This window comes from Erythrobacter sp. YT30 (assembly GCF_001542875.1).
Lineage (GTDB): Bacteria > Pseudomonadota > Alphaproteobacteria > Sphingomonadales > Sphingomonadaceae > Erythrobacter.
In genome coordinates this window covers 337935-453277 of the sequence record NZ_LMAF01000002.1, presented here as the reverse complement: position 1 = coordinate 453277, position 115343 = coordinate 337935, and the positions used below count along the sequence as shown (strand labels likewise).

Annotated in this window: 94 protein-coding genes, 1 tRNA gene and 2 rRNA genes (2 of these 97 cut by a window edge); 43 read left to right on the top strand and 54 right to left on the bottom strand. The window is 57.0% G+C overall.

Annotated features, from left to right (window positions below; translation table 11 throughout):
• From AUC45_RS06790 to AUC45_RS06780, 3 genes are all read left to right on the top strand, one after another.
• Positions 1–1721 (top strand): 23S ribosomal RNA (locus AUC45_RS06790); it begins 1072 nt to the left of the window's first position.
• Between the two features lie 127 nt (positions 1722–1848).
• Positions 1849–1963 (top strand): 5S ribosomal RNA (rrf, locus tag AUC45_RS06785).
• Between the two features lie 111 nt (positions 1964–2074).
• Positions 2075–2151: transfer RNA gene (locus AUC45_RS06780), tRNA-Met, on the top strand.
• Positions 2152–2331: 180 nt separating this feature from the next.
• Here the strand turns inward: AUC45_RS06780 and AUC45_RS15950 are convergent.
• From AUC45_RS15950 to AUC45_RS06740, 8 genes are all read right to left on the bottom strand, one after another.
• Entirely contained in the window at positions 2332–4197 is a 1866-nt protein-coding gene (locus tag AUC45_RS15950) for a methyl-accepting chemotaxis protein (protein WP_067600207.1), read from the bottom strand.
• An 85-nt stretch (positions 4198–4282) separates the two neighbouring features.
• Positions 4283–5806 carry a bifunctional diguanylate cyclase/phosphodiesterase gene (locus AUC45_RS06770; RefSeq protein ID WP_067600204.1) on the bottom strand — a complete coding sequence of 508 codons (1524 nt, stop codon included), beginning with the start codon at positions 5804–5806 and terminating at the stop codon, positions 4283–4285.
• A gap of 168 nt (positions 5807–5974) precedes the next feature.
• Positions 5975–6721 carry a protein-glutamate O-methyltransferase CheR gene (locus AUC45_RS06765; RefSeq protein ID WP_233998563.1) on the bottom strand — a complete coding sequence of 249 codons (747 nt, stop codon included), beginning with the start codon at positions 6719–6721 and terminating at the stop codon, positions 5975–5977.
• Positions 6722–6830: 109 nt separating this feature from the next.
• On the bottom strand, positions 6831–7958 hold the full coding sequence (gene cheB / locus AUC45_RS06760; protein WP_233998562.1) for a chemotaxis-specific protein-glutamate methyltransferase CheB: 1128 nt from the start codon (positions 7956–7958) through the stop codon (positions 6831–6833).
• Positions 7955–8320, bottom strand: coding sequence for a response regulator (locus tag AUC45_RS06755; protein WP_067600198.1), 366 nt, complete (start codon positions 8318–8320; stop codon positions 7955–7957). Before AUC45_RS06755 ends, cheB begins: the two co-directional genes overlap by 4 nt.
• 53 nt (positions 8321–8373) lie before the next feature.
• On the bottom strand, positions 8374–8814 hold the full coding sequence (locus AUC45_RS06750; RefSeq protein ID WP_067600195.1) for a chemotaxis protein CheW: 441 nt from the start codon (positions 8812–8814) through the stop codon (positions 8374–8376).
• Positions 8811–11264 (bottom strand): chemotaxis protein CheA, encoded by a 2454-nt coding sequence (locus tag AUC45_RS06745; protein WP_067600192.1) that lies wholly within the window; start codon positions 11262–11264, stop codon positions 8811–8813. Before AUC45_RS06745 ends, AUC45_RS06750 begins: the two co-directional genes overlap by 4 nt.
• Before the next feature lie 76 nt (positions 11265–11340).
• The gene (locus AUC45_RS06740; protein ID WP_067600189.1) at positions 11341–12750 is read right to left on the bottom strand and encodes an MATE family efflux transporter; all 1410 of its coding nucleotides are present in this window, start codon (positions 12748–12750) and stop codon (positions 11341–11343) included.
• Between the two features lie 143 nt (positions 12751–12893).
• Here AUC45_RS06740 and AUC45_RS06735 point away from each other — a divergent pair, with 143 nt between their 5' ends.
• Together AUC45_RS06735 and AUC45_RS06730 are read left to right on the top strand one after the other, a co-directional pair.
• Positions 12894–13670 carry a class II aldolase/adducin family protein gene (locus AUC45_RS06735; protein ID WP_067600186.1) on the top strand — a complete coding sequence of 259 codons (777 nt, stop codon included), beginning with the start codon at positions 12894–12896 and terminating at the stop codon, positions 13668–13670.
• Positions 13671–13703: 33 nt separating this feature from the next.
• Complete coding sequence (locus tag AUC45_RS06730; protein ID WP_067600182.1) at positions 13704–14261, top strand: (2Fe-2S)-binding protein; 558 nt, start codon at positions 13704–13706, stop codon at positions 14259–14261.
• A gap of 328 nt (positions 14262–14589) precedes the next feature.
• Here the strand turns inward: AUC45_RS06730 and AUC45_RS06725 are convergent, their stop codons facing one another.
• Positions 14590–16764 (bottom strand): TonB-dependent siderophore receptor, encoded by a 2175-nt coding sequence (locus AUC45_RS06725; RefSeq protein ID WP_156423780.1) that lies wholly within the window; start codon positions 16762–16764, stop codon positions 14590–14592.
• Positions 16765–16946: 182 nt separating this feature from the next.
• On the opposite strand from AUC45_RS06725, the gene arsC reads away from it, so the two are divergent.
• Positions 16947–17291, top strand: a complete 345-nt coding sequence (gene arsC / locus AUC45_RS06720) for an arsenate reductase (glutaredoxin) (RefSeq protein ID WP_067600179.1) — start codon at positions 16947–16949, stop codon at positions 17289–17291.
• Here arsC and AUC45_RS06715 read toward each other — a convergent pair.
• Positions 17288–18610 (bottom strand): MFS transporter, encoded by a 1323-nt coding sequence (locus AUC45_RS06715; protein ID WP_067600176.1) that lies wholly within the window; start codon positions 18608–18610, stop codon positions 17288–17290. The two genes, arsC and AUC45_RS06715, sit on opposite strands and share 4 nt — an antisense overlap.
• 56 nt (positions 18611–18666) lie before the next feature.
• The gene (locus AUC45_RS06710) at positions 18667–19509 is read right to left on the bottom strand and encodes a glycerophosphoryl diester phosphodiesterase membrane domain-containing protein (RefSeq protein WP_067600173.1); all 843 of its coding nucleotides are present in this window, start codon (positions 19507–19509) and stop codon (positions 18667–18669) included.
• 80 nt (positions 19510–19589) lie between these two features.
• On the opposite strand from AUC45_RS06710, the gene lipB reads away from it, so the two are divergent.
• Positions 19590–20282 (top strand): lipoyl(octanoyl) transferase LipB, encoded by a 693-nt coding sequence (gene lipB, locus AUC45_RS06705; protein WP_255356286.1) that lies wholly within the window; start codon positions 19590–19592, stop codon positions 20280–20282.
• Positions 20279–20698, top strand: coding sequence for a hypothetical protein (locus AUC45_RS06700; protein ID WP_067600170.1), 420 nt, complete (start codon positions 20279–20281; stop codon positions 20696–20698). The genes lipB and AUC45_RS06700 overlap by 4 nt, the downstream gene beginning before the upstream one ends.
• Positions 20699–20714: 16 nt before the next feature.
• Here the strand turns inward: AUC45_RS06700 and AUC45_RS06695 are convergent, their stop codons facing one another.
• The gene (locus AUC45_RS06695) at positions 20715–21827 is read right to left on the bottom strand and encodes an alkene reductase (protein WP_067600167.1); all 1113 of its coding nucleotides are present in this window, start codon (positions 21825–21827) and stop codon (positions 20715–20717) included.
• A gap of 66 nt (positions 21828–21893) precedes the next feature.
• Between AUC45_RS06695 and AUC45_RS06690 the strand changes: the two genes are divergently transcribed.
• A complete protein-coding gene (locus AUC45_RS06690) occupies positions 21894–22823 on the top strand; it encodes a DMT family transporter (protein ID WP_067600165.1) in 930 nt (309 codons plus the stop codon).
• Here the strand turns inward: AUC45_RS06690 and AUC45_RS06685 are convergent.
• The 3 genes from AUC45_RS06685 to nadA all read right to left on the bottom strand — a co-directional run bounded on the left by AUC45_RS06685 (position 22790) and on the right by nadA (position 26039).
• Positions 22790–24109, bottom strand: a complete 1320-nt coding sequence (locus tag AUC45_RS06685) for a DUF2254 domain-containing protein (RefSeq protein ID WP_067600161.1) — start codon at positions 24107–24109, stop codon at positions 22790–22792. The genes AUC45_RS06690 and AUC45_RS06685 overlap by 34 nt on opposite strands.
• An 86-nt stretch (positions 24110–24195) precedes the next feature.
• Positions 24196–25023, bottom strand: coding sequence for a hypothetical protein (locus tag AUC45_RS06680; protein ID WP_067600159.1), 828 nt, complete (start codon positions 25021–25023; stop codon positions 24196–24198).
• An 11-nt stretch (positions 25024–25034) separates the two neighbouring features.
• Positions 25035–26039, bottom strand: a complete 1005-nt coding sequence (nadA, locus tag AUC45_RS06675) for a quinolinate synthase NadA (RefSeq protein WP_067600156.1) — start codon at positions 26037–26039, stop codon at positions 25035–25037.
• 105 nt (positions 26040–26144) lie between these two features.
• Here nadA and AUC45_RS06670 point away from each other — a divergent pair, with 105 nt between their 5' ends.
• On the top strand, positions 26145–27752 hold the full coding sequence (locus AUC45_RS06670) for a class I adenylate-forming enzyme family protein (RefSeq protein WP_067600153.1): 1608 nt from the start codon (positions 26145–26147) through the stop codon (positions 27750–27752).
• A 26-nt stretch (positions 27753–27778) separates the two neighbouring features.
• Here AUC45_RS06670 and AUC45_RS06665 read toward each other — a convergent pair whose 3' ends face one another.
• On the bottom strand, positions 27779–28069 hold the full coding sequence (locus AUC45_RS06665) for a hypothetical protein (protein ID WP_156423779.1): 291 nt from the start codon (positions 28067–28069) through the stop codon (positions 27779–27781).
• A gap of 155 nt (positions 28070–28224) precedes the next feature.
• Positions 28225–29103: an MBL fold metallo-hydrolase gene (locus AUC45_RS06660; RefSeq protein WP_067600146.1), complete on the bottom strand. Its 879-nt coding sequence runs from the start codon at positions 29101–29103 to the stop codon at positions 28225–28227.
• 162 nt (positions 29104–29265) lie between these two features.
• Between AUC45_RS06660 and glpK the strand changes: the two genes are divergently transcribed.
• Complete coding sequence (gene glpK / locus AUC45_RS06655; protein WP_067600143.1) at positions 29266–30738, top strand: glycerol kinase GlpK; 1473 nt, start codon at positions 29266–29268, stop codon at positions 30736–30738.
• Here the strand turns inward: glpK and AUC45_RS06650 are convergent.
• Both AUC45_RS06650 and AUC45_RS06645 read right to left on the bottom strand, forming a co-directional pair.
• Positions 30735–31196 (bottom strand): DUF1465 family protein, encoded by a 462-nt coding sequence (locus AUC45_RS06650; RefSeq protein WP_067600139.1) that lies wholly within the window; start codon positions 31194–31196, stop codon positions 30735–30737. The two genes, glpK and AUC45_RS06650, sit on opposite strands and share 4 nt — an antisense overlap.
• Positions 31197–31440: 244 nt before the next feature.
• Positions 31441–31638: a YdcH family protein gene (locus AUC45_RS06645; RefSeq protein ID WP_067600136.1), complete on the bottom strand. Its 198-nt coding sequence runs from the start codon at positions 31636–31638 to the stop codon at positions 31441–31443.
• A gap of 324 nt (positions 31639–31962) precedes the next feature.
• Between AUC45_RS06645 and AUC45_RS15515 the strand changes: the two genes are divergently transcribed.
• The 5 genes from AUC45_RS15515 to tilS all read left to right on the top strand — a co-directional run bounded on the left by AUC45_RS15515 (position 31963) and on the right by tilS (position 37965).
• On the top strand, positions 31963–32118 hold the full coding sequence (locus tag AUC45_RS15515; protein WP_082701014.1) for a YdcH family protein: 156 nt from the start codon (positions 31963–31965) through the stop codon (positions 32116–32118).
• Positions 32119–32242: 124 nt separating this feature from the next.
• Positions 32243–34513, top strand: a complete 2271-nt coding sequence (ptsP, locus tag AUC45_RS06640) for a phosphoenolpyruvate--protein phosphotransferase (RefSeq protein WP_067600133.1) — start codon at positions 32243–32245, stop codon at positions 34511–34513.
• A gap of 134 nt (positions 34514–34647) precedes the next feature.
• Positions 34648–35766, top strand: coding sequence for a helix-turn-helix domain-containing protein (locus AUC45_RS06635; protein ID WP_067600130.1), 1119 nt, complete (start codon positions 34648–34650; stop codon positions 35764–35766).
• A 189-nt stretch (positions 35767–35955) separates the two neighbouring features.
• Complete coding sequence (locus AUC45_RS06630; protein ID WP_067600127.1) at positions 35956–36915, top strand: tol-pal system YbgF family protein; 960 nt, start codon at positions 35956–35958, stop codon at positions 36913–36915.
• Between the two features lie 27 nt (positions 36916–36942).
• A complete protein-coding gene (tilS, locus tag AUC45_RS06625; protein ID WP_082701013.1) occupies positions 36943–37965 on the top strand; it encodes a tRNA lysidine(34) synthetase TilS in 1023 nt (340 codons plus the stop codon).
• A 45-nt stretch (positions 37966–38010) separates the two neighbouring features.
• Here the strand turns inward: tilS and AUC45_RS06620 are convergent, their stop codons facing one another.
• From AUC45_RS06620 to rimO, 6 genes are all read right to left on the bottom strand, one after another.
• Positions 38011–38910, bottom strand: a complete 900-nt coding sequence (locus AUC45_RS06620; RefSeq protein WP_233998560.1) for a L,D-transpeptidase family protein — start codon at positions 38908–38910, stop codon at positions 38011–38013.
• A gap of 116 nt (positions 38911–39026) precedes the next feature.
• A complete protein-coding gene (locus AUC45_RS06615) occupies positions 39027–40007 on the bottom strand; it encodes a glucokinase (RefSeq protein WP_067600124.1) in 981 nt (326 codons plus the stop codon).
• Positions 40007–41812: a phosphogluconate dehydratase gene (gene edd / locus AUC45_RS06610; protein WP_067600121.1), complete on the bottom strand. Its 1806-nt coding sequence runs from the start codon at positions 41810–41812 to the stop codon at positions 40007–40009. The genes AUC45_RS06615 and edd overlap by 1 nt, the downstream gene beginning before the upstream one ends.
• Positions 41805–43253, bottom strand: coding sequence for a glucose-6-phosphate dehydrogenase (gene zwf, locus AUC45_RS06605; RefSeq protein WP_067600118.1), 1449 nt, complete (start codon positions 43251–43253; stop codon positions 41805–41807). Before zwf ends, edd begins: the two co-directional genes overlap by 8 nt.
• Positions 43254–43380: 127 nt before the next feature.
• Positions 43381–44181 (bottom strand): transglutaminase domain-containing protein, encoded by an 801-nt coding sequence (locus AUC45_RS06600; protein ID WP_067600116.1) that lies wholly within the window; start codon positions 44179–44181, stop codon positions 43381–43383.
• Between the two features lie 58 nt (positions 44182–44239).
• A complete protein-coding gene (rimO, locus tag AUC45_RS06595; RefSeq protein ID WP_067600112.1) occupies positions 44240–45613 on the bottom strand; it encodes a 30S ribosomal protein S12 methylthiotransferase RimO in 1374 nt (457 codons plus the stop codon).
• Positions 45614–45677: 64 nt separating this feature from the next.
• On the opposite strand from rimO, the gene AUC45_RS06590 reads away from it, so the two are divergent.
• Positions 45678–46079: a DUF1761 domain-containing protein gene (locus AUC45_RS06590; RefSeq protein ID WP_067600109.1), complete on the top strand. Its 402-nt coding sequence runs from the start codon at positions 45678–45680 to the stop codon at positions 46077–46079.
• An 18-nt stretch (positions 46080–46097) separates the two neighbouring features.
• Here AUC45_RS06590 and AUC45_RS06585 read toward each other — a convergent pair whose 3' ends face one another.
• Genes AUC45_RS06585 through AUC45_RS06570 form a run of 4 tightly spaced genes read right to left on the bottom strand, consistent with a single transcriptional unit; the run spans position 46098 to position 50192 of the window.
• Complete coding sequence (locus AUC45_RS06585) at positions 46098–47201, bottom strand: TrkA family potassium uptake protein (RefSeq protein ID WP_082701011.1); 1104 nt, start codon at positions 47199–47201, stop codon at positions 46098–46100.
• 43 nt (positions 47202–47244) lie between these two features.
• Entirely contained in the window at positions 47245–48003 is a 759-nt protein-coding gene (gene surE, locus AUC45_RS06580; RefSeq protein WP_067600105.1) for a 5'/3'-nucleotidase SurE, read from the bottom strand.
• Positions 48003–49283 (bottom strand): serine--tRNA ligase, encoded by a 1281-nt coding sequence (gene serS, locus AUC45_RS06575; protein ID WP_067600102.1) that lies wholly within the window; start codon positions 49281–49283, stop codon positions 48003–48005. The genes surE and serS overlap by 1 nt, the downstream gene beginning before the upstream one ends.
• A gap of 57 nt (positions 49284–49340) precedes the next feature.
• The gene (locus AUC45_RS06570; RefSeq protein ID WP_067600099.1) at positions 49341–50192 is read right to left on the bottom strand and encodes a hypothetical protein; all 852 of its coding nucleotides are present in this window, start codon (positions 50190–50192) and stop codon (positions 49341–49343) included.
• 97 nt (positions 50193–50289) lie between these two features.
• Between AUC45_RS06570 and AUC45_RS06565 the strand changes: the two genes are divergently transcribed.
• Complete coding sequence (locus AUC45_RS06565; protein WP_067600096.1) at positions 50290–50967, top strand: Fe2+-dependent dioxygenase; 678 nt, start codon at positions 50290–50292, stop codon at positions 50965–50967.
• Here AUC45_RS06565 and AUC45_RS06560 read toward each other — a convergent pair.
• On the bottom strand, positions 50942–51706 hold the full coding sequence (locus AUC45_RS06560; RefSeq protein ID WP_067600094.1) for a hypothetical protein: 765 nt from the start codon (positions 51704–51706) through the stop codon (positions 50942–50944). The genes AUC45_RS06565 and AUC45_RS06560 overlap by 26 nt on opposite strands.
• A 253-nt stretch (positions 51707–51959) precedes the next feature.
• Here AUC45_RS06560 and AUC45_RS06555 point away from each other — a divergent pair, with 253 nt between their 5' ends.
• From AUC45_RS06555 to AUC45_RS06540, 4 genes are all read left to right on the top strand, one after another.
• On the top strand, positions 51960–53420 hold the full coding sequence (locus AUC45_RS06555) for a vanadium-dependent haloperoxidase (RefSeq protein ID WP_082701010.1): 1461 nt from the start codon (positions 51960–51962) through the stop codon (positions 53418–53420).
• A gap of 6 nt (positions 53421–53426) precedes the next feature.
• Entirely contained in the window at positions 53427–54443 is a 1017-nt protein-coding gene (locus AUC45_RS06550; RefSeq protein ID WP_067600087.1) for a hypothetical protein, read from the top strand.
• Positions 54444–54590: 147 nt separating this feature from the next.
• Positions 54591–56465 carry a DUF1800 family protein gene (locus tag AUC45_RS06545; protein WP_082701009.1) on the top strand — a complete coding sequence of 625 codons (1875 nt, stop codon included), beginning with the start codon at positions 54591–54593 and terminating at the stop codon, positions 56463–56465.
• A gap of 12 nt (positions 56466–56477) precedes the next feature.
• The gene (locus tag AUC45_RS06540) at positions 56478–57905 is read left to right on the top strand and encodes a DUF1501 domain-containing protein (RefSeq protein ID WP_067600084.1); all 1428 of its coding nucleotides are present in this window, start codon (positions 56478–56480) and stop codon (positions 57903–57905) included.
• Here the strand turns inward: AUC45_RS06540 and AUC45_RS06535 are convergent, their stop codons facing one another.
• Entirely contained in the window at positions 57906–58799 is an 894-nt protein-coding gene (locus AUC45_RS06535) for a LysR family transcriptional regulator (protein ID WP_067600081.1), read from the bottom strand. It lies immediately after the preceding gene.
• Positions 58800–58933: 134 nt separating this feature from the next.
• Between AUC45_RS06535 and AUC45_RS06530 the strand changes: the two genes are divergently transcribed.
• The 3 genes from AUC45_RS06530 to AUC45_RS06520 all read left to right on the top strand — a co-directional run bounded on the left by AUC45_RS06530 (position 58934) and on the right by AUC45_RS06520 (position 60772).
• A complete protein-coding gene (locus AUC45_RS06530) occupies positions 58934–59635 on the top strand; it encodes a pirin family protein (protein ID WP_067600080.1) in 702 nt (233 codons plus the stop codon).
• Between the two features lie 80 nt (positions 59636–59715).
• Positions 59716–60309 (top strand): FMN-dependent NADH-azoreductase, encoded by a 594-nt coding sequence (locus tag AUC45_RS06525; RefSeq protein WP_067600077.1) that lies wholly within the window; start codon positions 59716–59718, stop codon positions 60307–60309.
• A gap of 34 nt (positions 60310–60343) precedes the next feature.
• Positions 60344–60772, top strand: a complete 429-nt coding sequence (locus AUC45_RS06520) for a DoxX family protein (RefSeq protein WP_082701008.1) — start codon at positions 60344–60346, stop codon at positions 60770–60772.
• A gap of 113 nt (positions 60773–60885) precedes the next feature.
• Here AUC45_RS06520 and AUC45_RS06515 read toward each other — a convergent pair whose 3' ends face one another.
• A complete protein-coding gene (locus tag AUC45_RS06515) occupies positions 60886–63408 on the bottom strand; it encodes a TonB-dependent receptor (protein WP_067603602.1) in 2523 nt (840 codons plus the stop codon).
• A gap of 442 nt (positions 63409–63850) precedes the next feature.
• Between AUC45_RS06515 and AUC45_RS06510 the strand changes: the two genes are divergently transcribed.
• From AUC45_RS06510 to AUC45_RS06485, 6 genes are all read left to right on the top strand, one after another.
• Positions 63851–65908: a hydantoinase/oxoprolinase family protein gene (locus AUC45_RS06510; protein WP_067600075.1), complete on the top strand. Its 2058-nt coding sequence runs from the start codon at positions 63851–63853 to the stop codon at positions 65906–65908.
• Between the two features lie 4 nt (positions 65909–65912).
• Positions 65913–67802, top strand: a complete 1890-nt coding sequence (locus AUC45_RS06505) for a hydantoinase B/oxoprolinase family protein (RefSeq protein ID WP_067600072.1) — start codon at positions 65913–65915, stop codon at positions 67800–67802.
• A complete protein-coding gene (locus tag AUC45_RS06500) occupies positions 67799–68998 on the top strand; it encodes a CaiB/BaiF CoA-transferase family protein (protein WP_067600069.1) in 1200 nt (399 codons plus the stop codon). The genes AUC45_RS06505 and AUC45_RS06500 overlap by 4 nt, the downstream gene beginning before the upstream one ends.
• A gap of 24 nt (positions 68999–69022) precedes the next feature.
• Positions 69023–69712 carry a GntR family transcriptional regulator gene (locus tag AUC45_RS06495; RefSeq protein WP_067600066.1) on the top strand — a complete coding sequence of 230 codons (690 nt, stop codon included), beginning with the start codon at positions 69023–69025 and terminating at the stop codon, positions 69710–69712.
• A gap of 4 nt (positions 69713–69716) precedes the next feature.
• On the top strand, positions 69717–70655 hold the full coding sequence (locus tag AUC45_RS06490) for a hydroxymethylglutaryl-CoA lyase (RefSeq protein WP_067600063.1): 939 nt from the start codon (positions 69717–69719) through the stop codon (positions 70653–70655).
• Positions 70656–70748: 93 nt separating this feature from the next.
• Positions 70749–71564, top strand: a complete 816-nt coding sequence (locus AUC45_RS06485; protein ID WP_067600060.1) for a family 16 glycosylhydrolase — start codon at positions 70749–70751, stop codon at positions 71562–71564.
• On the opposite strand, the gene AUC45_RS06480 is transcribed toward AUC45_RS06485, so the two are convergent.
• The 8 genes from AUC45_RS06480 to AUC45_RS06450 all read right to left on the bottom strand — a co-directional run bounded on the left by AUC45_RS06480 (position 71561) and on the right by AUC45_RS06450 (position 78530).
• Positions 71561–72799 carry a glycosyltransferase family 4 protein gene (locus tag AUC45_RS06480; RefSeq protein ID WP_067600057.1) on the bottom strand — a complete coding sequence of 413 codons (1239 nt, stop codon included), beginning with the start codon at positions 72797–72799 and terminating at the stop codon, positions 71561–71563. The two genes, AUC45_RS06485 and AUC45_RS06480, sit on opposite strands and share 4 nt — an antisense overlap.
• On the bottom strand, positions 72796–74580 hold the full coding sequence (locus AUC45_RS06475) for an ABC transporter ATP-binding protein (RefSeq protein WP_067600054.1): 1785 nt from the start codon (positions 74578–74580) through the stop codon (positions 72796–72798). The genes AUC45_RS06480 and AUC45_RS06475 overlap by 4 nt, the downstream gene beginning before the upstream one ends.
• Complete coding sequence (locus AUC45_RS06470; RefSeq protein WP_067600050.1) at positions 74577–75506, bottom strand: hypothetical protein; 930 nt, start codon at positions 75504–75506, stop codon at positions 74577–74579. Before AUC45_RS06470 ends, AUC45_RS06475 begins: the two co-directional genes overlap by 4 nt.
• 11 nt (positions 75507–75517) lie before the next feature.
• Positions 75518–77314 (bottom strand): asparagine synthetase B, encoded by a 1797-nt coding sequence (locus AUC45_RS06465; RefSeq protein WP_197409522.1) that lies wholly within the window; start codon positions 77312–77314, stop codon positions 75518–75520.
• A 14-nt stretch (positions 77315–77328) separates the two neighbouring features.
• Entirely contained in the window at positions 77329–77754 is a 426-nt protein-coding gene (locus tag AUC45_RS06460; protein ID WP_067600045.1) for a lasso peptide biosynthesis B2 protein, read from the bottom strand.
• Positions 77755–78039 (bottom strand): PqqD family protein, encoded by a 285-nt coding sequence (locus AUC45_RS06455; RefSeq protein ID WP_067600042.1) that lies wholly within the window; start codon positions 78037–78039, stop codon positions 77755–77757.
• A gap of 101 nt (positions 78040–78140) precedes the next feature.
• Positions 78141–78278: a putative RiPP precursor gene (locus tag AUC45_RS15710; protein WP_156423778.1), complete on the bottom strand. Its 138-nt coding sequence runs from the start codon at positions 78276–78278 to the stop codon at positions 78141–78143.
• 105 nt (positions 78279–78383) lie between these two features.
• Positions 78384–78530, bottom strand: a complete 147-nt coding sequence (locus AUC45_RS06450) for a lasso RiPP family leader peptide-containing protein (protein ID WP_156423777.1) — start codon at positions 78528–78530, stop codon at positions 78384–78386.
• Between the two features lie 218 nt (positions 78531–78748).
• On the opposite strand from AUC45_RS06450, the gene AUC45_RS06445 reads away from it, so the two are divergent.
• A complete protein-coding gene (locus AUC45_RS06445; RefSeq protein ID WP_067600036.1) occupies positions 78749–79807 on the top strand; it encodes a nucleotidyltransferase family protein in 1059 nt (352 codons plus the stop codon).
• Between the two features lie 4 nt (positions 79808–79811).
• On the opposite strand, the gene AUC45_RS06440 is transcribed toward AUC45_RS06445, so the two are convergent.
• Positions 79812–80384, bottom strand: coding sequence for a polysaccharide biosynthesis/export family protein (locus AUC45_RS06440; protein WP_067600033.1), 573 nt, complete (start codon positions 80382–80384; stop codon positions 79812–79814).
• A gap of 67 nt (positions 80385–80451) precedes the next feature.
• The gene (locus tag AUC45_RS06435; RefSeq protein ID WP_067600032.1) at positions 80452–81435 is read right to left on the bottom strand and encodes a glycosyltransferase family 2 protein; all 984 of its coding nucleotides are present in this window, start codon (positions 81433–81435) and stop codon (positions 80452–80454) included.
• A gap of 35 nt (positions 81436–81470) precedes the next feature.
• Here AUC45_RS06435 and AUC45_RS06430 point away from each other — a divergent pair, with 35 nt between their 5' ends.
• Complete coding sequence (locus AUC45_RS06430; RefSeq protein ID WP_067600029.1) at positions 81471–82214, top strand: metallophosphoesterase; 744 nt, start codon at positions 81471–81473, stop codon at positions 82212–82214.
• Positions 82215–82217: 3 nt separating this feature from the next.
• Here the strand turns inward: AUC45_RS06430 and AUC45_RS06425 are convergent, their stop codons facing one another.
• A complete protein-coding gene (locus AUC45_RS06425) occupies positions 82218–83498 on the bottom strand; it encodes a cell wall hydrolase (protein WP_067600026.1) in 1281 nt (426 codons plus the stop codon).
• An 81-nt stretch (positions 83499–83579) separates the two neighbouring features.
• Positions 83580–84578, bottom strand: coding sequence for an acyltransferase (locus AUC45_RS06420; protein ID WP_067600023.1), 999 nt, complete (start codon positions 84576–84578; stop codon positions 83580–83582).
• A 166-nt stretch (positions 84579–84744) separates the two neighbouring features.
• On the opposite strand from AUC45_RS06420, the gene AUC45_RS06415 reads away from it, so the two are divergent.
• The gene (locus AUC45_RS06415) at positions 84745–85782 is read left to right on the top strand and encodes a glycosyltransferase (RefSeq protein ID WP_067600020.1); all 1038 of its coding nucleotides are present in this window, start codon (positions 84745–84747) and stop codon (positions 85780–85782) included.
• On the opposite strand, the gene AUC45_RS06410 is transcribed toward AUC45_RS06415, so the two are convergent.
• Genes AUC45_RS06410 through AUC45_RS15510 form a run of 7 tightly spaced genes read right to left on the bottom strand, consistent with a single transcriptional unit; the run spans position 85779 to position 93292 of the window.
• Positions 85779–86537, bottom strand: a complete 759-nt coding sequence (locus AUC45_RS06410; protein ID WP_156423776.1) for a sulfotransferase — start codon at positions 86535–86537, stop codon at positions 85779–85781. The two genes, AUC45_RS06415 and AUC45_RS06410, sit on opposite strands and share 4 nt — an antisense overlap.
• A gap of 17 nt (positions 86538–86554) precedes the next feature.
• Positions 86555–87550 carry a glycosyltransferase gene (locus AUC45_RS06405; RefSeq protein WP_067600013.1) on the bottom strand — a complete coding sequence of 332 codons (996 nt, stop codon included), beginning with the start codon at positions 87548–87550 and terminating at the stop codon, positions 86555–86557.
• A 1-nt stretch (position 87551) separates the two neighbouring features.
• Positions 87552–88586, bottom strand: coding sequence for a glycosyltransferase (locus tag AUC45_RS06400; RefSeq protein ID WP_082701006.1), 1035 nt, complete (start codon positions 88584–88586; stop codon positions 87552–87554).
• A 3-nt stretch (positions 88587–88589) separates the two neighbouring features.
• On the bottom strand, positions 88590–90122 hold the full coding sequence (locus tag AUC45_RS06395; RefSeq protein ID WP_067600007.1) for a lipopolysaccharide biosynthesis protein: 1533 nt from the start codon (positions 90120–90122) through the stop codon (positions 88590–88592).
• Between the two features lie 31 nt (positions 90123–90153).
• Positions 90154–91182, bottom strand: coding sequence for a hypothetical protein (locus tag AUC45_RS06390; protein WP_156423775.1), 1029 nt, complete (start codon positions 91180–91182; stop codon positions 90154–90156).
• A gap of 11 nt (positions 91183–91193) precedes the next feature.
• Entirely contained in the window at positions 91194–92201 is a 1008-nt protein-coding gene (locus AUC45_RS06385) for a glycosyltransferase family 2 protein (RefSeq protein ID WP_156423774.1), read from the bottom strand.
• Entirely contained in the window at positions 92198–93292 is a 1095-nt protein-coding gene (locus AUC45_RS15510) for a glycosyltransferase (RefSeq protein ID WP_156423773.1), read from the bottom strand. The genes AUC45_RS06385 and AUC45_RS15510 overlap by 4 nt, the downstream gene beginning before the upstream one ends.
• A gap of 145 nt (positions 93293–93437) precedes the next feature.
• Between AUC45_RS15510 and AUC45_RS06370 the strand changes: the two genes are divergently transcribed.
• Together AUC45_RS06370 and AUC45_RS06365 are read left to right on the top strand one after the other, a co-directional pair.
• The gene (locus tag AUC45_RS06370; RefSeq protein ID WP_067599994.1) at positions 93438–94430 is read left to right on the top strand and encodes a glycosyltransferase family 2 protein; all 993 of its coding nucleotides are present in this window, start codon (positions 93438–93440) and stop codon (positions 94428–94430) included.
• Positions 94427–95944, top strand: a complete 1518-nt coding sequence (locus tag AUC45_RS06365) for a GMC oxidoreductase (protein WP_067599992.1) — start codon at positions 94427–94429, stop codon at positions 95942–95944. Before AUC45_RS06370 ends, AUC45_RS06365 begins: the two co-directional genes overlap by 4 nt.
• On the opposite strand, the gene AUC45_RS06360 is transcribed toward AUC45_RS06365, so the two are convergent.
• Both AUC45_RS06360 and AUC45_RS06355 read right to left on the bottom strand, forming a co-directional pair.
• A complete protein-coding gene (locus tag AUC45_RS06360; protein WP_067599990.1) occupies positions 95902–97113 on the bottom strand; it encodes a glycosyltransferase in 1212 nt (403 codons plus the stop codon). The two genes, AUC45_RS06365 and AUC45_RS06360, sit on opposite strands and share 43 nt — an antisense overlap.
• Positions 97110–97997, bottom strand: a complete 888-nt coding sequence (locus AUC45_RS06355; protein WP_067599988.1) for a glycosyltransferase family A protein — start codon at positions 97995–97997, stop codon at positions 97110–97112. Before AUC45_RS06355 ends, AUC45_RS06360 begins: the two co-directional genes overlap by 4 nt.
• Positions 97998–98071: 74 nt before the next feature.
• Here AUC45_RS06355 and AUC45_RS06350 point away from each other — a divergent pair, with 74 nt between their 5' ends.
• Positions 98072–98947, top strand: a complete 876-nt coding sequence (locus tag AUC45_RS06350; RefSeq protein ID WP_067599985.1) for a hypothetical protein — start codon at positions 98072–98074, stop codon at positions 98945–98947.
• A gap of 10 nt (positions 98948–98957) precedes the next feature.
• Here the strand turns inward: AUC45_RS06350 and AUC45_RS06345 are convergent, their stop codons facing one another.
• Positions 98958–100034, bottom strand: a complete 1077-nt coding sequence (locus tag AUC45_RS06345) for a sulfotransferase (protein ID WP_067599982.1) — start codon at positions 100032–100034, stop codon at positions 98958–98960.
• A 215-nt stretch (positions 100035–100249) separates the two neighbouring features.
• Between AUC45_RS06345 and AUC45_RS06340 the strand changes: the two genes are divergently transcribed.
• From AUC45_RS06340 to AUC45_RS06315, 6 genes are all read left to right on the top strand, one after another.
• Complete coding sequence (locus AUC45_RS06340; RefSeq protein ID WP_067599979.1) at positions 100250–102400, top strand: polysaccharide biosynthesis tyrosine autokinase; 2151 nt, start codon at positions 100250–100252, stop codon at positions 102398–102400.
• A gap of 42 nt (positions 102401–102442) precedes the next feature.
• Positions 102443–103741, top strand: coding sequence for an outer membrane beta-barrel protein (locus tag AUC45_RS06335; protein WP_067599976.1), 1299 nt, complete (start codon positions 102443–102445; stop codon positions 103739–103741).
• 72 nt (positions 103742–103813) lie between these two features.
• The gene (locus AUC45_RS06330; RefSeq protein ID WP_067599973.1) at positions 103814–104035 is read left to right on the top strand and encodes a hypothetical protein; all 222 of its coding nucleotides are present in this window, start codon (positions 103814–103816) and stop codon (positions 104033–104035) included.
• Between the two features lie 139 nt (positions 104036–104174).
• The gene (locus AUC45_RS06325) at positions 104175–104861 is read left to right on the top strand and encodes a sugar transferase (protein ID WP_197409521.1); all 687 of its coding nucleotides are present in this window, start codon (positions 104175–104177) and stop codon (positions 104859–104861) included.
• Between the two features lie 367 nt (positions 104862–105228).
• Positions 105229–108588, top strand: coding sequence for an autotransporter domain-containing protein (locus tag AUC45_RS06320; protein WP_067599971.1), 3360 nt, complete (start codon positions 105229–105231; stop codon positions 108586–108588).
• 346 nt (positions 108589–108934) lie between these two features.
• Positions 108935–115343: the 5' portion of a DUF11 domain-containing protein gene (locus tag AUC45_RS06315; protein ID WP_067599968.1), read on the top strand. The gene runs 1331 nt beyond the window's last position; the window shows 6409 of its 7740 coding nt (coding positions 1–6409); the start codon lies at positions 108935–108937; the stop codon falls past the right edge of the window.

Genomic DNA, 115343 nt, shown 5'->3' with positions numbered 1-115343 from the left:
CAAAACAACCAGGAGGTTGGCTTAGAAGCAGCCATCCTTTAAAGAAAGCGTAACAGCTCACTGGTCTAAATAAGGGTTCCTGCGGCGAAGATGTAACGGGGCTAAAGATATGCACCGAAGCTTAGGGTTCATAGTTTACTATGAGCGGTAGCGGAGCGTTCCGTAAGTTGATGAAGCCGAAGGGTAACCGACGGTGGAGATATCGGAAGTGCGAATGCTGACATGAGTAGCGATAAAGAGGGTGAGATGCCCTCTCGCCGAAAGACCAAGGGTTCCTGCTCAACGCTAATCGGAGCAGGGTTAGCCGGCCCCTAAGACGAGCCCGAAGGGGGTAGTCGATGGGAACCACGTAAATATTCGTGGGCTTGGAGATGTGTGACGGATGTCGGAAGTAGTGTGGCCTTATTGGATTGGTCATGCTGCCAAGATGTTCCAGGAAATAGCCTCTCCGTATAAACCGTACCCGAAACCGACACAGGTGGTCAGGTAGAGTATACCAAGGCGCTTGAGAGAAGTATCCTGAAGGAACTCGGCAAATTGCCTCCGTACCTTCGGAAGAAGGAGGCCCTGAATCGAGGCAACTCTTTTCAGGGGGCACAGGCCAGGGGGTAGCGACTGTTTATCAAAAACACAGGACTCTGCTAAGTCGGCTTCAAGACGACGTATAGGGTCTGACGCCTGCCCGGTGCTTGAAGGTTAAGAGGAGGAGTGCAAGCTCCGAATTGAAGCCCAAGTAAACGGCGGCCGTAACTATAACGGTCCTAAGGTAGCGAAATTCCTTGTCGGGTAAGTTCCGACCTGCACGAATGGCGTAACGACTTCCCCACTGTCTCCAGGATATGCTCAGCGAAATTGAATTCTCCGTGAAGATGCGGAGTACCCGCGGTTAGACGGAAAGACCCCGTGCACCTTTACTGCAGCTTCAGAGTGGCATTAGGAAAGAACTGTGTAGCATAGGTGGGAGGCTTTGAAACTTGGGCGCCAGTCCGAGTGGAGCCATAGGTGAAATACCACCCTGTTGTTTTCTGATGTCTAACCTAGAACCGTTATCCGGTTCAGGGACCCTCTGTGGCGGGTAGTTTGACTGGGGCGGTCGCCTCCTAAAGAGTAACGGAGGCGCGCGATGGTAGGCTCAGGCCGGTTGGAAACCGGCTGCGAGAGTGCAATGGCATAAGCCTGCCTGACTGCGAGACCGACAGGTCGAGCAGAGACGAAAGTCGGTCATAGTGATCCGGTGGTCCCTCGTGGAAGGGCCATCGCTCAACGGATAAAAGGTACGCCGGGGATAACAGGCTGATGATTCCCAAGAGCTCATATCGACGGAATCGTTTGGCACCTCGATGTCGGCTCATCACATCCTGGGGCTGGAGCAGGTCCCAAGGGTTTGGCTGTTCGCCAATTAAAGTGGTACGTGAGCTGGGTTCAGAACGTCGCGAGACAGTTTGGTCCCTATCTGCCGTGGGCGTCGATACTTGATAGGAGTTGCCCCTAGTACGAGAGGACCGGGGTGAACATGCCTCTGGTGTACCAGTCATCCTGCCAAGGGTGCCGCTGGGTAGCTATGCATGGACGGGATAACCGCTGAAAGCATCTAAGCGGGAAGCCTCCCTAAAGATAAGGTATCTTCGAACCGTCATAGACCATGACGTTGATAGGCCAGGTGTGGAAGCGCAGTAATGTGTGAAGCTAACTGGTCCTAATAGTTCTGTCGCGCTTGAGAGTTCGCACTATCAACGACAGCCTTGCGTTCAGCAGGCCGAGCGTTGGTAAGAGAATTACCAAGCCAGATAAACCCTTTGAACACCAAATCAGGTGCATCGATTTAACCCGCACACACCGGCTTCATTGCTTGGTGGCCATAGCGTCTGTGACCCACCCGATCCCATCTCGAACTCGGCCGTGAAACCAGATAGCGCCGATGGTACTGTGTCTTAAGGCACGGAAGAGTAGGTCGTCGCCAGGCATTGCAGCTGGTGTGAGCGCGGTAAAAACCCATTCACTGTCAAAGGGCTTGCCTAAGGGCTGGCCCTTTTGGCGTCTCTAGGGACTATTTCCCAGGCGCCCAGCTAGGTAGCGCGGGATGGAGCAGTCCGGTAGCTCGTCAGGCTCATAACCTGAAGGTCGTTGGTTCAAATCCAACTCCCGCAACCAGCCTAGAGAGAATAACCACCAGAGTTCGGCTGACCAATTTGATCCTATGGCGCGTGATAAGGCGTCTAGAATCCTATCGACAAACACCTCACGCAGTCACTCACTCTCACACTCGATCGAGAACAATGAGTGATGGTGTTATATCGGGGCTGGTTGTCTATGAGCGCGCGCTGCTACTGATCAAGCCTCGCGTACGCGCTTCAGGAATGCTTCGACTTGCTGGCTCAGATGGTTAGCCTGGCTGTCAAGATCATTGGCGCTCGTTAGCACTTGGCTTGCAGCAGCCCCGGTGGAAAGCGAAAGGGCGCGAACATCATCGATGTGGCCCGAAACCGTTTCCGTGCCGCGCGCAGCAAGGTCGATACTCCGCGCCAGATCCTGTCCTGCTACGGATTGTTGATCGACCGCACTCGCTATGGAGATGGCAGTGCTCTCAAGCTCTTTTACCTGGCCGGCAATCGAGCGGAGCGCGTTTACGCTTGCTCCAGTTGTTTCCTGCATGGAACGGATCTGCTCACCGACCTGATCGGTCGCGCGGCTGGTTTGCATGGCGAGCTCTTTCACTTCGCTTGCTACAACAGCAAAACCGCGTCCCGCCTCGCCGCCGCGTGCAGCTTCGATAGATGCGTTGAGTGCGAGGAGGTTGGTGCGCTGGGCGATCGTCTGGATAAGTTCAACGATCTGTCCAACCTGTTCGGCCGATTCTGACAGTGCGGAAATCGTTGTATCGGCATCTTCTGTTGCGTCCGCGGCCTGGCGAGCAAGTTCGCTGGAGGAGGCGGCCTGACGGCTTATCTCGCCAATTGAGAGAGCAAATTCGTCGCTTGCAGCAGCAGCAGAAGTCGCACCAGCGTTCGCTTCTTCCATGTTTTTGACGAGCGAATTTGTGCTCTTGCTAGCTTCATCGGCAGTGTCAGCCATGCGTGTCGCAGTGGTCTGAAGTTCGCCCGATGCTTTTGTTACGATCTCAACCACGTCGCCCACCGATTGCTCGAATTGCTGCGCGATTTCCGTGATCAGTGAAGCTTTGCGGGCTTCCAGTTCTTCACGCTCACGCGCGATTTCCTGCTGATGCTTGATCTCTTGTTCAGCGCGATCAGAGCGCTCGCGTGCCCATTGCTTCAGCTGCCGGTTGGCCTTTTTGAACATGGCAAGCGCGCGCAACATTTCACCGACTTCGTCTTTGCGATCATGACCCTGAATCCCAAAGTTGTCGTCCCCTTGGGCAAGACGCGTCATCATTGACGTGACGTTGCTGATCTTGCGCGAGAGATCTCGGGAGAGATATTGCAAACCGACGAGCAGCACGATGCCTGCCATGACCGTCAGAAAGGCAATGATCCCGATCATTTTGAAGAAATAGTCAATGCCCGAAACTTCAAGCTCGTTGAAACGGGCCTTCAAGCGGGCCGATATCCTGTCGGCATCGCTGAAGATACGGTCTCCTGCATCTGAAATCTCGTAGGCGAGTGCGCTGGTGCGCTCATTGCGGCCTTCGTTGGCGATCTGTGCGACTGCGCCATTGAAAGCCGCATCATAGGCCGCGAGATCTTCTTCAGCGCGCTCTACATCGCCCGTCAACTGGGGCACATATTCGGTTACGATTGCACTTAGCGTTTGTAGTTTTTCTTGTGCCGCGCGGTAATTTTCGCCGCGCGTTTCCAGCACAGATGGCTCGCCTTCGAAAACGTACCTGGCTGTGTTGTAGCGCAATTCCCCCATTGCACTCTTTAGCTCGCTTGATGCCTGAACCGCGTTCTGAACTTTGGCCGAGGTATCGTACCGAAACCAAAGCTCTGTTAGCCCGAGGCCAAGCACAAGCGTTATTGCAAACCCAAAGGCAGCGAAGACCCCAAAGATTGCGCGAATCTTGCCTCTGATCTGGGCATCGCGAAAGCTTTGAAAACGTTCAAGAAAGCTCGGCTTTTGATCGCCGATCGCATGCGTCTCATCGGCCATGTCGGCTTCGAGTTGCTCAAGGATGGATTGCGACATTTCCTCTGTCGCACCGTTTTCGCCTTCAACCTGTTGGACTTCCATGTTCATGCCCGCATTCCCGAATACTACGTATTGCTCCGGTGATGAACGAAAGTGGTTTACAAACGATTGATGGTGGCCTGCAAAAGCGACGCTAGCGGTTGACCACAGCCTTATGGGCGGACGGCTCAGACGCCTGATTATGATCGGCATTTTGTGCGGCAATCAATTCATCGATCTGCGCTGCAGGCATTGCCTTATGGTACAGCCAGCCCTGCATTTGATCGCACCCTGCCAGACGAACCATATCAGCCTGCTCTGTCGTTTCGACACCCTCAGCCGTAACTTCCATTTTAAGCGCACGCGCAACTGCGATGCTGGAAAGCATCATGGCGCGGCTACCGTCATCTTCGCCCGCTTGAACAACAAGGCTCCGATCCAGCTTCAGTTTTTCAAATCTGAACTGACGAAGGAAACCGATTGAAGCGTAGCCGGTGCCGAAATCGTCAAGGCTGATTTTGACACCGAAGCCGCGAATGACATCGAGGCTGCGTTCGGCCACGATCGGGTCGAGCACAAGGCAAGTCTCGGTAATTTCAAGTTCCAGCTGTTCTGGCTTGAACCCGGTCTCCTCCAAGATCTGGCCGAGTTTGACCGGAAACTCCGGATTGCGGAGCTGGGCTGCTGATATGTTGACTGAAAGTGTTAGCCCATCCCAATTCAATGCGTCGGTCATCGCTTGGCGAAGCACCCACAGCCCGATTGGATTGATTACGCCGGATTCTTCGGCGACGGGGATGAAGACATTCGGTCCCATTTTTTGGCCATCTGCTCGGTTCCAGCGCAGGAGAGCCTCAACTGCGACGATATCCTTTGTGTCGGCATCTACAAGTGGCTGGTAATGCAGCTCAAATTCGCCTTTCTCAAGCCCTTCGCGAAGATCGTCTTCAATTTCGCGAACCGCTTCGCGTCTTTGGTCGAATGTCTCATTGAACCAGGTGCAGCGCATTTTTCCGCCCCGCTTCGACATCTCCATCGCGACGTCCGCGCGGCGCAACAGTTCAGACGAATCGACAGGCGCACCCGGACCTGAATGCGATAGGCCAATGCTCGCCCCAAGAGTGATGCGATTTTCTTCGACGATAAAAGGTTTTTCGAGCCGAACGAGCAAGGAGCGCGACATGCCTTCCAGGATTGTTCCAGCAACGCTCCCGGAAAAGGCAACCGCGAATTCGTCTCCGCCCAACCGATAACACCGGCCGTCTTTGCCCATGACTTCGCGCAGCAGGCTGGAGCACTGCTTTATAAGAGCATCGCCCACGGCGTGGCCGAAGTGGTCGTTGATCTGTTTGAAACCGTCGAGGTCCACAATAGCGATCGCAATCTCTTCACCTGATTGCGAAAGCTCATCGATATGAGCGTGCAATTCGCGACGATTGGGCAGTTTGCTTAAGGTGTCTGTGGTGCCCATCTCCTCAAGCTCTCGTACAGCTGCAAAGCTATTGCGACCAAGGAGAAAAACAGTGGATGCGTAAAGCAGAAGGCCAGAGATCAAAAGCGCCGATGAGGAGAGCATCGCGATCTGATCGCTCGCAATTACCACCATCACGATAAGGGCAAATACAAAGGTCAGAACCGCGAATGGCATAACAACCAAACCGACTGGTGTTAGACGCATAGGTCTATCTTCGATACTCACCCGAAGTCCCCGTTTCATGCGCGTTCGCCAACATGCAGACAATGCACCAGAACCGCGGATGAATTGGTTAAGTCGGGTTATCTAAGAAAATGTAAAATTTTCGAATTTCTGCAAGAATACTACGCGCCAATCCGGAGGGGCGCCTTATCAAGTATGAGCATTAGCTGCTTCGCGAACAGTGTACAGGCTCGCCGCATCACTAACCGGAGCGAACGCGCGCGTGTGCCCCAAGACGGTTTCACCCGCACCCAACATCAGATATCCATCGCTCGCCATCGCTGATTGAAGCTTCTCAAAAGCGAGCTCTCGAAACGTGCGATCAAAATAGAGCAGCACGTTTCGACACAGAACAAGGTCAAAAGCTCGGCGGGAAGGCGGTTCTTTCAAGACGTTCCGCCTATCAAATCGCACCATCGAGCGAACGTTCTGATTGATCTGCCAACCGCTGTCTGTTTCCTCGAAGTGCTTCAGCATTTCGATGACACTCAATCCTCTTTGCACCTCAAATTGGCTGTAATGCCCCTGCCGCGCAGTGAAGATTGCCTGCTCGGATATGTCCGTTCCAAGTATATCAATCTTCCAGCCAGCCCAGCGCACTGGATCATCAACAATCGACATGGCGATTGAGTAGGCTTCTTGCCCGGTGGAGCACCCAGCGCACCAAATCGACAAACGTTTTTCCTCGGTCCGTCGCTCCGCCAGTCTGGGCAAGATTGCATTCGGCAACTGGTCAAACGTAGGTTTGTCACGAAAGAAATATGTTTCGTTATTGAGAAGCGCTTCGACGACTTGTTGCGATAATTCCTGACTGCGAGGTTCATCGAGCAGGCAAACGAGCTGATCGATATTACTGATGCCATGCTCTCTTAGAACGCAGGCAAGGGCAGAGCTCACCCGCCAAAGCCGATTTTCTGTGAGATGCTGTCCGGTTTCTCTCTCGAGAAGATCGGCTACTATCTGATAAGATGCTTTGCTCGCGTCCATACTTTGCAGCTGACTACCATCAGCGCTTGCTTGAAGCGTTGGTCTGAGCCGTGATGGCTTGGGCAAGTCTTTCGGGTGGTGCGACAAAGCTCGAAATGCCAGCCTTGGTGACAGCACCCGGCATGCCCCAGACGGCGCTGGTTTCGGCGTCCTGAGCGAACACCATACCGCCTGCCTCAATCAATTCCTTCGCGCCTTCGCTTCCATCGCGGCCCATGCCTGAAAGGATGATTGCTAGCGCATTGCCGGAGCACACACTGGCAAGACTGGAAAGCATAGGGTCAACCGAAGGCAAGCACCCGCTGCGCACTGGCTCTCGAGAAACGCCGCAGATCAAATTGCCATGTTCGCGCTTTACAACCATGTGCCCATGTCCAGTTGCAACGGCGACTTCATCTGGACGGATAGGCGTACCATCTTCGGCAATAACAGTTCGACGGCCGGAAATGACTTCAACTTGCCGAGCAAAGACCGAAATGAAGGAACTGGGAAGGTGCTGGGTGATGAGGATAGGCAAGCCGACGCCAACAGGCAGCGCTCGTAGCATGATATTGAGCGCATGGATCCCGCCGGTCGATGCGCCAATTGCCAAAACCTCAGGCGAAAATCCCGGCGAAGGGACGTATCTCGTGTCGGGCGGCGTATTCGCAGCCGACTTTGGGAGCTCACCTTCAGAAGCGATTTCTTCGTGTCCAAGCGCACCAATTTTTGCCAGCAGCTGACTGCGATAATCTTCGTTGAATCCACCCGGACGTGGCTTCAGCATGGTGTCAGCAGCGCCCATGGAGAGCGCTTTCAAAGTTGCTTCGGCGCCGTCTTCGGTCAGCGAAGAGACGACCAACACTTGAGCAGTTTGAGCTGTTTCCAGAATAGTTGGCAGTGCTTCAAGCCCGCCCATGCCCGGCATTTCGAGGTCAAGCAGGATTACGTCGACCCGGCCCGTTTTTTCTGTGTTGCGCAGTTTGGATATGGCTTGTTCCGCGCTGCTTGCCGTTTCGGCAACGATCAGGTTCGGCGCGCTTTCAACCATCCGTTTGAAGATCGTTCGAACGGTAAGCGAATCGTCGACGATCATCACGCGAACGCCATTGGCGCTTACATTGGAAGCGCGGTTCAAACGCCTGACAGGTGCGGCGTGGGCATTCATGCAAAACCAACCAGCTGTAGTTTGATTTGCAGCGTTTCGTGATCAAACGGCTTCATCACGTACTCATCGGCACCGGCAGAAATAGCCTCGCGAATGTGCGCGACGTCATTTTCGGTTGTACAAAAAACGACCTTTGGCTTGTCGCCTCCCGGGCGCTTGCGAAGCTGTGTGATAAACTCGATCCCCGTCATCACAGGCATATTCCAGTCGAGCAGCACGACATCAGGCATCTGCGCGTCGCAGGCGTCCAGGCCGAGTTGCCCATTTTCAGCCTCATCAACAGTGAAGCCAAGGGTTTCGAGAATATGCCTCGATACCTTTCGGATCACACGGGAATCATCAACGATCAGGCAGGTTTTCATCAGGACCTCTGTTGTGTTTGAAATCACACTACGAACCACGTGTGACCAATCGATTAAGCCGCGACTCCGAGGTCGTCGCTGGGATTGATAAGGCGAACTAGGTCCAGCAAAAGCGCTGGGCCTGACATTGTTTCGATCATGCCTTTTGCAACGCGGCTCCATTCCGCTCCAAAGCCTCCTGGTACCTTCCCGGGATCGGTGACACCGGTGGTAATGTCTTCAATAGCGTCGACCTTCAGTGCATAGGAGTGGCCCTGTACCGCGATCACTATGGCGCGGTCATCAATCTCCCATTGGCTGGATTCGAATCCTAGAGCGCTGCGGCTATCGATTACGGTCAACGCCTGACTGCGCAAGGCGGTGATCCCGGCTATATGATCGGGCGTGCCTGGTACTGGAGTTACGGCCCCCAGTTCGATCACGGATTGGACATCGTGCGCGTTGAACGCGCAACGGCGCCCCGCGATCTGTGCCATGACAAGCAAGTCTTTCATCGGCTTTTTCCTCCGCGGCTCGCGCGTTTTAGTGCTGCCAGCACGCCATCGCGATCGTAGCGATAGACAGTTGGATCATCGCCTGCCGCCACATCCTTGCTCGGATCAGGTTGACTACGCAGACGAATGACCGGGCCTTTCGGCAATTGATCAAGCTCTCGAGCGGCGTCGTATTCCTCTTCGAACACAATGGTGACATCGCATTCATCTTCGGTGGCGACATCATATCCAGCGGATTTGACCAGCGGCGCTAGAATGGTGCGCGCCCAATCATTGTCGGGCAATTGGCAGATGGGTTTGGCAGCTGCTTCTGGCGGCTCGCCATATTTTGCGAACAGCTCATGGCCGTCCATCAGAAGAACCGTTGCGTCATCGATTAGCGTCACGCCTTCGATCAGTGGATCGTCGGGAACCGGCTTAAGATTACCGCTCAGCTCTGCTGCATCGTTGACTTGCCTGACCGCAAATAGAAGCTCACAAACTCCATCGCTCATTCGCAAGAACCGCACTTTTTCTGTCGTCAACTTGCCGTCGGGTAGGCCAATAACGGGTAGTATGACGCCATCAATTACAGCGCGGGCGCTTCCAGTGGAGCGATCAAGAACGCTTGCAGGAGCTGTTTCGATGCGTTGGACCAGCTCCAACCGCACTGCGCAACGTCTGTCGCGCCAGTCTGTGAAGAGCATCACCCGTTTGATCACTTCTTCGGTTTCTTTCTGGTCCAGCAATTCAGTTTGCCGCACGCGTGTCCGCGCATCCGAGACCATGTCATAACGTCCAGCGATATTGGTCACGTCGAGAAGCAAAATGGGCTGGCCATCATCGAGCAGAGTAGAGCCCGCGTATAGGCCCGACTTCATGATCGCGGGCGCAAGTGGCTTGATGACGAGGTCGCCGTGGTGGGAAATGTCATCGACAGCTAATGCGAACTGATCTCCGCTCGCTAGCCGCAGGATCACCATGGTGTGCAGATCGATGGATGTATTTCTCGCCTCAAGCCCAAGCACATTGCTCAGCATGAGGCATGGCACTCGTTGGCCTCTGAAGGTGACTAGCGCGGTATCACCGACTTCGGTGTAATCCAGTGCCTTGCTAGAGGCATGAATGATTTCCTCGATGTAGCTTTGAGGAATGCCAAAACGCTGTCCGGCTGCTTCAACGGTCAGGCCTGCGATAATGCTGAGTGTCAGCGGCACTTGCAGGGTAAACAGGGTGCCGACATCAGACGTGCTCGACACTTTGATGCTTCCGCCGACACGCTCCAGATTGTCGCGCACAACATCGAGGCCGACGCCGCGACCTGAGACATTGCTGACGGTTTCCGCAGTTGAGAAACCAGGTTCGAAAATGAGCTGGAGGATTTTCTCTCGCGACATCTTCTCGCGTTGGCGAGCATCTATGAGACCGGTTGACAGTGCCTTGTCGGCGATTTTTTCCTCATTCAAGCCGCGCCCATCATCGCTGACAACGATTGAAATCGTATTGCCCGACTGCCGCGCCGATATCGATAGAATGCCGATCTCGCGTTTACCGCTCGCAAGTCGATCAGAAGGGCTTTCAATACCATGATCGACCGCATTGCGGATTAGATGGGTTAAGGGATCTCGAATTGTTTCGATCATCTCGCGATCGAGTTCGACATCCCCGCCCTCAATATCGACGATTACTTGCTTGCCGAGCTCGCTCGACAAATCACGGACCAACCGCGGCAGCGCGGAAAACAGCATTTCAATCCGCTGCATGCGCATCCGGGTGATCGCATCGCGAACGTCGGATAGAATGGAAGTCAGTCGCTCAAATGGTCCATCGATTGTCGGTTGAGTGCCGGCCTGCCGCAGACGATGAGCGAGGTCATTCCGGGCAAGAACCATATCGGAGACACCGCTCATCACCCGATCAAGTAGGTCGACCGGCAATCGGATTGAACGTTGGACTTGCGGTGTGTTGTCCGGTTTTGGCGATGGCGGTGAGTTCTTATTCGCCTCGGTAGAATCGGTTTCTTTCGCGTCAACCTCGACGCTTGTCGGATCGCTTGCATCAGACGGGGCCGTGGTTGCCGCATCAAGTGCATCAATCAATTCTTCACCCGGCTCAAGAGCTGCGATCAGCTCCTCGTCTCCGCCCTCTGGGAAATCTTCCCCTGCTTCGATGGCATCGACCATCTGTACAATTCTGTCGATGATAGCGAGTACGGCTGAAACCAGCGCTCGATCGGGTGTGCGGCGCTCGGCTCGGCAGTCTGCAAGTGCATCCTCTGCGGCGTGACTCAAAGCTGCGAGCCTTGGGAAGTCGAAGAAGCCGCAATTGCCTTTAACAGTGTGGACAAAGCGAAAGATGGTATCGAGACGCGCACGGTCTGCTGGATCAGCTTCCCAGGCGATGATTTCGCCCTCGCTTGCTTCCAGCATTTCACGTGTTTCTGCGACGAATTCCGCCAGCAGTTCATCCATGGCGCATGTGTCCCGGCTTCGTACCCCCCAACATTGGGAGACAGCCTTATGGACAGAGATGGTTAATGAATGGCTATCATGAGCTCTGCGAGGTTGGCTTAACCGCGCCGCTACTGCTTTGGCTGGATGTATCGCCTTTAACGCGTCTGCCCAGGACCCACCAGATCAGGAAAGCGCCTGTCACTGCTCCAAATCCGTTTGCGGCAAGCTCTGCCGTGTAGATTGCCGAACTGCCCCAGCTTTCCTGCAGCACCCATGCGACAGGCAGCATCACCAGAAACACTCTTAAAGCCGACTGGACAAGCGCAAACGCTGCTTTGTCAATCGAGTTCAAGATACCGTTGGCAACAATCAGTATTCCAAAGCCCGCATAGCCCCATGCAGCGATTTCCAGATACAATGCGAATTCTTCAATCACTGCGGGTTTATCCGTAAACAGCTGGGCAAAGAACTCTCCTGCCGAGGTAAGGAGAACCGCCGTCGCTAATCCCCATGCAACACAAAACAGGCCCGCATACACCGCCGCCTTTCGCGCTCTGTCGAACTGGTTTGCACCCCAATTCTGGCCGACGATAGATCCGATTGCGCCGGACAGCGCCAACAGCGGCACCGTGGCAAAACTTTGCAATCGCCCCGCTGCGCCAAATCCTGCGACCGCGTCCTGACCTGCACTTGCGATCAGCGCTGTCAGGATCGACAGCCCGATCGGATTAATCGCATTCGAAAACGCGGCCGGACCTGCCACTCGTGAAATTGCGATGGCTGAATCGGCGAGACTGCCTTTGCCGATCAGCGACAGATTTATGGGAATGTCGGTCTTGCCGACCAGGATCATCGCCATTGCTGCGCCAACGGCCCACCCTATCACCGTTGCATAGGCAGCTCCGGTGATCCCAAAGCCTTCAAATCCGAAGGCGCCGGTAATCAGGATCGGATCAAGCACCCAGTTGGCCGCAGCATAGGTAAGGCTGACATAGCTTGTCTTTCGCGCCTCCCCCTGGCCGCGCAGCACTCCGTTAAAGCCCATGATGGCAAGGATCAGCGGAAATCCGAGTGCATAGGGCCGCATATACATCTGGATGAGCGGCATCAGATCGTCGGGTGCATTCATCAAGCGGAACAGCGGATCTGTGGCTGCGAATAGCGCAAGACCAATCACAACGCCCACACTGACTGCGAAAACGAGGCCAAAATTCGCCCTGCGCGCTGCGCGGTCATCATTGCCTTCGCCAAGTGCTCGGGCGACGACGGAATTGATGCCGACCATCACACCAACGCCGAGTGAGGAGAGCGCAACAGTGATGGGGAAAATGAACGATATCGCTGCGAGGGCATCGCTGCCCAGCTTGCCGATGAAATATGCATCTACGACGCCGATCGACATAATCGCGGCCACCCCGATGATCGCTGGCAAGGTCTGGCCGACCAGATGCGAGGGTATGCTGCCTTGGGTGAGTTTAGCAGAGGAAGAGGGGGGCGAGCTCATGTCTGTTCAGCGCGGTAGCTGCGCTTTTCCTACTTGGCAAAAGCAAACAACTTTCGAGGCGCGTAGCAATGCTTGCAGGTAGGGGGTGTACCATGCGATAAAGAATCAAACGCGAATGAATCTCACGGGAAGGGAGCCTCAGCATGGCGACGCAGCTCAAACAATCGGAAAGTCTTGAAGGCCAGGTCAGCAAGGAAGAGTGGCAGGCACGCCTTGATCTTGCCGCATGCTACCGGATCTTTGATCACCTCGGCTGGTCGGAATCGATTTACAATCACATCTCTTTGAAAGTGCCGGGGGAAAAGGATACCTTCCTCATCAACCCATTTGGCCTTCTTTATGATGAAGTGACCGCGAGCAATCTTGTGAAGATCGATGTTGAAGGCAACAATGTCGGCGGCTCGCCTTACATGGTGAACAAGGCCGGCTTTACGCAGCACGCCTATTTCCACAAGCATCTGGGTGAGCGCGCCAATGCGATCTGCCATGTCCATACAACCGCGACGATGGCGGTGTGCAGCCACAAACACGGCCTTTTGCCGACGAATTTTTACGCCTGCAATTTTCAGGATCAGATCGGCTATCACGATTTTGAAGGCGTCACTGTCCGAGCTGAAGAAGGTGAACGGCTGGTCAAAAACCTTGGCGATCACACGATCTTGATGCTGCGCAATCACGGCCCGGTCGTGATGGACAAGGGCATTCAGGGCATGTTTGTCAAAATGTGGGCTTTGCAGCGCGCTTGTGAAATTCAGGTGGCAACTTTGTCTCAAGGTGAAGCCAATGTCGTTCCGCAGGAAGTCGTCGATGTGCATCAGCGCGATCTTTCGGTGATGCAAGCGCAAGGTGGTGCGGGCGTGTTCGACTTTGAAGCGTGGAAGCGCAGAGTATCAAAGGTCGACGACAGCTGGCGCAGCTAAGCTGATCCTGTATCAGGGGAATAACCCGACAATATGCCGCGTTTGACGGTCAATGATCGCCCGGTCGAGTTTGATCTCGATCCGGAAATGCCGCTGCTTTACGCGCTTCGCGAAGCGCTGAACCTTACGGGCACCAAAGCTGCTGGCGGGGGTGATTGCTCGTGCGGGGTGTGCACCGTTATCGTCGATGGCACTGCGCTTCGATCCTGCAAGATCACTCTGGCAGAGGCAGAGGGGCGCTATGTCACCACAATCGAAGGGCTGTCGCGCGATCGCTCGCATCCCGTGCAACAAGCGATGGTGGCAGAGCAAGCGATACAATGCGGGTATTGTACCCCGGGAATTGTGATGGCGGCAGCGGCTTTGCTTCAGCGCAATGCCGCGCCAAGCAAGGCTGACATAATCGAGGCGATCCCCAATATGTGCCGGTGCGGGGTCTATCCGCGCCTTGTTGAAGCGGTGCAGCGCGCTGGACGGGCTCTTCGCGAAATCGAGCGGATCAATTCTCTTGCCGCTCCGCCAGGCACAAGCGCTGCTGAGGCAGCTGAGACGGTCCCGGCGATAACCGCTCCTGGCAGCGCAGAGGACTGATCCATCGGATTGCGGAGACGCGGTGACAGCCGAAATTGTCCCATAATGAGACAGGTTTTGCAGACCTAGGGTGACAAAGGTGACACCCTGTCACCTTTGTGCTTTGGCATTTTTCGACTATCAAACAAGGCTTTAGTTGGTATTTTGCCAGGGTGACGGACAGGTGATGGAGCCTGTTACTTGGGCGTGCGATCTCTCGACGAGCCTCCTGCACCCTGTGGTGATCAGGCAAGCTAAAAGAGTGGGTCCGACAATGCGAAAGAGCGCCGCCCCTGCTTGCATCATATCCAGCAGTAGGAAAGCGCTCGCCCGCCGATCTCCAACGCTCCTAAAACTGAGCCGTGACCGCAAAGCGCGCATTCAAGGGCGCACCCACTGTCGCCTGATGGGTTGAGTGAGAATTGGGGAAATAGAGCGTGTCGGTCACGTTCTCGACATTCACCTGCAAACGCAGCATGTCGGTGACGTCATAATACGCCGCAGCATCGATCCGCGTATAGGCAGGAAGGACGGCGCGCGTCGTCACCTCATCCCCATTTAGTCCTTCATAAGTCACATTGCCATTGGTGATGAAGCTGTCTGACTGGTGCGTCAGGCCAAGACCAATTCCGAACCTGTCAGTTACCTGCACGTTGTTCCAGATTGAGAACATGTTTTCAGGCAATTCGCGCGGACGAAGACCATCATTGCCAAACTCGTCGACCTGAACGCCGTCGAGGAAACTGTAACCGGCCGTGACGAACCAACCCGGCAATACCTCGCCTTGAAGCTGAAGCTCAAAGCCCTGGATATTGCTGTCGATCACGTCGAGCGTTTCGGGATCATTGTCGCTCGGCTGAGGAGAGCTCTGCTCGATATCGAAGACGGCGGCAGTCAGGCTCAATCCACTGTCGAAATCCCATTTGATCCCGGCTTCCAGATTGGTGAAGGTGTCGGGATCGAGCGCATTGTTCACGCCGTTGATATTGGCAAACTGCTCACCCGAACGCGGCAGGAAAGTTTCAGAATAGCTCGCATAGATCGAGATGTTTTCCTGCGGCTTGATGATGATGCCACCGCGGGGGGAAAACTCTTCGTCTTTGCGCGTGCGCAACTCGAGATTGTCGGGATCAAGATTATTGACGGCAATATCAAAGCTATCGAAGCGCCCGCCAATCACGACATTCAGCCATTCCGTCAGCTTGATCTCATCCTGAATGTACAGCGAGAACACGTCGATATCGACGTCGGTGTCATCATTGAGATCGCTGAACGCGACGCTGGTTGGATTGCCCGAGGCATTGATACCAACGCCATTGCGGAAATTCAGCGGACGCTGGATGAAGAAGTCTTCATTATCGTCATTGGTCTGATCCCAAACCGGATTGAAGCGATCTTGGCGCGACGATGTGTTGATGAATTCCGCCCCGATCAAAAGTGTGTGATCGATTGATCCGGTTTCAAATTCGCCGACAAGATTGCTCGTCAGGATCAGGTTCTCGCGGAATGTCCTGTCGATATAGCCATCGGTGGTGACGACATCGGGCGATGCAAGCTGGTTGTATCCCGAGGCGTAGAAGTTCGAATAGACCTTGTCATAATCGCCGTAGAACGCGCTGACGACGCCTTTCCAGCTGTCGGAAAACTGGTGGCTCAGATTGGCGCGGAATAGGTGCGCTTCGAGATTGGTGAAGTTCAATTCCTCATCGCCGAACACGATGTCTTCGAACTCTTCGACGGGGCGTCCATCGATGCCTGTCGGAATGCCGCGATCAACGAAGCGTTCGTGATCGGCGTACTCGTAAGAGAGATCGAGCGTGGTGACTTCGCCCAGCGCGATGCGCGCGGTGGGGTTAAAGCCGATCCGCTCGCCATCATAGAAGTCGCGGTGGTTATCGAGGCTTTCGTAAATCGCATTGACCCGGACGGCCGCATTGTCGCCAGCGGCAAGGTTGATATCGCCCTGAATGCTGAACGCGCCGAATGTATCGATCGCGACCTGTCCGCCGCCGAACACTTCCCCCAGCGTGCCTTTCTTGGTCACGCGATTGAGGACACCGCCAGTGCCCCCGCGCCCAAACAACAGTGCGTTGGGGCCGCGCAGGATTTCGACCTGCTCCAGATTGTAGAGGCCGCGGTAATACTGCACATCATCGCGCACGCCATCGATAAAGAAATCCGCGGTTGATCGGACGCCGCGAAAGACGATGGCATCGCGGTGTCCTTCGCCTTGGGAGTTGTTCACGCCGGGTGTGTAATCGACGATCTGCGCGATGCTGTCGAAGCCGCGCCGCAGGATTTCATCCTGGGTCGTGATGGTTAGCGACTGGGGCACATCGATGATCGGTGTCGGCGTTTTGACTGCGTTGATTTCGCTTGAATAAAGCACATCGCCTGTCACCACGATCCGGCCCGTTGTCGCATCAGCGCTGTCTTCAGCAGAGCTTTCAGTTTCCGCGAGAGCAGGAAGAGCCGTAAGCGCCGTCCCCATCATAAGAGCGATGCGCGCCGCGCGAAAAATCATTGAAATACCCTTCCTTTTTCGAGTCGCCATGCGATCTCGTCCGTCGGGATGGGGCGCTATTGCAAATTATTCGCATTGCCAAGTGATTTTGAGAATTATTCTCGAAAGGGGATGATGTGTGGCAGTTCTGCCTCGTTTTCGTTAGGCGGTTGCAGACACGAATTTGTGAAAGGCGACCATCCATGAAAGCGACGATCTGGCACAATCCGAAATGCGGCACCTCGCGCAAGACTCTGGCAATTCTTGAGGAGACTGATGGCGTTGACGTGACAGTGGTTGAGTATCTGAAAGACCCTCCCACACGTGACAAACTCGCGCAGCTTTACGCCGATGCAGGGATCACACCTCACCAGGGCCTGCGCATTCGCGGAACCGATGCAAAAGAGCGCGGACTGCCCGACGCCGATGCGGATACGGTGCTCGAAGCGATGGCAACCGAGCCGATCCTGATTGAACGCCCGCTAGTCGAGACTGACAAAGGCGTCGCGCTCTGCCGCCCGCAGGACGTGGTGCTCAAACTGCTTTAATCGAAGACTTCGCGTTCGGCGGTCAGGCTTGCATCCGCCTGCAAGCCCCGCCAGCCGAGGATCGCAACTATCAGGCAGAACACGATAACAAGGCCGAAGCCCAGCCAGTCACTGACGTTGTAGAGCCATACGCCCAGTGCAGGTGCGTAGATAAAGCTTGCACCCGCAACGCTTGCTACAATGCCCGATGCCTGCCCTTGCTCCGCCCGCGTCACTGCAAGCGATGTTCCCGCCGTGGTGCCCGGACGGAACAGTCCAAAGCCCAGAGATGCAATCGCATATCCCAGCGACAATCCGAAAACAGTGTTAGCCGCTCCCAATATGGCGGTCCCAAAGGCTGCCACCATCACACCTGAAAGCGTCGCCAATCGCGGCCCCATCTGGAAACGCGGGATAATGCCCCATTGCGCGAGCAGCGTCGCCACCGCGCCGAACACCAGTACTAGGCTGACATACGTAGCCCCCTGTTCTGGATCGCTGCGAAGGCCCAACCGATCGAGCACCAGAAACCCCGCAATGCCCATGATCATCGCGTGCGCATGGCCACCCAAAAGCCCCGCCATCACCCACGGGCGCACGCGTTCATCGGACCATTTGAGAAGTGCCGGCTCTTTCTCGACTGGCTCATCCTCGCCATCCTCATCGACTTCCAGGCCTTCGGATGTGCTCGAATAGGGTGCCGCTCGGCCCCGCGCGGCGAATTGCGGTTCGTCATTCGGGAGACGCAGCCGCAGCAATGTGAGCGCAATGATGCCAACCGCAGCAAATCCCATGAATGGCCCAACCAGCCCGAGGTTGAGAAACGAGACCACCATTAAAGGCGCAAGAACAGGTCCAATCACAGTGCCAAGGCCAAAGCTGGATGCGATGAGCGATAAGGCGTTGGTCCGCTCTGATCGGGGTGTTCGCGATGCGACATAGGCTTGGACAGCTGGTGGTGCCGCGCTTCCGAACCCGCCATAAAGGCTGCGCGCGGCCGCAAATGCCAGCAGGGTCCAGAACGCGGTGATCCAGCCCGACAGGCCCGCCCACAGCACCGCGCCGCATAGCGCCATCGACACGACAAATCCGATAAGCCCAAGCGCCATCATCGCTTTGCGTCCGCGCCTATCGGAACGCCGAGCCCAGATCGGTGCGCACACCACCCACAGCAAGGCCGACCACGAATAAGCGAGGCTAATCCACACATCGTCGACGCGCAGAGCCGTGCCTATTGATGGCATCACCGATTGCATCGCGGTGTTGCCCGCCGCGGTCACCAGCATGACCGAGAACAGAAGCGCCATACGCGCGTTGGAAATGCCCGAAGAATGCGCCATTGCGCAGCACCGCTAGGCGAGGGCGCGCGCGCTTTCAATCACGCGGTTTGCGTAATTTACTCAAATGTCGCGGCAAGCTCGTCTTCGCTGGGGCCGGCAAGTTGTCGATGTATCGCTGCGTAGATCGCAGCAAAAAGCGCACCAACGACGCCATTGGCAAGCGCGGTGACAAAGCCATTTCCAATCGCGGCCACGCTTCCGCCAAGTGCTGCAAATACGACTCCAAACAGCGACTGCACCAGCGCAGAAATGATCCCGACCAGCAGGAAAAGCAGCGCCAGAAACAGAAGAATGCGCAGCGAATTGCCTTTCGTAAGGCGCCATGACCGGCTTAGCGCCTTTAATGGGTTAAACTCTTCCTCAATCGCGATGACGGGCAAAACGAGCGTGAATTTGATCACCATGTAGAAAATGGCAACGGCACCCACCAAGACGAGCAAAACGGCCACGGCAGGCGGGAGGAAGGCGGTAGCAAGGCCAAGCGGAAGTCCAATGATGATACCGCCGATCAGAGCCATCAGGATAAGCGTGACGATATAGATCGGCATCGATTTCAGCCCCGTCATCAGGGCCTCTGCGACCGTGGGCTTACGGCGATCGGTAAGCAGCGCGATCAGGCTAAGAGTGCCAAAGAACTGGATCAGCGTAACACTCACAATGAAAGGCCAAAAATCGGCATACATTTGCATCATGCTTTCCTGCATGATCTTAAAGACGGTTTCGGGATCGGCCCCTGTAGGAATGTCGGGCTGTTCGGGTGTGATCGTTTCCGGCGCGAGAAGAGCCATCGCGAAATAGGGCAGAAACAGAAACAAGCCTGCTATCGTTGAGACGGTCACCAAGTTGGCACCAAGCATATTTGCCGTTTCGGTCCAGGCTTTTCCCATGTCGAGTTTCATTGCAAATCCCCTTTTCGCGAATTGTCGCGAAGTGCAAATCGCCCTTGCCTTATCGCGCCATTGCAAGCAAGCGCACACACATGGCCAGCCTGTCTACAGACACAGCAAACGTGGCAATGCCGATTGAATGGCGGCGCGAGGAAACCCTTGTGCCCTACACGCGCGCGCTCGAGGTGATGGAAGAGCGTAATGCGGCGATTGCCGAGGGCACGGCGTCGGAAATGGTGTGGTTGCTCGAACATCCGCCCGTCTACACCGCCGGGACCAGCGCTGATCCTGCCGAGCTCATCAATCCGCAATTTGATGTGATAAAGGCCGGGCGCGGTGGGCGTTACACTTATCACGGGCCGGGCCAGCGCGTTGGCTATCTGATGCTCAATCTCAACAGCCGCGGCAAGGATGTACGCTGCTTTGTCCACGCGATTGAAGGCTGGGTGATTGCGACATTGGCCGAGTTCGGAGTGACTGCCTGGCGCGCAGAGGGGCGGGTAGGCATCTGGACCAAGGATATTGACGGGCGCGAGGCCAAGATTGGCGCAATCGGAGTACGGGTGCGGCGCTGGGTGACAATGCACGGATTTTCGGTCAATCTCGATCCCGATCTTTCGCATTTCAGCGGCATTGTCCCGTGCGGGATTGACGAATTCGGCGTCACCAGCATGGCTCGCCTTGGCAAGACAGTATCGAATGCCGAATGGCATGCGGCGTTGAAAGCGAACGAAGAGGGTTTTCTTGACGCGCTTGGCGGTGATGCCCGAAAGGGTTGCGCATGAAGAAAAACGTGCTTGCCCTGTTCTCTGCTCCCTTGTTTGCTCTCGCGGCATGTAGCGATGAGGCTGCGTCTGATGGCAGCGGCACCGCAGAGGAAGGCGAAGTCGTGGGCGATGTGCTGGGCGGATCAATCAGCGATGATATGCTGCCGCTCGATCAACTCACATCGCAATCCCCATCGGCGCAGGAAGATCCTGAAGGCGCAGCTAGCACCACTCAAAGCGAGAGCAGCGGATCATCGCAATCGTCGGGAGAGAACACATCTGCGCCTTCTCCCGAACAGAGCACGCAAAGCACCGAAACGTCTACACCCGCAGTTGCTCCCGCAGCCACTCCCACGCCAGCGCAACCCATCGCGCCGCGTCCGACCAGCGCAGCACCAACTGTCGCGCCGCCGACAGACGGCGACGGACAGTAGTCAGCGCTTCAAGCGTTTAGCTCGCCTGCGCAGCTTGCTGTTCGGCGAGCGTTGGATAGTCGACATATCCTTCGGGAATTGGGAAATACCAGCTTTTGGGCACGTCCTTGTTAGGCGCAAATTCTGCGCCAACCTTGATCCTATGAGCGAGGTCAGGATTGGAGATATAGGGACGGCCAAAACTGACCGCGTCGCAGCGTCCGCTTGATACATCGGCGTCTGCTTCTTCTGCGGAATAGTCCGAGTTGAGGATAAGAGCGCCTTTATAGATTTCGCGGATCAGTGCGTCCTGTTTAGGCACATCGGTTTGACCAAATGTACCATCGGGGCCGGGCTGACGCAGCTCGACAAAGGCGAGGCCCAATTCCTCGCAAACTTTCGCCGCCGCGCCAAAGATGGATGCTGGATCGCTGTCGTCTGTGCCTTGGCTGTCGCCATTGGGCGACAATCGAATGCCGACACGGTCTGCTCCCCACACATCAATCAGCGCTTCCAAAATCTCGCGCATGAAGCGGGTGCGGTTTTCCGGGCTGCCGCCATATTCATCCGTGCGGTGATTGGTCCCGTTGCGCAGGAATTGATCGACCAGATAGCCGTTGGCGCTGTGCAATTGGACGCCATCAAAGCCTGCGATTTTCGCGTTCTCTGCAGCGCGGCGATAGTCGCCGATCGTGCGCTGGATATCCTCATGTGTCATTGCGCGCGCGGTGGCGTATTCCTGCCGCCCTTCGGGAGTGTGCGCTTCGCCCGGCGCTTTCGTTTCGCTGGCTGAAAACGGGCGTTCGCCGCCAAGAAAATATGGCGCAACAATCCGGCCCATATGCCACAGCTGGCACACGATCAGGCCACCTTCCGCATGGACAGCTTCGGTGCTCGCTTTCCAGGCTTCGGTCTGTTCAGCGCTCCAAATACCGGGCGCAGATGGCCATCCCAATCCTTCGGTGCTGATCCCGGTCGCCTCGGTCAGGATCATCCCCGCATTGGAGCGCTGGCGGTAATACGTCGCCATCAATTCGTTGGGTTCAAACATCGGATCGGCCGCACGCCCGCGGGTTAGCGGCGCCATAAAGATGCGATTTTTCGCCTCAAGCGCGCCCATTTTCAGCGGTTCAAACAGCGAATCGTGCATTACTTACCCCTTGTGTCATATTCGTCTTGGCTGTTCACTTGGCGTGGGGCTGGCTAGGGCGCAAGTATGCAAAACGCTGCATCGCCAAAAGCAAATCTATCTCTTGGCCGCTCAGCCCTCCTGCTTGCGGGCCTGCTTTTGGGCAATGCGGCGCTGGCTTTGGGGCCGTGGCTTGTGAGATTAAGCGATACCGGTCCAGTTTCAGCCGGGTTCTGGCGCGTTCTTTTGGCGCTGCCATTTGTGATCGTGTTTGCGCGGGCGGCCGGTCAGAAACTGGGCGGAATGCCGCGCCGCACGCTTTTCTTTGTGGCGATTGGATCGGTGGCGTTCGCGCTCGATCTTGCAAGCTGGCATATCGGTATTGGCATGACGCGGCTCGGCAATGCGACCCTGTTTGGCAATGCTGGATCTTTCGTGCTGCTCGTCTGGGGTTTCCTGATCGCGCGCAGCCTGCCGCGCGGGGCCGAATGGGTGGCGATTGTCTGTGCTGTGGCCGGGGCCGCCATCCTGATGGGCAGAAGCCTTGAGATCTCGACCGAAACGCTGATCGGGGATTTCTTCTGTCTGACGGCTGGCCTTCTCTACGCCGTCTACCTTCTCAATCTGCAAAATGCGCGCGGCCAATTCGGATCGTGGAGCCTGCTTGTCTGGGTAAGCTTATTCGCGTGCCCCGTCCTGCTGGGTCTGGCGCTTATATTGGGAGAGCCTGTCTGGCCCACCGATTGGACCCCGATACTCATCCTCTTCATCACCAGCCAGCTCATCGGGCAGGGATTGCTTGTCTATTCGCTTGGCCATTTCCCGCCGCTAGTGATCGGCCTTGCCCTGCTGACGCAGCCAGTCATCGCCGCAATCATCGGGTGGAGCGTTTTTGAAGAGGTTCTGAGTGCGATTGATATTCTGGGGATGATATTGCTTGGTAGTGCGCTCGCCATTGCGCGGGCTGGCGGGGTGCGTGCGGCTCAACCGCGCATGGCGTCGTCAAATTCGCGATAGCGCGCCTCAACCATGGCGAGATCAGGCCCGACCAGCGCCATTCGCGCCTGTTCGACCAGCAAGCGTGCCTGATCGCGCAGCACATCAATGCGCGGTTGGTGGGACAGGGGTGCAGCCGCGTTGGCAATCACGTCGAGCATGACGCGGGCCGCATTGGGGCTCTGCGCTACGGCGCTGCGGATCGATCCAAAGCTGCGCATTGCATAGTGCTCAAAATCATCGGGACAGGGTATGATCGGGCAGTCCTCGGCATCCTCGCTGCACACGTCCTTGCGCAAATCGCGCCGCGCGATCTCGCTTACCGAAGCGCCCAACCAATGCAGCGCGGTGATCGCGGTGAAGGGATCATTGATGCCGGGTGAGAGCGCTCGAAGCCCAATCTCGACCAGTTCATCGATCAGGAATTGAGGATCTTGTTCCGGTGTTCGGGTGGGGCCCAATGTGAAGTATTCTCGAGCGGCTTTGGCAAAGGCTTCCACATCGCCTCCCTTCACATCCATCAACACAAGATCGCGGTGGACGAAGTCACCCGTCCTCACTTTGAGCGAGACCACGCAGCCAAATTCGCGCGCCTTTTCTTCCAGATCGGCAAAATCGATCATCTGGACATAGCCGACATCGCGCGCCTTGATTGCTTCCCCGCCTTCAGCTTCGCGCGCATCGCTGAATTCGTCTTCTACCGGGTATGTTTTCTTGATAGTGCTGAGGAGGCGCTGCCCGATCCGCTCAAGAACCTTGTTGATCCGAATGGAGCTTGGGACATGGTGCAGAAAGAATACGAGCACTCCCACGCACAACCCCATGAGAACATAAGCGACCAGCAGCGAAAGCTGGGGCGCAAATCCAGGTAGGGCGGTGGCCGCGGCATCGATACTGGAGCTTGGCGTTTCATCTTCGGCCCGCACACTTCTTAGGACGATCAGGGCATAGACAAAGCTGCCGATAAACGTGCCAAGGCTGATCTGATTGCCTTTGTCCTCCAGAAAATTGGTGAGGAGACGCGGACCGTACGTGCCGCTGGCATAGGTGACCGCGACCAGCGTGATCGAGAAAACGGTGGAAGCAACGCCGATCATGCTGCCTGCAATAAGCGTCAGGATATCGGCGGCCCCTTTGGGCCTGATCGGCACCAGCCAATCATAGTCGTTGAGGAACTGCGCACCGCCTGAGCGGTCAATTGCGACCATGGCGATCGCAAGCAAGGCCGCGAGAGCTGAAAACAGCGCCGGATAAAACCAGTAATTGGCGTTTAGCCGTGCCCAAAAGAAACGGATTTCAGCGGTCATACGCAATGCAACGCACGACTGTGCAAATCGGGCATCAATGTTGCGGGATGTCAGATCAGCGCCAGACGAGTGCTACAGTGCGGCGGTTACTTGCCGATGACCCGAGCGCTCAGCCAGTAATCACCCACGATCACATTGCCGCGCTTGGGCGGCGTATCGACCGCATTATCGTCGAACACGACATTGATGGTGCCACCACCCTGAACCTCAACGAGGGTCCGCCAATGGCTCACCTCGTCTTCGGTTGTCATCAATTCGGCTTCGATCACTTTGCCGGCAAAGCTGGCGCGCGAGTGAGTGATTTCTCCGAAAAGGCCTGACGGGATGAAGAAATCAGAGGCAAGCTGCAATTCCGCTTTGCGTGAAGCCTGCGCTTTCAGGAAATCCTCGGCCGACGAATAGATTTGAGGGGCAAAGACGAACGCGGTGAGGTCAAGCACAACGTCGCGTCGAGGGCCATCCTTGGGAAAATTCGCCGCTTCACGCGGATCGGCGAGTTCCACTATCAAGGGGATTTCGAGATCGCTGAAAGTGACAGCGAGCTGGTATTCAAACGGCTCCCATTCCTTATCCGATACACGGCCTTCGACGGTGGCGGGGAAGCGGCTTTTCCCGACAAAGGCGGGATTTGCCGTGATGATGGTGGCATCGTCTCCATCGATGCGCAGGCCCACCCAGACCTGACCGCCATTATCCTTTTGCTGCACACAGGCCGCATTGCCGCCATCCAGCTCGTGCATCTCGCAATTCGCGACGACATCGCTGATCGCGGCGTGATAGCTGTCGGCATCGGAGAGATCGACGTCGAAGCCGATCATTGAGAAATTGGTCGTCGATTGCGCGCTGACGGGCGCGGCCGCAAAAATGGGTGCCGCAAGGGCCAAAAGGCCGCAAAGGGCCGCGCGCATGCTCATCACCGGTATCCCTAGCCGTCCGACTTCGAAAGGATACGGCCGAGATCGCCCTGACCGACAGTGCCTTTGGCAAGTTCGAGCATGGCATCGAGACTCTTCTTCGCTTTCAGTCGAAGCTCTTCCTCGATCTCGATCCGGGGTTCCAGATCGCGCAGCGCGACATAGAGCTTTTCCATCGTGTTGAGCGCCATGTACGGGCAGATATTGCACGAACAATTTCCGTCTGCGCCAGGCGCTCCGATAAAGGTCTTTTCCGGCAGCGCCTTTTCCATCTGGTGCATGATGTGCGGCTCGGTCGCGACGATCAGCGTGTCGCCTTCGAATTCCTTGGCGAATTTCAGGATACCGCTTGTTGAACCCACATAGTCAGCATGATCGACAATCGTCGGCGGGCATTCAGGGTGCGCTGCTATCGGCGCATCGGGGTGCTGCTCTTTAAGCTTCAGCAATTCGGTTTCGCTGAAAGCTTCATGCACGATGCATACGCCAGGCCAAAGCAGCATTTCGCGATCAAACTTGCGGCTGAGATATCCGCCAAGGTGCCGGTCAGGGCCGAAGATGATCTTCTGATCCTTGGGGATTTGCTCGAGGATTGTCTCCGCGCTCGAACTCGTCACAATCACATCCGACAAGGCTTTCACCTCGGTCGAACAATTGATGTAAGTGAGCGCAATGTGATCCGGGTGCGCTTCGCGGAAGGCCTTAAATTTTTCCGGCGGGCAGCTGTCTTCAAGGCTGCATCCAGCATCCATATCGGGCAGCACAACTGTCTTATCAGGCGACAGGATTTTCGCCGTATCTGCCATGAACTTCACACCGCAAAACGCGATCACATCAGCATCGGTATCGGCAGCCAATTGCGAGAGCTGCAGCGAATCTCCGATGAAATCGGCGATGTCCTGAATATCGGGCGTCTGGTAATAATGCGCGAGGATGACGGCGTTGCGTTCTTTGCGCAGGCGATCAATCTCGGCGAGGAGATCTGCTCCGCTAGGGATTTTGGATTCAACGCTCATGCTTAGGCCCCGTAATTGGAATCGCCCGCGATATAGGCAGGACTGCACAGTTTTGCGAGTGTTTTGGCGGTGAGTTGTGCTAGCCTCCGCACAGGGGAGAGAGACATGTACGCACTCGATTTGAAAGAGGCCTATTGTCCGGCGCAGGCTGATACGGACTATGCCGAGCGCACAATCGAAGGGATGCTGCGCGAACAGGCGGAGCTGCGGCCCGATGGATTGGCTTTGCGCGAACTAGTGGCAGATGGCAGTGTGGGGCGCGAATGGACCTTTGCCGAGCTGCTGTCCGAAGCCGAGCGCGCAGGGCGAGCGCTGGCCTCGCGCCATCCTGCTGGCACGCGGATTGCCATTATGGCGGGCAATTGTCCTGAATGGGTGATGGTGCAATTGGGCGCGGCACTCGCCGGGCTGACCATTGTCACCGTCAATCCCAGTTTTCTGGCGCGCGAGGTGCGCTATGTGCTTGAGCAATCGGGGGCTGAGGCGGTCTATTATCAAACGAATGTGCGCGGATCCGCGCTGCGCCCGATTGTCGATGAAGCAGCCGCTGGCCTTCCCGCATCAGGGCATATCATCGATATTGAGGATCACGGCGATTTGTTCGCAGGCGAGCATGACGGGGAATTCAGGCCAAGCGACCCCAAAGACATAGTGATGATCCAGTACACGTCGGGCACAACCGGCTTTCCCAAAGGAGTGCTGCTGCACCAGCACGGCCTTGTCCAAAGCAATTACGATGTGTTCCATCGCTGGGGATTGTCGGCTGGCAAGACGGTGGTCTGCCCGTTCCCGCTTTTCCACACAGCAGGCAGCGCAGTCTGCGTGCTCGGCACCTTATCGCATGGCGCGTGCCTGATGCTGGTGTCGGTCTTCGATCCTGTGGCTGTGGCCAAAGCGATTGAGCGCGAGAAGCCCGAAATTGTCGGCGGTGTATCAACTATGATCTTCGCTATCATCGAAGCGGCCAAAGCAACCGGCACAAATGTCAAAGTTGTCGAACAAATCATCAGTGGCGGTGCGATGGTGCAGCCCGAACTGAACCGCGCATCGCAAGAGGTGTTCGGCGTGCCGATACTGATCGTTTACGGCCAGACGGAAACATCGCCCGCAATCACGGCTGCGTGGCCGACCGACACAGGCGCCGAGTTAACCGAGACGATTGGCCAGCCGTGCTCGCACATGGAAGTCGCGATCAAAAACCCAGATTCGAAAGAGGTTTGCGCTGTCGATGAGCAGGGCGAGATCTGCATGCGCGGATACAACATGATGGTCGGTTATAACGACAACCCCAAGGCAACAGCGGAGACGATCGATGAAGATGGCTGGCTGCATACAGGCGATTTGGGCAGCATGTCGTCGCGCGGCTATGTGAAGATTACAGGGCGCGTCAAAGAGATGATCATCAGGGGCGGCGAAAACCTGTTCCCCGCCGAAATCGAAGCTCAGATGCTCGAACATCCTGCCATTGCCGATGTGGCGGTTGCAGGCGTGCCTGATGAAAAATGGGGCGAGATTGTCGCGTGCTTTATGCGGCTGGCCGAAGGCGCTGAGCGGCCTTCCGATGATGAGCTGAAGGCGTTTGTGCGCGAGCGTTTGTCACCGCAAAAGACCCCTGCGCACTGGGTGTGGATAACGGAATTTCCCCTCACGGGATCGGGAAAAATTCAGAAGTTCGCGCTTGCTGAGAGCTTTGTGAAAGGGGAATTGGGTTAGGTCCGCTGGCGATCCAGATTGCGAAGTTAGAACACAGTGATCTTTCCGTCGGCGTCGAAGATATGGCCGCACTCATACATTCCGACTTCGGTGAAAACCTTGAGAACGTCACCGTCGCCAAATCCAATAGTAAGAGTTAGCGGCTCTACTGAAATCATGCTCACCTTTTGTTGACACAGCCGCCGCAGACTGACCGGCTCCAAACCGTCGCCATCGTGATGATGGCGCCACACCTTTCCCATTCGATCTATATGCTCAAACGCCCACTCGACGTTCAGCTGCGCTTGATCAAAGTCGAAATGAGTTTGCCAACGCATTAGCGTAACAGTCCTCAACTCGCATCCCACCAGATACCTAATTTCGTCGGGACTTGGGAATGAATGCATCGCACGACTACTGCTCAATTAGCGTTTAACAACAATGTCCGCTTGCCACCCAATCTTAGAACAATCTAGCCTGACGTTGGCTCCAGTCAGACCGCTCGCCATACCTCGCCCTCGGCGGTGGCCATTCCCCGTCTGTCGAGATCAATCAAATGCGCGGTCACGCTCAATTCCGCTGCGGGGATCAGGCGTTCGTCGAGGCCTTTGTACATCTCCGGGATGAACTCTTCGACCGGCCTTGCCCGCTCTCCCAGCAGCCGCAAGATCTGGTTTTCACGCTGACGGCGGTGGCCGATCATGCCGCGCACCAATTGTTTGGGCTTGGTGATCGCTTCGCCATGGGCGGAGTGGTACGTTTGATCATCGCGCGCCATCAGTTTTTCAAGGCTCGCCATGTAATCGCCCATATCGCCATCGGGCGGGATGACGACACTGGTGGACCATCCCATCACGTGATCGCCGGTAAAAAGTGCGCCCGATTCCTCCAATGCAAAACACAGATGATTCGATGTGTGGCCGGGTGTGGCAACTGCAGTAAGCGTCCAGCCGGTGCCGCGCATCTGCTCGCCATCTTCCAGCACACGGTCTGGCGCGTAAGTCTCATCAAAGGCTTCATCAGCGCGCGGATGATCGCTTTTTAAAACCAGCGGCGCGCAACCAACAATCGGAGCGCCTGTTCGTTCGGCAAGCGGCGCGGCGGCCGGTGAGTGATCACGGTGCGTATGCGTGCACATGATCGCGATGATCTTGCGCCCGGCAATTGCCGCTTCGATCGCGTCGATATGGTTGCCCTCGTTGGGCCCCGGATCAATCACCGCGCAATCTGGGCCGTGCTCTTCGCCCACTACATAGGTTTGAGTGCCGGTGAAGGTATAGGGCGACGGATTGGGCGCGAGCACCCTTGCAACCAGCGGTTCGACCAGTTCAGCTTTGCCGGTGGGCCATGGCTTGGGAGGTATCTTGGGCATCGCATTAACCTATGCAGGTCAGCAGCCATCCTGTCGAGATGCCGCCCACCAGCAGCAACTGACGAGCAAGCTTACATGCACCACTATCCCTTGCGCTTGCGAGAGGGGGTAGGGGTGGGTAAGCGACCGGAAATAAAGTGAAGTAGCATCACCGGAGAGAGCATGGCTGACTACATCTTGGTTCTGGACGAAGGCACAACCTCGACCCGCGCCATGGCATTCGCCAGCGACGGTGTTCTCGCCGCAAGCGCACAGGCTGAAATCACGCAGCACTATCCCAAGGCCGGCTGGGTCGAACATGACGCCGCCGAAATCTGGGACAAGACACTTCAATGCGCGCGCGATGTAATCCCGCGGGTGGGCGGGGCCGCTTGTATTGCTGCCATCGGTATCACCAATCAGCGCGAAACGGTCGTCGCCTGGGACACATCCACTGGAGAGCCTTTGACCCGCGCAATCGTGTGGCAGGATCGGCGTACCGAGGGGTTCTGTGCCGAATTGCGCGATGCGGGCCGCGAAGCCGACATTCAAAGCCGCACCGGCCTGCTGCTCGACCCTTACTTCTCAGGCACCAAGATGCGCTGGATGCTCGACAATGTGCCCGAGGTTCGCGCTGCTGCTGACAATGGCACTTTGGCATTTGGCACGATCGAAAGCTGGCTTATCTATAAGCTGACTGGTGGGGACAAGCATATCAGCGATGCGAGCAATGCGAGCCGGACTTTGCTGATGGAGCTTTCGAGCAGCGGCTTTGATAAGGGGCTGTGCGATATGTTCGGCGTTCCTCATGCCGCTTTACCGGAAGTGGTCGACATGTCGGGCGCACTCGGGACAACTGGTGTTCGCCTGTTCGGGCGCGAAATTCCGATTACAGGAATTGCCGGCGATCAACAGGCCGCAACGATTGGGCAGGCCTGCCTGTCACCGGGAGAAACCAAAGCGACCTACGGCACAGGCGCGTTTGTGCTCGCCAATGCGGGTAAAACGCCGACCAAATCCGATCATCGCCTGCTCACTACGGTTTTGATGCAGATTGGCGGGGAGCGCACCTATGCGATTGAAGGGTCAGTGTTTGTCGCCGGATCGCTCGTTCAGTGGCTTCGCGATTCCCTGGGGATCGTCGATGTAGCCAGCCAAACTGAGGAACTCGCCCGATCAATTCCCGATAGCGGCGGCGTGACAATTGTGCCCGCGCTTGCAGGCCTTGGCGCGCCCCACTGGCGGGCCGATGCACGCGGCGTCATCACAGGGCTGAGTTTCGCAAGCGGCAAGGCCGAACTGGCGCGCGCAGCCTTGGAGGCAATGGCTCACCAAACCCACGATCTCGCCCAAGCCTTTGCCGCCGATGGCGCGGAATGGGAAACTCTGCGGATTGATGGCGGGATGGCCGCTAACAATTGGATGGCGCAGGATATCGCCAACGTGCTGGGCTTAAGAGTTGAGAGACCTGACTTTGTCGAAACCACTGCACTGGGCGCGGCCATGCTCGCAGCGGCTGGCGTTGGGCTTTGCGCTGACATCAACGAAGCGGCAGAAGCGATGCGCGGCAAGCTGACGCAATTCACGCCAGATATGAGCGAGGATGTCAGAAGCGATCGATTGGAACGCTGGCGAAAAGCGCTGAAAGCAGCTTAAGCGAAATCGCTCAGCCGCCGCTCAAGTCGCCCCTGAAAGGCGCGGGCAGGCGAGCTAACCTCAAAATTTTGGCGCCACGCCTGATCGAGCCGGGCAATACGCTGGTGCAGTTTTTCCGTTTCCGCGATCAGTTCGCACGTCTCAGGCTCCAGCCGTTCCAATTGTTCAGGATCAGCGCCGCGATCGGCGGGTAAGGCTCCATGCTTTCGCACCTGCTGCTCGCTCAATTCGCCAGCGAAGAAAGCGCGCTGGTTTAGCAGCCATGCAAGCACATGCATCATGCGGGTTGTGGTGCGCAGGCCTTCGGTGGAAAGCGCCAGACGCACCATCGAATCCTGCCCCTCATCCGGCTGTTTCGCGCCAAGAGCAAACACCGCGCGCACGTCGTCAGTCAGGACGAGCGCTTCTGTATAAAGTGCCTCGATAATCGGGCGGGAAAGGCTGGATGTGCGCGGCATATCTGTTTGAGCTAGTCAGATGATGGCGCAATCGCCAGCGCACTTCTTGGACTATCCCGACCTAAACTGGGACCGTCCCTCAGCGGGACAAACGCGGTAGCATCGCCTTAACCATTACATCGTGCAGAATGCCTTTGATGCCAACGAATTGGCGGCGGGAAAGGTTGCAATCCACAGGCGGCAGCCCAAGCGAACATTTCGAAAAAATGTATTGTCTTGGGGGGGACGATCAGTGGGTTTCCGGTTATGCGATGATATCGGGCAGCAGATTATCCTCAATCACGGCGATCTGATCTTTCAGCCGCAATTTGCGTTTTTTAAGGCGAGCGATCTGCAGTTGGTCCTTCGCTCCCGCTTCCGTGAGCGCGGTGATCGCAGCATCAAGATCGCTGTGTTCCGTGCGGAGCAATTCGAGCTGTTTTTTAAGCTCAGCCTCATTCATTTAGTCGCGCCCTTATGAGGTTCTTTCAGACTGGCTTTGCGAGAACCAGAGTATGCAGACCTATGTGTCTGCCGCAGCGTTTGAATGCAACTGGAATAAGGGCCCATTGCCCATTGATTCTGCGGTCATCAGGTTCTTTTTCAAAGCTCTGACATACGTAACCCACACAATTGACCGCGCATTTCCAACGGCGGTTCGCATTCGTTTATTGTAAGAGCTTTTCAAGACGGGTCGCATGTGGTTTTCTTGTGTCTGGCGACTCGCTCGCTTGACTGCCGAGTCGCTCCAACGGGGGCATCCCCCCGCAATGACAGGAGAAACTATATGGCATCGTCACACGTCAATGCACTCCAATCCAAACATGCAGGCCTCGAAGCGAAATTGCGCGATGAAATGGCCCGCCCCGCACCAGACGCAGCGATGATCCAGTCTCTTAAAAAGCAGAAATTGCGATTGAAGGAAGAAATCGCACGAAATTAGCCTAAGCGCTTTTCTTTTCTGGCGATTTCAACGCCGGGTCTGCGGGTGAAAGCTCGCATTCCCGGCTGCATAAGGGCTGTCCCACTTTGATTTTATATGCCGCTCTGGCTAGACCAGTCATTGCATGAGTGCAGCAGCTTCCGCCCGTCAGATTCTCACACGCCTACACGAGGTGATGGCCTCGCGCATGCATGCGCAGGGCAAGCTTGATCGCGTCGTTCAGATTGTCGGCGAAAGCCTGACATCCGAGGTTTGCTCAATCTATTTGCTGCGCGAAGGCATGTTGGAGCTTTTTGCGACACGCGGACTCAATCAAAGCGCGGTTCACGTCACCCGCATGGCGATAGGTGAGGGGCTGACAGGGACGATTGCCGACAATGTAGAAACGCTGAACCTTGCAGAAGCAAAGGCGCACCCTGACTTTCAATATCGGCCCGAAACCGGCGAAGACAAATTCCATTCCTTCGCAGGTGTTCCGATCGTCTATCGTGAGCGCGCTGTGGGCGTTTTGTGCGTCCAGCATGTCGATCCGCGCCGATATGAAGACGTAGAAATTGAAGCCTTGCAGACCACAGCTATGGTGCTTTCAGAGCTGATCGCCAATGCTGAACTGGTCGATGAGGAAGACGTTTTAAGTCTTGGTGGACGTGAGACTGGGCCGCAGACGCTGACGGGTCTGACCCTTGTAAAGGGGCTTGGGACCGGACAGGCCGTGTACCACCAGCCTCGCGTTCAGATCACACAGGTGATGGCTGAGGATATCGAGGCCGAGCGACAGCGCGTTTACCGCGCGTTCGACAAGATGCGCGAGCAGATCGATCACCTCGCCGGTCAGGCGGAATTCGGTGTGGGCGGCGAACATGAAGAGGTGCTCGAGACCTACAAGATGTTCGCCTATGACGAAGGTTGGTCACGCCGCATCAACGAAGCGATTGATTCAGGTCTGACAGCTGAAGCGGCCATCGAACGCGTGCAGCAACACACCCGCATGCGCATGCGCGAGATTGACGATGCGCTGCTGGCTGATCGGATGCACGATCTGGAAGACCTCGCCAATCGCTTGCTTCGCATCGTGTCGGGCCAATTGGGCACCGCCGCATCGCAAGGCCTTCGCCGTGACACGATCCTGATCGCTCGCAATCTTGGCCCTGCGGAATTGCTCGAATACGACCGTCGCCGCTTGAAAGGCGTGATCCTGGAAGAGGGGTCGCTCACCGCGCACGTCGTGATTGTTGCGCGGGCCATGGGCGTGCCCGTCCTGGGCCGCACTCAGGGCGTGAGAGGCGCTGTGCGCGAAGGCGATGAAGTGCTGCTCGATGCCACCGCCGGGCAAGTCACCGTGCGCCCATCGACTTCCGTTTCGGAGGCATTCGCCGCGCGCTTTGCCAAGTCGCGCGAAAAGCAGGCGGCATACGCTGAATTGCGCGATGTCGAGCCGACGACCAAGTGCGGCACGCGTATCGAAGTGATGATGAATGCAGGCCTGCGCGATGATATGAGCGCGCTTGCGATGACCGGTGCAGACGGCGTCGGGCTGTTCCGGACAGAATTTCAATTCCTCGTCTCCGCCACACTGCCCCAGCGCGAACGCCAGATGAAGCTCTACCGCGACGTCATTGACGCAGCGGGCGATAAGCCCGTCATCTTTCGCACTGTTGATATCGGCGGTGATAAGGCGGTGCCCTATCTCGCCTCCGATGTGGCGAACAATGATGAGAACCCGGCTATGGGCTGGCGCGCCTTGCGACTGGCGCTTGAACGCGAAGGTCTGATGAAAGCGCAAGCGCGCGCTCTTTTGGAAGCTGGCGCGGGCCGATCGCTTTATGTGATGTTCCCCATGGTTTCCGAAGTGTGGGAATTCGACGCGGCAAAAGCGGTGTTCGACGAACAATTGCAATTCCTTCGTTCGAAGAAAAAACAAGTGCCCGATGCGATCCATTATGGCGCGATGTTGGAAGTGCCAGCCCTCGCCGAAATGCTCGATCTGCTTTTGCCCAAACTTAGTTTCCTATCGGTCGGGACCAATGATCTCACCCAATTCCTGTTCGCGGCTGACCGGGCGAACCCAATGCTGGCTGAACGCTATGACTGGCTGAGCCGACCCATTATCCGGTTTTTGCGCCGTGTCACACGCGATACCGAGGGCAGCGGCATCTCGCTTGGCGTGTGCGGGGAGATGGGCGGACGCCGGTTGGAAGCTTTGGCGCTTCTTGGCATCGGGTTTCGCCGATTGTCGATCACGCCTGCCGCTGTCGGCCCGATCAAGGAGCTTATCTGCCAAGTCGATCTGGCCGAGCTTGAAAGCGCGATGGAAAAGTTCCTCGCCGATCCCGGCGTGCATTTGCGCAGCGCCTTAAGCGATTGGGCGGCACAGCAAGGCATAGAATTCGACTGATAGTGTCGATTCATTGCGCAGCGCATAAACATTGATTGCGCGTTGACATAACTTCACAATCCTTGACAGACATACCTGTACTGGTGTGGTAACGCGCAAGCGGATCAATCAATTGCGGACGATAAGACCGGGTCATGGATAGCGAGCAAGAAACAGGCGAGGGCGAATCCATCGCCGAAAACGAGCCTGCTGGCGCTCCTCTGGGGCCAGGTGAAAAGCTGCGCGCTGCACGGCTCGAAAAAGGTTGGGACCTCGCCTTTATCGCCGCTGAGACCCGCATAGCGACCCACCATCTCGAAGCGCTCGAGAAGGAAGACTTCGACCATATGGCATCGCGTGCCTACGCGATCGGGTTTGCGCGCAATTATGCCCGCGCCGTAGGTCTCGATGAAACCGAGATCACCGATGCCGTGCGCGCTGAAATGGCCGATGAAAGCGAGCGCCGCGCAGCTATCACCGGCGGGATGGAGCCGGGCGATCCGGCAAAGCTGCCATCGGCAGGGCTTGCATGGTTTGGCGCGATTGCCGCGATCATTCTCGCAGCCGGCGTCTATGCTTTCTACACAACCTATTACGCATCCGGCCCGGGCCTGGGATCGCTCCTGGCGGATGGAGACGAGGCCGCCGAAGGCGAAACGGAAACCGCTTCTACCCCGCAGGAAGAGGCAATAAGCGCAGATGGCCAAGTGGTGTTCACCGCGCTCGATGATGAGATCTGGGTTCGTTTCTTCGTTGAAGATGGCGATGTGCTGCTCGAAAAAACATTGATGCGCGGCGACACGTTTGAAGTGCCGCGCAATGTCCCTGACGTGCAGCTCAATACAGGCCGTCCGCAATTCCTTCAGATCACGATCGACGGACAGCCAGTTCCAAAGCTGGCTGATCAGCAGGTAACTCTGGTTGAACCCGTGTCTGCGGCTGCCCTGATTGAACGATTTGCGCTGAACACGGCGGCACCTGCACCCGCCGAAACAAATACGGCTCCAGTCGCCAGCCCCAATCCGACGCCGAGCACCGCACCTGCCGCGCGGCCAACGCAATCCGCTCCAACACAGCCAACGCCGCGGCCATCTCCGACCCAGCCTGCACCGTCAAACACGGCTGAGCCTGAAGCGGAGGCGCCTCCGCAGGCTGCTCCGGCAGAAACGGAAACCGAGCCAGCTCAAACCGCGCCTGCACCTGCCCCGCAAGAGACGAGCCCGCCTGCAAGCGAGCCCACCCCGGAAGTCGAAGAAACCCCGCCCACGCGCTGACCTGGGTAAAAATCCCACCGAATTGAACCCGATTTCCTTGGGATTTCGCGTATGCCGCTCTCGACTTGGCCGCAGCGTGGGCGCAAGGATTCGGCCCATGTTCAGGCGCGCGCTGCCATAATCGGCACATTCCAGCGGCCACGAGATTAGGAGCAAGATCAAGCCATGCCCATTGCAAGGAAATCGTTGATGTCGCCACGTCAGCTCGCCCATACAATTGGCGCAGGCTGCGCTGCCCTGGCTGTGCTCGCGCTGCCAGTTCCGTCCGTCGCACAGGACAATTCAGAAGCGCGCCTGCGCAAAATTGAAGCCGAAATCCGCGCCTTGCAGCGCAACGTATTCCCCGGCGGCGACGGGCGCTTTTTTGAACCGCAGATCTCGCCGGAAACGGGCGCTCAGGAAGGGGCAGCCAACACGGCAAACCGTCCATCGACCACTGCCGTCACCGATATTCTCGCCCGGCTCGATGCGATGGAAGCGCAATTGCAGCGCCTTACCGCTGTTAGTGAAGAGCAGTCCAACGCCATCGCCTTGATGGATGAGCGGATCACCGCAATGGAAACGGCGGGCACACTGCCCGATCCAATCGGAGACCTTTCGAGCGATGCCAGCGAGCCGGCAGAAACCACGAGCGCAGTCGACAGCAATCTTTCGGCGCAAGGGGCCGGCGATGTGGTTGATGCGGGGGCGACTAGTGTGTCAGGCCCATCGGCAGAGCGGCTTGCCGCCGTACAGGCCATCACCAAGCCCCAGACCGATGACGCGGGCGATGATGAATACTCTTACGGTTTTCGCTTGTGGGATGCAGGCTTCTACCCGGAAGCGCGCCAACAGCTCACCAAGTATGTCAAAGAGTATCCCTCGCATTTCCGCGTGACGTATGGGCGCAATCTACTGGGCAGGGCGTATCTTGATGATGGAATGCCTGAAGATGCAGCGCGTTGGTTCCTCCGCAATTATCAGGCGGACAAGACTGCGCGCCGCGCGCCTGATAGTCTCCTTTTCCTGGCTGAAAGCATGATCGAGCTGAACGATACCACGCGCGCCTGCATCGCCTTGGCGGAATTTGCAGAGACATATCCGGCGGTCGCCACCGGGCGTTTGGCTGATCAATACCAGTCCAATCGGCAAAAGGTCACTTGCACTTAATCACTCGCTGATCCAGCAATCGGGGCGATGACTTTGCCTCGTACTATTGTGCCTGTCAGCGATGACGAGGCTATCGCGCGGATCGAGCGCGACGTCGCTTTGCTGTGGCCAAAGGCGGCGAGGACAGGCCCGCTCGGCCTTGCAGTTTCCGGCGGGCCAGACAGTCTTGCCCTGCTGCTCCTCGCCCATGCCGCTTTGCCTGGAGAAATCGCTGTGGCGAGCGTCGACCATGGCCTGCGCGAGGAAGCGGCAAGCGAAGTTGCTTTGGTCGGGGAGATTTGCGCCGCGCTCGATGTGCCGTTCACACCGCTTAAAGTGGAGATCTCTCAAGGAAACTTGCAAGCCCGAGCGAGGGAGGCGCGGTATCAGGCACTGGGCGAATGGGCCGAAAAACGCGAGCTAGGTGCGCTTGCGACAGCGCACCATGCCGATGACCAAGCCGAAACGCTGCTGATGCGGCTCTCGCGGGGCAGCGGCTTGGCGGGCCTAGCCGGTGTGCGGGCCAGCTCGCATGTGCCCGGACATGAAGACGTGCTCTTAATCCGGCCTTTGCTGGGTTGGCGCAAGGCGGAGCTACAGGAAATCGTCGCGTCAGCCGGTATCACTCCAGCGCTCGATCCATCCAACCAAGACCCCAGCTTTGACCGTGTCCGCGTGCGCGAGCATCTGGCTGAGCACCAGTGGCTCGATCCCAAACAACTTGCGCAAAGCGCCTCCAATCTGGGTGAGGCGTGGCTGGCTCTCCAATGGTTTGCCGAGATCGATTGGGAGGACATGGTTCACCGCGATCCCAACGGGCAAATGACAATCACCTATTATGCTAATGTTCCCCGCGCGATTGCAGTGGAAACGATCATGCGGATTGTGGGCGAGCTGGGTGGGATGGTGAGCCGCGCAGAGGCAGGCCGAGCCTTTGATCGTTTGTGGCAGGGGGAGAATGCATCCCTTGGCGGGGTGCTCGCCATTCCCGGCATCGAAAAACTGGACAAGATCGGCGTGGATATGCGCGCCTGGAGGTTCTCACCCGAGCCACCGCGCGCTGTGCATTGAATTGAAGCCGAGCCTACCTAAGGCTCTGCTCACGACCGAGATCGGTCAGAGCATTTTGTGGCCGAGACCAACAATATTGCCCTTGGTGATCACCACTTTATCGCCGCGTTTGGCAATCTCGAACAGCTTTTCGGCAAAGTCATCGGGTACGCCAATGCAGCCATGGCTGGCATAGCCGTTGACGACGGGTGATCCGTGGATCGCAATACCGCTCCATGTGAGGCGCAAGGTCCACGGCATCGGCGCGTTGTTGTATTTCTCTGAAATATTGTCCTTTTCCTTGGTTAGGATCGGGAACGTGCCAAGCGGTGTCGGATGCTTTTTTGTGCCGAGCAATGCCACGGCGGTGCCGATTTCGTGGCCATCGCGGAAGACAGAGATGATCCGCGCGTCAAGATCGACTGTAATTACCAACTTGCCGGTTGTAGGCGCGCGACTTTCATCCCACGCCCATTCGCCATAGCGAATTGATCCCTCAATCGGGAGAATGCTCTTGATCACAAACGGATCATCGCTTTCAAACACTTCCGCAGGCGCAGCCTCATTGAGATAGGCCTGCGATGGAGAAGGGCGCGGAGGCGGTGGCGCGATGGGCAAAGCGGTTACCGAATTGCTAGCCAGGGCTGGCCGCGCTGGAATTGTCCGGGCCGCCGGAGCGCGTGCTTGATCGGTGAGCGGGGGAAGCGAAGCGATAGTGTTTGCGGCTTCCTCGTGCGAAGTGACCTCCGCACCATAAGGCGTAGGAAGGCTCGGATCGACGACCTCGGATGGTCCGCCGGTTGTTGGATCAATGGCGCGGATCGCGTCGTACTCTTCCTGTGCGAACTGTTCCGCCTCATCGCCAATTTCTTCAAGGGCGTCCTGCGCGGAAAGCGGCGTCACCATAAGGGCGGCCGCAAAGGCCAAACCGCTAGCGAGTCGGATTGGAACGCGTCTTTTTTTCATGCGACTATTATGCATGTTTAACGATTGATTCACCATAGACGAAAGATGCCTGGTCCCTAGTCGAGACGGCGGCTTCGCAAGTGTTAACAGCTTGGCGTTCTTGGCTTCAGATGCGATCAGGATGTGCCATGGACTTGCGCAAAGGCGGCTGCGGCTCCCAAAAGGCCGGGCTGCGGATGCGTGATGAGCTTGACCGGGATTGTTGCCATGAGACCAGAAAAGCGCCCCTTGGCGCGGAACCTGTCGGCAAAGCCTGATGCGAGCAATGTTTCGCGAATGCGGTAACCAAGCCCACCCGCAATCACGACACCGCTCGCCCCCTGCACAAGCGCGATATCGCCTGCAACCGAACCAAGCGAAAGACAGAAGCGATCGACCGCAGCGGCGGCCAAGCTATCTTCGCCGCTAGTGCCCGCTGTCCAGATCGCGACATCATCCATTTCGACAACTGCGCGGCCCTCCATCGCGGCAAGGGCCTGATAGATATCGACAATGGCTGGGCCGGATACGACGCGCTCGGTTGAAACGCGTGTATGACGTTTGCGCAGCCGCGCGAGAATTGAGTCTTCAATGGCGTCGAGCGGCGCGAAATCCCCATGTCCGCCTTCGGTTGCCTGCACGCGATATTCGCCCGCCGTGCTGCGCCAGAAATGCGCCACACCAAGCCCGGTACCGGGGCCAAGAACGCTGATCGTTCCAGTCTCTGGCAGATCACCATCGGGGCCGGTCAGATGAAGGAATTGGCCGGATGGAGCACGCGCGGCAGCATGGGCGACCGCTTCGAAATCGTTGACGATCACATGAGCTGCGCAGCCCAGCTTCTCGGCGATAAGAGGAGGACGAATTATCCATGGATTGTTGGTGAAGCGAATAAGATCAGGCTTGATTTGACCCGCGACCGCCATTGCCACTTTCTCAGGCAGGGCGCCGCCCATTTCCTCGCGGTAATGCTCCCATGCTGTCTGGAAACTGGCATGCGCTTCGGTGTGGAGCGTGACGGGTTCTCCGAGCGTGATCGTGTCGTTGTCCTCAATCGCGGCGATCGCAAATCGGGCATGCGTACCGCCAATGTCGACCGCGACAATGTCAGTGCTCATTAAAGACCCGCCGCCTTGAGCATGGCTGATGCGCCTTGTTCTGCGCCATCGGCTTGGGCTTGCATCATGCGGTAAAGCTCGCGGCCAACACCCCATTCGGGCGCGGGGTCAGGGGCAGGGATGCGACTGGCGAGATCAGCGGTCGTTGATAGCTCGCCAGTCTCGGCGCAAACCTTCACCATATCGCCATCCCGCAAAAGGCTGAGCGGCCCGCCGCCAATCGCTTCGGGAGTGCAATGGATCGCGGCAGGCACTTTGCCTGACGCGCCAGACATGCGGCCATCGGTGACAAGCGCGACATTGTGCCCACGATCTTGCAACACCGCGAGTGCTGGAGTGAGCGAGTGCAATTCGGGCATGCCGTTTGCGCGCGGTCCCTGAAACCGCACAACGACCACTACATCCCGGTCCAGCTCACCAGCTTTGAAGGCGACGGACACATCAGCCTGATTTTCGAACACGCGCGCCGGTGCTTCGATGGTCCAGCGTGATTTGTCGACCGCAGAGGATTTGAAGCACGCGCGGCCCAGATTGCCGTTGAGCAGCTTCATCCCGCCATCGGGCTGGAATGGTTCAGAGGCGGGGCGCAGCATAGTGTCATCGCGCGTTTCAGTGACGCGGGTCCAATTAAGGGCGTCATCCTCCCAAATCGGTTCGGCGGTGTAGGCATCGAAACCGCCTTCCCAGACAGTCAGGATATCGCGGTGGGCTAGGCCTGCTTCAAGCAATTCGCCGATGATATATCCCATGCCGCCAGCATGGTGGAATTGGTTCACATCGCCCGATCCGTTGGGATAGACGCGGGCAAGCAGGGGCACGACGCTCGAAAGCTCGGCAAGATCGGTCCAGTCGACATGGATGCCCGCCGCACGCGCCATGGCTGGGATATGAATTGCGTGGTTGGTCGAGCCGCCGGTTGCAAGCAGGCCAATCATTGCGTTGATGATCGCCTTTTCATCCACCACTTGCGCGAGCGTGCGGTCGGTTGTTCCGGCCAATTCGGCAAGCCGGTGGACCGCCGCGCGGTCCAATCCCTGACGCAGTTTCGAGCCCGGCTGGACAAACGCAGCGCCCGGTACATGCAGGCCCATCATTTCCATCATCATCTGATTGGAATTGGCAGTACCGTAGAATGTGCAGGTGCCCGGTGAGTGGTAACTGGCCAGTTCGCTTTCGAGCAGAGCATCACGGCCGACTTCGCCTGCGGCAAATTTTTGGCGAGTTTCCTGCTTCTGTTTGTTCGAAATGCCGCTGGGCATGGGGCCTGATGGAACGAACACTGCTGGCAAATGCCCAAAGCGCAGCGCGCCCATGACAAGGCCGGGTACGATCTTGTCGCAAATCCCAAGGCAGGCAATGCCGTCATACATCTGGTGAGAGAGAGCAACGCCTGTTGCCATCGCGATATTGTCGCGGCTGAACAGCGAGAGTTCCATCCCGTCTTCGCCCTGCGTCACGCCATCGCACATCGCAGGCGTGCCGCCCGCAACTTGCGCCGTTGCGCCCACTTCGCGGGCGTAGATTTTCATGCGATCGGGATAGCGGCCATAAGGCTGATGCGCGGACAGCATATCGTTGTACGCGGTGACTATGCCGATATTGGGCCCGCGATTGTTTTTAAGCGCGTCCTGATCTTCCTCCGCCCCAGCAAAGGCATGCGCTAACACAGAACATGATACTGCCTCGCGCTCTGGCCGGCGATCTGCTTCGCGCTTCATCAGGTCGAGATAGGATTGCCTGCCAGGCTTGGAGCGCTCGATAACGCGCTCAGTCACTTTGCGAATGGTGGGGTGAAGATCACTCATGCCAACTCACTCCGTCGCGTTCGGCCAAAGCAATTGCCGCGCTCGGCCCCCAACTGCCTGCGGTGTAGGTTTTGGGCGTCATGCCTTCTTCTTCCCACACTTCGCGGATCGCATCGACCCATTCCCACTGTGCCTCAACCTCGTCACGCCGTACAAACAGTGTCTGATCGCCTTTGATCAGGTCGAGCAGCAGTCTTTCGTACGCGATCCGGCGATATTGCCCGACGAAGGCATCAGGCATGGTGATTTCGAGCGGCACTTCGCGAAGGGCATTGCCGGTCGCCTCAAGCCCCGGAACCTTCGCCATCAGCGACAGCGTGATGTTCTCTTCGGGCTGGATACCGATCAGCAGCGAATTGGGCTGCAATCCTGCGCCCGACGTGCCCCCGAAGATCGAGTGCGGAACGCAGCGAAACTGGACCAGGATTTCGGTGACGCGTTCGGGCAGGCGTTTGCCCGTACGCAGGTAAAACGGGACGCCTTTCCAGCGCCAATTGTCGACATGCGCCTTTATCGCGGTGAAGGTTTCCGTGTTCGATGGTTTGCCGAGCTCATCATCATAGCCTGGCACCGCCTGACCATTGATTGCACCGGCGCGATATTGCCCGGTCACCGTTTCATTGGCGAGCACAGGGCGCATCGCGCGCAAGACTTTCACCTTCTCATCGCGAACGGCTGTCGCATCAAAGCTGGTGGGGGGCTCCATCGCGACAAGGCTAAGGAGCTGGAGCATATGGTTCTGCACCATGTCGCGCAGCGCGCCTGCATCATCATAGAAACTGACGCGTCCTTCGAGGCCAACCGTTTCGGCAACGGTTATCTGGACATGCTCAATATAGTTCGAATTCCAGATCGGTTCGAACAGGATATTGGCAAAGCGCAGTGCAAGCAGGTTCTGCACCGTCTCTTTGCCAAGATAGTGATCAATGCGGAAAATCCGCTCTTCCGGAAAAGCGTCCGCTACCGCATCATTGATGACGGCAGATGTATCGAGATCGGTGCCCAACGGCTTTTCGAGGCACATACGCACCTTTTCGCCGGTCAGACCTGCATGACGCAAGCCGGCGATTGTGGGGCCAAACAGGCTGGGCGCTGTAGATAGGAAGATCGCAAGCCCTTTGGACGAATAATCGCCCACCTTGGTCGCGAGATCATCGAACCCTTCGACAGTGGACGCATCCAATCGCTGGTAGCTCAGCCGGTTGAGAAATCCTGCCATGCCCCCGCGCCGGTCTGGTTCAAGATGCGCCTCAAGAGCTTCACGAGCCATATCGCGAAAGCCTGCATCATCGAGATCGCTGCGCGCTGTGCCGATAATGTTCAGACCTTCAGGAAGGAGCCCATCTGCATCAAGCGCGCACAAGGATGGCAGGAGTTTGCGCCGGGAGAGGTCTCCGGTCGCTCCAAATAGAAGAAGCCTGTCAGCAGCGAATTGAGTCACGAACGATCCCTGTTGGCGAACAGCCCTTTGCGGGGCAAATTGAGGAGCAGCGATGAGCCTTCGCTGCTACCCAATTGCAGCGTTTGCTTCAATTCAATTTGCCGTAGGGGCAATCAAGCATACGTATTTAGTCATTGCGGCTGACCTCGACGTTGCTTCCGATAAACTGGATCGGAGCGAAACTGGTGAGGAAACTCACATCAGCCGCATCGCGCCCCACGCCGATTTTGACGGTTTCAGTAGGGTTTGCCATCCCTGTGGGATCAACCATTTGCCAGATGCCTCCGCCCGGAATGCGCGGATTGGCGAGAAACACTTCGGCGACAGCGTGGAAATCCTGCGGCGTTACGCCGGGCGCATAGCACGCGACATAGCGCGCAGGGATCGCCGAAGCGCGGGCCATGGCGATAAGGACATGCGCAAAGTCGCGGCAGATCCCTTGTCGCTGGATGAAGGAGCGGGTCGCATCCGTATTCGGATCGCTCGATCCTGGTGCGTACTCGAACTGGTTGCCAATCCATGCGAGAATAGCGGCAATCCGCGCGCCGCCTTCAGTGCCTGCAAATTCGGATGCGACAAGCGACTGGAATTCCTGTCCGTGGCAGTAACGGGAATCGAGCAGATATTGCACTGTTTCTCCCGGCATCTGATTATGCGGCAGGGCATAGAGATCATCCAGATCGTCGGTTTCCCTGATGACCTCTACGCTCGCCGAATAATCGATTTGCACCTGGCCATTGCAATGCAGCCAGGCGCGCTCTCCGATATCGTCATGCGCGGGGATGCGAACGAAGTCGGTGCCCTTTGTGACCAGCGTCGAAAGATCGCTAAGATGTTGCTCGGGTAGCTCTGCCGCTTCGAACTGAAGCATTACGTCAGCGGGGGTGTCGCTTTCAAAAATGATCGAGGATTGGATGGTCACCGGCATATCAGAGCAATCACTCAAGCACGTTCGAGTTTCAAATTTTGCGTGCGCGGGGTCGACGTCAGGCGATCACCCCGAAAAGATCGTGCGCATCGGCGTCCTCAACCTGAACCTCGACAATGTCTCCTGTTTCTGTGCTTTCCGGCACATTGCGTAGGTAGACGGCACCGTCGATTTCAGGGGCATCAGCTTGTGACCGCCCGGTGGCACCTATATCACCATCCTCATCAGGTTCGCCCACTTCATCGATGATGACGGGCAGCGTACGGCCGACCTTGGCCGCGAGCTTTGCAGCGCTGATCCGCTCGGTAACTTCCATCAGACGGGCATAGCGCTCTTCCTTGATCGCCTCGGGCACAGGGTCGGGCAGATCATTGGCACGCGCGCCCTCGACGGGTTCGAAACGGAAAGCGCCAACCCGGTCCAATTGAGCCTCTTCCAGCCAATCGACTAGGTACTGAAAATCTTCTTCAGTCTCGCCGGGAAAGCCGACCACGAAGGAAGATCGCACGGCGATATCGGGGCAAATCTCGCGCCAGCTTTTTAGCCGGTCGAGCACTTTCGATTCATTGGCGGGGCGGCGCATGGCTTTGAGCACTTTGGGTGATGCGTGCTGGAACGGGATGTCGAGATAGGGCGTTAAAAGCCCTTCAGCCATCAGCGGGATAACCTTGTCGACATGGGGGTAGGGGTAGACATAGTGCAGACGCACCCACGGCGGAGCCCCGTTGCCGGTATCAAGCTGGCCAAGTTCGCGCGCAAGATCGGTCATATGCGCGCGCACTTCGCGCCCCTTCCAGTCGCGCGGATCGTGCTTTGTATCGACACCATAAGCGGAGGTGTCTTGAGATATGACCAATAGTTCTTTCGTGCCCGCAGCCACCAGCTTTTCCGCCTCGCGCAAAACCGCATCAATCCGGCGGCTGGCCAGTTTCCCGCGTAAGTCCGGGATTATGCAAAAGGAGCACGAGTGATTGCAGCCCTCAGATATTTTCAGATAGCTGTAGTGGCGCGGTGTAAGCTTTACATCCGGCTGCGGTATCAGATCGACGAACGGCCCTTGGCTTGGCGGTGCATGTTCATGGACGGCTTCAACCACTTGTTCGTATTGATGCGCACCCGTTACAGCGAGCACTTGCGGATGCGCTGCGCGGATCGCGTCAGCCTCTTCGCCCATACAGCCGGTCACAATGACGCGGCCATTTTCTGCAATCGCTTCCCCAATAGCTGCAAGGCTCTCTTCCTTGGCAGAATCGAGAAAGCCGCACGTGTTCACCAGCACAACGTCAGCGCCCGCATAATCGGGGCTCATCGCGTATCCATCGGCGCGCAAGCGCGTGAGAATACGCTCGGAATCGACAAGCGCCTTTGGGCATCCAAGCGATACCATGCCGACTTTCTTGGCATCAGGAAGTGAAGTGGTGGGGGTGTTCATGGCGGCCCCCTACACTGGCACACCCGATTGCGCTAGATGAATGCCTCTAGGGAGGGATGAAACCATGAATGATTTTGCACTCTGGCCTGTTCTAGCTGGCTCTGCCGCTTTCTTCATCGTCGGCGCGATCTGGTACGGCGCGCTGTTCGGCAAAACCTGGCAAAAAGCGGCAGGCCTATCCGACGCCGATGTCGAGGGCGGCAATATGGCTGTGATCTTCGGCCTTTGTTTTCTGTTCGAAATGCTGATCGCAATGGTGCTGTGGCACTTGCTTGCCCGGGTGAACCCTGCGCCGCATGTCGTGATGATGATGGCGATAGGATTTGCAGGCGGCATCATGATCCCGGCTATGGGCATCAATTACCTGTTCCAGCGCAAAAGCTTCACGCTTTTCCTGATCGATAGCGGCCATTTCCTGCTCGGCATGGCGGCCATGGGCGGTGTGTTTCTGTGGTTTAGAGGGTAACGTTAGGGTGCTATGCGCTCAAACCCGCAGGCCAACTCCGCTGCTATCGCCATTTTCGGTCGGAACGATTTCAACGATCACATCGCCTTTTTGCAGGTTTTGGCATTCGTCTTCCCAGTAACCGATGGCGCGTCCGTTTCTGTAGATGCGAAGGCCGCGTCCGCCGCTTTTTAGCTCGGCAATGGATAGGCCGCATTCATTCTCTTCAACGACGCGTTCAACCAATTGCACGCGGCCGGAAACGGATGCGAGGTCTGCCAGGTAATCGGAAATGTGCGCGCCTTGCGCAGAACCGGCAAGCAGCAGCCCGGTAAAGCGTACAGGATTGATGACATTGTCCGCGCCTGCCTGGCGGGCTAGCAGTTCATTGTCATTGGCGCGCACGACGACGCTGATCGGCACCTTTGGCGCGAGGTGACGGACGGTCAACACGATCAGGATCGATGTGTCATCGCGGCCTGCAGAAACGAGGACACTGCCCGCCTCTTCAATGCGCACGGCGCGCAAGGTCTCATCGCGAGTTGCGTCTGCCGCCATGACATTGGCGCCCAGCTTTTCAGCCTCGGCCAAGCGTTCCTCGCTTGGATCGACCACCACGATACTGCTCGCATCGGTGCCGCGCTGGATTAATTCCTCGACGCTTTGCGAACCTGATACGCCGTATCCCAAAACGACCACGTGGCCTGACAGAGTGTCCTGAATTCTGGACATGCGCCATTTCTCCCATGAACGCTTGATGATGAAGTTATAGGCGGTACCGACAAAGATAAAGAACACGGCAAACCGGATCGGCGTGACGATTATCGCCTCTTTCAACCGCGCGCTGTCGGTAACAGGTGCGATATCACCAAAGCCCGTAGTCGTAATTGAGATCATAGTGAAGTACACGACGTCGAGAAAGCTGACATGCCCATCGACACTATCGACGAGGCCTTCGCGATCCCACCAGTGGATCATCACCACGACCATGATGAGAAACAGAGCAGCGCCGATGCGAAGGCTCAAATCGCCCCAAACAGGCAGCTTTACAGCACGCCGTAAGGGCTTGAACCGCTTGCGAGCCGCTCGCTTTGCCTCTCTTGAGCGCGCAGCGGCATTCTTGTCAGGACTATCCCCCTTCATGACAGTGCGATAACAGCCATCGTTCCACTGCGCAAAACGGTGCTCAAAACCGCTCGGTCAGTTTTTCGATTGTGGGGTAGTGGGTTAGGTCAAGTTGCAGCGGTGTGATCGCAACGAAACCCTCGTCGATCGCTTCCAGATCGGTACCATTGTCGGGCGTATGCTCAATCGCGTGGAGACCGAACCAGAAATATCGTTGTCCGCGCGGATCTTTGCCTTCGACGATGCTGCCGCGCGAATAATCATGAAAACCCTGCCGTACGACGCGCGTGCCTTTAACAGCGTCGGCAGCAACCGGAGGAAAATTGATGTTGATGAGAGTGCGCGGATCGAAGGTCACCTCAAGCAGTGGCTCTATTACGCGCTTGCCCCACACTCTGGCCGCCTCGAAAGTGTCAGCCGGCGCATTGTCTCCGCTTCTGTAGACTTGGCTAAGAGCAATGGAGCGCACGCCAGCCAAAGCGCCTTCAATAGCGGCTGAAACGGTGCCCGAATAAGTGATGTCATCGCCCAGATTTGCCCCGCGATTGACACCGGACAAGACGAGATCAGGCGGCGCGTCCATGACTTCGCGCAGGGCCATCATTACGCTGTCTGTGGGCGTGCCGGTTACAGCAAAGCGGCGATGACCGAATTTCTGAAGACGGACAGGCTGGTTCAGCGTGAGCGAATGGCCTGCGCCCGATTGCTCCTCTGACGGCGCGCAGATCCAGATATCGTCGGAAAGCTGCTCGGCAATTGCCTCAAGCACTTCAAGGCCAGGGGCGTGATATCCATCATCATTGGTGACAAGAATGCGCATTAGTCGCGTGGCTCCAGTTTTGTGACGCCGCCAATATAGGGATGCAACACTTCAGGAACGATCACGCTCCCATCTGCCTGCTGATAATTTTCAATGATAGCGACCAATGTGCGTCCAACAGCGAGACCCGAGCCGTTCAAGAGGTGGAAGTACTCGCTCTTCTTCGAACCTTCCGGGCGATAACGCGCATTCATCCGGCGCGGCTGGTAAGTGCCACCGTTGGAGCACGAGCTGATTTCGCGATAGGCGCCCTGACCGGGCAGCCAAACTTCCAGATCATAAGTCTTCATCATCGCTGCGCCCATGTCACCCGAACACAGCGCCATAACGCGGTAGTGAAGGCCCAGCTTTTGCAGCAGGCCTTCGGCTACTGCGGTGATCCGGTCCAATTCCTCTTCCGCCTTTTCAGGCAGTGAGGCGACAATCATTTCGACTTTTTCAAACTGGTGCTGGCGGATGAAACCGCGCGTATCGCGCCCGGCAGAACCAGCTTCAGAACGAAAGCACGGCGTGAGCGCGGTAAGGCGCATCGGAAAATCCTCTTCGGCAAACAATTGTTCGCGGAAGGAATTGCCCAGAACCATTTCCGAAGTTGAGATCAGCAGGCGATTGTCAGTCGTGCGAAACAGGTCTTCGCCGAATTTGGGCAATTGCCCGGTGCCATATCCTGCCTCTTCATTGATGAGGAGCGGCGGGTTGCATTCGGTAAAGCCATGATGCTGAGTGTTGTTGTCGAGCATAAATTGGCCGAGCGCCCGGTGAAGGCGCGCCATATCTCCGCGCAGGAAGGTGAAGCGCGCCCCGGAAATTCTGGCTGCCGTTTCGAAATCCATGCCGAGCGCGGGGGCCATATCGGCGTGTTCTTGCGGGTCGAAATCAAAGTTCGGTTTCTCGCCCCATTCGCGCAGATAGACATTGTCTTCTTCGCTCTCGCCATCCGGCACTGACGGGTCGAGAACGTTGGGAAGGGCGAGCATCATATCTTCAAGACGTTTGGCAACGCTGCGATCCTGATCTTCCAAATCAGGCATCGTCTTCTTAAGCTCGGCGACTTCAGCCTTCAGCGCTTCAGCCGTTTCTGTGTCGCCTTGGCCCATCGCTTTGCCAATGGCTTTAGATGCTTCGTTACGACGTGATTGCGCTTCTTGCAGGCGTGTGGTGAGAGCGCGGCGTTCTTCGTCAAGCGCAAGGATTTGCGCAGCCACAGGTTCAAGGCCGCGGCGCGCCATAATGACGTCAAAAGCGGCCGGGTCGTCTCGGATCAGGCGAATATCATGCATGGGCAGCGCCTATGCCGATTTCGCGGAAGATTGGGAAGGGTGCTTTGGCCCTAAAGCCTAGCTTGTCGCCAGCATGACTGCGGAAGACGCGCCCTGTAATTCACCTTGATTGGCATCGAGGTTTTCGGGAAGTTCTGCACTTAGATAGGCTTTGCCAAGCAGCCCAAGGGCAGCGGTGATCTTTCCTGCTAGGTCAGCATTTTCAGCAGCAATTGCATCCGATGACCCATCAAAGGCAGCTTCGGCTGACTTATAAAAGCCATAGCCGTCAAGATAGGGACCGTAAATTTTGCCCTCCACTGCTTCGCCATACATATCGGCTGCGCGCTCAATCTGGTCGGATGCAACGCCTGCTGCGATCATAGCTGCGCTGGTACCGTCGTCAGGCGCTTTGGCTGCTGCGGCCCTTAGAGCGGCGATGATCTCGTCGGCACGCTCGTTGACTTTCGCCGCATCTTCACCGTTGAGAACACCTTGAGACGCTGCGTTAAACATCGGCTTCATATCTTCAACGCCAAGCTCTTCAAACACAGGGTCTAGATCAGCAAGAACTTCAGAAACGGGGTGCCCGAACATCTCGGCTGCGGCCTCTGTGTTGCCGGCTGCAAACGCATCGCGTGCGGCGATCACGTGCGCCTCAGCAATGGCGAGGGCTGATCTATATACCACGGGATCAGTGCCCGCAGCACCCACGGAGACGCCACCTTCACCTTCTCCGCCAGCGCCTTCGCCCTCTCCGCCAGCACCTTCGCCGCCTTCGCCTTCACCACCGGCGCCAGATTCGCCGCTTTGGGCTGCCTCACCGCCTTCGCCACTGCTGCCAGCTTCGCCTGAGCATCCGGCAAGACCTGCGCCCGCGAGCGCTGTCGCAAGCCCAAGTGTGGTCCAGGTTTTCGTGGTGACTTTCATTTGGATGCCTCGCGCGATAGTTGGATTGCGTTCTGTCTGTCATAAGGCAGGTCGGCGTTGATGCAACTCATTATCACAAGCAAGCGGACGGTTTCCCATGATCTTAACCATCGCGGCCATTCCTGATGCGGAAAAACTGGCCGAAGTGAACGCCGCGGTGGCAAAGCTTGAATGGCGCGATGGCAAGGAGACAGCGGGCAAAACCGCAAGTGCTGTCAAAGAAAACGAACAGGCGGTGATGCAGGATGAAGCTGGCAAGGCGGCGCAAGCGCTGATCATGCCATTTCTCAACGACAATGCCGTGCTGCAAGCCGCTGCCCAACCGCGTCGGTTTTCGCATCTGCTCATCAGTAAAACCCAAGGCGGTGGGCACTATGGCTCTCACATCGATAACGCGCTGATGGGCGCAGGGGCGGGGCGGATGCGCACTGATTTGTCCTTCACGCTCTTCCTCACACCGCCAGAGGATTACGAAGGCGGCGAATTGATGATCAACAGCGCAGGCATGGACTATACTGTCAAAGGAAAGCCGGGTGAATTGGTGCTGTATCCCAGCACAAGCATTCACGAAGTTCGCCCCGTCACCAAAGGCACGCGGATCGTGAGCGTTGGATGGATTGAGAGCCTTGTCGCCGATCCAACTCAGCGTGAGGTGCTGTTTGATCTTGAAAACCTGCGGGTCAGCCTGCGCGCTGCGCTACCCGCACAATCGCGAGAGCTTTTGACCGTCGACAAGACGATCGCAAATCTCAAACGGATGTGGGCCGTGGTTTGACGCTGGCGGATTTTGAGCCCGACTTTGCTTTAGTCTTTGAGGCAAAGTGACCTTTGCCCTTGGCGGTGAAGTAAATGATCAGGCTGACGCCAACGATACTGGGGCCTGCCCACACCAGCGGATTGAAGACGTGTTCAGGCACCCACCGAATAAGCCCCACCGACATGAATGCCGTGTAGGCTGAAATCCCCATGCCAATAAGCGCGCGGAAATGTTCGCCGACATACGCTTTGGGAGAGGGGGCTTCCCTGCGCCAAATGAACAGCTGCTGGATTGCCATGGAGACAACGCCCAGCACACATAGAGCCATCATCAGCGGATCGCCCACGCGCCAGCCGTAGTACCCGCAATAAAGGCCCGAGGCCACGACGGCTGCGATCACGATCTGCGTCCTTGGACGACGCAATTGTTCGCGAGACCGGGCGTGTTTGACAACGCTCAATCCATAGTCAGCAAAACCAATGGTGAGGATGCCGAGATAAAGCATCATCCAGACAAACAGCCCTTCGAACAGCTCTCTATCCGCGATTTCTGGATGGCGTTTGTCGGGTGCGTAAAGTGTCAGGAGAGCCATCGCGACAGCGAGCGCGCCTGCTCCCATAAATCCATAGCACGCCCATTTCCCGCCCGTGCGGTGGGTCCTTGCCCCTTTCTTCGTCGCAATCGGTACCCAAAACGCGATGAGGCCGGTCAACCCGGTGATCACATGCAGGATGACGAGGAACGTGAAGAGGTCCATGGCGCATGTGTATAGACATTTGGACACACGCGAAACCCTCAGCCTATTGACACATAGGAGCGCTGCTCGAGCCAACTTAAGGCGCTGTGCCAATGAGCACATCCGACATGCATCAGCTTGATTAACGATGCTTCGCTAACATCATGGTGCCTGCTGCACTTTAGCCCCGCAATTCTGCGTCTCAGAGCGGTTAATCACTCGCTGACTTTTTTGCCGTAATTCGCTCTCCGATAAGAAGAACCAATAAGCCGAAATGGACATTAGGCAGTCCGTCAAAGGCTGGTTTTGCGATTATACACGCGGGATGATCCGCATGGAGGAAAAGCGAAAAATGCGGGTTTCGCGGCGAAATCTGATGGCGGGTGCCGCGGCTGGAATTGCTGCGAGCGCACTTGGCGGCTGCTCGACTGCGCGTATGGGCAGCCGTTCAAGCTATCTCACCAACATCGTTGAGCCCCAGAATGTGAACACCGTCTATCACTGGGTCGATATCGTCATGCAGCAGGTGCGCGATCAACGCGTCGCGCCCCCGCGCGCTGCGTATAATTTTGCAGCGCCCATGGTCGCAGGTTTTGCCGCTGCCAACGCGATCATTGGACGATTTGAAATGCCTTATGATTTTGGCGAAGCGCCCAGCGGCGCTGATCCCGAGATCGCCTATGGCGTTGCTTTTGCAACCGCGGCATCTGAGTGTTTCCAGCAGCCTTTCCTGTGGGAGAGGCGCGCATTCAAATCCCGCTTTCCCGATGGGGAGGCGAAGGATCAGGGGGTTAAATGGGGCCGTCATGTCGGGCTTCAGATCAACAAGATGCGCACCCATGATGGGGCAGAGCCGCACCGGGTGAACTTTTACCACGACCGCTATCCGCGCCGCGATGATGTGCTGCGCTGGACGCCCACCGGGCCAAGCTATTCGGCAGGACCCGGCCCGGCGATTGGCGCGTATGAGCGGGGCCTGTTTCCAGGGCATGGCGCGATCACGCCCTGGACGATGACCAGCCCATCGCAATTCCGCGTCGCCGACTTTCTCGACCCCAAAAGCTCCGCATTTGCAGCTCAGTACGAGTTGGTGCGCAAACTTGGCGGCAAGGATTCAACCCACCGCACTGATGATCAAGCCGAGATCGCTCTGTTTTGGGAAGATGGCCCATGGGGCATCACACCGCCAGGGCATTTCTTGTACATTGGGCTGCAGGTGATGCAGGATCGCGGCTTCGACTTCCTCGACCATGCACGCCATTTCGCCCTGATGGGCGCGACGCAGGCCGATGCTTCGATCAACGCTTGGGATAGCAAGTATCACCACGATATTCTGCGCCCTGAAACCGCGATCAAGCATCGCTCAAGCCAGTTCGGCAGCACCGATCCGCGCATTGTCCAGCAACCCAATTGGGAAAGCCTGATCCCGACACCCAATTTCCCGGCCTACACGTCAGGGCATTCAACCTTCGGCGCGGTTGGCGTTGAGATGATCAAGCTGCTGATCGGAACAGACGAGGTCAGCTTCAGCCAAGAGAGCCCCGATCAGGTGCTTTGGCCCAGCCTGACGGGAAAGCGACGCTATTTCACCAGCCTCGATCAAGCCGCTTACGAAAACGGGTGGAGCCGCATCTATGGCGGTGTGCACTGGCTCGCCGATCATGAGGCTGCCGACGATGCAGGCAGAAAAATTGCGCGGCATGCTTTCCAAACGATGTTCCGGAAAAGGGCGTAAAGCTCCATGATCCGCCCTCTCTTCCTTGGCAGCGCGGCTGCCTTTGCAATCATGCCGGGCGCGGCATTCTCGCAAGATATCAACCTAAATTACGATAACCTCTCCTCATTCGAAGAACCGCTCTCACTCGAAGCAGGCAATGTGACGATCTCGGTGACGGGACTTGCCGATGCAAACATAACCGCTGACTTCGACAATCTGATCGATGATGACGAGGTGACCCTAGGTTTCGTAACCAACGTGCAGGTGGCCGCCGAAACTCAGCTTGCCAATCGATGGACCATTGGCGCTGCTTATTTTGGGCAATATTCCGACAACACAATCGGCGTGCCCGATGATTACACAGACAATGTCGCGGGCTTTATCGGCACCAGTTTCGGCACGTTTATCGGCGGCAACGTAAATCAGCAGGTGCGCGAATTGACCCGTCGCCGCCGCGGTGTAGGCAATTCGTTCCTCGCGTTCGATGATTTCTATGGACAGCTCGATAATTGGGGTGGGGCCTATGTTGGCCGGTTCGGTCCAAGTATTATTGGTGCGGTTGTCGATGCGAACGGCGATTTCGAAGTCGGCGCGCAATTCCAGCGTCCGATCGGAGAGCGCGATGTTCGCTTTACGGGGCGCTATCGTCAGGCTCGCTTCAATGCGCCAGATGGCATCACCCGCTTCGATACGCGCGGCATCGGGCTTGTCGGCGAACTCGTTTATGGCAGTTCGCTATACGATCTGGGCGCCGGTTATGAGCGGCTTGATGGAGCATTGATCGAAATCGATCGTTGGTTCGTGTCCGCTGGAGGACAATCGCAGTTCGGCCCGCTTCAACTCTCCGTAGAAGGGCACTATGGCGAGATTGACGGCGCATCTGAAGTATCTGGCGCGGTGGGTGCTTCATATGCGCTGGCGCGCGGACTCTCGCTCAATCTCGGCGGCAATTACGCCAATGCGACGCTTTCGCCCAATGGCGCAACCTTGATCGATGTAGACGAGGTGACGGCGGTCTCATCACTGCGCTTCAGTTTCTGACTTTCACCCGTCAGTCAGCCACAAAAATACCACAGCCTGTCCCCGAAACGCGAAGGTTTCTATGCGGTTAACACTAATTCGACACAATATGGTCAAGGTTGTCGCCGCAACGAAGGGATTGCGTGTCTCCAACGTTAGGGACGGGAAATGACGACCACGACGACCACCAAGCCGAAGACCACGGCGAAAGACCAGCCAAATCAGGAAATCGCTTCAAACGTCGAAGCTCGCGCGGAGGCTGCAGAGCCGATTGCGCCTGCCATCGCAACGGCGCCAGCGCGTGCAGCAGCGGTAAGCACGCTGGCACTGGGCGTTGCCGCCTGCGGAGGCGGCGGTGGCGATGGCGGCGGTGGTGGCGGCGGCGCATTCGCCGGCGGCGGTGGCGGGACTCCTGCGCCAACTGTCGCTGCGCCGCAGAACGATACTGAGGCAGCGCGCTTCCTCCTGCAAACCTCTTTCGCAGCGAGCCCTGCAGCCATTCAACAGGTGCAGGATCAGGGATACGAGCCCTGGCTTGATGCACAAATGAACCAGCAGAACAGCCAGACCGCCCAGCAATATTTTGCGGCGCGTGGCTACGATCAGGTCGATAGCAATCAATGGTACAATCGCCGCGACCCAGGCGACTACATGATCTGGTCACAATTGATGAGCGGTGGCAGCTCGGTACGCAAACGCGTTGCGCTGGCAATGTCCGAATTCTTTGTGGTCTCCTTCAACAGCATCGGCATCGCGCACCGTTCGCCTGCCATCGGCGAGTACTGGGATATCCTCAATCGCAACGCGTTTGGCAGTTATCGTCAATTGCTTGAGGACATCACGCTCAATCCGGCGATGGGTGTGTTTCTCAACACTCGGGGCAATCGCAAGGCTGATCCCAACAAGGGCCGCGTTCCTGATGAGAATTATGGCCGCGAGATCATGCAATTGTTCTCCATTGGCCTTTTCGAGCTTAATCCGGATGGCACAGAACGCCTCAATGGCGGCAATCCGATTGAGACCTATGACAACGATGATGTAACTGGCATCGCGAAGGTCTTCACTGGCTACGATTACGATTTCACGAATGTCAGCGAAACGCAGGCCTTCAACGGAACCTGGATGGTGCCCGATGCGCTTTATGTGCGCCAGCCCATGACAGCTGATGGATCGCGCTGGCGCTGGACTACCAATCAGAGCTTCCATTCCGAAGAGGAAAAAACGTTCCTTGGCCTCACCATTCCGGCAGGAACCGGGCCCGAGGAAAGCTTGCGTCTCGCGCTAGATCACTTGGTCGAACATCCCAATGTCGGGCCGTTCTTCTCCAGACAGATGATCCAGCGTCTCGTGACTAGTAATCCGAGCCCAGCCTATGTTCAGCGAGTTGCCGATGTCTTCGCCAACAATGGCAGCGGCACACGCGGCGATTTGCGCGCCGTCTTCAAAGCGATCCTGCTTGATGATGAGGCACTCAATATCGCCAACGCTTCCGATCCTGCGTTCGGCAAACTGCGCGAACCAATGCTGCGCTTCGTCCAGTTGGGCCGGACATTCGGCATCCGTTCGACGAGTGGTAATTTCGAGATTCGCGAACTGTCCGATCCGGCAAGCCGTTTGGGCCAGTCTCCCCTGCGCCCGCCCTCGGTTTTCAACTTCTTCCGCCCGACATATTTCCCGACGATGTCACAAGCAGCTGCCAACAATCTGGTCGCTCCTGAATTCCAGATCGTCAACGAAACCTCGGTAGCAGGATATGTGAACTTCCTCGAGCGAGCGATTGATAACTCGGTTTGGTATCTTGATGATGTTGAACTCGATTATTCGGCTGAAACTGCCATCGCCGATGACAGTACCGCGCTTGTCGACCGGCTGGATCTGTTGCTGACAGCCAACCAGCTGTCTGATGACGTCCGTTCCACCATTATTGGTGCGCTCGATACGATCACCATTGATGCCGGCAGTGAAGCCGAAGATCGCCTGCAGCGCGTTCACACGGCTGTTCTTCTGGTGATGGCATCCACCGATTATCTGGTTCAGAAATAAGGGGTTCGCGCAATGTTTATTGGTAAACAATCCGAGCTGTCGCGCCGGGCCTTTATGCGCCGGTCAAGCCAGTTGGCCGCGATAGGGGCTGCATCTTCTTATGCAATGGGGCTTGCTGGCCTTGGAGAGGCAGCCGCCTTTTCCAATGCTGGCGGGTACAAGGCGCTTGTCTGCATTTTCCTTTATGGCGGGAATGACCACGGCAATACGCTGATCCCCTACGATTTGCCGAATTACACCCGTTATTCGGAAATCCGAGGCGGTGAAGGATCCGAAGCCGGTGGCGGTATCGCTTTGCCGCGCGCGTCGCTTGCTGGTTCGGTGCTGCAAGCACCGCAGGGTCAAACGCTGACGGACGACATCACGTATGCGCTTGCCCCGACCATGCCGGGGATGAAAGCGCTCTATGATCAGGGCAACATGGCTCCGCTGCTCAATGTGGGCCCGCTAGAGGCGCCCACCACATTGGCGCAATATCAAAACCGCAGCGTTCCGATTCCTGCCAAATTGTTCTCGCACAATGACCAGCAATCCACTTGGCAAAGCTCCGCGCCAGAGGGCGCTCCATCAGGATGGGGTGGCCGGATGGCCGATCTTGCGCAAAGCTCGAACACAAACGCGATGTTTACCGGCATCAACGTGTCCGGCAATGCTATTTTCTTGAGCGGCAGGGATGCTGTTCCGTATCAAGTCTCGTCCAATGGCGCGACTTTGTTTCGGCCGTTGCGTCGCAACCGCCTGTTCGGCTCGCGCGAGACACCTGCGGCACTCGATACGATCCTTCGTTCGGGCAGCGGCAATGTCCTCGCAGCCGATCATGCAATGGTGAATGACCGTTCGATCCAATACGGGCAATTCGTCAATGATGCGCTGGAAAATGCCAATGTCAGCACTGATTTTGGCAGCGGCAATCGCCTTGCCGATCAGCTTCGCGCGGTTGCCTCGCTGATCGCGGCGCGCAATTCGCTGGGTGTAACGCGTCAGGTCTTCCTCGTTTCAACGGGCGGCTTCGATAACCACGATGGTCTTATCGGCACGCATGAGGGACTACTTTCTGGTGTCGATGCCGCGATGGATGCGTTCTACCAAGCGACAGTCGAATTGGGCGTCGCCAATCAGGTGACGACATTCACCGCTTCGGACTTTGGCCGGACATTGGCTTCGAATGGCGATGGGTCAGACCATGGCTGGGGTTCCCACCACTTCGTTATGGGCGGTGCGGTCAATGGCGGACGTTTTTATGGCACCGCGCCTAGCGTTTCTGTCGACACTCCTGATCAGGTCGGACGCGGACGCCTGCTGCCTACTACTTCGGTTGATGAATACTCAGCGACCCTTGCGCGCTGGTTTGGCGTTTCGAACAGCGAGTTGCCAAGCGTCTCGCCAAATATCGGCCGGTTCGCTTCGAGCGATCTCGGCTTCATGCAACCGACCGTCTGATCAGCCGCAAAGCGCGTTTTCGAACGCTTCAATCAGCCATGTGGCGGCTGGGCCGGGTACCGTGTCTCGCCTCCAAATTGCGCTGAGCGTGTAGTCAGCGCCCGGCTTTTCAGGCAGTTCGAGCACAGTCAGTGTGCCCGTCTGAAGATCGCTTTCGATCATCCATTCGGGCATATTGCCCCAGCCGATCCCCTGTCGCAGCAAAGCGTGCTTCGCGCCCAGATCACCCAGCCGCCAATTGAGGGGGCTTAGCACCGAAAACTCTCGTCCTTCGGTGAGGGCAGATCGATCTGACAGGACTAACTGCAAATGTTCTCGGCTTTCGCCGGGTTTTGCTGTTCCAGCCGCCAGCGGGTGGCTTGGCGATGCGACTGGCACCAACGCGACCTCGCCAATTGCTCTACGCTCCAGCTCAGGCATATCGCCGATCACGGGGCCGCCAATCGCCAGTTCGGATTCTTCGTTGAGCAGGCACGCTGCCAAAGCGCCGAGCGCTTCAACCTGGAGGCGTAAAGCCACAGTCGGAAACTGCTCGCGAAACTCGCGCAATACACGCGCGCTAGCTTCTCCCGGCACCATCACATCAATGGCCAGCCCAACTGAGCTTTCCAGCCCCTCGTGCAGGCTTTGCGTTTTGGCCAAAAGCCCGTCGGAGCGATCGACCACTGCGCGCGCTTCGGCGAGGATGCCGCGACCAGCATCGGTCAGCACGGGTTTGCGAGATCCCTCTCGATCAAACAGAGTGATGCCCAGCATCGCTTCCATTTGCGCAATGCCATAGCTGATTGCGGAGATCGCCCGGCCCATTCGCCGTGCTGCCCCGCCAAAGCTGCCCTTATCCACCACAGCGAGAAAGATGCGCAGTTGATCGAGGCTGGGTTCGCCGAGCTTCATTCAAATATGTTCGCATAATTTGAACATTTGTGCAAATTTTATCGCACTATTCGGAAGTAATATGCACGCCTATTTCAGCTCTCAAGACGGGCACTCGGAACAAAGAGCGAGCCCACAGATAAAGGAGACATATCATGATTGAACTTCGTCCCTTTGAAAGCCTTGGCGCTGCTAATCACGGTTGGCTGGATGCGCACCACCACTTTTCCTTCGCTGGCTATCACGATCCCTCGCGGATGCACTGGGGTAGCCTTCGCGTCTGGAACGATGACACGATTGCTGCTGGCACGGGCTTTCCCACCCACCCGCACAACGACATGGAAATTGTCACCTATGTCCGCAAAGGCGCAATCACGCACCGCGACAACCAGGGCAATGAAGGCCGCACCGAAGCGGGCGATGTCCAGGTGATGAGTGCCGGTTCTGGCATCGCGCATTCAGAATACAATCTGGAAGATGAAGACACGCAAATCTTCCAAATCTGGATCATCCCGGAAAAGCGTGGCGGTGAGCCAAGCTGGGGTGCCCGTCCATTTCCCAAAGGTGATCGGGCAGGAAGCTTTGTGCCCCTCGCCAGTGGAACTGCGAATGACAATGACGCGCTCCCCATCCGGACAGATGCCCGTGTTCTGGGTGCGACGATCAAGGCCGGGGAAAGCGTGACTTACTCGCCCTCCGCCGCTGATCGGCACCTCTATCTCGTGCCTGCCACCGGCAAAGTGCAGATCGGAGATGTTGAAGCACACGCACGCGATGGTGTCGCCATCACAGACCTTGAAACCGTGACCATCACCGCGCTCGAAGACAGCGAGCTTGTCCTGGTGGACGCCGCATAACCCCCGACGGAGCCGATCAGTCCCCGCTGGTCGGCTCCACTTTTTCTCCCCCTCACGCTTGAAGAATAAGGAATCCCGTCATGACCAATATCCTCCACATCAAATCCAGCATTCGCGGATCCGAGAGTGTTTCGAACAAGATTGGTGACGCAATCCTCTCCAGCATTGGCGATGGTGCGACGATCACCACCCGTGATCTGAGCGCCAATGATATTCCCTATGTCGATGCTGCCCGTTTTGACGCGAACCTGACGCCAGCTGCTGAACGCACGCCAGAGCAGGCCGAACTGGCTGCAATCGCTGATACACTGATCGCGGAATTGCAGGCGGCTGACACCATCGTTTTCAGTGTGCCCGTCTACAATTTCGGTGTTCCGGCCGTCGTAAAGGCATGGGCCGATCTGGTTGCTCGCGCCGGCACTACGTTCAAGTACACCGAAAACGGCCCAGTTGGTCAGCTTGAAGGCAAGAAAGCATTCATCGCAGCGGCATCAGGGGGCACTCCGATTGGGTCTGACATGGATTTCATGTCCAGCTGGCTCAAATTCTTCCTTGGCTTTCTCGGTATCAACGAGACGCACGTGATTGCCGCCGACGGCATCATGGGCGCCGATGGCGAAGCCAAGATCGCTGCAGCGATCGAGAGAGCTTCCAATGTTTCTGTACCCGCATGACCTCCCTCTAACCCACTGCAATTGGAGAAATCCCATGAACACTCTCGCACAAGATGCCGGTTCCTCAATCGAGACAAGCAAGTTCACTTCGCAAGACATGCTCGCCCTTGGTGGTCGGTTGCTTCTCGCCGCAATTTTCATCCTATCAGGCGTCAACAAGCTAGGCGCTGTCGAAGGGACGATAGGCTATATCGCCAGCGCAGGCCTGCCGTTTGCCACTGCGACTTTCTATGCTGTTGTCGCGCTCGAAATCGTCGGCGGCGTCATGCTTGTCGTTGGCGTGAAACCGCGCCTTACGGCAGTCGCGCTGGCGGTTTTCTCAATCGTTGCGGCAATCGTCTTCCACTCTGACTTTGCCGATCAGAATCAGATGATCCACTTCCTCAAGAACCTGGCGTTGGCAGGTGGCCTGCTTCAGGTCGCAGCCTTCGGGGCTGGTCGCCTGTCGATTGATCGCAAATAAGTGGGCCCAATTGGGTCGCACGGAAAGGCCGGGATGCTCCCAATCGAGCATCCCGGCCTTTTTATTGTCTTGTTATCGTTGCGACGCCCAAAGGGCTGGTATTTGCGGCGCGATTAGAAGCTGTAGCCAACCTCAACACCCAGACGGCGCAGGCCGCCGGGTGAAATGAACGAACCGCCAAATTCAATCGCCGGGATGACTTCGTTCAAGTACTTCTCGTTGAGGAGGTTGTCCGCAAAGGCGGTGATGCGGAAGCTGTCAATCTCAAGACCTACGCGTACATCCAGCACCGCAAAGGTGTCGCGCTCGGTTACCGAGTAATCAGCGTCCCCCACAAACGAAGGCAGTGCGAGCGCTGATCCTGGCAGAAGGCCGCTGAAGAGCGTCGGGCTCGTATCATCCTGCACGGTGTGGAACCAGGTTGGCCCTGTGATCCGATAATCCGCGCGGCCCACGAAATTGATCGTGTCAGTCAAAGGCTGATCAATCTGTGTGCCGATATTGATGGTGTAATCGGAGGTGTAGGGGCTTTGGTTCCCGACTGTGATCGGGCGCGAGGAATTGGCAAGTATCTCGCTGCCTGTCACGTTGGCAGAGCCAAACACGGTCCACCCATCTATGACTTCTGCTGTCAGGTCCAGCTCGGCACCAATGACTTCGACCTCATCAATGTTCGAGACAACGCGGAGCAACCCAAACGGTCCCACGAAAAACTCGAAGAACTGCATATCGTCGATCTCGGTGTAGTAGCCTGCAAGATCAAACGTGACGCGGCCATCGAGAACCGATCCTTTGAAACCGGCTTCGAATGCGCTTGATGTTTCCTTGTCGAACAGATCGGTGATGAGGACCGAAGTGCCGATGAACTGGTTGAAGTTCTGATCGACAATCGCGGCAGAGCCCTGATTGTTGAAGCCGCCCGACTTAAAGCCGATACCCCAGTTGGCGTAGAAATTGATATCGTCGCTGATCGAGTAGCGGAACGTCAGTTTCGGCTGCAATTGCTTGAAAGATTCCGATTGCGGGGCGATCGGGCCAAATGCTTGCCCCGGATTGATCGGGCCACCTGTGAAGGGATCGTTCACGTTTGGGACCAGATTGGTCACGCTGCGATCCTCGATATCGTATCTCAGCGCGAGACCCAGCTGGGCATCCTCGGTGATCTCCCATTCGAGTGAGCCGAACACAGCATAAACGTCGGTCGAAAAATCATCATTATAGAGGAGCGTTGTTGGATTTATTGAATCCGGTCCATTGAACAGCTCCCGGCTCACGCCAAGGCCTAAATCCGCACCCAGGGAAACACCGGTTTCACGGTCGATGTGCAGGTAATACGCTCCGATCTGCCATTGCAGGGGGGAATCTGTATCGGATGCAAGGCGGATCTCTGCGCTGATGTCGCTTTGATCGCGTGTTTGCAGCTGCGTCCCATCGCAGGTTGTCGGGCTGAACGCACCGAAAGTCGAGCCTGTTGCGGGATCGAAGATAAATGGCACGGGCGTTTGGCCGATGAATGTCGGAGGATTGATCGGGAAGCCGGTAAGCTCGGCCGTGGATGCAAAACAGGCATTGGACGCATCAATCGATGCCTGCGTTGCGCCCGGGAACGTGAAGCGCGCAAAGTCGGCAGATGTGCCGTCCGCAATCAGCAATTGTTCAACATCGCTGTAAAGCGCCCAAGCCGTGAGGATGGCTCCTTCGAATTGGTGTTCAACTTTGGCCGAGATTTCAAAAGTCTGCTGTTCATTGACCGGGCGGATATTCCCGAAGAAGTTGAAGGGATGCTCGTTCACATCCTCGAAAAACGCTGGGTCCACGCCGGCGAAATTGGGTAGGTGGAACGAGGAATTGTAGTTGATTGATGCGCCATTGAGATCAGCATAGCGCGCCTTGATATCGAGCTCTGTATTGGTGCCAAGATCGACTACAAAACGACCATCGACAGACCATGTCTCTTGATTGTCGACGACATTGTCATTGAGGAAGTCGTTGAAGAAGAACCCGTCCGTGTGAAAATAGCTGCCTGATAGAACCAGGCCAGCGCTCTCACCCAAGGGCGTAGAGATATAGCCGTTCGCGCGGTAGGTGTTGTCTTCTGCCGCGCTCACTTCGATCCCGCCTTCGAGAAAACCTTCAGGCTTTACCGTCTGGATCACGATTGCACCGGCTGCTGCGTTGCGGCCATACAAAGCGCCCTGTGGACCTTTCAGGATTTCGACCTGACGGAGCGTTCCCTGATCCTGGTTCAGCTGAGCGGTGTTCGTTTTGAGAATCCCGTCAACCACCAGCGCAACTGAGCTTTCCGCATCGCGCGCGCCATTGATGCCGCGAATGTTGATTTGCGTGTCGCCTGCTTCAGCTGTGCCAGTCACAATGGTGACGCCAGGGGTAAGCTGGACAAAATCGTCAGCGTTCTGAATGCCTGTTTTCTCGATCGTGTCGGCAGACAGAACAGTCACCGACGCCGGCACCTCGGCCAGTGTCTCACTTTGACGACGGGCCGTGACGATAATCGCGCCTTCTTCTTCCTCCGCCTGCGCTTCGGCTGCGTCAGGTGCGGTTTGCGCCAGCGCTGGGGTGGAGAGAACTGGGATAAAAGCGGCGGCTGCGAGCAGGTGGCTTTTGCGACAATGCATTGCGATGAGATCCTTAAGCTTGGCACGTTTGATGTGCTTCGTAATGCGCCCCTTCTTTCGCATCCCTAACGAAAGACCGTTGCGCCCCGCGAGCGACATTGTATACAATTTGAATAGAGTCAACGCAGATTCGCCCCCTTAAATTTCACAGGAGCTTTACAGGAAATCGAACGAAGGCCTAGGCGACTGCTGAAAGATTCCCAGAAATCCAGCAATTTCTGCTATTTTCCGAGCAGTGGGCTCTTCGGGTCGCATCGCCTCTGATGTCAGGGCGATATTCAGAGTGGCGCGGTTAGTCGGACAAGTGTGACAATTTGTATACACTTTGAGCGGAATGACCATGCTGCCTCACTAATTCATCTGCATCCTGCGTTGCGCGGGGCTCATTCACCATCGCTGCCGCCATACAGCGAGACGGACAACAAAAAGGACAAACGCCGCTATGGGTTATCGCTTGGGAGTAGATGTGGGAGGGACATTTACCGATCTCCTGCTTTTCAATGAGGATACTGGTGCATTCTGGCGGCACAAAACGCCATCGACACCTCATGACAGCTCCGAAGGAATCTTGAACGGCGTTGAAGCAATCACCCAGGAAGCTGGGGTGGCTGCTTCGGAAATTGAGTATTTCCTGCACGGCACAACCGTTGCCACAAATGCGGTGCTGGAGGGGAAGGGCGCAAAAGTCGGCCTGATCGTGACCGAAGGGTATCGCGATGTGATGCAAATCGCTCGAAGCTTTGTCCCCGGCGGCCTTGCGGCTTGGATTGTCTGGCCCAAACCGCAACCGCTCGCACATCTTGAAGACACCGTCGAAGTGCCAGAGCGCATGGGAGCCGATGGCGACGTCGTGCGCGATCTTAACGAAGACGCTGTGCGCGCAGCCATGCGCAAGCTCAAAGCACAGGGGGTTGAAGCGCTCACTGTCAGCCTGATCAACGCATACGTCAATGGCGCGCACGAAACTCGAATTGGCGATATTGCCGCAGAAGAGCTGCCCAATATTCCGGTGAGCCTCAGCCACGAAGTGCTCCCCGAAATGCAGGAATATGAGCGCACGCTCTCGACGGTTGCCAATGCGGCCGTGCGGCCGGTTGTGAGCAATTATGTTTCGAACCTCCGCGACAAACTCGAAGCGCAAGAGATGAAAGGGCGCTTGTCGCTTCTGCGCTCAGATGGCGGTTTGATGTCGAGCCAGAAAGCTGAAGAGCATCCCGTCAATATCCTCATGTCTGGACCTGCTGGCGGCGTTACCGGCGCGCTTTGGGTGGGAAAGAATGCTGGCGTCAAAAACATCCTCACGCTTGATGTGGGTGGCACCTCGACCGATGTGGCGCTGATCGAGGGGCTGGAGCCGCGCCGACAGCGCACGACGGAAGTTGGGCACTTGTCGGTGCGGGCTTCTGCATTGGATGTGAAGACCGTGGGTGCAGGCGGCGGGTCAATCGCGCATGTGCCCGAGTTAACCGGCGCGCTTCGCGTGGGCCCGGAAAGCGCAGGCGCGGTTCCCGGACCGGTCGCCTATAACAAAGGCGGCGAATTGCCGACCGTAACCGATGCAAATGTAGTGCTCGGCTATCTTCCCGAAGACCTGCTCGGCGGCAGTTTCCAACTCGACCGCGAAGGTGCGAAAAAAGCCGTACAAACAATCGCGGACGCGCTCGGTGTCAGCCTGATGGAGGCAGCGCGCGGGATCATCGATATCGTCAATGAGAACATGTTCGGCGCGCTGCGCATGATCTCGGTTCAGCAAGGTTACGACCCGCGCGATTTTGCAGTCATGGGTTTTGGCGGGGCGGGGCCGCTGCACGTGAACGCTGTTGCCAAACTGATGGGCAGCTGGCCTGCGATCAGCCCCGTCTCCCCCGGTGTGCTCTGTGCGCTGGGCGATGCGACCACACGGATGCGAACCGAGACCGCTCGGTCCTTCAGCAAGCTTGCGAGGGACACAGATGTCAGCGAATTGATGGCGGTTCTCGATGAAATGGAAAACCAGACCCGCGGCGAATTGCTTGCCGACGGAGTGCCCGAAAGCGCGATCACATCCGAATTTGAAGTCGATGTGCGCTATGCAGGGCAAGCTTTTGAAGTGCCGCTGACGATTGATCGGGCAACGCTCGAGAAGGACGGCATCGAGGGGCTGCTTGCCCGATTTGATGCTGAACACCTGCGGTTGTTTACATTCAATATGGAAACCCCGCACGAAATTGTGAACCTTCGCGCGGTCGCATTGGGCATTGCCCCTGATCTTCCAGCGAACGAATTGCCCAAAGGCGACGGTGATCCTGCGGCCGCAAAAATCCGCGACCACACGCTCTGGATGGACGGTGAAGAACGCGCCGCCGTCATCTATGATCGTGCGAAGCTGAAACAGGGCGATATCATCCCTGGCCCAGCCATCATTACCGAGATGGATTCGACCACATTGGTTGAAAACGGTTGCACGGCGAGCGTCGACAAGGTCGGCAACATCTTGATCAATCTCACGGAAGAGGGCTGAAACGATGCCAGCAGAAATCATCGAAACGAACCAGACCACTTTTCAGTCGGTAGAGATTGATCCGGTCACTCTGGACATCATCGAAAACGCGCTGCGCAATGCCCGCATTGAAATGGACGCGACGCTTGTGCGGACCGCCATGTCTCCCGGCATTCGGGAGCAAGGTGATGCCTTTCCGCTGATCGCAGACCCATCTGGCAAGATGATTGTCGGCCAGTTCGGCAGCTTTATCGATGGGTTCCTGACGCAATTTGACGGCACGATTGAGGATGGGGACATGATTTTCTTGTCCGATCCTTATTCCTGCGATGGCGCGGTAAGCCACTCAAACGATTGGCTTGTCCTGCTGCCTGTGTTCAAGGACGGGCGACTTATCGCTTACACCGCCATGTTCGGCCACCAGTCCGACATCGGCGGCAGCGTGCCCGGTTCCATGCCTATCAATGCCAGTTCGATTTTCGAAGAAGGGGTGCGCATTCCGCCTGTCAAAATCTGGCGCAAGGGCGAATACAACGAAGACCTGATGAAGCTGGTGATGCACCAGACGCGCAAGCGCGACTGGTGTCAGGCCGATTTGAACGCGCTTATCGCTAGCTGCCGCGTGGCTTCGAAACGCATCATCGAAATGGCCGAGCGGTTTGGTGATGATGTCTATGTTTCGGCCACACAAGAGCTCCTCGCCCGCAATCATCGCGCAATGAAAGCCTTGATCGCGCAAGCCATTCCAGAGGCGAAGGCGAGCTTCGAAGATTACATCTGCGATGATGGGAAGGGCTATGGCCCGTACAAGATCAAATGCACCATGTGGCGCGAGGGGGACAAAGTCATCCTCGATTTTGATGGGACAGATCCGCAATCGGCTGCTTCGATCAACTTCTTCCTCAACGAGAACATGTTCAAGATGTTCTTCGGCATCTACATGATTATGGTCTTCGATCCGCAAATCCTGTTCAATGATGGGTTCTACGATCTGATCGAAGTTCGAATTCCTGAAGGATCACTCTTGAAGCCGCAATTCCCAGCGGCACTCTCAGGCCGCACGCATGCCTTGGGCCGGATTTTTGACATTCTGGGCGGTCTGCTTGGGCAGGGTACGCCAGAATTCCTGAACGCTGCTGGCTTCAGTTCCTCTCCGCACCTGTTCTATTCCGGCTGGGATACGAGCAAAGACCGGAGGGATTGGTTCCAGCTTTTCCAGATTGGCTTTGGCGGCATTCCCGGCAGGCCCTTGGGCGATGGCCCCGATGGCCATTCGCTCTGGCCGGGCTTTACCAACGTGCCCAACGAATTTCTCGAACGCTACTTCCCCTTGCGGATCGAGCGGTATTCGACCGAGCCGGACAGTGGCGGCGCGGGCAAGCACCGTGGTGGCAATGGCATCCACATGACCTATCGTTTCCTTGCCGATGGTGAGATTGCGATCCACGATGATCGCTGGTTCGTGCCGCCATGGGGCGTGAATGGAGGGCATCCGGGCGCGCGCGCCAAGAAAGTCCTCGAACGCGCCGATGGCACTTCTGTAATTGTGGGCAACAAAGTCGAAGATGTGCCGGTGAAAGCGGGCGATCTTCTCCATTTCATCACCTGGGGAGGCGGTGGATGGGGCGATCCGTTGGAGCGTGATCCGGATCTGGTTGGCCTTGAAATCCGACAGGGCCTTGTGACGCCAGAAGGCGCAAAGGCATACGGCGTGGTTGCGGACGAAGACGGCGCGGTTGATACTGCCGCGACCGAGGCTATGCGCAGCAAAATCAGGTCAGAGCGTGGCGACTTGCCGCTCTTCGATTATGGCCCCGGCATCGAAACCCTGCGCGCCAATTGCGAGGAGGAAACAGGCCTTCCAGCCCCCATCCAGCCCGAATGGCACGATCAAATGGCGGAGGCGGCAGAATGAGCAACGCCGACAAAGTAGGCGCGCTTGACGGGCTCCGCGTGGTGGAAATGGGTCAGCTTCTCGCCGGCCCTTTCTGCGGGCAGCTGCTCGGCGATATGGGCGCGGAAGTTATCAAGATAGAGCCGCCCGGCGCAGGCGATCCAATGCGCAATTGGGGGCAGGGCGAGACGAAAGTGCAATGGGAAGTCATTGCGCGAAACAAGCAATCGGTGACCTGCAATCTGCGCGAACCTGAAGGACAAGCGATAGCGCGCAAACTCATCGCGACTGCCGATGTGCTGATAGAGAATTTCAAACCCGGCACTTTGGAGCGCTGGGGGCTGTCGCCTGAGGAACTCCACAAAGACAATCCGGGCCTCATTATCGCGCGTATGTCGGGCTATGGCCAAACTGGGCCCTATTCCACTCGCGCAGGTTTCGGCGGCATTGGCGAGGCGATGGGCGGATGGCGCTATATCGTCGGCGATCCCGATCGCCCGCCTGCACGTATGGGCATTTCCATCGGAGACACGTTGTGTGCAAGCTATGGCTGTATGGGCGTGCTTGCTGCACTGCGCCACCGCGACAAAACTGGCGAAGGCCAAGTGATTGATACCGCGCTTTACGAGGCGGTTTTGCAGGTGATGGAAGGCCTTGTTCCCGAATACGACTATAACGGCTTTATCCGAGAACGCTCTGGCTCAATCCTCCCCGGCATCGCGCCTTCCAATGTCTACTCCTGTAAGGACGGGCCATTCATGATCGGCGGGAATGGCGATGCGATATTCGCGCGGCTCGCCAAGGCCATGGGCAAGCCCGCAATGGCTGAGGACGAGCGATACAAAACGCATCTGGCGCGGGGCGAAAACCAGACCGAGCTTGATGAAATCATCAATGAATGGACGGCTAAGCATACCATTGACGAGGTTGAAGCCTTGATGATCGAATATTCGATCCCCGCGGGCCGCGTTTTCACCGCGAAAGACATGCTCGAAGATCCGCATTTCAAAGCGCGCGAGGCCATAATCGAGGTGGAAACCGAAGGGCGCGGCAAGCTCAAAATGCAAAACGCTTTCCCGAAGTTTTCGAAAAGCTTTTCAGGCTTCCGCCGTTCCGCGCCCGTCACGCCGGGACAGCACAACGCCGATATTTATGGAGAGCTGCTTGGGTGGGACGAAAAGGCGCTCGCAGAGCATCAGGAAAAGGGGTTGGTGTAGGCTTTCAAGCCGCAGCATGAGACGATGGCAACCCGGCATTCCCCCGCAAACGATGACAATGGAAAGCCCACGCTCTCCAAAGCCGCAGATCGTGCGTATGACACCATAGGCGGGCTGATCCTTGGCGGACAGTACAAACCTGGAGATCGGCTGAGCGAGGAAGAATTGTCACGTCTTTGCGGGGTCAGCCGAACGCCTGTGCGCGATGCCTTGCGCCGTCTGGCTGCAGAATACTTCGTCGTGATCCGGCCTAATCAGGGCGCGCAGGTGGCCGTTTGGAAACGGCAGGATATCGAAGACTTGTTCCACATGCGCGCTTTGCTGGAAGGTATGGCAGCGGCGCGCGCGGCTTCGCGCCGAGATGAGGCATGCCTTGCCCACCTGGAACAGTGTGTCGAGCGGATCGACATGGCTGTGAACGCCGAACCCGAACCCGACGTTGCACAGTTTCTCGCTGACAACACCGCCTTCCACCGCGCTATTCTGGAGGCAGCCGACAGCCCCCGATTAAGTGCCACTCTGGGCAATCTCATCGCGCCGGCCATCGTTTCAAGGACGGCTGATCATTATTCGAGAGCCGATCTGCGCCGCAGCAATGAGCACCACCGCGAGCTGATCGAAGCCCTTCGCAACCGGGATGCGCAGCTGGCGGATTCGATCATGCAAGTTCATATCCGCGCCGCTGCGAACAGCTATTTTTCAAAGCAGGACTGATATCATGATCTCCTCCAACAAACCCGATATCACCATCGTCGATGTAAGCCCCCGCGATGGGCTTCAGAACGAGCAGCGCGTGTTTTCAACTGAGGAGAAGCTGGAGCTCATTGATCTCGGGCTGGCGGCAGGCGTCACGCGGGTCGAGGTAACAAGCTTCGTCAATCCCAAGCGCGTGCCGCAAATGGCGGATGCCGATGCGCTGTGCGAACAGATGCCTCGCCGCGAGGGTGTCGAATATATCGGCCTAGTGCTTAATCTGCGCGGAGCGGAGCGAGCACTGGCAGCTGATCTTGATGAATTTGGTGCTGTCTGCGTCGCGTCGGAGACTTTTGCGATGAAGAACCAGGGGCAGACCCGAATTGGCTCCGGCGAAAGCGCTGCCGAGATTGTCGCTCTCGCCAAAGAGAATGGGAAACGAGCCTCTGTCACTATAGCTGCGTCATGGGGGTGCCCATTTGAAGGCGAAGTGCCGCATGACAACGTGTTGGAGCTTGCCAAGATGGCCGCAGAAGCTGGTGCGGATGAAATCTCTCTCGCCGATACGATCGGAGTGGGTGATCCATGGTCAGTGCGCGAATTGTTCGGAAAGGTCCGCGATGTGACTGGTGAGATCCCTCTCCGCGCTCACTTCCACAACACGCGCAATACCGGCATCGCCAATGCCTTCGCCGCTATAGAGTCGGGTGTCACAACTATTGATGCGAGCTTTGGAGGAATTGGAGGCTGCCCTTTTGCACCTGCGGCGACGGGCAATATTCCTCTGGAAGACTTGCTCTATATGCTGGATCGCGGCGGGTTTGAGACGGGGCTCGACCTCGATGCCGCGATAACGGCGGGCCAATGGCTCGCTGATAAGCTACCGGGCCGCGTCCCGGCCATGCTAATTCGGGCGGGTGGCTTTCCTGCCGGCGAAAGAGCTGGCGAACCGCGCGCGGCCTGATCAGGGCAGCTATCGCAGCGTTAACCCGCTTTGGCTGGAGTTCCCTCGATTGCGTGTTGAGGAAGAGGCGGACTTGCTGATAGCTCGGCAATCATGGAGATTCGACGGGTTCTGATACCTCTTATCATCGTGCTTGGCGTATCACTCGCCGGGCTTCCATTGGTGTTCAAATCCCATTCTCAGCCGAGCGATGTTAGCTCTTCAAAAATCAAATCACCTCCCCGCCTGGTTGGCGGGGGTGAGCCGTTTGTCGATACTTTCGATAATTTGGACAAGCCGCGATGGAACGTTTCGCATGGCTGGCGCAACGGCAAATGGACAGTCAATGACTGGCGCCGGTCGCAAGTGCGTTTTGATGGATCGCTCAAAATGATGCTTGAGCAGCGAAAGACAAACCTCGCGAATTTTGTCGGCGCTGAAGTGCAAAGCGACAAAAATTACGGCCACGGCTATTTCGAAGTGCGCATGCGCGCTGCGCCTGCATCGGGCACAGTCAGCGGGTTTTTTACCTACACGGGTCCGGCCTTCGGCAAGGAATGGGATGAGATCGATGTCGAAATCCTTGGCGCAAAGCCGCGTGAAGTGATGTTCACCTATTTCCGCAACAGCGAAAAGATAGAGCACATCCACAAGCTCGATTACGACGCGACGAAGGAAACGCACTCCTACGGCTTTGACTGGCAGCCCGACTATATCCGCTGGTATGTCGATGGTGAACTGGCGCATGAGGCGCGCGGCGAGACTTTGCCGCTCCCCATCAACACCCAGAAATTGATGATGTCGCTTTGGGGGTCGCGAACGCTTACCGACTGGGTGGGACCGTTCGATCCGGCTCAATTGCCGTCAATGATGGTGATTGAATGCGCGAGCTATTCGCCCAGCTTTGAACAGCGTCAGCCCTGCAATTAGAGAAGGTTCTGCGCCCACGCGCGCAAATCGGCGTGGACGGCTTGCGCAGAGAAGTGGTCTCTCGCGATGGCAAGCGCGCGGCTTGCTAGATCGGTGCGAGCAGTTTCATCATCCATCAAATCGCAAATGGCGTTCGCGGTCGATTGCGGTGTTTCAGCAAGCTTTACGCCGGGACCGCATACATCCTCCACGCCTTGGAGCGTTATGGGTGAGACCACCATGGCTTTGCCTTGAGCCATCGCTTCGACAAGCTTGATCTTGAGGCCTGAACCGAACGTCAGCGGCGATATCACGACCCCGGCATCGCGGTATAGCGGTGCAAGATCGTCCACGATTCCAAGAAAACGCACGCCGCGATAATCGGGGTTGGGGAAGGCGCGGTTCATGGTGCCTGCGACGTCAAGCTTCGCATTGGGGCGGCGCGCGAGGATTAGCGGCCACGTTTGCAGGAGGAAGTCCTTCAACCCTTCCACATTGGGCGCGGTGTTGCTCCCGATAAAGAGCAATTTGTCTTTTATGCCGGGCTGCGGGGCGTCCACAGGGAAGGCGGGCATGGGTACGAGGATGGGATTTGTGGCAGGAACGTGGTTTTTAAGAAACGCCTCCTCATTCTGCTGAATTGCGAACACACTGTCCGCTTTTGAAAGGGCAGCGATCTCTTCTTCGCGGGTGACAAGCGCCACTGAGTCTTTGTCCCCACCTGCACGGGCGTGGAACAGGTCGTGCATCACAATCGCGGTCGGAAGCCCGCCGGGTCCTTCACAGAACCCTTCGGCGCAGAACATATAATCTGCGATTATTGCGCGCGTGTCGGGTGAGATATTGGCGCGCAGGAATGCGCGATCCTCATCAAGCCACTTGGTGGCGATGGCGTAAGGCGCTGGTTTATCCTCAACGTGCAGGGCGGCAACAGGTAGTCTCTTTGAAAGCCGCGCTGCGATGCCTCTCACTGCACCCCAAAGCACTGATGGATCAGCAAAGACAAGGTAGTTACCTACTTGAGAAGCTCCCCGAACCAAGTGCCGGGTAAAGACTCTCATTTCCGGACGCATTCGTACGTATGGAGAGCGTCCGGCTATAGCAGGCGAAGGCTGGATCAGTTCGACGTCAAAGCCCACTTCCGCAAGTGAATTGGCAATTGCGATCAGATACGCTGATGAGCCGTTCAAGGCGCCAGCCACGCGCTGTTTGCTTATGATGGTGATGACCGGGCGACCGGACTGGGCCGCATTCATACCGTATCGCCCGAATTCTCACCTTCGAGCATATCGCGCAGTCTTGAACCAGGGCGCTTGGCGAGATCGGCAAATGCACCTCGCTCCACCACCTTACCCGCTTCAATCGCGATGACATCGTCGGCAAAGCGGATCATGGATGGCCGGTGGGCTATGGTGACGATGGTTATATCACCGCGCATCGCCTCGATATCAGCGGCGATGGCTTTCTGGTTTTCCCAATCGAGCGCGCTCGTTGCTTCATCAAGGATCAGCAGCGAAGGATTGCGGAGCAGCGCTCTTGCAAGGGCAATGCGTTGGCGCTCTCCACCCGATAATTTGGTGCCGCGCTCGCCCACGATTGTATCGAGCCCGCTCGGTGTTTGGCGCACAAACTCTTCCGCTTTGGAGCGGCGAATGGCGTCCCACATCGCTTCATCGCTCGCATCGGGTTGGGCGATGGCGAGGTTGGTACGAATGGTGTCGTTTAGGAGGAAAGCCTCTTGCGGTACGAACGCGACAGAGCCGCGCCACAAGCGCCGGATTTCCTCTGTGATGGGAGTGTCATCGACAGTGATCCTGCCTTCTGACGGACGGAGCAAGCCCATCAGCATATCGGCAATCGTGCTTTTCCCGCTTCCTGATGGACCAATGATCGCAGTGAATCTTCCCTTCGCAATCTCGAGATCAATTTCGCTGACTGCTGGGGCACTCGAATTGGGGTAAGTGAGCGAGACACCTTCAAAGCGAATGGCATCTGCGAAGGTTGGTGCCTTGGCGCCTGCACTGCCCTTCGGCTCAGCAGATCCTTCAAAATAGTCGATCTGCGCGCGGATATTTTCGTAGGCTGCCATATTGCCAAGAAGCGCCTGCATTGAGTTCTGGATTGTCCCGAAACGCGGCGCAAGGCGCAGGAAAATAAGGATCAGAATAATGAGCGAGGCGAGCTCCAACTCAACCCACACAACCGCCACCCAAATGAAGATGACAGCGGCGATAGCGCTGAGGATCTGAAACGCCATTGAGCTCGTCGCATTGAGGCCTTGCACACCAAGAAGCCCTTCGCGCAGCTTCATGACCCGGGTTCCAAATGCATCTGCGTAGCGGGGTTCAGCGACAAAGCTTTTGGCGACGCGAATACCGGTCAAAAAATCGAGCAGTGTCTGGTTTTCGCCGCGATAAAGCTCACTAAGCTCTTGCCCGTATTGGGTGGCCTTGCGTCTTAGCGGAAACAACACAGCCAGCATGACGACGCCTGCCAAAGCGGCAAATAGCGCCATCTGCCATGAAACAAGTGTCGCCAGCAGGAAGTATGTCGCGGCCAATATGAAGGATTGCAGCAGGGTCGTCAGGTTGGTTGCTGCGACATGGGCGCGGCCCGCTTCTTGCACGAGCACGTTCTGAAGGTCCGAAACGCGAGATTGCTGCACTACATCCCAACGCGCCGCGCCAACGCTCGCGAAGAAACGCACCCGCATATTGTCAATCGCTCGCTGCATGATGCTGGCAAGGTACATGCTCTTCACGCGCACCAGCACGGCCTGCACGATGATAAGCACCAGAAAGCCGCCGAGCAGCATTTCCAACGTAGGATTGATCTCGGCTAGCATAGGGCCGACCACGGGGATCGCTTCAAACCCCGCCGCATCGCTTGCATCTATCAGCGCCACCAGCGGGATTAGCAGAAATAGCGAAATGCCTTCTGTCAGGCTGGAGAGAAAATTGAGCCCAATTGCGAATGCCAGACGACCTTCGGTGAGGTGCATCATGTAGCGCAGGAACTGGACCGAGCGAGCAATCATCCGGGCAAGCCGTCCAGCATTTCGGATACATATTCGACTGTTTCATCAAGTCGCAAAAGATCGGCAGGCACCTGTAGGCGGCCCACCTTCGCCGCATCGACGAGACCAACGCATTGGCTGAAATGCCGATGGTCGTCTTGTTTTGTCCAAGGCGCATCTGCAAAGCGCGGCATGTAGCTATAGCGAGCGAGACATTCGATCGCGCCGGGAACTGGCAAGGGTTCGAACGAAGGTGCATCGCTGCCGCGCTCCAATCGCACAAGGCAATCTATGGTGGTCGGTGCTGTGGCCATGCTTTCAAGCTTATGCTGCCGCTTTGGGAAGCCCTCCATCACCAGCGGCTGCGCATCTGCGCTTGCAATCCTGACCTGCTCGGCGGCTTTGTCTTCGAGTTTGACTTGCGGGAAAGCTGGAAGGCACATCGGCCGTTCCCTGTTCTCCATCGAAATCGCCAGCAGATCATCGGTCACAAGCGCATGACCTGCCCGGATGAATGCCGCAGCGGTGGTCGACTTGCCCGCAAGCTTATCACCCAGAAAGGCAATTGTGCGACCGTTCACCTGGACAGCGCTCGCATGCAACACGAACAGACCGAGGCTGTTCAAGGCCCAGGCCATGACGGGGCCGAGCAGTGGAAAGGCCAGCATGCGATCGGTCGTAGCCTCCGGCTTTTCCGCCCAGATCGTCCGCTCGTCGGCAAATCGAAAGCCCGCGACATCCGGCCAAGCCATCACCACGCCATCGGGATCGGAGTAATCCATCACAACGCCGTCTGTGCGCGTAGGCATAGGGCGGCCAATCGGGTTATTGCGAATGCTGAGATCTGGTTCTCGTGTAGCTTTACCGGTGCGCAATTCGTGCAGTGGGAAATCGCTTTCGATCAGCAGCCCGAAGGCTTCGTAATAATGGGCGCTTGATGCGGTCATACGGTCTGAAGTTACCCCTGCGTTTCGGCCAGAATACCAGCATCCCTATCCATTGCCAGCCAGCGTCCCAGAACCGCCGCGCGCCATAGCCCGCGAGCGGTAGCAATGGAAATGTTTGCGCCTTCCCGCTCCACTTTGGCCCAGTTTTCCGTGAGCCATTGCCGACTAACGTATTGGGTCAGAACCGGATTATCGGGATCAGCCCATTTACGGGCAAAAGAGCTCGCGCAAAATCCGTTGACGAAATCCTGCGAAAAATCATTCTTGTCACGCCGGTTCGCTACTGATGCGGGGACAAGCGGCCGGATTGCTTCGCGAAGGATATAGCGCGTAAAGCCATTGCGCAATTTCCAGTGGGAAGGGAGGGACACGCTGAATTCCGCCAAGTCGCGCGACATGAACGGCATGCCGATCTTGAGACCATGAAAGCGACCGGTGAGCATTATGGTTTCGAGTGCATGGGGTTGAAGCGGATTGGAGAGTGCTGCGATGTGAACATCTCGCTCAGTATGTTCGGGACGTGCCTGGATTGGGCGCGGGTCGTCGTCTTCAGGTGGGCAAGGAGGCGGCATGCCGGCGGCCGGTATGTCAGTACCCTCTTGAACGGCAGATTTCTCGCGTTTGATCTTTGATTTCAGCCAGCGCCATTCCGACCGGTGCACCAGATATCGTTCGAACATTTTCCACCTTGGCTGCAGGGTAAGAGCAGAGGCCCCGGCTGTCTCGCGCCACAGGGTGAGCCATTGACCCGCAGCGGCCAGCTCGTTCAATCGGCCGATACCATAGGAGACAATCTCATCCCCTCCATGTCCGTGGAGTACGGTTTTGAGGTTATGGCCCTTTGCGTATTCGAACAGCGATGTGCTGACCGAAACGCCGTAACCAAAGCATGGCCCATCCAATGCGGTGAGCAGATCGTCCATGTCTGCAAAAGGATCGCGTGCGCCGCTTGGCAGGCTGCGATGTTCCATTGCGAGCGTTTGGCGCATTGCGTCGATGTGCGGGCGGTCGACCCAGTCCGGGTTGCCTTCGTAGGTGAGCGAGAGTGTAGTGATGTCTTGGGCCCGCTTGCGCATATTAGCGACCAGTGCGGCAACAGCCGAGGAATCGAGACCGCCACTGAGAAGCACGGCGAGTTCGTCATCCAATCCGCCGCTCAATCGGGTTTCTTTCGCCAGAAGTTCTCGGAAATGGCTTACTGCATCACTTGAAGGTTCAGTGGGGGCAATCGCCTCGAGAGACCAGTAGCGCTCGCATCTTTCTTCATCGGGGCATATCACCATCCAGTGGCCGGGCGGCAATCGCGTCAGCCCTTGGTGGAACGTGCCACTATTGCTCGTGATCTCTCCGCGTACGAAATCGGCGACCATCTGAAGATCGGGGATCGAGGATAGCTGTGCCCCCCGCCGCGCCGCGCGGGGACAGGATGCCGCGGAAATCGTGGATGCCTCGCGCGCTAGGAAGAGCGGCTCCACTCCCAAAGCGTCACGCGCCAAGTATGTCTGGTGAGTCTTGGGATCGAACACCGCAATCGCGAATGGTCCGCGAAGATGTGTGGCCAGTTGCAAGCCCCACTTATTCCATGCGGCCTTGATGATTGGCGCGGTTTCTGAGCTCTCGCCCGTGTCCAACTTCGCACGCAGATCTTCCGCATTGTCCGCGCGCCACATCCCCGCAACGCAAAGTCCCGTGTTTGGATCAATGTGGCTGAATGCGCCGGTGGCTTCGGCAAGAGAACTGCTGTGATGGCAGACCGCCTTGCCTTCCCTCCGGTTTACCGAGAATGTCCATTCAAGCGATGCTGTCATCTGGTGTCCGGGCATCAGCCGGGTTTCAGATCAGTCATCACGGTGTAGCGATCAATATTCGATTGCGGCCCCCCGATCAGGATTGCGCCCTGAAAAATGACCCAGGCATGCGCCATGATCCGGCCCGCACCATTAGTCCTGACGCCAATGCGGATGACCGCTTCCTCGCCGCGCTTCCCAAGCATATGCTGCAATGCAAGCGCCTGTGTGAGGCAAGTTGCAAAAGGAACAATGCGGGATGTGTTCTTGACCGCCCAGGCAATCGCCCCAGCCGATGGCTCTGACGGGATGTCGCCTTCTGACGCAACGCTGATTGATCGAGAAAGGCGCTTGTATTTGACGAAGCACAAAGCGATCCGAAAATAGATGACGACGCACAATGCCCGGCACAGCAAGAAGAAGTGGCGCCTGCCCAATATCCAGTATCGCCGCAGCTTCATTTATCCTCGCGCGATGATGAGCCCTGCAGTGGAAAACTGGTCTAGCATGAAAAGGACGTCGGCAAGGGCGGTTTCATCGTCAACATCGTATGTCTGAGACAGTTTACCGGCAATCTGCGATCCGCTCATCGGACCGTCGGCCAGTTGCTCCCAGATAAAATTGGCGGTGCCGTTGAGCTGGAAATAGGTGCTGGTTTCAAGGTCAAGCAGCGCCCCGCCATCCTTTATCTCGCACACCACCACATGGTCGGATCGGACGAATCCTTGTTTTTCGTCGATTGTCATAGTGTGGTCAATACACCTTCAGATCAGCAGCGGACATTTTGGGCCCACCATCAAAAACGGCCGCAAAATGCGGCCGTTTTCTTAATAGCTGATTGATCGCCTTACGAAAAGGTCAGATCGCTGAATGGAGTGCCATCTGGAAAAGCCTGGTCAAGGTTGTCACCCGTGCCAGCAGCTTTTGTCATGGCTTCAAAAGAACCGAGCTTGTTAAACTCAGGCTTTTCGTATGTCTTTTTCATTGGTCAGCTCCGTGTCGGAATTTCGTGTTTGATTATGTGTGCAACCCACGGTCTCCCGCGCAGTAATCGGCCTTGTCTTTAGTTTTTCAGCCGCTGCCCGAATTGTTATGAAAAGGTCATGTCCGGCGGGCCGTCGCCGCCGCCTGTGCGTGCAAATCCCATGTCGTCGCTGCCGCCGGGATTGGCTGCTTGTGTCATTGTTTCAAACGAACCCAGCTTTTCAATTGCCGGCTTTTCATACGCTTTCTTCATAGAGCGCTCCGTGTCGAGAAGATCGAATCGATCCAAAAATTAGTTAACCCACTGTGAGCGTCCCGATTTCCAAAAATTTTACGATTTCGCAATCGCAATATTTCCAGAACCCGAGGCAATCCCAAAATGGGACAATTGGCAGCGTAGAGGTTATGACGCCTCAAATTTCTCGCAGCCGAGCGTTTCCTTTTCCCAACTATTAACCTAAAGCGATTTTAATGTCAGCGAAAGCACAAGAGACTCTGATTTCTTTCCTTTCAACGGGGATTTGCAACGCTTCACAGACGTTTTCGGGTCTGGAGGACGCGGAATGGCGGGCCTTGGAGGCCACCGCACGTCAGAACAACGTCTTTCCGCTGCTGTCGCATGCTGTCGAGTCGCTCGGTATTCAGCTGCCACCCAGAGCTGAGGAAAGCATGGCCCAGATGCGCTCTGATTGCTTTTCAAAGGCCATGGGGCATATCGCGGCCGCTGTTAGATTATGCCGGAATTTCCACACGCATGGGATTGATGTGATCTGTGTGAAAGGGACGGCGCGCGCCTTTGAGGTCTATGGCAAATGGGATGCACGTTTCACGCATGACATCGATTTGCTCGTTCGCAGCCGAGACTATCGGGGCGCTGCTAAAGTCCTCACAAAAATCGGCTATGATGCACCTATCTCAGAGAGCGATGTGTGGTGGCACGATTTTCTCGGAGAATCGCCATATCTTCCGGTCGACACGACCGGGCCGACGGTCGATCTCCACCACAAGCTGCACCAGCCCGGAACACCAGCGCTTACACATCTCGATCCGCTTCATGAGCGCCGGGTAACGCGCCAACTTGGTAATTTCTCGCTTCCCATGCTGGACAAGCGCGATGCGATGATGCTGACGGCGAACAGCTTCGGCAAAGCGATCAGAGCGCGCCAACCTTGGCTGAGCTATGCGCATGAGATCGCGTTTGCCCGCGCAAACGATCCTGAAATGACCGATGACGTCCTTGATGAACACGCTGCGCAATCAGGCATGAGCAGGCTATGGGAGCATGCGAAGAAGGCGGGCGATGCAGTGTTTGGCGAAGACGCTTCCAAAGCCAAGCGGGAGCGCGCCCTGATCGATTTGGCCCGCATCAATTTCTTGCCCGAACCCGTCCCCATGTACCGATCAAAGCTGCTGTGGCGCTGGAGCGAAGGCAGTATCATCCGCCCGTTCACATTCCTGCGCGAACTTGGCTGGGTGACACTCGCAGATATTCAGCACGACCTGTTCGCCAGCCGCCGCTGGAAGACGTGAACGTTTAGAAGTAGCGCTCACCCACGCGGATCGTATCGCCGGGGCGCAGGTAAATCGCGCGGCCTTGGTCAAGCTCGTAAGTGAATTCCTTGTCATCGCCCGCGCGCCGGATGAAGACGCGTCGGCGATCGGCGCGATAGGTGAATCCACCTGCGAGCGCGACAGCCTGAAGCGCGGTGAGTTCAGGTTTATATTTGAACTCGCCTGATCGTCCGACTTCGCCGAGGACGTAGACCGGGCGGAAATTCAGCACTTCGACATTGACCCTCGGATCATTGAGGTAACCATCGGCAAGTTTGCTGGTCAGAAAGGCTGAAAACTCGTTCGCGGTTTTACCCGATGCTGGAACATCACCGAGCAGTGGGAAGGCGATATCTCCAGCCGTCGTGATGACGTAATTGCGCGATAGAGCGGGTTCACCGAAGACGGTGATCCGCAACTGATCTGCCGCTTCCAACCGATATTCATTGGTTGCGTACGGATCCAGAGCAAGCGGAGGCGTGCCGCCAACGCAACCCGCCAGGCTTCCCGTCAGGGCCAATGACGCAGCGCATATCACGGCATGGCGTTTGTTCATGTGCTTCACTCCAATTGTTGCGAGCGGCCTTAATCATCGGCGTGCGCTCGCGCAATATGTGCGTCTGTCAGGCGTTGCCCGTCAGCCGCCTCCACCGCGCTGCGATAGGCATTGCAAAATGACGCAAAGCTGAAGGCCGCTCGATGATAGCGCCAAGAGCCGCTGCGAATCTCTTCGCTTTCAAAGCATCAATGCTGCGCGAAAACGCTGCAGCATCAAGGATGGAGGCATAACGCGCATCATACGCATTCGAAGCCTTGCCAGCCGCCTGAACCTTTGCGCGAATATCCTTTTCCGACTGCACCATCAGGGCGCTGTTTTTCGCTGACAATCGGTGTGAGATCGACGCATCGTGCTTGCGATATCGATAAAGCGGTTTGGGAAAATAAGCATAGTGCGCACCGCCTAGCAGGAGACGGATGACAAGCTCATCATCTTCGCCAATACGCAAATCGGTGCGGTATCGTTCAGAGCTGAGTGCGTCGCGGCGAATTATGGGTTTCAAGAAGCCAAGATTGGGCTCGGATGAGAACATCACTGTCCCCGCAAAATATGCTTCAAGCGAAATAGTGTCTGATTGGGGACGGAAGGTATCGCCGAGGTGCCGGCATGTTTCAATTTCATCACCAAACACGCGTAAGTCATCAGCTATCATATCGGCGCCCCACGATTCCGCCGCGTCAACCAATCTCCGACATCGTTCCGGTTCAAACGCATCGTCGCAGTCGAGCATTGCATACCAGCGCCCGCGCATATGCTCGATCCCAACATTGCGTGCACCGCCCGGACCTGAGTTCTGTGCGGTTTGAAATACTCTTACTCGCGGATCGCGGCGCGCCCATTCCTGCGCCAATTGCATGCTCTGATCGCTCGAATGATCATCAATCACCAGGACTTCAAGAGAGATGCTGGCCTGGGCGAGTGCCGATTGAACCGCCTCATCCAGATATTCGGCAGCGTTGTAACACGCCATAATGATTGAGATTTCCGGCTCATCACCGGAGGTGCGAAGCGCTGCTTGATCGCGTGCTGAGGGTTCAATTTTTGACACTGACAAATTGCGCTTTTTTGGTATGATAATCCGCTATGTACGCTTTTCCGAAGCTAACTGCACGCGACCCTCGCCCGGTCAAGGGGGAACGCATCTATGCAATCGGAGACGTTCACGGTCGATATGACCTAATGATCCAGCTTCTTGAGCGGATTATCAATCATTTCCCGACACTTGAACCAAAACCATCTCAATTGACGGTGCTTTTACTCGGCAATCTGATCGATCATGGTCCCTATGGTGCGCATTGCGTGGAATTGGCCAAGGCTTTGGCTGAAGAAGCGCGCGCTACAACGTTGTTGGGCCTGCACGAACATCTTCTGCTCGAAAGCCTTGATGGCAAAGGCGAAGCTCAGGAGGCGTGGCTTGCTATGGGCGGAATGGCGACATTGAAAAGCTACGGCATCGGCGCACCGAAACTATCCGAAGACCCGTTTGATTTCGCTGATCGGTTGGAAGACGGTATCCCAGATGATCACATCGCGTTTCTGCGATCGCTCGATGCATCTTACTCGAGCGGTTCGTACTTTTTCGCCCATGCGGGTGTAAAACCGGGAGTTTCAATCGCCAAGCAGAGCCGCAAAGCGCTGTTTTCGGTAGGCGAGGAATTCACCCAGTCAGATCGCTGGCATGGCCAGATCGTGGTGCATGGACACAGCACAGTGGATTATGTCGAAGTCCACGAAAACCGGATCGCGATTGATACCGGCGCCCATAAGACGGGCAAGCTGACCGCATTGTGCCTGCAAGACACGCATATTCAGGCGTTTTCGACCTGACCCCTATCGGGTGAGAAGCGCCAGTTCCGCAGCACGGGCTGGCGACCCGAGGCACTTTGAACTGCCCGCCTGCGCCCACTTGCCGCAATCCCAATAGACCTGCTGTTTGCGGTTACGCAGTTCCTGACTGTAAACGATGTCAGGCGGGTTCCGCTTGAGGCTCTCGGGATCGAACTGACTGGGCATCGGGCGACCTGCGCTCCATCCAACGACACGGCAACTTGCTCGGTTGCCGCATAACCCAACGGCATCCAGAGCCCAGCGGCCCGGCTTCATATCGGCGGTGATCGGCTTGATGATAGGCTTCTGCCAATTCGAAGCTGGGGCAGGAGGCGCTGTTTTGACAGGCGCTTCGGCAAAGGCGAGTTCGAATGTGTCGGCTGTGCCCAGTGCACTGGCAGCTTCTTCTGCTTCGGCCAGTTGTGCATCGCTTGCGCCGCCATCGTGCCAGATATCGTAAGCGGCGATGCTCCCGATGGCAGGTTCTTTCCCGGCGGGCCTGGACGTGAATGCATCCTTGGTGCCCCAATATCCCGGCCAGCGGAAGAAAACGTGGGTTTTCACCGCCGCAGTCTTATCGAGATTGTCACTCCAGTGCGGATAGACCCAATCGGTGTGGTAGTGCGTTGACCAGCCGACGCGCGGATCGGTTGCGCCGCGCAGCATCATGGCTGCCAGCGTTTTTGCCGCCTGGTATTGCTGATCGGAATACTGCCGCCGCTGCATGGATCCGTCACAGGTGAAACTGAACTGGCACCCGGTCGAGCGTGCAGCCCCTTGGAACACCACGCCGCAAACGCTGTTTGGCCAGGCTGGATGGCGCACCCGGTTGAGTACGACTTGCATGACGGGACGCTGATCATCGCGCGATGGTCCCGCTTCATAAAGTCCTGCAACCGCTAGGCAGCCTTCGGCGCGGTAGAGATCAGCGCCAGAAAGGCCGGAAGCAAAGCTGGATGCAGGCGCGATGGGCCGGTCACCAAAAGGTCGTGCGGCATTGAGCTCGAATGCGGATTGCGGGGTGAGTTCATCGCCAAGACCCTCTGGCGCGTCTGCACCCACCGCAACAAAATCAGCGGCCATCGCCGAGATATCGGCCAAGGGAATGCGGTTTGTGGGCGCTGCGCTTTTGCGATTGAGCGATACCGAAAAGACGGTTTTATAATCGCCCTGAATTACCGGCAGCATGGCCCATGCAGCCCCCGCCGCAGCACCAAGCGCAGCGAGTGCGAGCACCAGCCAAGCCAGCTTTTTGGCAAAAGACGAGGACGAAATCGCAACCATGGCTTCTCATTATCGCGATTCTTTGGCCATTTTGCGAGTCATTGAGGCAAGCGAGCGCACTTTTGTCTCGCACTGCAGCATTTATGCGTTGCTTGAAGCTGGAAGGTGCCGCTCCAACAACGCATCGCCTGATTTGCGCAGATATTTTCGCGCCGGCTGTTCGATGCAGACGTATGCGATCTGCGCTAGGATGGCTGTCAGCACGAGAATAGCAGCGAGATTTAACGCCGCATTTCCAAACCCGCCGGTCTCATACTTCACAAACCAGATTGCATGGCGGTGAAGGAGGTAGAGGCCAAAGGAAATCTCGCCTAGCCAGTAGAGCAATGGTGAACTTAAAATCTGGGATGTCCGGTTCTCGACACCGATGGCGCAAGTCCATACAAGCCCCGCACAAATCAAAAGCGTCACCGGATCAGCGTAAAGCGATCCTGGTATCACTGGGTTGGAAATGAACGACGGTATGATGAAGTAGGCAATCAGCAGGCAAGGCATTAGCCAGTTTGCAATCGCGACGCTTCGGGAGCCAGCCCTGGCTGCAATAACGCCCACGATCATGCCAATCAGAAAGACATGGAAGTAACGCAGCAGACTGATTTTGGCGAAGCCATCGGTGACGAGGAATGATACCACCACCATGATCGCGGCAGCGGCATAGAGTGCAGTATCAGTCAGCCATCCCTTTCCGCGCATGACCCACATGAGCACAAACGCGCCGTAGAAGTGGAATTCGACCGCAATCGTCCAAACCGTGTAGGCAGAGCCGTAAAGCATCAAGTGCTCGCTGACCTGAGCGATATCGAGCCAGAAAATGTTCGCCCCTGTAAAATAGTTTAGCACCGCGGTGCCGATAATCACGAGAGCGAACAGCGGATAAATACGCGCAAGTCGTGCGATCGCATACTGGGCGATAGAGCGCAGCGTGGCAGGCTTCTCCATGTAAAGCCGCGCCATTAGAAACCCGCTAAGAATAAAAAACAGCATCACCCCTAGCGACGCATCGAACTGCGTCCGGGTCGCGTGGGCGAACAGCACGGAGAGCGCCGCGACCCCGCGAAGTCCATGAAGCGTTCGGATCATCTCTGCTCTCAATAGTGTTTGATAAGCCGCATCGGTGTTTTCAGCCTTAACGTAAAGCAGCCTGCGCGCTTCAACGCAATTATGGCACGGCTTTGAAAATAACCTTGATTAGCACCCCAGCTTCTCTTTTAGGCACGAGGCAGCCCAATAAGCGGAGCCGCTGACTGTGTCCGATATCACTGATAGCACTGAATTCCCTGTCAGCCTTTCGGTTGTGCTTTCCGTTTATAACGGCGAGGAGTTCGTGGCGGATGCGATCCAGTGCATGCTCGATCAGACATTCACCGATTTTGAGCTTATTCTGATCAACGACGGGTCCAAAGACGGATCACTTGACATCATGCAGCGGTATGCGGCTAGCGATGATCGCATTCGCATCATTGATCAGGAGAATACGGGCCTGACGATCGCGCTGCGGCGCGGCGTGGATGCGGCTCGGGGCGAATACATTGCCCGCATGGATGTCGATGACGTGTCGCTGCCGCATCGCTTTGAAAAGCAGATGGCGCTTGTAAGAGCCAACCCCGAACTGGTGGCGGTGACATGCGATGTTGAGCACTTTTATGAAGATGGCTCACCGCCACATGTCGCAAAATTCCCAATGGATCCGCGCACATTGCCGCTCTTCCTTGCCTTCTCAAACCGGATTGGCGGGCATGGCCAGATGATTTATCGCCGTGATACCTATCAGGCGGTTGGCGGATATGATCCTGATTTCAATCTTGCAGAGGATTATGACCTCTGGACCCGCATGATCGCCCTTGGCCCCTTCGGCGTCGTGCCCGAAGTGCTCTATCGCTATCGTTCGGGGCACGATAGTATCTCTTCACGCAACGCCAAGCGCCAGGCCGAAATCTCGGGCCGTGTTGCGCGCCGACAGTATAAGGCGATCACGGGCGAAGACATCGATCAGGATACCGCGTTTGCTCTGCGTGTTTTTTGGTCCGTTTCTGACATCAATCGGATCAGCGCGGCCGAGATTTCGCGCGCATCATCCGCGATGAGCCGCGCCGTCACGATTTTCTTTGCCAAGCACCCGGAACTTAAACCCGAGCAATATGAGGTAAAACGCTGGATCGCGGCCAAGTGGTGGTGGCGTCGCTATCATGTGACATGGAGCGATTTCGGGCGGAAATTCGCAGTACTCGGCAATGTTCTCAAATGGGGATCGAGCGCGGTAAAATCGCGCTATCTTGGAACCTAGGAAATCAGGCTCTTAACCGTGAGTTTCACCTTGCGCTTTGCTCGCTGAAGCAATCCTGGTGGTGGCGATTTCTTCTGCTGCCAATGGCTTTTGAGATGCATGAGCTTGGTTGAGGAGATATCTTCCAGCATCGCTTCATCGACAGGCTCTCCAAGCCATTCGAGCAGGCGTCGAAAGCCATCAACTGTTCCTTTGAATTCGGAATAGTCGAGTAAGAATGTGCGGTCTGGATACGCTTCGCGAGCGCGGGCAAAGCGGGAATCGGTTTGCGTGATGTTCTCTGCGACAGATTTCGGACTAATCTCGGCCCACCAGCCTGATTGCGCAACTTCATCGGCGCGGCGGGTAAGGAAGACGATGCGTGGATCATCAAAACGGGTCATGATGAATTCAATCACATCATCAAATTCGGCATCGCTGATCCAGTCGGTGGACATGGTGATGTCCTTCGTCCCGCACACTCTCGTCCCCTCAGGCGGTGTGAGCATTTCACGCGTGAACAAATCGGCAAGCGCTTTGCCAAACCTATCAGGACTGGTCTGCGACACGCCATAATGCGGGGATTTTACGCCAACTTTGATATCATTAGGCGAAAACTCCTCTTTTTCCCGGCGTGCGGAAACAGCCGCTTTTGCAAGGCCGGAAAGCACTCCCTTGCGCTCTCCACGGATGCAGTAGCCATCGATCCGATTCAGCAGACCCTGCACGACAGTTGACCCCGTCCGGCCATAGCAAAGGATGAAAAGGTGCTGCATGCGGTGGTTCTTTTCCTCTACCGTCCGATAGCGCTCAGACGCCACCGTGCTGCAAGGCCCAGCAGCAGAACTCGGCGGACGAGATTAGTTTTGCCTACGAGCGGCACGCGCCATTTGTAAGTCCGTGCAATGTGCATTCTCGCCTCGTGCTCGAACGAGGCAACATCCGGGTTCTTCGCGAAATAGTGTATGACTGCGCGCTCCATGGCCTCGCTGGCTTTGAACATTTCAGAGATTGGCGTTTTTTCAGGCTTTCGCGCCCACCACAGATCAATCAGCGCGCGAGCAGTTTCGTGCGTCAATGGCACTCCGGTAAGCCTTTCATGCTCTCGGCAGGCAATCTCCGTTGCGCAGCGCAATTGCGGTTCTTTGTTCTTGTCGGTCGTGCTGCCGTAGCCGACGCGCCATCTATACAGAATATCCTCAATCACCGCGAAGCGTCCCAGATGCAGCAGGCGGCACCACAGATCGTAGTCCTGCGAATATCGGAAATGCGGATCATACCCGCCAACCTTTGCATAGGCATCGCGGCGAAACATAACCTGTCCGTGTCCGCCAATGCGATTGGCAAAGCCATTGTAGAGCCCGATCAATTCCTCCGGGCCAATCTGATCAGAGACCATCTTGATCTTTCCATCATCGTGGAAATGCTCAAAATGCGATGTGACAGCGACGCATTCGGGTCTTTGATCGAGCACAGCGATCTGCCGCTCGAAACGGTCTGAAACCGACAGATCATCAGCATCCATTCGCGCAACATATTCGCCCATCGCCGCATTCATTCCGGTGACGGTCGCCTTAGTCGTCCCGCCATTTTCGCGGCTGATGATCTGGATACGCTTGTCGCGCGCGGCATAGCTTTCAAGGATATCAAGTGTGGCATCGCTCGAGCCGTCGTTGACGATGATGTAGTCAAAATCCCCATAGGTCTGACCCAGCACGCTCTCGATTGCGGCGCCAACATAGTCCTCATCATTGTAGGCCGCCATCACGCAGGTGAGTTTGTTTGCCATGTTATCCGCGCGCCGTTGCTTTTGCGATCAGGGCAGACGTTCCCCATTTGGCGATGTTCGCAGCGAAAATCGCGTGATAATCAAGATGAGAGGGCGGAACGCCCTTGGCCCGCCACCACCATCGCGCGGCGATGTTGCGGCGCACTTCGTATTCTTCGTGAGCGAGCTGAGGGTTCTGCTGAAAGAACGCTGTAACGGCTCGATCCATCGTTTTCGACACAGCGCTGGTGTCGCGCTGATTGGTGGCCGTGCCGGGCATGTTCCACCAGAAATAGCGCAATCCCAAGGCGATTTCCTCCGTGATCTGCTGGCCCGTCACCCTTGCATATTCGCGCCTGCATGTTCGCAAGGAATGGGAAGCCTGTTCGGACTTGCTGCGTTTTGAGATGCTGTCATGCCCTGTTCGAAAGCGGTAGATGATCTCACGCACGATACCAAAGTCTCCGAGCCTCAGCAGCCGGGCCCAAAGGTCATAATCCTGCGCCATGCGAAACGTGGTATCGTACCCGCCAGCTTTCTCGTAAGCATCGCGGCGAAACATCACCTGTCCATGCCCGCCAATGCGATTTCCGAAGCAGATATAGAGCCGCAGGAGCTTGGGATTGAGCCTCAATCGGGACACATGGCTGATTGTCCCGTCATCAAAGAAGTGTTCAACATCGCCGGTTGCAGCGACGAGATCTGGATCGCTCTCAAGCAGATACACCTGTTTCTCGAGGCGCTCTGGCATTGAAAAATCATCAGCGTCCATACGGGCAATGTATTTCCCACGGGCCGCCTCGCATCCGGTGCGCAAGGCTACGGTGAGCCCGGTATTGGCCTGATCGATCACTCGGATACGTGGATCACGGCCGGCGAAATCCTCGATGATGGCAAGCGATCCATCCGATGAACCGTCATTGATAAGGATGAACTCGAAATTTGTATAAGTCTGGTCGAGCACGCTTTGGATTGCGTCCGCCAGATAGGCCTCGCCATTAAAGACGGACATTACAACGGATATGGTCGGTGGGTTTGCCGCATTCGGTTGGGTCATCGCCTAACCCTCCTTCGGCATCAGTTTGACGCGGGCTTTGGCGATTAAATCCCACACAATCCCTGCACACTCATGCTCGACGGTGTTGCCTTTCCCGCCGATGACCCAAAGTGCATAGAGGATCAGAGGATAGGTGATCGCTCCTAGCGCAACGAGGGCCATCATCCTCGAAATCTCGGCAATCGGGCCATCGACATTAGGGATCGCATTATTGGCTCCGTAGACGATGGCGATCATTACGAGGATCGCGCAAAGCGGTCGCCAGATGAATGACCCATGATCGATCATAGAGACAGGGCTGATCTGTGACACGAGCCGGGCATTGAGCACGCAGTTCACTGAAACTGCGCCGATCTGGCCGATCATCCCGCCAATCAGCACGGCATACGCATCTGCATCGCCTTGCACATACCCGGCATAAAGACCGGCTATCACAAGCGGCCAACGGATGAAGAATGCGCGCAGATCGCGGTGGAACAATCTCTTGGTGTTGGCAGTTGCCATCGCGATTGCATCTATATTTTGGAACGTCTGGATGATCCGGGTTGCGGCGACAATCTGCATTAAGGGAACGGCGGGCAGCCATTTTGTCCCGATTGCCAGTCGGACGATGTCTTCTGCCAGAACGGCAAAGCCTGCCGCGATTGGAAAGACGATCAGGCAAAGCGCCCCTTGCGAACGCATATAACCGAGGCGCAGCCTCGTTTTGTCATCCTGAAGCCTGGAAAAAGCGGGAAAGAGGAGCGCCTTGATTGGTGAGGTCGCTTGTTCCAGCGTCTTGCTCACCAGCCTGCTGCTAAGGCTGTACTGACCAAGAATGCTCGGCGGGAGCAGATACCCGAACAGCAGCGGCGTCGCGCGCCAGTTCAGCGCTTGTACCCAGCGGCCAAATGTGAGCCAGATCGAGAAGGACAGCAGTTCGCGATATTCGCGCAGCATGGGTTTCGGCCGGAACGGTATGAGCAGATACGACACCGCGACGATTGCTGTCTCTGTCGCTAACACTCCGAACACCAGTGCCCAATAGCTTTGGTAAATCCAAGCTATCGAGACGGTGGTGCAGAAGCCTGCGACCTTGCTTGCAAGGCGGATGGTGAAGGACTGGCTGAAGCTTAATTCTCGTTCAAAAACAACGAGTTTGGGGTTAACGAAGGCGCCAACGAAAGTGATGAAACCCAACACCCAAAGGATTTCAGTGAGGCGAGGCTCATCGTAGAATGCGCTCAGCGGGTGGCCGAGCGCTGCAATCACGCCCCCGACGATAAGCCCGCGGATCACATTCATCGTCCAGGCTGTGTGATAGTGATCCTCGCTCGGATCGCGGTGTTGGATCAGCGCCTTGGAAAGCGAGAATTCCGAAATCACCCCGATAATGCTCACCAGCGCGGTCGCAATCGCCACCAGACCGAAATCCGACGGCATTAGCAGGCGCGCAAGAATGATCGTGCTGACAATTCCGAGCGAATTGACAGCCACGCTCGCCGCAGACACCCAGCCGGCGCCTTTCAGCAGTTTGGATCGGGACACTTCCATCATGCGTGACTAGCTATACTCATCCGCATCGGTTTCAGGAAAGCAAAGTGACATCATCGCGCGCTTCGATGATTTTGAGATCAGCTTCGTATTCGGTCCGCAGCCCTGCTCTCGCATCGTCGGAAAACGGCATAAACCGACCGCCCTTCGAACGTTCGCGCGGATGTTGTGCTTTCAAAGCGAGCATCTTGAAAACGCGCTGAGGCGGAGTGAGCGATCTTGCCATCTGGATCATCTGCTCGATTGCCTCTGGCGATGCGCTGGGCAAGATATCTGATTGCGAAGGCTTTTTCATATCGCGCGCCGGTAGACCGCTTAGCCGCGAAAGCACATCATTTTCTACTTTTGCAAAGTCCTCATACCGCCAAACAATGATTTTCGCATGGGGAAGGGCGCTGCGGATCGTGTCGATCACGTGGAGCCATTGCCCTTCGCAGGTTTGATTGGCCTCCATCATCTTTTCAGGCGTGGTGAACATGCCATGGCGCAGGGCCTCTGCATAAAGCGAAGCGAGAAAGGCAGGATAGGATCGGACTGCCAGCAACACTTCGACAGGGCGATCCTTCAGCGGTTCCTTCAACAATTCAAGCGTTTGTGACGCTCTGCGATAAAAGGGACTGCGATAACAATCATCGGGATTGCCGAGGATGTTTTCCTCAGAGATCGTGACTTCGTAATTATCGAGCAGCAATTCGTTTAACCGCTCTGCCGCTTTATGCAGGGCGTCGGGCGATTTGTTCCAGGGCGCTTTCCATCCGGAATCCTCCCCATTCGCGATCTCGCGTCTTGCCGCCCGTAGGGATCGCCGCACGGCATGCAATGGCCAATAGGCAACGCCTGCAGCGGCGCTTTCTGCACGGTTAAGCAGCAGAGTTTCCTGAATGTATGTCGATGCGGTCTTGTGCGCGCCGACATGCAATCTGACCACGGGTGCCACCACTTCTCCGGGTTCCCCTTGCCTCGTTTTGCTGGCGCAATCGCGACACTTGCCGCCGTATTTGTGCGCTGCAACACCGTTTCCTGTTGCACGGGTGTAGGACGGGCAGCGGGCAATGTCAGCCAAAGTGGGCGAGGCTAAACGCGCGTGTCGCCCGGTTCGTCTTGCAGTCCATATTTGGGACGATCACCGGCCCGATTTCCCAGCCACTCTGCCGTGAAGCCCGCCCCCCAGCTTGCATGCATGATCATCGCCGGGATTCCCGAGAGCATTGCCATGCCCCCGCCGCCTGCTTTGATGCCCGCCCATACGCCGTAGGCAAGGCAAGCCAGCGCCCACAGCGCGGCGGGAGCTGCAAAAATGGGGTGAAGAAAGGCCAGCGGCACTGCGCAAAGCGCACAGAAAATGCCGACAGGGATTAGCTGGCGCAATTTCATGCGCACCTTATGTCTGCGCACCGTGCGCGCGCGGCCCGTGCCATAGCGGAAATATTGCCGGGCTAGCGCGCCAAGCGATTTGCGCGGAAAATACGTGATGGCAGGTGCAGGATCGAGCCAGATGCGAAGGCCCTCTTTGGTCTGGCGCACATCGAATTCGGCATCCTCATTGCATGGCATTTGTTCGCAATAACCGCCCAGCTGTTTGAATGCCTCCACCCGCATCAGCGCGTGATGACCATGATCGACCCATTGGCCTTTCGACAAATGTCGATGTGCAGAGCCTCCCGTGCCAAGCGCGCTGTTTTGCGCAATCGCGGTAGCTTTCTGCCACCCTTCATTGCCCCGGGTGACCATGGGTACGACCACCGCATCGGCGTTTTCCCGCTCGGCAATTGCGATCAGCTGCGCGCCGTAATTGTCGGGATAAAGGCAATGCGCATCAATCCGCACCAGCCAATCCATCCCATCACCATATTGCGCGACCGCGCGATTGATCCCGGCTGATTGGATGCGGTCGGGATTGTCGAGCAATTTAAGGCGCGGATCGCGGGCCTGATGCTGGGCGATGATGGCAAGGCTTCCATCATCGCTGCCCCCATCGGCGACAACGAGTTTGGTGTAAGTCTGGTCGCCCAGCATCTGCGTGAGCAGCCCGTCGAGATGCTCGGCCTCATTAAGGCAGGGAATGACGGCAAGCACACTCATCGCACGCTCAAGCCCTCGATTGTGCGCACCAGATCGCGGCATTCCTCAAGCGAGCAGATGACAGTATCGCGCTCGATTTTGTCGATTGCTTGGCGCATTTGCGCAAGTTCGCTTGGAGCAACGCTCAAGATCCGCTCTGCCGCCTCTTCTGCATCACGCACGACCAATCCGGCATCGTGCCGTTTCAGCCAGTGGCCGACTTCGACATCGGCCAAGGCAATCGGGATCGCGCCATGTGCAATCGCTTCGTAGATACGATTGGGGAGAAGCCATTTGCTGTTGAGGCCTTCCTCGAACCAGTCAATGCTCCAAGCAAAATCGCACTGGCCATAAAGCTGCGGCAGATCATCGTAGGTGTAGGGTCCGGTGAAGGTGATGCCTTCGCAGCGAGCCGCCTCGGCTTCGAGGTTCGGCAATTCGGCTGGCGAGGGTTTGCCCGCGATCAGGACCTTAACCCGGCCTTCAGATCGCGTGATCAGTTGCGTTAGAAATTCCAGTGTGCGCTTGCATCGAAGCATCCCGAACCAGCCTATCGTGATAGGGCGATCCGTATCGGCGGGCTCTACGCTCTCTACCGCCGAGCCAATCGGATCAAGCAGCAGCTTGTTTTCTACCAGTACGATCTCACCGCCGATCTCGCGGCTCGCAAAGTGGTTGCGAATGAATGCAGGCGAGGAAGTGATGAGCAGATCTGAGCGTTGCAACAGCTTCTGCTCAATCCATTGGATGATGCGCGCTGGCAGGCTGTCACCCAACAGAGCGCGGTGTATGTCGAGGCATTCGTAGATGAGCGGGCGACCATCGGCGATGCGCGCGGCAATGGCCAACTGCTCCAGATTGCGCGCCATGATCGCATCGCACGCGGCAAAATGATCGCGCAGGGCCGAATTGCTGACCGCATTCTTCAACGTCATCGCTGCTCGGGCGGCGAGGGCGGCATCGTGCGACTGGCCGAGCATAAGCGCTCCTCGTCCGCGCGCCGCCACGCCCATTTCAGCATCGCGGCAAAACCCTGCCAGCGCCACATCCGCGCCGCCTGCACTCAGCATACGGCAGCGTCGCTCCACCGCAGCATCGTTCAGATTGTGCACGAGATAGCCTAGCCGCAAGAAAAGCCTCCATTCGGGCGGAGCTCGTTGATGGCAGTGTTTGTGCGCTGCAACAAGTGTGTGTAGACGCGCATGTCAACCGGGTCGGCTCATGCGGGCATATCCTTCGGGCGTGGGAAGTTATTGCGTGTCACAGATCGATACAAACGAGCCCTGCGTCGCTGTGATCATAGCGGCCTATAATGCTGAGGCGACGATTGCGACTGCGGTCAAAAGCGCGCTGATGCAGCCCGAAACCTGTGAAGTGTACGTCGTTGACGATTGCTCGAAGGACGCAACGCTTGAGGCGGCAAAGGCGGCTGGTGAGGGCGATGAACGGCTGATCACGATCAAGCAGCCTTTCAATCAGGGGCCCTCGGCTGCGCGCAATGTCGCGTTGCAGCGCACCGAGGCTCCCTTTGTGGCAGTGCTCGATTCCGATGATGCGTTTCTGCCGGGCCGTTTCGCTGCGATCATGGCGCAGGAAGATTGGGATTTGTGCGCGGACAATCTTCATTTCACGCATTCGCATCACACGCTTCCCCCCGCCGATCCATGGGGTGAGGGGCCGGGGCGAGCGTGCACGATCAACTTTGAGACCTTCGTTCTCGGAAATCTCGGCAAGAGAAACGACAACCGCACCGAATTGGGTTTTCTGAAGCCTGTGATCAGGCGCGCTTTTCTTGAGGAGCACGGCCTGTCCTTCAACGATCGCTGCCGTCTGGGAGAGGATTTCGTGCTCTATGCCCAAATGCTGGCATTGGGCGCGCGGTTCAAGCTGGTCGAGAAATGCGGATACAACGCGTTGGTGCGGGCCAATTCCTTAAGCGCAGATCATGCCATTTCGCATTTGCGAGCGTTCCTCGATGCCTCGCGCGAGATCAGCGCCAATCCGCGGCTCTCATCGCGGGAAAAAGCAGCGATTGCGCGCCATATCCGCCATCTTGAGGAAAAAGTGATCCACCGCGAGGCGCTTGAGAACCGCAAATATCGGGGGCTGATTTCGACTTTGTGGTTTTTGGTGCGGCAACCCACCGCGATCCGCGACATTCTGATTGATCGGTACAAGGGCCAGCAGGAAACCGTCATGGCGGCCCGCGCGCTCCTTACCAGCGACGATTTCGACAGGCTTGCGCGATGACCATTCGCCCCGCAAGCGCAATCAGCGAGGCGGTTCTTTCGACCGATGTGGTGATCATCGGCGCTGGCCCGGCTGGCTTAACCCTCGCCTCGCAACTGGACCGCGATTGCCTCGTGATCGAAAGCGGCGGCTTGGCAACCGATGTCCGCACGCACCACATCTTTCATTCGATCAACGCAGGCGAACCGAGCAAGATCGACGCCGTGCGCGTGCGCGGCGTGGGCGGGGCGACCCTGCGCTGGACTGGCCGGTGTATCCCGCTTGACGCATATGATTTCGAGGATCGCCCATGGATCAGCGAGACAGGCTGGCCGATTTCCTATGATGAGATGCTGAAGTGGTCTGACAAGGCCGCATCGCTCATGCACTTGCCAGAACCGGAGAGCGCTGATGCCTCTTCTAAGCTCGCCGCAAAGGACAATCGGTTCGATCCTGCAATATGGCGCTTTGCCGAGGATAAGCGCACCGGCATCTTGCGCTTTGGCAATCATCTGAAAGACGCATTTGCAGGTGAAAAGCGCAACATCGTTTACGAGGCGCACTGCGTTGAAATCATGAGCAATGGCGCGGCGGTAAAGGCCGTAAGGGTGATGGACCGCACTGGCCGCTCGCTCCTTGTCAAAGCCAACCACTTCGTCATTGCCGCAGGCTGCGTTGAAACATGCCGGATGCTGCTGTCAGCCCAGCGCTCCCATCCCGAATTGCTCGGAGAGGTGTCGCCTTGGCTTGGGCGCGGATTTGGGCAGCACTTGCGGCTCGATGCAGGCGAAATCAAAGCGGACACCCGCCAGCTTGGTGAATTGCAGAGCGCTTTTAATATCCATCGACGCTCTGGATGTTCGATGAGCGAGACAGGCTTTTCCTTCAACCCCGAATTCGCCCGCGCAAATGAGCTCGGCAATGCTTCGCTGGTCCTCAGATACGATCCCCAGCGCGGGCTTTCACCGCTCGATTGGCTGGGATCTGCAAAATCGCGTCTTACAGGAGAAGCAGTGCAGCATCGCAGGGCGCGCGTTCTGGTTGAGATCGATTCCGAGCAAGCGGTGGACCGCGAAAGTTATATCACGCTAGCCGATGAGGCTGATCCGTTGGGGCAGCCGCGCGCCAAGGTGCATTGGAAAATCAACCCCGTCGATCGCCGCACTGCCCACGCCGCAATGGCGGGATTTGCGAGCCTTATCAGCGAGGCCGGTCTGGGAGAAATGCGCCAGGCGGAGGGCATCACACCAGACACCATCGATCTCAGCTGTCGGCGCGATAGCCTGCACCAGCTTGGCGGAACCCGGATGAGCGAGGATGCAAAAACTGGCGTGGTCGATGCTGATCTGACCGTACATGGGACGGCCAACCTGTCGGTCGTTGGTGGTTCGGTCTTTTCAACCGGCGGCCATGCCAATCCGACGCAAACGATTGTCGCACTGGCAATGCGGCTGGCTGAGCATTTGAATGGTCTTGCCAGGCGAGCGCAAGCTCAATCGAGCAGCGGTATTTCGGAAAGCTCGGTGACAGCCTGATCGCAACTGGAAGAGCGTGCTCCGGGCACCAGCCTGCTCATAATGCCGCGCAAAAGCGTGACCCGCGCTCCCAAGTTCGCTGCCAATTTCCAGGCAAGTGCGCGATTGGCTTCATCGGGATCGCGCATCCGCCAAACCAATCCCTCGACAAGCTCGCGAACAATGGCAGCGCCCAGATCGCCCTTCGCTTTGAGCGCGTGCAGGCCAGTGAGCACATCAGGTTCGAGCGCTCCTGCAAACCCATGTTTACCAGCCATTGCGCGGCGGCAAATCTCGGTTTCAGCAGGGGTGAGAGAAGCGTCTCTAACCTCGCAGGCGTTGGTCCAATCGGTGAGAGCATGCTCCCACAGATCGTGCCGCGCCATCACGGTCGCGCGTTGCAACAGGCCAGCGCGCTTTACCAGCGCTTTGTCTTCGGCTGCAAACATCCCTTCGAAAAAGGACAGAGGCACGTTTGCATAAACCCGCTCAAAAATGCGCGCATCGTAGTCCTGCCAGACCGTGTTCGATTGACCTGCCGCATGAAGCATTGCCGACGGCCCACGCGCACCTTCGTGTTTGCGCTGCCAGAAGATCAGTTCATCGGTAAATGCCGCGCGGCCCCGCATTGCGCACCGCACGAACATGTCGTAATCCTGCGCGCGCAGCATCGCCGGATCGAATGGGCCGACGCGCTCATAAAGGCTGCGCCGCGCGAGGGTGGCGTTGTGCATCACGAAGGCATCTTCGAGGATATGGCGCGCCACAGATCCTTCGCTGAGCTCGGGCCAATGCGCCATTCCCAGATCGACGCGCGCACCCTTTCGATGGGTGAACTTTGCATAGCGGCCAAAGACGAAATCGGCGCCCGATGCCTCAATCAGATTGAGCAGTGTCGCTGCGGCATTGGGGCACAACAAATCATCATCATCGCAGATCCAGATGAATTCTCCGCTCGCCCGGTCCATCGCGCCATTCAGCGCGACCGATTTACCCGCATTCTCCTGCCGCAAATGCGTGATTGTATCGCCAAATCCGGCCAGCACGGCGGGCGTCGCATCGCTGGAGCCATCATCGACAACGATGATTTCGTCATCTTCGCCCATCTGGCCTGTGATCGAGCCAATCGCTTCGGAAATGTAGTCCGAGCGGTTGTAGGTCGGCATCAGAAAGCTGATCCGCTTGCTCACGAAGCACGACCCTCATCGATTGGTACATCTGGCACAGGTCCAAAATGCGCCTCCATCGCTCGGATTTGGCTGTCATTGCCGTCCGAGTAGAGGTTCTGCGCAGCCAGCGCGACGTCCTGCGAATTCGGCCAATCCACGATATCGAAATGATCGGGCGTGCGGCGGTGCTGTGTGCCTGCTTTGCGCGCCATCCAGAAAAACCAGATATCATCGCCCCTTGGGCACAGCTTCATGAAAAGGTCCCGATCCAGGACCTCTTCGGCAAAGCATCCAGGCGGGTAAAGAATACCGCCGACACCGGTTGGAAAAAGGACGCGGCCATCGTCTCGGTTTTCGGTTTGCGAGGCGGCAAGCTCCCACGTTTCATAAGGCGCGAGGCGTCCGTCTTCATCCCGGTGGGCCATATGCGATCGCGTCGCGATGACGCTGCCTGGATGCGCCTTTTGCGCGGCGACCAATCCGGCGAGCCATTCGGGCGGATAATACACATCATCATCTGCCGTCACGTAAAAGCAATCGGGCCGCTCTTTGAGAGCCGGTATCAGCTTTTTATAAGAGCGCATGTCTTCGCTCGTCTTGATTTCGAGACCGTGTTTTTCGAGAGCGCGCACATCATTTGGCAGTTGTGCCGCGTCATCATGCGCGACCCATAGCTGGACATTGTCTGCGGCGAGTGTCTGATCAAGCAACGATCGCAGTGTCTTGGCCAAATCGGGAAAGCGTGGCGGATAGGATGTAAGCGTCACGATAAGCGGAGCAGGCAGGGCATGATTTTCTTGCGGGGTGACGCACGGAAAACGATCCACCGCAGCCAGGGCTCGCCGCAGCAAAAACCGCGCTCTTATACGGCGATACATCAATGTAAGGCGATAAAGACCGCGCATCGTCTCTAGTTAAGGCCCTCTACCTCACACAAAGCCTTGCATTAGGCGGATGATGATAGGAATGCGATCCAGAAATGACGAGCCGGGCAAAACTTGGACTGATTACCATGGCTTATGGTCGGCAAAAGTATGTCGATCAGGCGGTTGCGCTTGCCCGCTCGGTAAAACTGCACGTGCCGCATTTGCCGATCTGCCTTGTGACCGATCGCGAAGAGAGCATCGCGCCTTTCGATGAGCAGGTCCGGATGGAAAGCTTTGCCGAGGCTGGCACAGTGCTGAAGACGCGGATTTACGAATATTCGCCGTTCGAAGAGACGCTTTTCATCGATTCCGATTGCTTGGTGACGCGCGATTTTTCGCGAAGTCTGGATGCGATCAGCGCGTGGGATTTCTCGCCGGTTGTGAACACCTATCTGAAGGCGGGCGATAAAGACCTGTGGCTTGAGGATGTGGGTGCCGCTCTCGCGAAAGTTGGCGGGGCGTGCTTTCCTAAATTCAACGGTGGGGTTTATTTCTTCCGCAAATGCGAGACCGCAGCGCAAGTCTTTGCCGAGGCTGAAGAAATCCGCCATCGCCAAAGCGAATTGGGCATTCTCGATTTCGACGTGGCTGGCCCAGGTGAGGAGACGCTCATCGGCTTGGCGCTCGCGAAAATGGGACTGACTGATCTCTACGATGATGGCGGGAAGCTGATGCGAACGCCGCTTAACGCAACAGGGCCGGTGCATCTCGACATTCTCAAAGGCGAGTGCTCGTTTGAGAAGAACGGGCAGATGGTTGAACCTGCTATCGTTCATTTTTGCGGGGAATGGATCGACCATCCAGCCTACCGGATCGCGTTGGAAGAAGTGGCATCGGGTGAGCGGATGCCCGCAGTAAAGCGCGCCGCGATCAACGGCTCTTACAAAGCAGGCGTTTTCGCGCAGAAAATTGCGAATAAAGTGTCTTGAGTGGCGCGGATCAGGCCAGTCGCTCGAACCAGGATTTGGCTCTTCCCATAAACAGGCGGCCCAACAAGGCCGGATCGCGAAAGCGCGAATATTGCGGGTGGTCGACGATCCGCGCCGCTGTTTGGGGACTATCGGCGGTCAGCCAGCGCACACCGTTAGCGGCGTCGCGGATGAGAACGCTCTCCTGCTTCTCGATATAGTCGCGCGACAGGCGATAGGCGGTGCGCGTTTCAACAGGTTCTGGCCCGTGCTCATATCCGTGACGGACGAGCAATTCATGGCAGACCATGTCGCACACTTGCCGAAGGTCGGCGGGCAGGTCCGACTTCCAGGCGTATTTTCGCGAAGCGGTCATCCCCTCAGCGACCTGACCCTTCCAGCTTTCATTGGTAGAGGAAACGCTTTGCGCAGCGCTTTCAAAGCGGGTCATGGCCGGATCGAAATCCTCGCCAATGTGATCGCAAATGCGCAGCAATTGGCCTTCTGCATCATCGACAATATCCTCATAGCGAACCGTCATTGATCCAGCGTCAGCTTCCAGAAAAGCTTCGGCCCCCGCATTCCAATCCCGCCAGACATAGATATTGGGCAAAATGTGGTCGCTGAAAGTGGGTATCTTTCGCGTCGAAAGCCCTACATCGCGGGAATCGCGGATGATGCGGATGATCTTTGCCTCGGGCCAAAGCTGCCGGATGGTTTCGAGATGCTGGATATGATTGGGCGTTTTCTCCGCCCAGCGCGCTTTGTCCTGCGCCTTCGCAAACGGCACGGTCAAAGCTTCAAGAATGGCGGAAATGCTGGGGTTTTGGGCCGCAAGGTGTTCGGTCAGCTGCGCTTCGTCCGTGTTGAAAAGCGTGCTCACATTCTGATCGGCAAGCGTGAGCGATAACAGCAGGCGCACCGCATCCGATGGCCAGTTCGCGTCCTCACATGCCTTTTCGAGCGCTGCGCCGGGCAATTTGCTGAAAAACTGGGTCTCTGGCCCTGCTGCAATTTCAGGGTGCGAAGCCAGCATTGCCGCCAGCATCGTCGTGCCTGATCGCGGTGCGCCGACGATGAAAATAGGAGGTTTGCTGCAAGGTTGCATTTATAGCACGCTTCGTCCGAAAAACTTTGCCGTAAAGAGCACTGCTTCCTATGAAAGCGGCCGCAATCTGACTAGGGTCTTGTAATTGGCAATTTTACGAAGTCGCATTTGGGGCACTTCATGCGCGTTCATTGGCGGATCAGGCACAATCCGCTTTGCTCGCGGCTTAAAGGCTCCAGGGATTCTGGCGCATTTGGAACGGTCGAGACGAACACGTGAAAATTGAAGTTCCAGTTGACGATCTAGATGAAGACGATGGCCCGCCCGAAAGCGCGCCGCGCACGCCGCTGCTCCCCGATCCGAGTTTTCTTTGGCAGGTCTTCCGCCGCAATCTGTGGCTGTTTCTGGGCTGCATCGCCGCCGTCATGCTGGCGGCGGTCGCCTATCTGCTGACGACAACGCCTGAATACACCGCGCGCGCGAGCCTGCTGATTGAACCCTCGGTCGATCCGGTTCGAACATCCGGGCCTAATGAAAATTCGACCATCCCCAACGCTGACGAGGTTGATACCGAATTGCGTCTGGTCGGGTCGCCGCTTGTCGCTGAGATTGCCGGTCAATTGTACGCAGAGCGGTATGCATCTCCCGATGGCGATGATTACACGGCGGCAGAGGTTGAGACGCTTGGCCGCCGAATTCGCAGCGCGACAACGGTGGTGCGCTCCGGATCGACCAAAGTGATCGACATCACGGCGACTGGCGATGACAGTACATTTGTCGCTGCTGCCGCGAACCTTCTTGCCGAGGCGTATCTGCAGTCGCAGGTGAATGACAAACTCCAGCGATCAGCCGCCACGCAGGCTTTTATCAGTGAGCGTTTGGGCGAGTTGGAGCGCAACGCCATTGATGCGCAGGTGCAGCTCGATAATTACCGCGCCGCACGCGGTTTGGTTAGCGCCAATGGCGGCAGCAATGCCGAACAGGAAGTCTCCAATCTCAACCAGCAATTGGCATCCGCTCAGGCTGAACTGGCTGAAAAGCAGGGCCGTCTGGCAGCAGCGCGCGAGCAATTGGCGCGCGGCGGTGGCGGCGCTGATGTGGGTGCGGCGCTTGGTTCGGGCACGATTACCAGCCTTCGCCAGCAAGAAGCGCGTGTTGGCGCGCAACTGGCTGTGCTGACAGAGCGTTATGGAGAATTGCATCCCGAACGGCGTCAGGCGCAGTCCGAACTGATCGAAATTCAGACCCGCATCCAGCAGGAAATCAACCGCGTCATCTCAAGCCTTCAGGCCGAAGTGCAGACCGCTCAATCGCGCGTAGCCTCACTTGCCGGCAGCCGTGAGCAGGCGCTGGGCAGCCTTACGGCAAGCAGCCGCGCGCAGGCGGGCTTGAGCGAACTGGAGCAAAAGGCAGAAGCTGCCCAGTCGATTTATCAAAGCTTCCTTGCGCGTTCGCAGGAGAATGTCGCGCTGCGTGACAGTGCGCTTCCCGATGCAAGCTTTGCGGCGCGCGCATCTGTTCCAACCGCGCCTTCAAGTCCGAACTATCCACTGACGCTGGCGCTTGCGATGGTGGGCGGTTTCGCGCTCGGTTTCGCCTCGATCTTTATCGCGGAATATCTGCGCCGCGGCGTCCAGACAAAACGCGATGTGGAACGGCGTTTGCGGCTTCGTTATGCAGGAGCAATCCCTACGCTCAAATCCACGATCAAGGGGCGCATGGCATTGGAGCCACCACAGGAATATGTGGTCAACAATCCCAAGTCTTTGTTCGCGGAAAGCTTCCGCTCCATCCAGACCTTCCTGACTTTGTCGCCGGGCAAACGTCCGCGCGCGATTGCGATCACGTCAGCGCTGCCGGGCGAGGGCAAGACCACAACATCAGTGTGTCTTGGCCGGGCAACAGCGATGTCGGGCGTGAAGACGATCCTGATCGATGCCGATTTGCGGCGCCGCGGGTCGAGTGACCTGCTCGATTATGAGTGCGAATACGACATTTTCGACTACTTGAATGGCCGCGCGGAGCTGGAAGATTGCATCTATACCGATCCGCGCACGGGCCTCGATTTGCTGGGAAGCAATGAGGGATCCGATGATGCCGGCAATCCGATGACAGATGACAAGATCCGCGAAATGATCGGCGAATTGCGCAGCCGTTATGACGTGGTCGTGGTGGACACTGCGCCGATCCTCGCGATTGCGGAAGGCCGGGTTATCGCGGCCGCAGTCGATCGCGTGCTGCTGGTGACGCAGTGGAAGAAGACATCCGTTCGCGCGGTCGAAGCGGTGGTGGACATGCTGCTCGAAGCGGGAGCGAAGATCACGGGGCTTGCTCTAAGCCAAGTCAATATCAAGAAATTTGCCAGCACTGGCGATGGCGATGTCTATGCCTACACGAAGAAATTCCGTGGCTATTACGTCAACTAATCGCGCCATGTTTGGTCAGGCTGAATTCGGGGGGAATTGAAGATGGCAAATGCCAAGCGCGCGCGGATCGCGGCGCATACGTTGAAGGTGAGCGCTTCACTCGCGGCGATGGGTGCGTTTTGCGCGGTGCCGTTTTCGGCGGTTTCTGCGCAATCCGACAGGCAGGCGCAATCGGTCGCAGAGCGCAATGCGCCTGAGTTTTCGAGCGTTCCGATCCCGGTTGGCGGGTTCCAGATGTTTCCCTCCATCAACACGGAGCTGGAATACAACGACAACATCTTCGCCACACAAGCCAATGAAAGAGATGACCTCATCATCTCGGTCCGGCCCAATGTTTTGTTTGTGGATCGCCGGGCGGATCGCGAAACGCGCATCGACCTGTCAGCCAATGTTCGCCGCTTTGTCGATACGACCAGCGAAAATGCAGAGCAGTTTGGCCTCAATGCGACGACCCGTCAGGGCCTTGGGACAGGGTTCGAATACAATCTGGGCCTTCGCCTCGAGCGCAATTTTGAACAGCGCCGCGATATCGATTCATTCGACATTGCGACGTCTGAACCCGTCTCCTTCACCAACATCATCGCCAATGGCGGCGTGGCAAAAGAGTTTGGCCCCTTCCGGCTGGATGTAAACGGGCGCCTGCGCGCAGTCAGGTTTCAGGGTGAGATTGAGGTTGGCGCATCCGAGTTCGACCTCGCTTTCCGCGATTTCGAAACATACCAAGGGACGGTTCGAGCATCATTCGCGCGCACCCGCGACCAGCAAATCTATGTGCAAGGCCGGGTAGACAAGCGCGATGCGCAGCTTGCTCCCCTGTTTGAAGAGTTCGTGGTCGTCGGATTTATCGATCGGTCATCGGACGGTTTCCAGCTTGAAGCGGGCTATGGCCAGCAGATCACCGAATTGCTCTATCTGGACGTGCGCGCTGGGTACCTGCAGCAGGATTTTGATGATCCGACGCTCAATACAATCGATGGCCTTTCGTTTCAGGCAGATGTGCTTTGGAATGTGACGCCGCTGACTTCTGTGTTGTTCTCTGCGCTGCGGCAGGTGGATGAAACGCTCAACCCGCGCTTTACCGGGCTTTTGCGCACCGAAGCACGCTTGCAGGTGGAGCATGAATTGCTGCGCAATCTCGTCCTGACAGGGCGCATTGGGTATGCCGATCTAAATCTCGGCAATTCTGATGAGGATGGCCGCCAGTGGAACCTGGGCTTTCTCGCCGACTATCGACTGGATCGAAAATGGAGCTTTTTGCTCGAAGCGCAGTACTTCGACCGCACCGGGCTCAATGTATTTACACAGAATTCGATCAGTGCGGCGGTAAGATACAGCTTCTAGAGTAGCTTTTTACTAATAAACTCGTGTATATACCGGTCGAGCCCGAAAACGGGCCGCACCGGGAGAATTTGGATGCCAGCCTTTCGTGGTCGCAGGCATGATGCTGAATGGGTTGCTGTAACGCTCAGCCCATTTTCACTGCCAGACCTCTTACGCAAATCTTCGGGCGAGCGGCATAAGTCGCGCTCTGGCGCTGAGCGATATCCGCGTCCTGCGCGCTTGCTTGTTCTGCTCGCGGGAATTGTCGCCAGTTGGGCGCTGCTTTTCTATTTGGCCAGTTTTGTCCCATTTTAGGACATTTTTGGCGTTAGGAAACGTGCTCCGACTGTAACAAATTGGACCAAAGCGATGAACCGTGCATCCTTGCGGTTCCAAACCCCTGATGGTGATGTTAGCGTTTTTTTAACACGCAACCACTTCAGGGGATTCGGCAATGCCGTCCGGCAACGCACGAAAACTTATCAAATATGAAAGCCCGAGGATCACCGCTCGGAGCAATTTCATCATTGATGATCCCCTTTTGGCAAAGCTGATTGATCGCATCGGATCGTTCCTAATGCTGATCGTGGCTGCGCCGTTGATGCTCTTCATTGCGCTGGGCATCATCATCTCTTCCAAAGGCCCGGTGTTCTTCAAACAGACCCGCATTGGAAGAGGCGGCAAGAAGTTCACCTGCTACAAATTCCGCACGATGGAGATCGACGCGCAGGCCCGGCTTGAGCGGCTGCTCGAAACGTGCGCTGCATCGCGGTTTGAATGGGCGCAGGATCAAAAGTTGCGCAACGATCCGCGCGTGCATCCCTTCGGCGAATTCCTGCGCAAAAGCAGCCTTGATGAGCTGCCGCAACTCTTCAACGTTCTTGCAGGCGATATGAGTCTGGTTGGCCCGCGCCCGATCGTCGAAAGCGAGATCAAGAAATATGGCCGCTATTTCGGTCATTATTGCGCGGTTCGCCCTGGCATCACAGGCCTGTGGCAGGTGAGCGGCCGCAATGACGTCGCCTATCGCCGCCGGATCGCTTTTGATGTGGTCTATGTGCGCAAGGGCCGCGTGGCCGACAATGTCAGGATCCTTTTGCAAACCGTGCCAGTCGTTCTTGCCGCGAAGGGCTCGTACTAAGGCAGCGGTCTGGGCTGCTACTCTGCAGCCTCATACACTGAGCCGACCCGCCTCGCGCGTTCTTGCGCAAATATCCCAAAACCAGATCACCCGAACCGCTCCCAGTTTCTGGGGATAAGCGTCTCTGAGTCGCTGTCGATCACGCCCGCCGTTTTAGCGGCTCGAAAACATGGTTAAAAAACGTCCCATTTCAGGACATTAGCGTGCGTTTCGGTAAACACTGAGTAAATGTTGTGCGCAAATGTAAATTGCTACGCAACAATATTTCGAAATTGCCGATTTTAACCTCGCTACATTGTCTGAATTCGCCTGTTCATAGTAGCTTAACCGAGTCGAGAGGGGCTCGACCGCGAAAAGAGGGGCATTTATGCAAAAGCTGAAATTACTATTGAATGTCGGTGTAATCGGACTGGCAGGCGGCTTCGCCATGCCTGCCTATGCATCGGGAAGCGAAGCAGCCGAAGAGGACGTGGTTCTCGAAGCGCGCGGCACCTTTGACGGGTTCCGAATTGAACCGCGCATGTCGACCATCATGGCGCCCGATCTTTCGATGGCGTCGACTTTTGCAACCCCTGAAAACCTTCAGGCTGTGCCGACCCCTGCCGAGCCTGAGATCATTTCGCGCGATGACGTCGGCCTTGGCGGATCGATCGACGTGAACAACACCCAGCCTTCGGTCGTCCAACTGTTCATTCAGGACAACACGACAGGCGGCATCTTCTTCAATTGCACCGGTACGGTCATCAATCCTCGCACCGTTTTGACGGCAGCGCACTGCCTCAACGATTCCTCTTCAGAGGCGTATGGCACTCCCGGCACTGCCGACACATCAGTCCTCATTTCTTCAGGTGTAGACAGCTCGGTTCGCTTCTTCGAATACCTTGATACAGGTGCGAATTACGCGAATGGCGGAGTTGCAACCAGCACCGACGTCGTGATCCACGCGTCATCGAACCTGGACAATGGCGGCCTGCCATTCCCATGGGCCGATATTGCGCTGGTCGCGGTGGATTCGCCCATCACTGACATCCCCTCCATGCCGATCCTTCTCACCCCCGTGGATGAGCTGACCCACGTGGTGCAGGTCGGATATGGCACGTTTGGCGTTGCCAATGGGATTGAAGGCGGCGGTGAAGCAGGCATTGGCTTCCTGCGCCGTGTTGGCGAAAACATGTTGGGTGCTGTCGGCTCTCCCGCCGATCTCGGTGACAGCCTCTTCCCGGCATTCGCTCCAACAGCCGATTTCGGTTTCGAGACGCAGGCCTATTACTGGACCGATTTCGACAACCCGGATCGCACGCAGGCCGAAATCGATGGCTGCGATTTTACCCCGACTGGTGTGAACTGCGCTGATCTGGCTGCGGTTCGCGCAATCGACTATTTCGAAGGGGACGCGCTTCCCAATGAAGTCGCCACGGCTGGCGGCGACAGCGGTTCTCCTCTGATCGTTGATGAGCTTTACGCTTTCCCAATCGTAACTGCTGTTCTTTCTGGCGGGTTCGATTTCTTCGGTGTTCCAGAAGGCTATGGCGACATCAGCTTCTACAATCCGATCTATCCGTTCTTTGAATTCATTTCTGAGAACACCGCGTACAAGTATGTCTCGGCAAAGCCGGGCAGCGGCAAATGGTCTGACGCGTCGCGCTGGACGCAGGATCTTGATCCCGGTTTCTTTGTCGATGATGGCACAGGCACTCTGGTGAACGGTCTGCCAACGGGCAGCGAACCGGGCGTCTATGAAGCGGGGCCAAAGCTTGGCACGATTGTCGGCATTGATATCTCGGGCAATTCGACTGCGCCATCGCCATTCCTTCCGCCTGAAGGCACGGCGAATTTCGGTGCGAACACGCCTGATAGCTCAGTCTTGCTCGGCCCTGGCTCAACCGGCTTTGTTCCGAACAACACGGACGGCACCGTTGGCACGGCATTTGATTCGCCTGCCCAATACTTCGAAGTGCACCTCAACAATTTCGGCCAGACCAAGGTCGATATTGATGTCGAGATCGACAAGCTCGTTCTCGATAACGGCGATGCGCGCTTCTTCCTGCCCGATCAACAAACATTCACGACCGTTATCGGTTACGAACAATATAGCGGTCAGGCACGGATCGAAGGTACGTTCAACGCCGGGATCGCCGCTCTGTTTGGCGGTCTGACTTATGGTGCGGGCACCATCAACGCTGATGCTGTGTTCAACCTTGGCGCAGGCATTGCGCCGGGCCGGATTGGCAAGACGCGGACGCTCACGATCAACGGCGACTACATCCAGACAACCGCTGGTTCGTACCTCGCTGACATCTCGTTCTCTCGTCGCAACATCAGAACTGACCTTATTCAGGTAAACGGCGATGCGAGCCTTGCCGGTGGTCTCTTCATCAATGGCCTTGGTCGTCCAAGATTTGGCGATGAGGCAATCGTTCTGAGCGCGGACACCATTGTTGGCGATTTCCAAGAAGTGAACCTGTTCTCGCGTTCGCCAATCCTGTTCGCTGAAACCCGCGTTGACGGCGGCGATGTGATCGTTTCGATCAACGCACGCAGCATTGGACAGTTGGTCAATGGCAATCTTGCCGGAGTGGGCGATGCGCTCGATACGCTTCGTTTCGATGGCCGTAGCAATTCGTTTGCCGCCCTGTTCGATGTGGTCGACAATGCAAGCCTTGAAACCCTGCTGCCAACGCTGAACACGCTCACACCTGTCAGCGCGTTCGGTCAATCGATGGTTGCAAACAGCTTCTCGCAGCGTTTCACTGGTCAACTGGCTCAGCGCACGCTGGCACTGCGCGGTGCGAACAAGGCGGCTGCCGGGTTCTCATCGGCAGGCAATGCGTCCTTCGCGATGGCTGGCACGGCTCCTGGTCAGGAAAGCAAGCTTGGCTTCTTCAGCACAGTGTCGGGCGTGTTCCTCAACGCAGCTGATCGCAATGATGGATCGTCTGCTCTGGAAGAGGCAGCTTTCACTCAGTCGGGTGAGCTGACTTTGGGTGCAGACATGGAAATCACGGACGACTTCAGCGTCGGTTTCGCGATGACCAGCATCCGCAACAGCGGCACCAGCGTTGGCGCAGTACAGCGTCCTGATGACACCAGCGTCGCAGGCGCGGGCTTTGCCGCTTACCAGTTCGGCAATGGCTTTGCTGACATGTATGTCGGCTTTGCCCGTCAGAACCTGGGTGCAGAACGCGCTTCACAAGGCGAGTTTGTCAATCAGTTCAGCACCGCAAGCGGCGCTGCACGGGGCAACCAGACCTTCTCAGGCGTGCGCGTTGGCTACTCTTTCGACGTCGCTGAAGGCGTTGAAGTGGGGCCGGTTGCGAGTGTCGACTATGTCCGCAACGATATCGGTGGCTACACCGAATTCGGCGCGGGTCAGTATGGCCTCAACGTCCTTGATCGCACCTTCACATCGGTTGGTACCAAGTTTGGCCTTATGGGCTCGCTTGATACCGGGATTGGCCGCAAGGGCACGCTCAGCGCATTCGGCTCGGTTGCTTACGCCCGTGAGCTTGCCGACAATGCCGATATCGTGACCGCGCACTTCATCGGCGCATCGGACGTTCCATTCTCGATCAGCAATCCGCTCGATCCGGAATGGATAAGCGTCAATGCCGGTGCAGAACTGTCGCTCGGCAACAATCTGAGCGTTAGCGTCAGCGGCACGTCCGACATGGGACGCGGTCTTCTGACCAACAACCAAGGGCGCATGACGCTCAACTGGCGCTTCTGATTGGTCTTCGATCAATCAGGCGAATAGCCTGACATGCGGCCGCGTCTCCTACCCTTGGGACGCGGCCGTTTTGTATTCGGGTCAGACGTTTTCGGGAAATGTCTTGCTTATCAAACGGTTTGGTTAATTTCAGAACGTGGGGTGAACGTTCCCACTCAAAGAAGGCGGCCCATCCCAATTGAGCCATCATCCACCGCCGCGAGACGCATTTACGAATTGTAAAAACTCGTCAATTCAGGTTGTTATTGATTCGACACGGGGAACGACTCAAAACTAGAGCTTAGTTTCCTGGAGCAGGGCGTGCATCGCTTGGCTCCAAAACCAGTCGAGGGGGACTCGGCGTGCAATGGGACGGGCGCACGGCATGCAGGCTATTGGGCGGGGACTTGGGCTTTCTTTTGCAAACCTGAAATGGTTGCTGATTGGCTTTGCCGCATTGGTAACGGGAACGGCGGCGAGCGCTGCTGATCTTCAGGTTACCAATTATTCGGTCGATCCTGATCCTGTTGCCGAATCTGCCGAAGCCGATTTCACGATCACCGCTGCGAACAACAGCGCTCAGGCCGTCAACAATGCGGTCGTTACGATTAACGTGCCAAGCAACTTTGAAGTCGCACCCGCGGATATTCCAGGCTTTTGTACCTTGAGCGGAGCTGTCGGATCGCAAACACTCACCTGCAATCTGCCCAACCTCGTCCGCAACAGCCCCCAAACATTCACTTACACCGCCACCGCATTGACCAGCGGCGCTAACAATACGACGGCGACGATCTCTGCTGCAGGCAACACCGACAGCAACCCGGGTAACAACTCAATCACGATCACGCCGACGGTTCGCAATGGCGCCGATCTGACGGTCACCAAAGCGGGTTCAGCCCCCAGCGTCATCGCGGGCGGCCAGCTGACCTACACGCTTTCGACAGTGAATAACGGGCCATCGACCACGGCAGCCGTGCGCGTGGTCGACAATTTGCCGGCAGCGTCGGAATTTGAGTTCCAAAGCGCTGGCGGTACAAACTGGTCGTGTTCGCGGTCTGGAACCACTGTCACCTGTAACTACACCGGCTCCGCGCCAGCAGCAGGCGTTCCCTATCCCGACATAACCATTGTCGGGAACATCGTTTCTGATTCTGCGGGCACAATCTCGAACATTGCCAGTGTCGAAATAACCGAGCTCACAACGCTCGATCCTGACCCTTCCAACAACATCTCGAACACGGTCGTCACCAATGTCGAACCGGGCAGCGATCTTGTTGCTCAAAAAAGCATGCCATCGACGATCACGGTCGGCAGCAGCGCGACGATCCGGCTGACGATCAGCAACACTGGCCCGCAAACCGTGCCTGCGGGCTCTACGATCACCGATACGATCGACAGCTCGCTTACGATTGGGGCAGTTCCGCCCGGCTGCTCGCTTTCAGGTCAAACCGTGACGTGTACTGCCGGATCGCTCAATGCGCCGGGACAGGCGGTTTTCGATATTCCGGTGACGGGTGACACTCCGACAGGCGGCACGATCAACAATGTCGCCACGATTTCACCCGGGGGCGGCTTCCCCGATCCGGATGCGAGCAACAACACCGTGTCGGTGCCTTTCCAAGTGGTTCCGGCCAATGCCGATCTGCGTTTGCGCACCAAGAACAAATTTCCAAATCCGGTGGCGCCGGGGCAGAACATCACGTCGCGTATCTTCGTCCGCAATGACGGGCCTTCGGTGGCGAGCTATTCTGCTGCCAGCCCGCTGATCATCACGGATCAGCTAGGCCCGAACGAGACATTCATCAGCGGCCCTTCGGATTTTGACTGCACCACCGCTCCCAATGCGGGGGGCACATTGGTCACCTGCCGCACGAACACCACCGGCACGCTGGCGGTCGGCTCGGATATCCGGCTTGACCTGATCACGCAGTCGAGCGCTGGCTTTAACGGCACCATCACCAACGAAGCCTGCACCGATACGACGGCTGGTTCGCAGCATACGCCATCTGCGCCCACAAGCCCTTCGGGCGATGATTGCTTTTCGCGCGGGACTGTATCGACGACATCTGATGCTGATCTTGCGATCGACAAATCCGTCAGCCTGTCGCCCACCGGCCCATTCAGCGGCAACATCACGATCGCTGACACCGACAACACCTTCTATATTCAGCTTGTCGCGCGCAACCGTGTGGGCGATCCGGCTGCCAATGTCCGCGTTCGCGATATCTTCCCCAACCTGATCAATTCAGGCGGTCTGACCACGGGCGTCACGCTGCAAAGCGCGCCTCCCGGTGCAACGCTCAATTATCAGCCGAACAACAACCGTGCCGATATCAACATCACCAATCTGACAGTCGGCAATCCGCAGACGATTGTGCTGCGCGTTGATCGCCCGTTCGGCAGCGGATCGTTCATCAACGAAGCGACCATCTTCTCAGCCGACACGACCGAAAGCGACAACAGCAATAATCGCGACGACGCGAGATACACCGTGGGCGCGGTCGCCGATATGACGGTGAGCAGCAAGAGCATCACGCCCGATCCGGCGCAGGTCGGCGTTCCCGCAACGTATCTGATCAGTGTCAGCAATGATGGCGCAAACCCGGCTGAAAATGTCGTGGTGACAGATGTCATCGATCCAAACCTGTTCGATATCGTCGGCACGCCCACCACCACCAAACCGGGCGGTAGTTGTTCTGTCGCAACCGGAACAGGGACAGTGACGTGTAATCTTGGCCAGTTCATCAGGGACGAAATCCGCCAGGTTGAAATTGATGTCCTGCCCAAATTCCCGTTTGGCCAGACAACGGTGACCAACCGTGCAACTGTCGAAACCACATCGCTCGACAGCAATGGCGGCAATGATCCCAATGCGGGCAACAACTTCTTTGACCTGACGCACGGTGTTGATCCGCCCGAGTTCGATCTGGCTGTCACGAAGGTTGAAACCGATCCGGCAACAGATGACCCGATCCGCTTTGATGAGACGCTGAATTACGACATCCGCGTTTCAAACTTTGGCCCATCGCGCGCGACCGATGTGCTTGTCACGGACATTCCCGCACCGCCCCCCGGGCTCACGATGACGCTCGACACGGTGACGATTAACCCGGTCGCGGCAAATGGCGGCTTGAGCCTGCAGGCGGCACCCAATGCAGGCTGCTCGCCATCGGGCGGCAATGTCCTTTGCCGGATCGACACGGTGACCACGGCGAACAATTTCCTCGATGCAGGCAATCAAGTCATTTTCCGATTGACCTTTACCATTGGCGGAACACCGCCTGCTGGAACGGTTACTTTCGAAAACGCTGTTGAAGTCACCGCAGCAGAGCAGCCTGCCATCACCGGTGCTGGCGCTGATACACAGCTGCCCAACAACCGTGCGGTTCAAAACACGACTGTGCTGCCTTCGACAGATCTCGAGATTGTCAGCAAGACCCGCAATGGCGCGCTGGTTCGCAGCGTTAATGAGCCGATCGAATATGTGATCCGCTTCCGCAACAATGGCCCATCGGCTGCGACCGAAGTCATCATCACCGATGTCCTGCCAAGCGGTTTTGTCTTCACGAACTCAACCGTGCCCAGCACTTCGATACCCGGAGGAAGCGGCGCGAGCGTGAGCGGTATCAATTGCACCGGCACGAGCACAATCACGTGTACGGTTACGGGCAACTTCCCCGCCGGCGCCGCCGATACGGTTGATCTTTCCGTCTTTGCCTTGGCCGAAGCGCCCTATTCAGGCGATGTCGCCCCAACCAATGCGACCAATACGGCGACCATTACACCGGGCGAAGATTCCTTCGGTGATCCTCTCAGCGAAGATTCCAACGCCAGCAATAACAGCGCTTCTGCCGATACACAGATCGCTCCATCCTCGCTTTCGGGTACTGTCTATGCCGACGATAACGAGAATGACACGATCGAAGCGGGCGAGGGGACGCCGGGCATCACAGTGACGCTCAGCGGGACCGATGCATTTGGGAACGCGGTGAATTTCTCGACCACTACCGATGGCAATGGCAATTTCGGCTTCGATAATCTCCCGCCGTCTGATGCCAATGGATATTCGCTCGTCGAAACGCAGGATCTTGCTTTCTATGATCGCGCCGAAACGGCCGGCACGGCTGGCGGCACTGTCGACAATTCCACCTTTGGCGATGCGCCTGCCCAAAACACGATCAGCGCGATCGTGCTTGCCGCCTCTACCGATGCGACGGGCTATATCTTCCAGAACCGCACCAATGCGGTGATCACGGCGGATAATGACAATCCGGCGCCTGTGAATGGAGCAACGGGCGGCGATGACATCATAAACGTGCTCGACAACGACACGTTCAACGGATCGCCTGCCGATCTGAATGAGATCGATATCACTATCGTCACGCCCGCAACCCCGATTGGCGGCGGGTCAGTTCCGGTGCTCGATCCAGCAACAGGCCTTGTCGATGTGCCCGCAGGCACGCCAGCCGGCACGTACACGATCGATTACGAGATCTGCGATGAGGATGATCCGGACAATTGCGCCCCTGCGACCGTAACGGTCGTTGTCGATGCGGCGACCATTCAGGCGGTGGACGACAATGCCTCCGGCGTGAATGGGCTGACCGGGCAAGCCAATGTGCTCAACGTGCTTACCGGTGACACGCTCAATGGCGCGCCTGCCACGACCAGCAATGTCGTCATCACGGTTGCGACGGGTTCCAGCGTGCCGGCTGGGCTCAGTTTCGATCCTGCGACAGGCAATGTCTCGGTTGATCCGGGTACGCCTTCTGGAACCTATGAATTCGATTACACGATCTGTGAAATCCTCAATCCTTCAAACTGCTCGACTGCGACCGCCCGCGTTTCGGTGGATGCCGTGCCGATTATCGCGGTTGATGACAGCGTCACGGGTATCGATGGTCAGACAGGGCAGGCTGATGTTCTGAACGTGCTTGATGGTGATACCTTGGATGGATCGCCCGCAACCACGAGCAATGTAGCGATCACGGTTGCAACCGGCTCCAGCGTTCCAGCAGGGCTCACTTTCGACACGGCCACAGGCAGCGTCTCTGTCGATCCCGGCACGCCCGCTGGCACATACGAATTTGATTACACGATCTGCGAGATCCTCAATCCCGGCAATTGTTCAACCGCAACAGCCCGGGTGACAGTGGATGCGGTGCCAATCATCGCGGTGGATGACAATGTGTCGGGCATCAATGGCGCTACCGGCGCAACTGACGTTCTCAACGTGCTTGATGGTGACACTTTGAATGGAGTGCCCGTCAACACCAGCACAGTCACGATCACCGTTGCGGCAGGCTCCAGCGTTCCTGCCGGGCTGACGTTCGATCCGGCCACAGGTGAGGTTTCGGTCGATCCGGGCACGGCGGCAGGCAGCTACAGCTTTGATTATCAAATCTGCGAGATCCTGAACCCGACGAATTGCGCCATCGCAACTGCCACTGTCGAAGTCGTCGCGGCTGTTATCGAAGCCAACCCTGACACTGCGCCGCCGACAAATGGCAGCGATGGCGGAACTGGCGTTATCAACGTCCTCACCAATGACACACTGAATGGCGATCCGGCTGATCTCAGCACAGTCGATATCTCCGTCACTACACCTGCAACGCCGATCAATGGCGGGCCAGTGCCTGTTCTCGATCCTGCGACGGGCCTTGTCGATGTGCCGCCGGGAACGCCTGCTGGCGATTATGTGATCGAATATCAGATCTGCGAAGAGCTGAACCCGACCAATTGCGACACGGCGACGATTACCGTGCCTGTAATCGCAGCGCCGATTGAGGCCAATGATGACAGCGTAGCCGATATCGTCGGCGCGCCCGGCGAAGTGGATGTTTTGAATGTCCTGACCGGAGACACGCTGAACGGTGCGCCTGCAACCACGGACAATGTGACGATCAGCGTTGCGCCGGGATCAACAGTGCCAACGGGCCTCACCTTTGATGTGACCACCGGCAATATCTCCGTCGATCCAGGCACGCCTGCTGGCGATTATGTCTTTGATTATGAAATCTGCGAGACGCTGAACCCAACGAACTGCGCGACGGCGACTGCGACTGTTACCGTCATTGCAGCCGAGATTGAGGCACTCGACGATAGCGCGGTCGATATCGACAGCTCGTTCGATCAGCCGAACGTTCTCAACGTGTTCGATGGCGATACGATTGACGGGCAGCCTGCGAACGCAACCAATGCAATCCTTTCCATTGCTCCGGGATCATCGCTGCCGCCGGGTATCACATTCGATCCAGCAACCGGCATTGTGGGGGTTGAGCGCGGCACGCCAGAAGGCGACTACACGTTCGATTATCAGATCTGTGAAGCGATCAACCCGACCAATTGCACCACGGCAACGGTCACGCTGAATGTCGTGCCCAGCCTTGGCGGGGTGAGCGGGGTCGTCTTCCTCGATGAAAACCTCAACCGCAATTTCGAAGGCGGCGAGCCTCTGCAAACCGGCTGGACCGTTCAGGTCGTGCAGAACGGCGAAGTCGTCACCACTGTCCAGACCGACGCCGATGGTTTCTACACCGTCGAAGATCTGCCTCCCGGTTCCGACTATGAAATCCGCTTCTTCAGCCCCAATGGCGGCGCGCAGTTCGGGTCCTTGCAAGATGTTACGATCACTGCGGGTGAAATACTGACTGATCAGAATCAGCCGATTGATCCATCGGGCGTTATCTATGACGCGATTACGCGCCAGCCGATTGACGGTGCGGTCGTCAACCTGACTGACCAGTTCGGCAATGTCCTGCCCGATGTCTGCTACA

What these genes read in the sequence shown, in the direction of transcription:
- AUC45_RS06365 (WP_067599992.1), top strand. Translation starts at nt 94,427, where the DNA reads ATGACCATTCGCCCCGCAAGCGCAATCAGCGAGGCGGTTCTTTCGACC.
- AUC45_RS06550 (WP_067600087.1), top strand. Translation starts at nt 53,427, where the DNA reads ATGATCCGCCCTCTCTTCCTTGGCAGCGCGGCTGCCTTTGCAATCATG.
- AUC45_RS06455 (WP_067600042.1), bottom strand. Translation starts at nt 78,039, where the DNA reads ATGACAATCGACGAAAAACAAGGATTCGTCCGATCCGACCATGTGGTG.
- AUC45_RS06470 (WP_067600050.1), bottom strand. Translation starts at nt 75,506, where the DNA reads ATGACCGCATCAAGCGCCCATTATTACGAAGCCTTCGGGCTGCTGATC.
- glpK (WP_067600143.1), top strand. Translation starts at nt 29,266, where the DNA reads ATGGCTGACTACATCTTGGTTCTGGACGAAGGCACAACCTCGACCCGC.
- AUC45_RS06635 (WP_067600130.1), top strand. Translation starts at nt 34,648, where the DNA reads ATGGATAGCGAGCAAGAAACAGGCGAGGGCGAATCCATCGCCGAAAAC.
- AUC45_RS06510 (WP_067600075.1), top strand. Translation starts at nt 63,851, where the DNA reads ATGGGTTATCGCTTGGGAGTAGATGTGGGAGGGACATTTACCGATCTC.
- AUC45_RS15515 (WP_082701014.1), top strand. Translation starts at nt 31,963, where the DNA reads ATGGCATCGTCACACGTCAATGCACTCCAATCCAAACATGCAGGCCTC.
- AUC45_RS06530 (WP_067600080.1), top strand. Translation starts at nt 58,934, where the DNA reads ATGATTGAACTTCGTCCCTTTGAAAGCCTTGGCGCTGCTAATCACGGT.
- AUC45_RS06685 (WP_067600161.1), bottom strand. Translation starts at nt 24,109, where the DNA reads ATGACCGCTGAAATCCGTTTCTTTTGGGCACGGCTAAACGCCAATTAC.
- cheB (WP_233998562.1), bottom strand. Translation starts at nt 7,958, where the DNA reads ATGAATGCCCACGCCGCACCTGTCAGGCGTTTGAACCGCGCTTCCAAT.
- AUC45_RS06615 (WP_067600124.1), bottom strand. Translation starts at nt 40,007, where the DNA reads ATGAGCACTGACATTGTCGCGGTCGACATTGGCGGTACGCATGCCCGA.
- AUC45_RS06395 (WP_067600007.1), bottom strand. Translation starts at nt 90,122, where the DNA reads ATGATGGAAGTGTCCCGATCCAAACTGCTGAAAGGCGCCGGCTGGGTG.
- AUC45_RS06320 (WP_067599971.1), top strand. Translation starts at nt 105,229, where the DNA reads ATGCAAAAGCTGAAATTACTATTGAATGTCGGTGTAATCGGACTGGCA.
- AUC45_RS06480 (WP_067600057.1), bottom strand. Translation starts at nt 72,799, where the DNA reads ATGAATGCGGCCCAGTCCGGTCGCCCGGTCATCACCATCATAAGCAAA.
- AUC45_RS06505 (WP_067600072.1), top strand. Translation starts at nt 65,913, where the DNA reads ATGCCAGCAGAAATCATCGAAACGAACCAGACCACTTTTCAGTCGGTA.
- AUC45_RS06700 (WP_067600170.1), top strand. Translation starts at nt 20,279, where the DNA reads ATGAAGAAAAACGTGCTTGCCCTGTTCTCTGCTCCCTTGTTTGCTCTC.
- AUC45_RS06745 (WP_067600192.1), bottom strand. Translation starts at nt 11,264, where the DNA reads ATGGATGAACTGCTGGCGGAATTCGTCGCAGAAACACGTGAAATGCTG.
- AUC45_RS06740 (WP_067600189.1), bottom strand. Translation starts at nt 12,750, where the DNA reads ATGAGCTCGCCCCCCTCTTCCTCTGCTAAACTCACCCAAGGCAGCATA.
- AUC45_RS06650 (WP_067600139.1), bottom strand. Translation starts at nt 31,196, where the DNA reads ATGCCGCGCACATCCAGCCTTTCCCGCCCGATTATCGAGGCACTTTAT.
- AUC45_RS06355 (WP_067599988.1), bottom strand. Translation starts at nt 97,997, where the DNA reads ATGCGCGGTCTTTATCGCCTTACATTGATGTATCGCCGTATAAGAGCG.
- AUC45_RS06420 (WP_067600023.1), bottom strand. Translation starts at nt 84,578, where the DNA reads ATGATCCGAACGCTTCATGGACTTCGCGGGGTCGCGGCGCTCTCCGTG.
- AUC45_RS06540 (WP_067600084.1), top strand. Translation starts at nt 56,478, where the DNA reads ATGTTTATTGGTAAACAATCCGAGCTGTCGCGCCGGGCCTTTATGCGC.
- AUC45_RS06385 (WP_156423774.1), bottom strand. Translation starts at nt 92,201, where the DNA reads ATGAGTGTGCTTGCCGTCATTCCCTGCCTTAATGAGGCCGAGCATCTC.
- surE (WP_067600105.1), bottom strand. Translation starts at nt 48,003, where the DNA reads ATGCGCATTCTTGTCACCAATGATGATGGATATCACGCCCCTGGCCTT.
- AUC45_RS06350 (WP_067599985.1), top strand. Translation starts at nt 98,072, where the DNA reads ATGACGAGCCGGGCAAAACTTGGACTGATTACCATGGCTTATGGTCGG.
- AUC45_RS06425 (WP_067600026.1), bottom strand. Translation starts at nt 83,498, where the DNA reads ATGGTTGCGATTTCGTCCTCGTCTTTTGCCAAAAAGCTGGCTTGGCTG.
- AUC45_RS06485 (WP_067600060.1), top strand. Translation starts at nt 70,749, where the DNA reads ATGGAGATTCGACGGGTTCTGATACCTCTTATCATCGTGCTTGGCGTA.
- AUC45_RS06585 (WP_082701011.1), bottom strand. Translation starts at nt 47,201, where the DNA reads ATGAAGGGGGATAGTCCTGACAAGAATGCCGCTGCGCGCTCAAGAGAG.
- AUC45_RS06335 (WP_067599976.1), top strand. Translation starts at nt 102,443, where the DNA reads ATGGCAAATGCCAAGCGCGCGCGGATCGCGGCGCATACGTTGAAGGTG.
- ptsP (WP_067600133.1), top strand. Translation starts at nt 32,243, where the DNA reads ATGAGTGCAGCAGCTTCCGCCCGTCAGATTCTCACACGCCTACACGAG.
- AUC45_RS06495 (WP_067600066.1), top strand. Translation starts at nt 69,023, where the DNA reads ATGGCAACCCGGCATTCCCCCGCAAACGATGACAATGGAAAGCCCACG.
- AUC45_RS06545 (WP_082701009.1), top strand. Translation starts at nt 54,591, where the DNA reads ATGACGACCACGACGACCACCAAGCCGAAGACCACGGCGAAAGACCAG.
- AUC45_RS15950 (WP_067600207.1), bottom strand. Translation starts at nt 4,197, where the DNA reads ATGAACATGGAAGTCCAACAGGTTGAAGGCGAAAACGGTGCGACAGAG.
- AUC45_RS06600 (WP_067600116.1), bottom strand. Translation starts at nt 44,181, where the DNA reads ATGCCGGTGACCATCCAATCCTCGATCATTTTTGAAAGCGACACCCCC.
- AUC45_RS06330 (WP_067599973.1), top strand. Translation starts at nt 103,814, where the DNA reads ATGCCAGCCTTTCGTGGTCGCAGGCATGATGCTGAATGGGTTGCTGTA.
- AUC45_RS06590 (WP_067600109.1), top strand. Translation starts at nt 45,678, where the DNA reads ATGAATGATTTTGCACTCTGGCCTGTTCTAGCTGGCTCTGCCGCTTTC.
- AUC45_RS06715 (WP_067600176.1), bottom strand. Translation starts at nt 18,610, where the DNA reads ATGGCGCATTCTTCGGGCATTTCCAACGCGCGTATGGCGCTTCTGTTC.
- AUC45_RS06525 (WP_067600077.1), top strand. Translation starts at nt 59,716, where the DNA reads ATGACCAATATCCTCCACATCAAATCCAGCATTCGCGGATCCGAGAGT.
- arsC (WP_067600179.1), top strand. Translation starts at nt 16,947, where the DNA reads ATGAAAGCGACGATCTGGCACAATCCGAAATGCGGCACCTCGCGCAAG.
- AUC45_RS06475 (WP_067600054.1), bottom strand. Translation starts at nt 74,580, where the DNA reads ATGATTGCTCGCTCGGTCCAGTTCCTGCGCTACATGATGCACCTCACC.
- AUC45_RS06465 (WP_197409522.1), bottom strand. Translation starts at nt 77,314, where the DNA reads ATGACAGCATCGCTTGAATGGACATTCTCGGTAAACCGGAGGGAAGGC.
- AUC45_RS06535 (WP_067600081.1), bottom strand. Translation starts at nt 58,799, where the DNA reads ATGAAGCTCGGCGAACCCAGCCTCGATCAACTGCGCATCTTTCTCGCT.
- AUC45_RS06750 (WP_067600195.1), bottom strand. Translation starts at nt 8,814, where the DNA reads ATGAAAGACTTGCTTGTCATGGCACAGATCGCGGGGCGCCGTTGCGCG.
- AUC45_RS06460 (WP_067600045.1), bottom strand. Translation starts at nt 77,754, where the DNA reads ATGAAGCTGCGGCGATACTGGATATTGGGCAGGCGCCACTTCTTCTTG.
- AUC45_RS06410 (WP_156423776.1), bottom strand. Translation starts at nt 86,537, where the DNA reads ATGCAGCACCTTTTCATCCTTTGCTATGGCCGGACGGGGTCAACTGTC.
- AUC45_RS06565 (WP_067600096.1), top strand. Translation starts at nt 50,290, where the DNA reads ATGATCTTAACCATCGCGGCCATTCCTGATGCGGAAAAACTGGCCGAA.
- AUC45_RS06345 (WP_067599982.1), bottom strand. Translation starts at nt 100,034, where the DNA reads ATGCAACCTTGCAGCAAACCTCCTATTTTCATCGTCGGCGCACCGCGA.
- edd (WP_067600121.1), bottom strand. Translation starts at nt 41,812, where the DNA reads ATGAGTGATCTTCACCCCACCATTCGCAAAGTGACTGAGCGCGTTATC.
- AUC45_RS06710 (WP_067600173.1), bottom strand. Translation starts at nt 19,509, where the DNA reads ATGAAACTCGACATGGGAAAAGCCTGGACCGAAACGGCAAATATGCTT.
- AUC45_RS06730 (WP_067600182.1), top strand. Translation starts at nt 13,704, where the DNA reads ATGCCGCGTTTGACGGTCAATGATCGCCCGGTCGAGTTTGATCTCGAT.
- AUC45_RS06735 (WP_067600186.1), top strand. Translation starts at nt 12,894, where the DNA reads ATGGCGACGCAGCTCAAACAATCGGAAAGTCTTGAAGGCCAGGTCAGC.
- AUC45_RS06755 (WP_067600198.1), bottom strand. Translation starts at nt 8,320, where the DNA reads ATGAAAACCTGCCTGATCGTTGATGATTCCCGTGTGATCCGAAAGGTA.
- AUC45_RS06445 (WP_067600036.1), top strand. Translation starts at nt 78,749, where the DNA reads ATGTCAGCGAAAGCACAAGAGACTCTGATTTCTTTCCTTTCAACGGGG.
- AUC45_RS06560 (WP_067600094.1), bottom strand. Translation starts at nt 51,706, where the DNA reads ATGGACCTCTTCACGTTCCTCGTCATCCTGCATGTGATCACCGGGTTG.
- serS (WP_067600102.1), bottom strand. Translation starts at nt 49,283, where the DNA reads ATGCATGATATTCGCCTGATCCGAGACGACCCGGCCGCTTTTGACGTC.
- AUC45_RS06440 (WP_067600033.1), bottom strand. Translation starts at nt 80,384, where the DNA reads ATGAACAAACGCCATGCCGTGATATGCGCTGCGTCATTGGCCCTGACG.
- AUC45_RS06645 (WP_067600136.1), bottom strand. Translation starts at nt 31,638, where the DNA reads ATGAATGAGGCTGAGCTTAAAAAACAGCTCGAATTGCTCCGCACGGAA.
- AUC45_RS06620 (WP_233998560.1), bottom strand. Translation starts at nt 38,910, where the DNA reads ATGAAAAAAAGACGCGTTCCAATCCGACTCGCTAGCGGTTTGGCCTTT.
- rimO (WP_067600112.1), bottom strand. Translation starts at nt 45,613, where the DNA reads ATGAACACCCCCACCACTTCACTTCCTGATGCCAAGAAAGTCGGCATG.
- AUC45_RS06400 (WP_082701006.1), bottom strand. Translation starts at nt 88,586, where the DNA reads ATGACCCAACCGAATGCGGCAAACCCACCGACCATATCCGTTGTAATG.
- AUC45_RS06325 (WP_197409521.1), top strand. Translation starts at nt 104,175, where the DNA reads ATGCCGTCCGGCAACGCACGAAAACTTATCAAATATGAAAGCCCGAGG.
- AUC45_RS06670 (WP_067600153.1), top strand. Translation starts at nt 26,145, where the DNA reads ATGTACGCACTCGATTTGAAAGAGGCCTATTGTCCGGCGCAGGCTGAT.
- AUC45_RS06660 (WP_067600146.1), bottom strand. Translation starts at nt 29,103, where the DNA reads ATGCCCAAGATACCTCCCAAGCCATGGCCCACCGGCAAAGCTGAACTG.
- AUC45_RS06770 (WP_067600204.1), bottom strand. Translation starts at nt 5,806, where the DNA reads ATGCGTCTAACACCAGTCGGTTTGGTTGTTATGCCATTCGCGGTTCTG.
- AUC45_RS06490 (WP_067600063.1), top strand. Translation starts at nt 69,717, where the DNA reads ATGATCTCCTCCAACAAACCCGATATCACCATCGTCGATGTAAGCCCC.
- AUC45_RS06500 (WP_067600069.1), top strand. Translation starts at nt 67,799, where the DNA reads ATGAGCAACGCCGACAAAGTAGGCGCGCTTGACGGGCTCCGCGTGGTG.
- AUC45_RS06555 (WP_082701010.1), top strand. Translation starts at nt 51,960, where the DNA reads ATGGACATTAGGCAGTCCGTCAAAGGCTGGTTTTGCGATTATACACGC.
- AUC45_RS06690 (WP_067600165.1), top strand. Translation starts at nt 21,894, where the DNA reads ATGCAAAACGCTGCATCGCCAAAAGCAAATCTATCTCTTGGCCGCTCA.
- AUC45_RS06570 (WP_067600099.1), bottom strand. Translation starts at nt 50,192, where the DNA reads ATGAAAGTCACCACGAAAACCTGGACCACACTTGGGCTTGCGACAGCG.
- tilS (WP_082701013.1), top strand. Translation starts at nt 36,943, where the DNA reads ATGACTTTGCCTCGTACTATTGTGCCTGTCAGCGATGACGAGGCTATC.
- AUC45_RS06695 (WP_067600167.1), bottom strand. Translation starts at nt 21,827, where the DNA reads ATGCACGATTCGCTGTTTGAACCGCTGAAAATGGGCGCGCTTGAGGCG.
- AUC45_RS06405 (WP_067600013.1), bottom strand. Translation starts at nt 87,550, where the DNA reads ATGGCAAACAAACTCACCTGCGTGATGGCGGCCTACAATGATGAGGAC.
- AUC45_RS06630 (WP_067600127.1), top strand. Translation starts at nt 35,956, where the DNA reads ATGTCGCCACGTCAGCTCGCCCATACAATTGGCGCAGGCTGCGCTGCC.
- AUC45_RS06520 (WP_082701008.1), top strand. Translation starts at nt 60,344, where the DNA reads ATGAACACTCTCGCACAAGATGCCGGTTCCTCAATCGAGACAAGCAAG.
- lipB (WP_255356286.1), top strand. Translation starts at nt 19,590, where the DNA reads ATGGCCAGCCTGTCTACAGACACAGCAAACGTGGCAATGCCGATTGAA.
- AUC45_RS06515 (WP_067603602.1), bottom strand. Translation starts at nt 63,408, where the DNA reads ATGCATTGTCGCAAAAGCCACCTGCTCGCAGCCGCCGCTTTTATCCCA.
- AUC45_RS06665 (WP_156423779.1), bottom strand. Translation starts at nt 28,069, where the DNA reads ATGCGTTGGCAAACTCATTTCGACTTTGATCAAGCGCAGCTGAACGTC.
- AUC45_RS06680 (WP_067600159.1), bottom strand. Translation starts at nt 25,023, where the DNA reads ATGAGCATGCGCGCGGCCCTTTGCGGCCTTTTGGCCCTTGCGGCACCC.
- AUC45_RS06450 (WP_156423777.1), bottom strand. Translation starts at nt 78,530, where the DNA reads ATGAAGAAAGCGTATGAAAAGCCGGCAATTGAAAAGCTGGGTTCGTTT.
- AUC45_RS06725 (WP_156423780.1), bottom strand. Translation starts at nt 16,764, where the DNA reads ATGATTTTTCGCGCGGCGCGCATCGCTCTTATGATGGGGACGGCGCTT.
- AUC45_RS06430 (WP_067600029.1), top strand. Translation starts at nt 81,471, where the DNA reads ATGTACGCTTTTCCGAAGCTAACTGCACGCGACCCTCGCCCGGTCAAG.
- nadA (WP_067600156.1), bottom strand. Translation starts at nt 26,039, where the DNA reads ATGAGCGTTGAATCCAAAATCCCTAGCGGAGCAGATCTCCTCGCCGAG.
- AUC45_RS15710 (WP_156423778.1), bottom strand. Translation starts at nt 78,278, where the DNA reads ATGAAAAAGACATACGAAAAGCCTGAGTTTAACAAGCTCGGTTCTTTT.